Source organism: Lachnospiraceae bacterium, assembly GCA_022794035.1.
Taxonomy (GTDB): domain Bacteria; phylum Bacillota; class Clostridia; order Lachnospirales; family Bianqueaceae; genus CALWPV01.
Genome location: JAAWDX010000010.1, coordinates 57,672 through 171,322 on the forward strand (window position 1 = coordinate 57,672; position 113,651 = coordinate 171,322).

Here is a 113,651-nt window from a genome sequence, read left to right on the forward strand (position 1 = left end):
CAGTATAAAATCCAAATGCAAAGAGCGTTCCAAAATCAGGAACGCTCTTTTATTGTAATCAAAGTCATCGGTATAGCCGATGGCTTTAATTATGCCTGCAAATAGGCCTGCAGAGCAGGAAACCGTTCATAAAAAACCTGATAGCCGAGCTCGTACAGATGCGCCAAAACCACCGGGTCGCTTTCAGTGCGGTGAATTGCCAGCGGCTCCTTAGGAGCCAGCACAAAAAGACGGCCCTCCTGTTCAAGCTGCGCAATGCGGGCCAGCTCCTGATTGTAAGTAAGGTAGCGGTTTTTGAGAGCCTCTGCAAAAGCAGGATAGCGGCGATAGCGGCGGGCCAGCAGCGCCATGCTGCGGCTGGGAGCCTTTTGATAATCCCGCGGCTGCGTAAGAATGACAAGGATCTTATCGCAGGCAGCCTCCAGCGCCGGCTGGATAGGAATGGAGCTGACAATGCCGCCGTCCATATAGGGTGTTCCATTTAATTGAATGGGCGGAAATAAAAGCGGCAGCGCGCAGGAGGCCTGCAGCACTTTAAAGGCCTTATCATCCCGCGGGACGGGCAGATATTGAACCTTTCCGGTATGCATATTTGTCACGGCGGCCAGCACTTCGCCCGGATATTCCTTAAAAGCCCGGAAATTAAACGGAAGATGCCGGTCCGGCAGCTCCTCAAATACAAAGGAAAGATTATAATATGAGCGGTTGGCGCGGTTTAGCATATGTTTCCAGCCCATATAGCGCGGATCCGAAAGATAGCGGGTCGCGATGATATAATTACGCCGCGCCTGACGGCTGGCGTAGGATACGCCGTTAGCGATACCAGCCGAAGTACCGATGATCATATCGGCCATGATGTTTTCGCGTTCGAGGGCTTCCAGTATGCCGCAGGAAAAATATCCTCGGCTGGCGCCGCCCTCTAAAACAAGACCTAATTTCATAAAAACCTCCATTTCGGAGCGTAAACGCTTCGATTAACTTGCTATTGAAACGAAAAAGGACTATACTAAAGCTATTGCGGCATAGGCCGCGATAAGGAAAGGATACCATAATTTGAAATGAAAGAAAAGAAAAAATATGTTGTGCCTGCGGTTTTGCTGGTTACGACGCTGGTGATCTGGGGCAATTCGATGATGCCGCCTGCGCAGTCCTCGCAGATGAGCGGAGGGCTGACGCTGTGGCTGCAGGAGGTGCTGCATCTGCCTCTGAGCGAGCATCTGATCCGCAAGGCGGGGCATTTTTGCGAATATGCGCTGCTGGGAGCAGAGTATGCGCTTTGTCTGGAAAAAGAGCGGCAGAGCGGGCAGCGCATTTTTAATTGCCTGGCGCTGGGCCTGATGACAGCGGTTGCGGATGAGTCGATTCAGATTTTGAGCGGCCGCGGACCGATGGTGGCAGATATCCTGCTGGATTTTAGCGGGTTTGGCTGCGGCTTTATGGTGCTGCTGCTGGCGCGCAGGATTTTCAGACGGTGAAGGGAGTTTAAGGTGAAGAAGAAAACGAGACGAGGGATTCGGCCGATCCAGATTTTGCCGCTTGGATTTTTGAGTGTGATCATCATAGGGACCCTGCTTTTGATGCTACCGGCGGCAACCAGAAGCGGACATATGACGCTGTTTGATGCCCTTTTTACGGCAACCTCAGCTTCCTGCGTGACAGGACTGACGGTGGTGGATACCGTAACCTATTTTACAGGCCTTGGGCAGGGGATTTTGCTGGTGCTGATCCAGGTGGGCGGCCTTGGCTTTATGATCATGACGACCTTCCTGTTTTTGATTATGCGGCGCAAGATTTCGCTGCGTAACCGTGTGATTTTGAAGGAGGCCATGAGCGAAGAGAGCCTGATGAGCGCGCAGCAGATGATGCGCTCAGCGGTGCGCTATACCTTTGCGGTGGAAGGGGCGGGCGCGCTGCTGCTCTCGATTCGCTTTGTGCCGCGCTTCGGCTGGGCCAAAGGGCTTTGGAATAGTCTATTTCACAGCGTATCAGCATTTTGCAATGCCGGCTTTGATCTGCTGGGAGCTGAGGGGTCACTGCAGCATTACGCAGCGGATCCGCTGGTCAATCTGACGATCATGAGCCTGATTGTGCTGGGAGGGCTCGGGTTTACGGTCATTCATAATATAGTGAGCTACCGCAGGTATCATCGCCTTATGACGCAGGCCAGAGTGGTGCTGCTGACAAGTGCGGTGCTGCTTGTTATGGGAACGGTGCTTTTCTTAGCTTTGGAATATGATAATCCGCGGACACTGGGAGCACTGCCGGCACCGGATCGTATATGGGGCGCAGCGTTCCAGTCGGTCACATGCCGTACAGCCGGATTTTTCAGCGTGCCGCAGGCAGAGCTAACCGGTGCCGGCAAGCTGCTCTCCTGCATTCTGATGTTTATCGGGGCCGCGCCCGGAGGCACCGGAGGCGGCATCAAGGTCACCACGCTGGCAGTGCTGCTGCTGACGATCCGCGCTTTGGTGCAGGGAAAAAAGGATGTGGAGGCGTATGGCCGGCGCTTTGACCTCGCTACGCTGCGGCGTGCGCTGTGCTTATTTATGTTTGCGCTTGGCGTGCTGTTTCTGGGGCTTCTCTCGGTCTCGGCAGCAGAAAAGGGCATGGATATGCTGGATCTGGCTTATGAGCTTTGCTCGGCGCTGGGCACCGTCGGGCTCACCTGCGGTGTGACAGCAGAGGCGAGCATGTTTACGAAAGCCGTTTTATGCATTTTTATGTATTTGGGACGCGTGGGGCTGATGACATTGGTTGCCTCACTGGGACGAGAGGAAACGCAGCCCGTGGTGCAGTATCCCACAGGCAATATTATGATTGGGTAAGGAATGAAAGGAAAGGGCGTATCAGAAAATGAAAAAAAGTTTTGCCATTATTGGCCTTGGGCGTTTTGGAACGAGCCTGGCCATTCATCTGTTTGAGATGGGGCAGGAGGTGCTGGCGGTCGATATTGAAAATACGAAGGTAGAAGCCATTAAGGATCATGTCACGGTAGCAGCTCAGGCCGATCTGCGGGATGAACGCGCGCTTTCGCAGCTGGGCGTTCAGAATTTTGACGCTGTGATTATCAGCATCGGCGGCGACGTGCAGTCCTCCATCATGGCCACCGTGCTCTGCAAAGAGCTGGGAGCGCGCATGATCATCGCCAAGGCGGCGGATGCGCTGCACGCAAAGCTCCTCAAAAAGGTAGGCGCCGATAAAATTCTGATGACAGAGCGGGAGGCCGGCGCGCGGCTGGCCCGGTCGCTGGTGAGCGAGAGCCTGATCGACTATCTGGAGCTGTCGGACCAATACAGTGTGAGCGAAATAGCAATTCCTTCAAAATGGGTGGGGCATAGCCTCAATGAGCTGCGCGTGCGCAATATCTATGACATCTCCGTCATTGCCATTCGCAGAGACGAGAGCATCCTTGTCAAAATCAATTCCAAAGAGGATCTTAGGGCCGGCGATATCTTGGTTGTGATCGGTGAAAATAAAGACATTTCCAATATCATGAAGCTATAGGAGGCAGACATGGAGCGCTGGGATTTGTATACGGCAGACCGAGAAAAAACAGGGCGCAGCATGCTGCGCGGCGAAACAATACCAGCCGGTTGTTATCAGCTGGTCGTAGGGATCTGGACGATGAATGCGCAGGGACAGATTTTGCTTACGCTTCGGGACCCGAAAAAAATGGTATATCCGAATACATGGGAAAACAGCGGCGGGGCCGCACAAATGGGCGAAAGCAGCCGCCAGGCCGCCGTGCGTGAGCTGCAGGAGGAAACCGGCATCGCGGCAGCAGAGCAAGAGCTTCAGTATGTGGGGACGGTTGTCAGAGAAAGCGGCGCCCGTTCGGGCGGCAGCTTCATAGATACCTATCTGCTGCACCGCGATATCGCGCTGGCGGATATACAGCTGCAGGAGGGAGAGACGGTGGACGCCCGCTGGGTGACGCCTGATGAACTGGATGCGCTGTGCCGGCAGGGCGTTGTGGCAAGGCCGGTGGCCGAGCGCTGGGCGCAGTTTAAAGAAAAAATTATGAAGGAAGGCAGACCATGAAGCCGATTGAAACCGTAGATCCTAATTTTCGGACCGTGCAGGTCGGCAGCCGAAATGATGTGATGTTTTATGATGTCCTTCAGGAGCCGTTTCAGATTTACGGCCTCTTGAGGCCGCAGGAGCCGGAGGAAGGCTTTCTGCGGATGCCGGCAGAGATGGCCGCGCAGGTGAGCGAGGGCGTTTCTTATCTTAACACAAACACGGCAGGCGGGCGCGTACGCTTTGTTACGGATTCGCCGTATGTTGCGATTCATGCGGAGCTGCACAACATCGGCAAGATGCCGCATTTTGCCCTCAGTGGCAGCGCTGGCTTTGATCTGTATTATCAAGCAGAGGGCAAGGAGCGCTATGGCGGTACGTTTATGCCGCCGTTTGATCTGCAGACCTCGTATGAAGCGATTTTGGAGCTGCCGGACGAAGCCGCCGAGCGGGAAATAACGGTCAATTTTCCGCTTTACAGCGGTGTAAGGAGGCTGCAGATTGGTCTGAAGGCAGGCTGCCGCATCAGGAGGACGCAGGGGTACGCCCATGGGCCGGCGGTGTTTTATGGCTCCTCGATTACGCAGGGCGGATGTGCTTCGCGGCCGGGCAATGCCTATCAGAGTATTTTATCGCGCATGCTGGGGATGGATTTTTGGAATCTGGGCTTTTCGGGCAGTGCGAAGGGTGAGGAGGCGATGGGAGCGTATCTGGCAGGGCTCCCGATGGCGGCGTTTGTGTATGACTATGATCATAATGCGCCGAGCCCCGAGCATTTGCAGAGGACGCATGCTCGGATGTTTTTGCAGATTCGCGAGAGACAGCCGGAGCTGCCCGTGATCATGCTTTCGCGTCCTAAGCCGGAGCTGAATGAAGAGGAGCAGGCGCGGCGGGCGGTGATCTATGCGACATATGAGGCGGCGCGGGCAAGGGGCGACCGCCATGTGTACTGGATCGACGGCAGTGAGCTGCTGCAGCGTTTTGGCGGAGACAGCGGGACGGTGGATGGCTGTCATCCGAATGATCTGGGCTTTATGTGCATGGCAGAGGGGCTCAGAGAGGTGCTGCAGAGCGTGTTGTCATAAGAAGATAAGAGAGGGCTGTCAGTGCTGGGAGAAGATACAGGAATCCAGTCTTTGCAGAAACTTTTCAGAGGCTTTGGTGAGGACCTGGTATTTTTTCCAGATGATGTGCATGCCGGCCTTGAGGGTTGGTTTTAAGGGGCGAAAGCAGAGATTGCTTTCGCCGGAAACATTGATCAGCTTGTCGAAGCTGATGGCGTAGCCCATGCCCTCGTCGACCATGAGGGAGCCGTTAAAGAGCAGGTTATAGGTTGCAACAATATGCAGCTCTTCTTGAGGGCAGGGAAAGAAATCGCGGAAGTTTTCATTTTGAAAAGCCTGCCGGGAGAGAATGAGTGGTTGATCCAGCAAGTCATCAGCAGTGATGGCTTCTTTTTTTGCTAAAGGAGCATCGCGCCGCATGATGACGCCCCAAGTGTCCTGATAGGGGACGGGCAGGACTTCATATTTGCCAGTGTCTACCTCGCCGAATACAAGTCCGAAATCAATGAGGCCCCGATCCAGATCCTCCGTGACCGTGACGCTGTCGCCGCTGACAATATGAAGGCGGACAAGCGGATATTGTTTTTGCAGGCACTGCATGGCTCTGGCCAGATAGCGGACGCTGTCGGTCTCGCCGGCGCCGATGGTGATATCGCCGGCAATGATATCATCAGACAGCGAGATCTCATCCTCAGCCTTTTGAACCAGCTCCATGATCTCCTTGGCGCGCTTGCGCAGGATCATGCCTTCCTCGGTGAGCGTGATTTTGCGGTTTCCGCGGATAAAAAGCTCTTTTCCCAGCTCTGTTTCCAGATCCTTCAGCTGGCGGGACAGCGTGGGCTGGGAAAGGTGGAGCGAGGCGGCGGCGCCGGAGATGCTTTGCTCCCGGGCAACGGCCAGAAAATATTGCAGGACTCGGAGCTCCATGGAATTACCTCCTGTATTGAATGTTAAGATAGGTATATCAAATTATACTATAGATGTCAAGCATGGCTAGCTATGTAATATGAGTATTTGCTATTTTACTTAAAATGACGTATAGTGTACATGGAAATCTAGCAGAAAGAGACGCAGAGCGATGAAGGATAAAAAGGACGAGAGAGCCATCCTGCAAAATTTGGAGGATGCAGGCTGCAGCAAGGAAATGATGCAGGCATTTATGCAGGAGCTTAGAGAAGGGCAGCTTCGGGAGGGTCTGGAAAAGCTGAGCCTTCACAGGCGCTTTTTGCTGGAGGGCATTCATAGGGAGCAGAAGCAGATTGAATGCCTTGACTATTTGGTATATTGCTTGGAAAAAGAGCAGAAACAGAACGATATAAAGAAAGGCGGACAGCGATGAATATCATTCAAAATCAAACCTTTGACGAGGAAAGAGCTTTGTATGCGGCTCAGGATCTGATCGTAAAAAACTGTAATTTCGATGGGCCTGCTGATGGAGAAAGCGCATTTAAAGAAGGAAGAAACATTAGGGTAGAGCAGGGCTTTTTAAATCTGCGCTATCCATTTTGGCATGATGAAGGGCTCACTATTGTATCATCAGAGATGACGGAGCTTTGCCGGGCGGCGCTATGGTATTCGCATGGCATTGAAATCCGCGATACCAAGCTGCACGGCATCAAAGCGCTGCGGGAGTGCAGCCGCGTGAAGATGTATGACTGTGACCTGATTTCTCCGGAATTTGGTTGGTCGGTGCATGATATAGAAATGCATAACTGTACGGCGCAGAGCGAGTATTTTATGCTGCGCTCGGATCACCTGCAGTTTCATGATGTAAAGCTAAACGGAAAGTATTCTTTTCAGTATATCGAGGATTCTGTATTTGAGGACTGCGTGCTGGATACCAAGGATGCCTTTTGGCATGCAAAAAATGTCGTGGTCAGAAACAGCATTGTGAAGGGCGAATATCTGGCCTGGTACAGTGAAAACCTTACATTTGAAAATTGTAAAATCATTGGCACGCAGCCGCTGTGCTACTGCAAGGGGCTGCGCCTGATCGACTGTGAAATGGTGGATACCGACCTGAGCTTTGAGCGTTCTGCAGTCGAGGCTACGCTCACGGCGCCGATCATCAGTATTAAAAACCCATTAAGCGGGCATATCTATGTGCCTGCTGTGGGCGAGGTGATCATGGATATGGAGGAAGCAAAGGGTGAGGTCATCTGCGGATGAGTCGCCCGCCCAAAGGGAACAAAAAAGCCAGTGCGCATCCTATTGACGCGTACTGGCTTTTTCTTTGTATTGACATTTATGAAAAGATCATATAGAGCAGAGTAATGCCAATGCCGATGCAGGCCATGATCAGGGAGAACGAGAAATTTCCGAAGATCTGCCGTGTGGTACGGCTAAAGGCCTCCGAATTGCGGGCAAAGGTAATGGCCGTTTCATGCTGCTTATAAGGATCATCCGAATCCCCCTCCACATTCGCGCGCGCGCGGTCGGACAGAGAGCCCAGATAGTAGGCAAAGCGGTGATGCGCAATCGGGGAAACATGGCTGCGCACCTCGTGAAACAGCGTACGGCGCAGAAAGATGATGAGCAGATCCGGCAGATCACAGAGGATCCGGCAAAGACCGCCTAAAAGCGAGGGGATCAGGCGCAGCAGCACTGGGATATAAACAAAGCGTTCCAGATCCAAAAATTTGGGCCAGCGGTCCACATAGACGCCTTTTTTCATCAGGCACAGGCGCACAACGCCAAAGTACAGGAGGCATCCGATGCTGATTGAGATCAGCGCCCCTTTCAGGTTCTCGAAGGAAAAATAGGCGATGCCGGAAAGCGCCTCATGGCTGCCAAAGAAGGGCATGGAAGCGGTGGCAAGAGGGTCCATCGTAAGCTGGGGCAGGAGGCCCAGGACCGGGATCGCCAGCGCCGGCAGCAGCAGGGCGGCCATGCTCAGCTTGGTCATATAGGGGCCGCGAGCGGCTTCCGGCTTTGCCGGCTGGTCGATAAAGAGCACGACAAAGAGTTTGATCATATAGGCGACCGTGAGTCCGCCGCTCAGCAAAAAGAGCCATTCAGCGGCAGAGTACCAGCCAGAGGCGGCTGTGCCCATGTAGTGCAGCAGCGCTTCGTGCAGCAGGGTCTTGCTGATGTAGCCGCTGAAAAGCGGAACGCCGCCAAGGCCGAGCGCGGCGCAGAGATAGGCGATCAGCAGCGCCGGCTTTCTGCGGCCGCAGCCGCGGATGTCATTGAGATTCAGGCTGCCGGTATTTAGCATGACGATGCCGGCCAGCGTGAACAGCACCTGTTTAAACAGCGTGTGGTTGATCATATGCAGCACAGCGCCGCCGGCCGCCAGCAGGCTGTGCTCGCCGAGCAGGCTTACGCAGGCCAGACCGAAGATCACAAAGCCCATCTGACTCATAGAAGAGCAGGCCAGCGTGCGTTTGAGATTGACCGAAAAGAGGGCCAGCACGCCGCCGATCACCATGGTGGCGATCGAAAGGACGAGCAGAATGTTGCCCCACAGCACGCCGCCGGCAAGGCCGGCAAAGAGGTTTACGGTAACGAGCGCGATGCCGTAAATGCCAGTCTTTACGATAATACCGGAGAGCAGAGCGCTCGCCGGGGCCGGAGCCACCGGATGGGCGGCAGGCAGCCAGGTGTGCAGCGGGAACATGCCGGCCTTAGCGCCGAAGCCGGCCAGCATGCAGAGTCCGGCGGGCAGCAGGGCGCGCACGGAGAGGGGCTCACAGGCAGCGCGCAGCGCAGCAAGCTCCAGCGTGCCAGTCTGCTGATAGAGCAGGACGAGACCCATCAAAATGGCGAGGCCACCAATGACGCCATAGGTGAGATAGCTGGCGGCAGCACGCAGCGCAGCAGAGTCCTCTTCATGAGCGACGAGCACATAAGAGGAAAAGGACATAAATTCAAAGCAGATCCAGGTTGTGACCAGATTGGCGGACAGAAAGACGCCCATCGTGCCGGCCAGCGTGAGCAGCAGGAAGGCATAATAGCGGCCGAGCCGGTGCAGCTGCCGGCCGTATTCCTTAGAAAACAGGCCGGAGAGGAGCCAGGCAGCCCCTGTCAAAAAGGCGTAGATTGCACGAAAGCCGTCCAGCCGCAAATGCAGGCCTCCGAGCAGAATGGGAGAAACCATTAGCTCCAGGGGCTGGATGCAGCATAAAAGGGCTGTGAGAGCGGCTTCGGCAAAGAGAAGGGCAATCAGCAGCCATGGCTTTGGAAAGCGATAGGAAAGGCCGGCGCCCAGTATGGGCAAGATCAGTAAAGCAAGCAGCATCAATTCCATAGCAGGGTACCTCCTTAAAATGTTCCCTGCGCAATGGCAGAGACTAAACGCAGAAAAGGCTGCGGGTGGATGCCCATCACGAGGACGAGCACAGCAAACAGACAAAGGGGCAGCAGCATGCGCCAGCCAGATTCCTTAGGAATGGGCAGGCCGGGCAGCATCTGCAGCGGTGAAAAGAAGGCGCGGATGCTGATCGAGAGCATATAGAGCGCTGTCAGCAGCGCGGAAAGCAGCAGGATGCAGACGCCAATCAGAGGAAGCACACCGCCTGTCTGCAGGGCTGCCTCTGCCAGCTGCCATTTGCTGATAAAGCCGGCAAACAGCGGGATACCCGTCAGGCCAAGGCCGGCGATCGTCAGAGCGGCAAAGGTAACCGGCATTTTACGTCCCAGGCCGTCCAGCTGGAAGATGTATTCGCGGCCGGATTTATGAATGGCTGAGCCGGCGCTCAAAAAGCCAAGGATCTTCATTACGGAATGAAAAAGCAGATGCAAAAGACCGGCGGCCATGCCGATCGGGTTCATCATGGTGATGCCGAAAAGAATATAGGATAGATTGCTGACCGTTGAGTAGGCCAGACGGCGCTTAAAGTGACGCTCTTTGAGCGCCATGGAGGAGCCAAAGAGAATCGTGAAGATGACCAGTCCCATCACGGTGTACTGCGCCCAGGTGCCGGCCAGCAGCTCCGTGCCGTAGCAATAATACGTAAGGCGCGTGATGGCAAACACGCCGGCCTTGACGACGGCGACGGCATGCAGCAGCGCGGTGACCGGGGTGGGGGCCACGCCTGCCGTGGGCAGCCAGCTATGCAGCGGAAATACGGCAGCCTTTACGCCAAACCCCATAAAGGAGATCACATAGACGATGAGAAGCGTGCTCAGGCGGTTGGTACCCAGGCTGGGATTCACATCGCCGCCCAGTACAAAGGCCGTAGAGCCGCTGTATACAATGACAAATACCAGCCCCAGAAAGGCGAGCGCAGAGCCGCCCAGCGAGAAATACAGGTATTTCCGTCCGGCATACATGGCGTCATGTCCGAGCTCATGAATGACCAGCGGCAGCGTGACGAGCGTGAGCAGCTCATAAAAGAGGTACATCGTGAGCATGTTGGCGCTGAGCGCCACGCCCAGCGTGATGCCGTAGGTCATGGTAAAAAACATAAAGAAGGAATTCTGCCGGTGCTCGCGCTCCATGTATTCGAAGGCATAGAGCGTCACCAGAGGCCAGAGGCAGGAGATCATGCCGGCAAACAGGCAGCCCAGACCGTCCAGCGTAAAGCTGATATTAAGATTCTGGGTGAACTGCAGCAGGATGAAGCTGCCGGAGGGTCGGTTTAGGATGAGCAGCCAGACGAGCAGTGTAGTGAGCAGCGTGACCGCCAGCGTGTAAATGCGGCGCAGGCGAACATGATTTTGTATGAAGTAGATGCCGATGCCGCCTGCCAGTGGCAGCAGGATGGCAATGAATAAAAATGCAGCATGCATGAGAGAACCTCCTTACATCAGCACCGAAGCCAGATAGGAGACCAAAGGCTCGGTGAAAATCCCCAGCAGCAGGCTGAGCACTGTGACGACAAATAGGGGCAGCAGCATCTGCCACGAGGCCTCGCAGCGCTCGGACCGGGCATAACCGGGACCGGGCAGAAAGCCACGCAGAGAGATGGGCAGCAGATAGCCCGCTGTTAGCAGGGCGGAGATCAAGAGAATGACCGGCGCAATGTAGGAAAGGGCACCCAGATCCGCATTTAAAGCGCCGATGCAGAGAAACCATTTGCTCACAAAGCCGCCCGTGGGCGGAATACCGACGAGGGCTAAGGAAAGAATGGTGAAGCAAAGCATCGTCCAGGGCATTTTTTTGCCGATACCGGGGAGTTCATCGACGGTGACGGCGCCTGTTTGAAAGATGATCGCGCCGGCCGTCATGAACAGGCCGGATTTGATGAGTGCATGGAAAATGCTGTGCAGCAGCGCGCCGGTCGCTCCACCCTCGGTGAAGCAGCTGAGGCCCAGCAGGATATAGGAAACCTGGCTGACCGTCGAATAGGCCAGGCGCTTTTTGAGGCGTTTTTCGCGATAGGCCATCATCGAGCCTAAGAAAATGGTGAGCAGCGCCAGAACCATCCACGCAGTCTGCACCCAGCTGCCGCGCAGAAAGTCGGGGCTGAACAAAAAGTAGCTGGTACGGATGCAGCAGAGCACGCCGGCTTTGACGATGAGGGCGGAGAGCAGGGCGCTGGCCGGAGCCGGCGCTACCGGATGGGCCGAGGGCAGCCAGCCGTGCAGAGGATAGAGACCGCATTTAGCGCCAAAGCCAAGCAGCATGCAAAAGGCCGCTGTCAGCAGGAGCGCGCGGTGCTGCTCTATAGCAGAGGCATCGAGCACCCCGCCTAAGGTAAAGCTGAGCGTGTCTGCATAATGCGCGAGCAGAAAAATGCCGAATAGGGCGAGAAAGGCGCCGGCAATCGAATAGAATAGATATTTGAGGCTGGCGCGGACCGCCTCCGGCTTTTGATTATGAAGCACCAAAGGAAAGGTCGACAATGTTATGAGCTCAAAGGACAGATACAGGGTGAGCACATTTTCTGCAAAATCAAGGGCCAGCGTAAAGGCAAGCGCCAGCAGATAGAAGCAGAAAAAACGGTCCTCCCGCTCCTCGTGCTGCATATAGCGAAAGGCATAGAGGCCGATGCAGAGCCAAAGGAAGGCAGAAAACAGCGCGAAGATTCTGCCGGCCTCATCTAAGTGAAAGCGGACAGAAAGGGTATCGCTGAAGGAAAGGAGCGTCACCGCCGGCGCACTCGCCTGCAGGGCAGCCGCCAGCACCAGGCCGGCAGTCGCCGCCAGCGTGAAAAATATGAGGCTGAGCTTAAGCGTGCGGTTTTTAAATCTCAAAACCGGCAGTAAAGCGCCTGCCATCAGCGGCAGAAAAATAGCAATCAGTAATAGCATATGACAAAGCCTCCTTTGTTAATGGAACAGGTTCAGACCTCTTGTGAGGAGATCCACAACTGGCTGAGACTGCAGGCCGCAGAAGAGGTTAATAAGAATAAAGCCGGAAGCAGAAAGAGCAAACAGGCCCTGCTGCTTCAAATGTACTTTTTCACCGGCATAAGGAGACTGGGGCGCCGGCGTATAGATGCGGATAATCGTACGGAAGAAATAAAGCGTATTGAGCAGCGTACTGATCGCAAGAGCGGCCATGGTAAGCACAAGCTTGCTGGGTACGACCATGGACGAGGTGGCAAACAGCAGCTTGGAGATGAAGCCCATGAGACCGGGAATGCCAATCATGGACAGGGCGCCGACCGTAAAGGCAAAGCCCGCGAGCCGGTTGCGGTGCCCCGCACCGCTTAGATCAGAAAAGCGCTTGCTGTTTCCGGAGGCAGCTTCCAGACGGGAGGCAGCCAGAAAGAGCAGGGGCTTGGTGAGCGCGTGGGCCAGAATGTGAAAGATGGCGGCCAGCGTGCCGTCAACGGTGCCGAGGCCGATGCCCATATAGATGTAGCCGATCTGAGCAGCAGAGGAAAAGGCGATCATACGGTTGATGTTATTTTCCTTGATTGCGCTCATGGAGCCGAGGATCATGCCCAGAATGCCAAATAGAAATAAGATGTTATGGATGCCGGTGCTCATAAAGATGTCAAGACCGATGACGCGGTAGATGAATTTGATCAGCACCAGAATATATCCCTTGGAGATCAGTCCGGAAAGGATGGCGCTGGAGCTGGGCGTAGCATAGCCATAGGTATCGGGCATCCAGAAATGAAAAGGAAAACAGCCGCTTTTGATGGCGAGGCCGAGTGTGACAAGAGAGATGCACACGGTGAGCGGTACGCGGTACTGTCCGCTGAAGGCGACCAGCGCTACGGTTTCCTTAATGTTGGGAATCAAAAGATGACCGGTAATGTTGTAGAGCATGATGATGCCGATCAGGAACAGGCCGGAGCCGAGCAGGCTGAAGATCATGTAGCGCGTAGCGGCGGCCGTGGTGCGGCCGATCTGACGGATCATCAAAAGACCGCAAGAGGCCAGAGTCGAGATCTCAATAAACACATAGGCCGTGAAGACGTCATTGGTATAAAGCAGGGCCAGCAGCGAAACCTGAACGAGGTTAATTAACACAAAGTAAAGATTGCGCTTGCTTTCGCGGATGTCCTCCTTGAGTTTATGATAGCCGCCAAATACCGACAGGTACAAAATGGTGCAGAAGATGACCGCGATGGCCGCCTCTAAGGGACCAACGGAGATCTCGTTGCCCCAGGGCGCCGGAAAATGCCCCATCTGATAGACAAAGGGCGCATCCAGATACTGCGTATAGACGAATACGCAGGCTGTCATGGCCGTGACGACCAGACCCATGACGGCATATAGCCGTTTTGCCCATTTGGCGCTGATAATCGAGCTGATAACCGAGCAGAGCAGCGAGAGAACAATGGTAAAGAGAGGAAAGTTTCGCATAAAATCCATTTATTGCTTCCCTCCTTCTTCAGAATGATCGTTTTGTGCGTACATATAAATTTCATCCAGATTCAGCGTGTGATAGCGGCGGTACAGGCGCACGGTCAGAGAAAGCATGATGGCTGTAACGCTGACAGATACCACGATGCCTGTGAGTACAAGCCCGGCGGGGATGGGATTGACATAGTTTTGCGCCGCGGTCAGATTGTCGGTCAGGATGGGGGCCAGGCGTCCCCGGATATAGCCCATAGAGGTTAAAAACAGGTAGACACCGGTGTCCATTAAATTAAGACCAATAATTTTTTTAAGCAGATTGCGGTTGAACAGCAGAGTCGTAAAGCCAATGCCAAAGAGGATCATGGCGGTGAGCTCTTCATAGTTGATCATAAAATTGGCGCCCATTAGAAATTTCCTTTCTTGAACATACAGTAGAATCCATACATGGTGCAGGCAACCACGAGCCCAACGGCAATATTGAGGGGCAGAATCAGGCCGCTGCTGAAAATATCGCCGGGAGTTCCCAGAGGGATATGGCTTTCCAGATGGTTAGCGCCGGTAAAGAAGGAATAGCATTTAGCGATGCTGTAAAAGCCCAGGGCGCAAAGGGAAACGGTTTTAAACAGGCGCGGCGTAAAGAAGCGTCCTGCCGTCTCGGAGCCATAGGCCAGATTAAAGAGAATGAGGCCGGCGCCGATGATTGCGCCGCCCGAAAAGCCGCCGCCGGGGGAAAGATGGCCGTTTAAAATGATATAGATGCCAAAAAGGATGATGGCCGGCAGCAAAATGGCCGCCGTATATTTTAAGATGGGATCCTTGGGCAGGTCGAGCAGATGCTCCGTTTCCAATTGATGAGAAAGCTCATCATCCCAGGTTTCATTGTGATCGATGCGCAGCATGATGAAAACGCAGCAAATGGCGGTGAAGAGCACATGCGATTCACCCAGCGTATCAAAGGCACGGTAATCGAGGATCATACCGGCGACATAGTTGATGGCTCCGGTTTCTTGAATGCCGCTGTTGATGTAGCGCAGGTAGACCTCGTTGGTATCCGGCGAATACGGCGCGCCAAAGGCGGGCAGATATGAAACGGCCCAGAGGAGCACACCGATCAGAATGATGCAGGTGACAACGGCAAAGATCTGGTAGATGCGCTCAAAGGAGCGAATCTCCAGAAGCGAAATCCCCTTAGGAGCTTCTTTGAGGTAGGAGTCATATTCATGCCCAGGCTTGGTATTTTTTAAGGGAAGCTGACGGCTCCCGTCCTGCAGGTGCTCGGAGAGATCCAGATCGCCATGCCACCAGAGCTTAAATTTTTCAATGATGTTCGGTTGATTCGGATGATTCATCGTTTGCTTCCTCCTCTCCCTTAATCAGATGGATCTTTCTCAGTGTGATAAAGAAGAGCACACTGGTGATGCCGGCGCCCACGGCGGCCTCGGTGATGGCCAGATCCGGCGCCATCAGAAGCGCCCAGATGATGGACATGATGAGGCTGTATGACATCAGGATGATCACGGAGGTCAGTAAGTTCTTCGTGAAGCTGACAGAGACCGCGCAGATGACAAGCAGCGCTAATAGAATCATTTTAAAGAGTTCCATGATCGTTAGATTCCTCCGTTTCCTTCTTAGATGAGCCGGTCATATCGATAAAGCGGCATGTTTTGGACAGATGCTCGTTGGTGATGTATTCCAGCTTGGTGATCAGATGGGAGGACACCGGGCTGGCGAGCCACATGAACAAAATAATGCACAGCAGCTTGATGAGCGCCAGATTAAAGCCATTGGCGATCATGAGACCTAAAATAATAAATAGAATTCCTAAGGTGTCTCCCATGGCGGCAGAATGCATGCGGTTCAGCACGAAGTGGAAGCGGTGCACGCCCAGACAGGAGAGCATAATAATGCCAATGCCGGCGATGATGAAGATGGCTGATAAAATAAACAGGGTCCATTCTAGCATATCTCTTCCTCCTTTTGCTTGGCATTTGCCTCCTGCTTTTCCTTTTTATCCAGATAGACCGTAATATATATTTTGCATAGGACGACGACGGCCAAAAAACTGATCATCACATAGATGAGGCAGACATCCAGCAGATAGCTCTGATCCAGTGCCAGCGCTAAAATGGCAATGGAAAGCATGGTCATGGTGCCGATCATATTGATGGCAACCACGCGGTCGGCGATACGCGGCCCCTTGATGGCGCGGATCATGGCCATGAAGATGCCAATGCCCAGTGCGATTAAAGAAACCTCATATAAAATCTGATAGGCTGTCTCGATCATGATAGCTCCTCCATTTTATGCAGTAATTTTACAAAGGCACTGTCTTCGATCCCCTCGGCCAGACTGGGGCGAAGGGCATGAATGGTATAGAGGTCATCATCCAGCGAGATCGTGATGGTGCCGGGGGTGAGCGTAATGGAATTGGCCAGAATCGTACGGGCCAGCTGCGTTTTCAGCGGGATACGCACCGAGATAATCGAGCTGTCGGTGTGGCGCTCGCCGGCAATGATCAGCAAAATGACATTCCAATTTGCCTTGAGAATCTCCCAAAGTAGCACGGCGACATAGAGCAGAAACAGCCCCAGCCGTCTAAACAGCTGCCACTCCTTTTTTAAGGTATAATGGAGATAGGTCCGGGCAAACCAGTATACCAAAGCGCTGAGAAGCAGGCCCAATATAGTGATTTCCAGTGTGATGCGCCCGTTTAGCATAAACCAGATGAATAATAAAAACAAATACATGAGGGGTTTTCACTTCGCTTTCTAAAAAAAATGCCTGTTCGTTCAAAAGAGCAAAGCGCCTTTAAAACGAACAGACTTAATTGTAATAGGTTTGCCTTAAAAGTCAATAGGTTTTACGGATTTCTTCCTATTTATTTAGTAGCCGATAGAACGATCCACCAGATGGTGCAGCGGATCTCCCGCAAAATACCGCTTTAAATTGCGGCAAAACATATCCACATTCAGATCGCAGGTATGTCCCAATGACATGTTGCCGGAGATATGCGGCGTCAAAATTACGTTGGCCGCATCATAGAGCGGATCGTCCGCGGGCAGAGGCTCCGGCGTCATCACATCCAGCGCCGCACCGGCAATGCGCCCCTCATTCAGCGCTGCCACCAGCGCCGGCTGATCAATCGCCGATCCGCGCCCCACATTGACCACGTAGGTCTTGGGGCTGAGCCCATCGATGATTTCTTTAGAGAAAACGCCATTCGTCTCCTTCGTGGCCGGCAGGCACAGCGCCACAATATCCGCATCCTTTACGGCTTCGGGCAGCTCCGCCAGTGTCAGCACCTGATCATAGGCCGGATCCGATGGCTTTTTCGTGCGGCGCACGCCGCAAACATGAGCGGCGCCGAGCGCCTTGACGCGGCGCGCCAGATTCGTACCGATATCGCCCATGCCGACAATGGTGATGCGGCTGCCCCAGATCGAGCGGACGGCTCCGATATTGCGCCATTCCCGGTTTTGTGTAAGCGCCGTATATTCCGGCATGCGGCGCAGCAGCATGAGCATAACCATGAGCATATGCTCTGAAATCGTGGTGCCGTAGGAGCCGGCAGAATTAGTCAAAAGGACCTGCTCAGGATGAGCATATACAGCATCCTCGAGAAACGGATCCACGCCGGCTGAGGCGGTGGCAAACCAGCGCAGGCTTTCTGCTTTTTTCAGCACAGCAGCCGGATAGTATCCGTACAGGATTTCACAGGCGGAGATGCCGTCCTCCATCTCCTGCGGAGTAGCAAAATAACGGATCTGATAGGCATCCGTATGCATCTTGACAGTTGCTTCGATCTGAGCTTGATGGGCCGGCAGAAGATAGTCGGCATAGATTCCAATGATGGGCATAGAGATCATCCTTTCTTAGTAAAAAGCGTTACATAGCTGACAAAGTCGCGGCGGGGGAAGAAGGTCAGCGGAAGGCCGGCCTGCATTAAGGCGCTGCCGCTGTAGGTATGGCCCGCTTCATCGGTATAATAGGCCGCTGCGTCTAGGCCGCGCAGAAATACGCGGGGAGGACAGGGATTGGGTTCACTTAGCTTGCGGTAGCAGCAAAGAAGCAGCTGGTCACCCTGTAAAAACTGCCATGCGGCATAATTGGAGGAACCAAACGGAGAAATGAGCCGTGTAAACTCGCCGTTTTGTGTAATGGCTCGCAGAGCCTTTACTTTTTGCACAAAGGCCTTGGCGGTGGCCAGATCCTCTTCCGAAAGCCGGCTCAGATCAAGCTCAAAGCCAAAGTTGCCGCCCAGCGCCACATCGCCGCGCATCTGCATGCTGGTCAGGCGTCCTACCTGATGGTTAGGGCTGGCGCTGATATGCGCCCCCATGGCCGCGGCCGGATAGACAAGAGAGGTGCCGTACTGGATCTTGAGGCGTTCGATCGCATCGGTATTGTCGCTGGTCCAGGTCTGCGGCATGTAATAGAGCATGCCGGCATCGAAGCGTCCGCCGCCGCCGGAGCAGCTCTCAAACAGAATTTCTGGAAAAGCAGAGGTGATTTCCTCCAAAATATGATATAAGCCGAGCATATAGCGGTGCTGCGTCTCCATTTGCCGCTCTGCGGGCAGATAGGAGGAAAAGGCTTCGGTCATGTTGCGGTTCATATCCCACTTCACGTAGGAAATGGGAGCGCTGCTGAGGGTGTCCTTCAGCATTTTAATGATGAAATCCTGAACATCGGGACGCGTGAGGTCCAGAATGAGCTGATGGCGGGCTTCGGTGCGCACGCGGCCGGGAACGTGCAGGCACCAGTCGGGATGCGCGCGGTAGAGGTCGCTGTCGGGCGAGATCATCTCGGGCTCGAACCAAAGGCCGAACTGCAGCCCCAGTGCGTTTACCTTTTCGGCGATCCCGCTAAGGCCATGCGGCAGCTTGCGGGTATTGACGTACCAATCGCCGAGCGAGCGGTGATCGTCGTCGCGTGCACCGAACCAGCCGTCGTCGAGGACGAAGAGCTCGATACCGAGCTCAGCGGCTGTCTGGGCGATTTGCAGGATCTTGTCTTCATCAAAGTTAAAATAGGTGGCCTCCCAGTTATTGATGAGGATCGGGCGTACACGGTCGTTCCAGGGGCTTTTGCAGAGGCAGTGACGGTAGATGTGGTGGTAGATATGGGACATGCCGTTTAGGCCATGCTGCGAATAGACGAGAAGAGCCTCCGGCGTCTGAAAGCTTTCGCCGCTTGCAAGCAGCCAGCGGTGCGCGGCTGGATTCAGCCCGATCATCATGGTTGTATTCTGGCTGTCGCCCACCTGGCAGCTGGCCGCAAAGCTGCCGCTGTAAATCAGGTTCATCGACCATACGCTGCCGCTGTGCTCAGTGGCTTCAGGCGCGGCAGCGGCCAAAAACGGATTTTCCTCATGGCCGGAAGCGCCGCGCTGGCTCTCGATGCGGTAGGCAGCCTCTCCTAAGGGCGTCCTGACAAGCTGCCGCTCACGCGCATGTGCGCCGCGTAGATGGATCACCTCTAAATCATGTCCGTAAACCACGGCAGCGGCAGAGGCCATATGCGTAAGCCGCAGCGGCTGCGCGCCGTGGTTGGTAAGCCGCATGCTGCGCGCCAGCCCCTCGCCCACGATGCTGTACGAAAGCTGGGCCTCCAGACCGGTAAGCGGATCGCGCAGGAAAAGCAGCAGCGTCTCTGCGCCGGCCTGATGCACATGGGGTAGCCCGGGCAGCGCTGGCTTTTCAGTAAGAAGCTGGTAGTCCTGGTACTGCAGGCGGGTGAGGTTATCGCCGGCCATATTTTCAGCCTGCAGCGCTGCCTCGCCGTACCAACCGGCTCCGGCCGAGGGAAGCTCATGAGGAAGCCGCTGCGTCAGCAGCTCAAAAGACGCGCCGCCGGAAAAGCCATCCAGCAGATAAGCAAGATCCGCATGCGCAAGCGGAGCCCCCCAGTATAGGTTAAATAGCTGACCATCCTGCACCTTGAGCACATAGCTGAAGGCCGGGCTGGACAAATGAAAAATCTGATGCTGTTTATCAATATCAATCATCGATCAGTCTGTCCTTTCTAAAAGTAGATGTTACGGTTTCACTATACAGGATTGTTAAAGGCATGTCAACGGTTTTGAAAGGCCGCCCGCTCGCTTTTTAGCTCCTGATAAAGCTGCAGCGAGGTCCATGACTGATTGGTAGGCGTGAGCATGGCCTTAAGGCCAATCTGGGTGATCTCCAGGCGGCGCATGAGGTCCAGAAAAAGGCTGACCTGCTCGCTGCTCAGCCCGCAAAAGATCATCATCGGCTCGTCCAGAGGCGCAGGCGCCGCTGCAGAAGACGCCGCCGCGGGCGGCAAAGCGAGCGACAGCTGCTGCAGGGGCATGCTATATTCCGCGGGGGCAATGTGGCGATAGGGCAGCTTGTGGATGGACAGAGCGGCCTGCAGAGCAGGCCAGCAGGGGGTGTTTTCAATCTGATACAGTAGGATCATAGATAGAGAACCTCCGTGATAAAATTAAAAAAATAAAGTTTACAGGTGACAAGACAGATGCTTGACATATGCTGAATATAGTGTATAATGAACGAAAATGAAAGTCAAGGAGGGAGCAGTATGGATGCAGCGCAGAGGCGCGAAAGGATTATTGCCATGCTGGATGAAAGTGACCGGCCGATTTCCGGCAGCGAGTTTGCAAAGCGTCTGGGTGTGAGCCGACAGGTGGTTGTACAGGATATGGCGCTTTTGCGGGCCGCGAACCGCAATATTTTATCCACAAATAAAGGATACATACATTTTAATCCTGGATTAAAGAAGCAGCAGAAGCGGCGCTGCATTAAGGTATGCCATCATACGGCGCAGATCAAAGACGAGCTGTATACGATTGTAGATGCAGGAGCCAGAGTGCTGGATGTGATGGTCGAGCATTCCATCTATGGCTCCATCAGTGTGGATCTGCTGATTGAGAACCGGCAGGATACTGATGAATTTGTTAAAAAGATTGAAACCGGAGATACGCGTCCGCTGAAGGAGCTTACCGATAATGTACATTATCATACGATTGAGGCAGCTTCAGAGGCAGTGCTGGATCTGGCGGTTTCTAATCTAAGGAAAAAAGGGTACTTAATGGAAGGGGAAGACAGTACAAATGAGTAGTTTTAAAAGTTTTTTAGAGCGGAAAGACATTGTTTTTTCCGCTAAGCGGTATGGAATTGACGCCTTGGGCGCTATGGCGCAGGGGCTGTTTGCCTCGCTTTTGATCGGCACCATTTTGAGCACGCTGGGGCAGCAGCTGGGCATTGAGATACTGGAGCAGATTGGCGGCTTTGCTTCTTCTGTAAAAGGAGCGGCGATGGCTATTTCCATCGGCTATGCGCTGCATTGTCCGCCGCTGGTGCTGTTCTCGCTGGCTGCGGTCGGCTATGCCGCCGACACGCTGGGCGGCGCGGGCGGTCCGTTGGCTGTGCTGGTGATGGCGATCATTTCGGCAGAGCTTGGAAAGGCTGTGAGCAAAGAGACCAAGGTCGATATTTTGGTGACGCCGATTGTAACGATCTGCAGCGGTGCGCTGCTTTCCATCTGGTGCGCTCCGGCAATCGGCGCGGCGGCAAGCTCAGTGGGAAAAGCGATTATGTGGGCCACAGAGCTGCAGCCATTCTTTATGGGTATTTTGGTTTCGGTGATTGTGGGTATTGCGCTGACGCTGCCCATCAGCAGCGCCGCGATCTGTGCCGCGCTTTCCCTCACCGGGTTGGCCGGCGGCGCGGCAGTAGCCGGCTGCTGTGCGCAGATGGTGGGCTTTGCTGTGATGAGCTTTAAAGAAAACCGCTGGGGCGGTCTGGTGGCGCAGGGACTTGGCACCAGCATGCTGCAGATGGGCAATATTGTAAAGAATCCGAGGATCTGGATCCCGCCGACGCTGGCAGCTGCCATCACAGGGCCGCTGGCCACCTGCGTGTTTAAAATGCAGATGAATGGAGCTGCTGTCTCCTCTGGTATGGGGACCTGCGGTCTGGTGGGTCAGATCGGCGTTTACACCGGCTGGGTGAACGATGGCATCGCCATTGGCGCATTCGAGTGGCTCTCTCTGATTTTGATTTCCTTTGTACTGCCGGCTGTGCTGACGTGGCTGATTGCGCTGCCGATGCGCAAAAAAGGCTGGATCAAGGAAAATGATTTGAAGCTGGATTTATAATTTGAAATATAAAACAGGCCTCCCGGCAGTGCATGCCGGGAGGCCTGTTTTATATGGAGCTTGCGCCGCGTATGGCAAAATTTAAGAAATGGCTGAAAAAATTCAGCTAAAGGACTTGTGTTCCGCCAGCCCTGGAGGAAACTTCTCAGCCACATGAGAAAGACGCCACTAGAAATAGCTGAAGAATTCAGCTATTTTCAGATCTTCCGCCGTCGCTGGCTGAAAAAATTCAGCTAAATTATGGATTTCAGCCGTCCGCAGCGGAGCCGTGAGCTTTTGGCGCTATGCGCGCAGCTTTTTGGACAGGTACAGCACCAGATCATCATCGTTTTTGCAATCTGCATAGGGCTCGCATACCTCTTCGAGGTACCATACGCCGGTGCCGTCCGGAATATAGCCGCGCTTTACATACAGGCGCTGGGCGCTTCCGTAGCCGCTGTGCAGGCCCACGCCCAAGTAGACCGTGTCGCTATAGGCAGCGGCGGCCTGCTCGGCGACGTCCATCAGCTTGCTGCCGACGCCTCTGCGGCGGTACTTTTCTAATACGCCAAAATCCACGATTTCCGGATATCCCTTATAGGCAAAAGAGCCCCATTCGGAGTTGGGATATACGTTGATGTAGCCAGCCACGTGGCCGCGGTATTCCGCCACCAGCGCGACCGATTTCCCTTCCGCCTGATGGCGAAGGCGCATGCGGTATTTTTCAATGTCGGCATCCCAGCCCTGCGCAATTTCCTCGTCGGTGATGATCTGCGCATCCTCCGGCTGCAGATCGCGTACCAGAATGTCCTGATCTTGATAATAAATCATCGTTTTCTCCTTTTTGCGTGCTTCCTTTCGTGCCATTTTCAGTATAGTAGAACAGCGGTTTGATTGCAAGGGAAAGTTCCGTTATATCGCATAGATGCACTCTTGCAATTTGCAGGCAAAAAAGGTATGATAGAGCAGAAAGTTTGGCTATGCCAGTTCACTAAGGAGGAAAACCAAGTGAAAGAACAAGTCAGGTTAGCGCTTATTCAGTTTGAAAGCAAGCTCGGCAGTCCAGCCGAAAATCGGAAAAGGGCTGAAGAGATGATCCGCACAGCGGCAAAAAAAGGGGCGGAGCTCATCTGCCTTCCGGAGCTGTTCAGTACGGGATATAATTTGGATATCATTGGCAGGGACATCGCTCAGCTGGCGGAGCCGCTCAGCGGCCCGACCATCATCAGGATGCAGGAACTGGCGCAGGAGCTCGGCATTTTTATTGTCGCGCCCATTGCGCTGCAGCTTACCGAAGGGAGACCCTTTAACAGTGCCGTTTTGATCGGCGATCAGGGCGAGGTCATCGGCACATACAGCAAATGCCATCTGTTTGAGACGGAGCGTTTGTATTTTCAGCCGGGAAACGAGTTTCCGGTCTATGAGACGCGCCTTGGGAAAATCGGCATCATGATCTGCTTCGACGCAGGATTTCCAGAGGCCGCCAGAACGCTGGCGCTTGCCGGCGCAGAGATCATTCTTTGCCCGGCGGCATGGCGTATTCAGGATACGCGCATGTGGGAGCTTAATATGCCGCAGAGAGCGCTGGAAAACAGCTGCTATGTGGGCGCGGTCAACCGCTTCGGACAGGAGGATACGCTGTACATGGGCGGCTTTTCCATGGCCTGCGGCCCAGAGGGCGATATCATAGAAAAGCTGGAAAGGGAGCAGGAAGATATTCTTTACTGCACGCTTGACGGAAAACGTCTGGCGGACTACCGTGCAGAGGGAGGACCCTATCTGCCTTACCGCCGTCCGGAGCTTTACGGAGAGGTCAGCAAATAGGAGGAACATAAATATGCTGGAAGCAATTTTATTTGATCTGGACGGCACCCTGCTGCCGATGGATATGGAGGGCTTTATCAAAGCTTATTTCGGCGCTATTGCGCAAAAGATGGCGCCGCTGGGCATCGATACGAAAAAGCTGCTCGACACCATATGGAAGGGCACCGATGCGATGGTTGCCAATGACGGCTCCTGCCTGAATGAAGCAAGATTCTGGCAGGTCTATGAGGAGCAGATGGGGACGGAAGCGCTGCAATATCAGTCGGTATTTGATGAGTTTTATCAAACAGACTTTGATAAGGCAAGAGCGGCCACATCGCAGAATCCGCAGATCAGGGAGCTCATAGACTGGCTTCAGGCAGAGGAGATCCCGATGGTCGTTGCCACCAATCCGGTATTTCCTAAGGCGGCGCAGCATAAGAGGATCAGCTGGGCAGGCCTGAGGCCGGAGGAATTTTGCTATATTACTTCGTATGAAAACAGCCATTATTGTAAACCCAATCCAGCCTATTATCAGGAGATTTTGACGCAGCTGGGGCTAAAGGCAGAGCATACGCTGATGGTGGGAAACGATGTGACGGAGGATATGGCAGCGGCCGAACTGGGAATGCGCGTATTTTTGCTTACGGACTGCCTGTGGAATCCGCATAAGAAAGTAATTGACAGCTATCCGCACGGCGGTGTGGCGGAGCTGAAGCATTATATAACGGAGCAGCTAAGATGAGTGAGATTTTACATATTTGTCTGATTGCCTGTCCGCTGGTCTTTGTTGCCGGATTTGTTGACTCCGTCGCCGGCGGGGGCGGTATTATTTCCATCCCGGCCTATCTGCTGGCAGGGATGCCGACCTACCTGGCGCTGGGGACGAATAAGCTGGTCGCCTGCATGGGGACGGCGCTTTCGTCAGTCAAATATTTCCGAAGCGGGAGAGTGATCGTCAAAATTGCGGCCTTGGCCGCCGCGGGCTCGCTGGCAGGTTCCTTCATCGGGACCAATCTGGCGCTGCTGATCCCAGAGAGAGCGCTGCGGATCGTGGTGCTGGTAGCGCTGCCGGCAGTGGCGCTCTTTTTGATCCGTCGGCGCGAATTTGGACAGGCGGAAAATGAAAGAAAGCAGATGAGCAGCAGCAAGGAGACGGTGCTGGCGCTGGGAAGCGGCCTTGCCATCGGGCTGTATGACGGCCTGATCGGCCCGGGCACGGGGACCTTTTTCATTTTGATTTTCAGTGGCATTTTTGGGCTGGATCTTCTGACATCCTCTGGCTGTGCGAAAATTTCAAATCTGGCCTCCAACGTGATGTCAACGATCATCTATTTAATCAACGGAAAAATATGGTTTGCCGTGGCCGTGCCTGCCATTGTCTGCTGCATGCTGGGCAACTATGCCGGAGCCCGCTATGCGATTAAGGGCGGCAGCGGCAATGTGCGCAAGATCATGCTGCTCGTGCTGGTACTTTTATTTGTCAAGATTGGTCTGGAAATGGCCGGCATTTTATAAAAACGGAGGAAATTATGGACATGACAACAAATGGTGTGCAGCTTTCGCTGAATGAAACCACGTTGGGCATCACAATGGCGGCAGAGGGCGCCGTGTGGACAACAGAGCCATCCTTTAAGCCCTATATTGCCTATAAAGAAGAGAGCGTTTATTTTGAGCAGGCAGCGCAGATCCGCCATCAGCGCTGGCAGACGGGCGTAGGATGCGGCGTGATCAGTCATTATGAAGGCTTTTCCGGGGCGGCGCAGGGACTCAGCTTTGAGACGATCATCTGGACAGAGACAGCCACCGGCATTGTGCGCTGCGAATGGGTGCCGCTTTCCGAGAGCCAGGCCGGCGTGCAGGCTGTATACTGGCCGGGTCCGATGGCATTTGAGGAGCCCCAAAGCAGCTGGTACACGCTGCTCAACTGGGAGCAGGGCATCCGCATTCCCAATACCTGGCCCACAGAGACCGTCAAGCTGCCCTTTAACGGTATGCTCGGCACAGCCGGCGCTTACATGCCGTGGTTTGCCCAGGTCAAGGACGGTGAGGGATATCTGGCGATCGCCGAAACGCCTTGGAATGCAGGCTATGACATCGACCATCCTGCAGGCGGCCCTTATACGCATATGAGCATCCGCTGGGAGCCCAGCCTCGGCCATATGAACGACCGCCGCGTGCTCCAGTACCGCCTGCTGCACGGCTGCGATCACAACGACATCTGCAAGGCCTACAGGGCTTATGCCAAAGAAAAAGGCCTTCTGCGCACGCTGCGCGAAAAGGCCGCCAAGACGCCGAGCGTGGACGATCTGATCGGCTGCTGCTTTGTGCACACCGGCATCAAGACCAAGGTGCAGCCCAATTCCGATTTTTACGATCCGGCAGCGCCGGAAAAAAACGACCATCTGACACCCTTTTCGGTGCGGACTGCCGAGGTGAAGCAGCTGCATGAGGCGGGGGTATCTAAGATGTATCTGCATCTGGACGGATGGGCAGAGCCCGGCTATGACAATCAGCATCCGGATTACAGCCCGGCCTGTGAGGAGGCCGGCGGCTGGCACGCGATGAAGGAGCTGGCCGATACCATGCATGCCTGCGGCTATCTGTTTGGCATTCATGACCAGTACCGCGATTATTACCGGGCAGCCAAAAGCTTTGATGAAAACTTTGCCTGCCGTTTGCCGGACGGGAGCATCCCGCAGCATCAGAGATGGGCGGGCGGCCCGCAGTCTTATCTGTGTGGGACGCAGGCACCCTACTATGTCAAACGCAATTTTAAGGCTATCGAAGATGCCGGGATCCAGTTGGACGGTGCATATCTGGATGTCTTTACCTGCAACGAGGGCGATGAATGCGATCATCCGTGGCACCGCATGACGCGCCGGGACTGCTATGAATACCGCAATGCCTGCTTTGAGTTTTTGCTTTCTAAAAATATTTTGCCAAGCTCAGAGGAGGTCAATGACTGGGCGATTCCTAGCCTCGTTTTCTGCCATTATGCGCCCTATGACTTTATGCTGGCGGCGCCGGGTTCGGATCGGCACGGCATTCCAGTGCCGCTGTTTAATCTTGTCTATCATGACTGCGTGATCGAGCCATGGATGATGGATAAGGTCAGTGAAAAGGATGATTATATGCTGTATGCGCTGTTAAACGGCGGAGCGCCTTATCTGCGGCGCGATGCGGCGTATCCGAATTTTGACGGCGCCTTTGACGGCGCAGAAAAGCTGCAGCTGGAAGAAGATATCCGGCGCTGCAGCTTTGTATCAGAGCTTCATGAAAAAGTAGCAAAGGCCGAGATGCTGCGCTGTGAGCTGCTCACAGAGGACGGCAGCAAACAGCGTACCGTTTTCAGCGACGGTACACAGGTGACGGTTGACTTTGCTCAGCAGACCTATCAGGTCGACTGCTTATAATAAACACCAGCGATGACAGATGGGGCTGAGGATTTCTTCCTGAAGCCCCATTTTCTCAATCAGATGCGCGATGGTGATGCGCGGACGGCCATCGGTCATATGGGCAAAACCGTAGCGAATGGCTTCCGGACGGATATGGAGCTCAGTAGGGTAGATGGGGCCTCCGGCCTTTAAAATGCGGCGCGCAATGGCGTCCTGTTTGGCGTAGAGAGCGTCGGCCTTTTCCTTCAGCTCATCCCAGTGCGCTAAAATGACGTCATAGCGGATGCCGTCCAGCTCTGTCTTGGGCATTCGTTTTTCTTTAAAAAATTCATGATATACTTCACAGGCAATTAAAGTACCGATGCCCACCTTATCGCCATGCAGATGGGCAGGCTCCTGATGCTGTATACCATAGTTCTCCCAAGCGTGGGAGATCAGATGCTCCATGCCGGAGGCAGGGCGCGAGGTGATGTTGAGCTGCATGGCCAGACTGGAGAGCATCAGCGCCTCCGCCAGACTTTGAATCGCAGCGTTATCGCGGGCGGCCAGGCCAAGGCAGGCAGCCTCACAGCGCTGAACAGCATCCATTGTCAGGCGGCAGATTTCAGGGCAGTAGGCCTCTCCGGTGGCCAGATGCCCCAGATACCAATCCAGCGTAGCCACATGCTTGCCTTCGATATCGGCAAAGCCGGCGGCGATCATGGCCTGCGGTGCAGCCGCCATGATGTCCAGATCAAAATAGATTGCGTAAGGGGCAGCAGCCGGATAGGTAGTTTTGAAGCTGTGATGGATGAGCGGAGAGTGGCAGGAGGCCGCGCCATCCATGGAGGGCGCGGTGCAGACATTGATAAAGGGTTTGTGCAGGATACTGGCTAAATAGCGCGTACTGTCGCCGATGGTGCCGGAGCCAAGCGCGATCAGATAATCAAACGGCTGCAATGCAGTCTCGATGAGCAGGTCGCCCAGCGTATATTCATCCGCCTGCAGGGGCTCATGGGTGAGAACATAATGCGGCAGCGGTTGCCAGCTCTGCGGCGCGAGCGGCCATGTGTTGACGTCGGCTACAATGAAAGGCGTACCGGTGAGTCCGCTGTGGAAGACATCATGGATAGCGCCATGGGCAATCACCAGCTTTTGCGTATGAATGGCGTGCGTACGTCCGCAGGAGCAGGCGAAGGTGCGGCCCGCTAAAGCGGAAATGGAATCTAAGGGAAAGATAGAATCAGACATAATAGAGAGGCTCCTTTATTGATTTGCCTGATTGTATCATAAAATGAAAAAAGAAAAAAGGGGAGGATGCGGATATGTGGCTTATTATGGCTGTTTTATCGGCTCTGTTTGCGGGTCTGACGTCAATTTTGGCAAAATGCGGGATTAAAAAGACGGACTCCGATGTGGCAACGGCGCTGCGTACAGTGGTGGTGCTGATCTTTTCCTGGGTGATGGTATGGATTGTGGGCTCTGCGGGCAGCATAAGGGAGATCAGCACGAAATCCTTTGTGTTTTTGATCTTGTCCGGACTGGCAACGGGCGCTTCGTGGCTTTGCTACTTCAAAGCCCTGTCGCTGGGAGATGTGAATCAGGTGGTGCCGATCGATAAGTCGAGTACGATTCTTTCAGTGCTGCTGGCGATGGTCCTGTTTCAAGAGACGGAGCACTGGGCGGTTAAGCTGGTCAGCACAGCGATGCTGGCGGTGGGCATTTTTTGGATGATTGAGAAAAAGCAGGGAGGCGGCAAAGCGCAAAATCATCAGTGGCTGCTCTATGCGGTGCTTTCTGCGGTGTTTGCAGCGCTGACCTCCATTTTGGCCAAGCTGGGCATCAGCGGCGTAGAGTCAAATCTAGGGACGGCCATCCGCACGGTAGTGGTGCTGGTGATGGCATGGCTGATGGTGGGTATCAAGGGCAAGCAGAAGCAGCTGAAAACGATTGACGGCAGGGAGCTGATCTACATAGGGCTGTCGGGGCTGGCGACAGGAGCGTCATGGCTCTGCTATTATTATGCGATTCAAAATGGCGTTGTCAGCGTGGTCGTGCCCATTGATAAGCTGAGCGTGGTTGTGACGGTGATCTTCTCTTATTTTGTTTTTAAAGAAAAACTGAGCAAACGGGCACTGGCAGGACTGCTGCTGATGGTGGCGGGGACGCTGCTGATGGCAATGGCCGCATAAATTTATGATGGAAATAGAGAAATATGTGTGATAAAATCAATTTGGGGAGTTGTAGACTCTGTCCCCGAAGATGCGGAGTCAATCGTCTGCAGGCGGCCGGGTTTTGCGGCGCCGGCGCTCAGATGCGGGTGGCAAAGGCAATGCTGCATCATGGCGAAGAGCCCTGCATTGGCGGAGAGGCAGGCGCCGGAGCGGTGTTTTTCAGCGGCTGCAATCTGCGCTGCGTGTTTTGCCAAAACTATGAAATCAGCTGGGAAAATCATGGATGGCCGGTTTCGGAAGCAAGGCTGGCGGAGATTCTGCTGCACCTGCAGGAGCAGGGGGCCTGCTGCATCGATTTAGTAAGTCCGACGCCCTATACGCTGCAGCTGAAAGCTGTGCTGACTGCGGTGAAGCCGGAGCTTCGGATTCCGGTTGTGTATAATTGCGGCGGCTATGAGGAGCCAGAGGCGCTCCGTCTGCTGGAAGGCTTGATTGACGTATATTTGCCGGATCTGAAATACTTTGACAGAGGGGTCGCGGCAAGGTATTGCGGCTGTGCCGATTATTTTGAGAAGGCGCAGGCGGCGCTGCAGGAGATGTACCGGCAGGTGGGAGCCTGTGAGCTGGATGCGCAGGGGCTTTTGCGCAAGGGGCTCTTGGTGCGGCATCTGGTGCTGCCGGGGGCTTATAAGGATAGCATGGAGCTGATGAAGTGGCTGGGTGAGGCGTTTCCGGCGGAGAGCATCCGCATGAGCCTGCTGAGTCAGTATACGCCGTTTGGCCGGGCGGAGGAGTATCCGGAGATTAACCGCCGCGTGACGACGTATGAATATGAAAAGGTGATCGATCAGGCGCTTGCGAGCGGGCTGATTGGATACAGGCAGGAAAGAAGCTCGTCGACGATGGCGCTGCGGCCGGAGTTTGACGGGGAGGGCATTTTATAAAAGAAGGGAGCAGGGAGAATGGCAAAGCGTAAGAATGTGCTGCTGATTTTGTCGGATCAGCAGCGGCTGGATACGGTGAGCGCGTACGGCATGAATGAGATTGTGAAGACGCCGCATATTGATGAGCTGGCGGCGGAGGGCATGAAGTTTACGAATGCCTATACGACGTCGGCGATCTGTGCGCCGGCCCGGGCCAGTGTGATGACGGGGCTTTATCCGCATAAGCATGGCGTGATTGATAACTTTACGGATATCGTAGAGGGGACGCCGCTTTTGGGCGAGTGCATGCGGGAGGCCGGCTATTACTGCGGCTATGCCGGAAAGTGGCATGTGTCGCCGTCGAAGACGCCTGAGGAATGCGGGTTCCATGACGGCAAGCCGTTTATGGGCTATGCATTTCCGGGCAGCCAGGTGTTTCCGCATCTGATTTTTAATCAGCCGCCGGATAATGAGCCGAATTATTATGAAGAGTATCTGAAGGAGAATGGGTTTGAAGGGACGGATGTATCGCATGGCTTTTTGGGCGATAATCCGGCGCTGCAGATCCAGGAGATGTTCTGTAAGCATGAGGGTCCGATTGAAAGTACGATTGAGTATTTTGTGGCGCAGGAGACGAAGCGGATTATCGATATTGCGAAGAATCAGGATAAGCCGTTCTTTATCTGGTCAAATTTCTGGGGGCCGCACAGCCCGAGCATTGTGCCGGAGCCGTATTATTCGATGTATGATCCGGCAAGCATTCCGGAGCATCCGAGCTACTGCGAGACGTTTGAGGATAAGCCGTACGGGTATTATCTGTCAGAGAAGATGTGGGGGCTTGGAAACTATGGCTGGAAGGGCTTTCAGGAGATCATTGCCCGCTACTATGGGCACTGCACGATGATTGACGATATGGTGGGCATGATCATTGACAAGCTGAAGGAAGAGGGGCTGTATGAGGATACCATCATTATTTATAGTGCGGATCACGGCGACTGTCTGGGAGCGCATAAGCTGATTGAGAAGGGTGCGTTTACGTTTGAGGAGATTTATCATATTCCGATGGTGGTGAAGGGCGCCGGGATTAAGGATAATGAAAGCTTTGTGACGCTGCAGGAGCTGATGCCGACGATTTTGGACATTGCGGGCGCGCAGCCGCCGAAGCCGGTGGATGGCGAGAGCATTCTGCCGCTGATGATGGGCGAGAAGGAGAGCAATGGGCGCACTGAGGTATACGGCGAGTACCATAATCATTTTTATATTGCGCGGCAGCGCATGGTGCGCGACCATGACTATCAGCTGACCTTTAATGAGAGCGAGCGTGGCGAGCTGTACGATCTGAAGAAGGATCCGTACCAGCTGCATAATGTGTGCTATGATCCAGCATATGCTGAGGTGAAGAAGGAATATCTGGAAAAGATGTCCCGGTATATGAAGGAGACGAACGACCCGGCCGGCGTTTGGTTCCACCGGATTAAAGAGTTTTATTGAGTTGGGTAAAAAACAGCGTGCCGGCATCTGGTTGGATGCTGGGCGCGCTGTTTTACTCTGCATGCCGGCGGAGGTCAAGGCCTGTATGTTGAAAAAACGATCAGCTTTAGATGCGCGATTTATATGGGAAATGATAACTAAAGAATTTTTAGTGGAAATAAGGAGAGAGAATCGAAATTATGATGACATATAAATGCAAAATGTGTGGTGGCGCGCTTGAAATTAGTAATAATGAAACGGTTGCAACCTGTGAATATTGCGGCACCAAACAAACATTGCCAAAACTGGATGATGAGCGCCGGGCAAATTTATATGACAGAGCCAGTCATTTTCGTCGTAGTAATGAATTTGATAAGGCAATAGGCATCTATGAACAGATTCTCAATGAAGATAACACCGATGCGGAAGCCTATTGGTCACTCGTTCTTTGTCGCTATGGGATTGAATATGTTGAAGACCCTGTTTCCCACAAACGTGTACCTACGGTAAATAGAACGCAATTAACATCGATCTTTAATGATAATAACTATAAAGCTGCGTTGCAGTATGCTGATGGCTATCAAAGAAGTATTTATGAGAACGAGGCCAAGATAATCAATGAAATACAAAAAGAAATTCTTTCGATTTCTCAAAAAGAAGAATCCTTTGATGTGTTCATCTGTTACAAAGAAACCGACAATGATGGTCGTCGTACCCCCGATAGCGTTCTAGCAAATGAGCTGTACCATCAACTTATGCAGGAAGGGTTTAAGGTGTTCTTTGCTCGTATTACACTTGAAGATAAGCTTGGCCATGCCTATGAACCCTATATTTTTGCAGCGTTAAATTCCGCTAAGGTGATGGTAGTGCTGGGTACTAAGCCTGAATTTTTTAAGGCGGCATGGGTGCGTAACGAATGGAGCCGTTATCTCGCTTTGATTAAACAGGGGCAAAACAAGATGCTGATTCCTGCCTACAAGGATATGGATCCTTATGATTTACCTGAGGAATTTTCGCATCTTCAGGCACAGGACATATCCAAGCTTGGTTTTATGCAGGATTTAATTCGAGGTATCAAGAAGATTATACAGACGGATAAAGCCCTAGTAAAAGAATTTGGTGTTTTAGGGGGAAATACTAACATAGCACCCCTATTAAAACGTATCTTTATGTTTTTAGAGGACAAGGATTGGAATGCTGCCAATGAGTATTGTGAAAAGGTGTTGGATATTGACCCCGAAAATGCATTAGCATATCTCGGCAAACTGATGGCAGAGCTTAAAGTAAGCAAACAGGAAAATCTGAAAGACTGTGAAAAGCCCTTTAGAAACAGTAATAACTATCAAAAAATCATTCGTTTTGCCGACGATGAGTTGAAGACAGCACTTTCTGATTATATAGAGCACATTAACAAGCGAAATAAGGAAGCATATTTAAAAAGCTGTTATAACCGTGCTAAAGATGCTATGTCAGCGGCCAATACAGAGAATGCATATAAAGAAGCGGCGCAGCTCTTTGAAGTTATTAGCGGATATCTGGATTCTGCTGTGCTTGCAAATGATTGTTATGAAAAAGCAGAAATTACAAGAAAAGATGCAATTCTTGCTGATGGAAACGCTAAAATGACTGGTGAGGCTGTTTCTAACTATGAAGTGGCAATCAAGCTGTTCGAATCTATCTCTGGCTGGAAAGATGCAGATGAAAAAATCTGCGTTTGTCAAAGGCGAATTGAAGAAATCAAAGCCAAAGAGGAAGCCGATCGCTTAGAACGCAAACAAATATATCGTAATGAAGCAGAGCGTATTGCTAAACGAAATAAGAAAATTGTGATTATCACAATTCCCATTGTTTGTGCGATTATTGCATTTATTATTGTTTTGAATACTGTGATTATTCCTAACAGCAAATACAACAATGCAATCGCATTATTGGATGCCGGAAATCTTGATGATGCATATAGCATTTTTCAAGAGCTTGGGAGTTATAAAGATTCTGCCAGCCAAGCAGAAAATATCAGATTGACAAAAAATGAAGAACAGCTGAAAAGTGCAAAGGTTGGCGACTATATTTTTTGGGGTGCATATGAGCAAGATAATAACACCGATAATGGCAAGGAAGACATTGAGTGGCTTGTACTTGAGATAAAAGAGGACAAGGCTCTTGTAATCAGTAAGTATGCTCTTGATTGCAAACTGTATCTCGAAAAAAATGTTGCTTGGGAATCCTGCTCGCTTCGAGAGTGGCTAAATAACGAATTTTTAAATGATGCATTTTACACCAATGAAAAGGCGAGGATTTGTACAGTAACGGTATCTGTTGATGAAAATCCGAAATCCAGTGCAAACCCAGGTAACGCAACTCAGGATCAGGTATTTTTATTGAGTATAACGGAGGCTAACCAATATTTTAGCTCTGATCAAGCAAGGCAATGCAAGCCAACGGGGTATGCAGTTACTAATGGAGCTTTGGAATATGAGGGCAACTGCGGCTGGTGGCTGCGGTCGCCTGGCAATAGTCAGGATTGTATTGCTAATGTTAATAGTGACGGTGCCATCGACGAGAAGGGGATTAATGCTTGGAGTGGTTTCGGCGGTACCTATGCGGCCCGTCCTGCTTTGTGGATTGATCTTAACTCTTCAAACTGAAGCCTAAGTAAACGGGTTTAATGCCTATCAACATATTGTACCACTGGCATTATACAAAAAACTGATGGGAAAATTTTCCCATCAGTTTTTGATTGTTGCCTTTAGGTTTAAGAAAACCCCTGGTTAAACCAGGGGTAAATAAAAAAGCTAATGACATTGATATTTATTTAAAATCCCGTGCGGCAGTAAAAAAGTAACGCTTTGTATATCACTCATTCCAAAACCGCTGCGTGTAAACATTATCTGCGGCATCTTCACAGTGCCCGCGCTCTGCAAGCAGCAGGGTTTCCAATGCCGCCGCCGTCGCCTGATAAGAAGGATCATGATAAAGATTCACCGTTTCCTCCGGATCTTCCTGCAAATCAAAAAGCTGCGTTTCCTCCGGCTGCTGCTTATAACGGATGAGCTTGAAGCGCTCATCCTTAATCGCCCGGATCAGATGCGTATAGGCCAGATAAAGATGCGGCCTTGTGGTTAGCGCGGCATCCTCTAAAATGCCCTTAAAGCTTTTTCCCTCTACAGAGTCAGGAACGGATAGTCCGCAGAGCTCGCAAAGCGTAGGGTAGATGTCCATCAGATACACATAGGCACTGCGCCTGGCGCCGGACTCAATGCCAGGACCGCGCAGAATCAGCGGTACACGGATGCTGTGCTCATACAGGTTTTGCTTTCCCATCAGGCCGTGACAGCCGATGGCAAGCCCATTATCGCCGGTATAGACAATGATCGTATTTTCCAGCTGACCGGTGCTTTCCAGTGCCTCTAAAAGGCGGCCTACCTGCTCGTCGATATGGGAGATCATGGCATAATAATCCGCAAGATGCTGGCGAATCTCAGTCTCTGTGCGCGGATGCGCCGCTAAATTTTCATCACGGTCCTCTCCGACAGATGGATTGATGCCAAAGTCAAAATGATCAGCAGCAAAATTTGCAGGCAGTGAAAGCTTGGCAGGATCATACATCGTACGGAAGCGTTCCGGCATCGTGCGCGGATCATGCGGCGCGAGCAGCGCGGTATAGAGAAAAAACGGCTCTTCATGAGGCTGCCGGATAAATCGAATGGCCGCATCGGTAAAAAGCTCCGTAGAATGCTTGCCGGCCGTAATGCGCTCCGCAATGGTATCCATCGGATGATTGGCATGGAAAAAGTCAGGTGTGCTGCGAATGACATTCTCATATTTTCCATCAGGATGATATGAGTTGACCGGGACGTTCCAATGATCCCACATCCCGCCGAAGAATATTTCATCGCCGTAAGAAAAGCTGCGGGCGTACGAGGCGGTTCCATTGTGCCATTTGCCGATACCGATCGTATGATATCCGTTTGCCCGAAAACATTCGCCCATGGTTGTGTGATCTGCAGGGATTTCGGCGCCGGATTCATAAAGGTGAAACAGAGATTTGCCGGAATGGATCATCGCACGGCTCGGCATGCAGACAGCGCCCGAGGTGCCGCCCGGGATATGGGCATGCGTAAACGCAGTGCCCTCCCGTACCAGTCGGTCCAGATGAGGCGTCTGGATATCCTCATTGCCAAGTGCATGAATCGTATGAAAGCGCTGATCATCTGCCAGAATAAACAGAATATTCGGTTGTCTCATGAACCTTCCTCCGCTTAAGGACGCTCCGCCCGGAACGGATAGGCCAGAATATGCTGCAGACGGAAAACGTCAAGGCCGCCTTGATCCACCATTTCATGCTGCTGCACCAAAGGCTTAAATTCATTTTCCAAAACGGCATTCGCTTCCTCAGGATGATCACCGGCAGAGAGCTCCACAATGTTAGCAAAGGTTCGCGTATAGTCAAGGAAGAAACGAAGCTCGCTCCACATATGGGCCTGCACCGGATTCTGGTCGGCCGGACGGCTTTGCATCAGCGCTTCGATCCGGGCAAGCACCGCCGGTACCTGCTGCATGTGCGCCGCTAGCGCTGCATTTACGCGGGAACCATGATTTAAAATATAATCTGTACTGAACAAAGAAGAAAGCTCATCCATCAGCGGCAGCAGCGCAGCACCGTCGGCGCCATAGGCCGCTTCATAATATTCAGCAGCAATCTCTTCAAAGGAAAGAGAAAGATCCATAGAGGTCCGCGCCATCACATAGTTCGGCAGCGCATTCGGAAATCCGGCGCGCAGCTCCTGACAGCTGTTGATACCGTTCAGGCCAAGCTGACGGTTAAACTGCAGGTCTTTATAAATGATCCGGGAGATGCCCACATAGGACGGATCGCCATAGTGCGCGCGTCCAAGAGGATAGTCATACACAAACGCATCACAGCCAGCCATTTTCTGCCAGTCCTTTAAAAAGGCCAGATTGGTCTCGATGTCTTTTGGAAACTGCAGATGATTCAGATGAAATTCAGGGGCCGCCGGCAGCTCACCGTGTTCAGAATACGCCTGCTCAAATGTACGCGTAATGGGTGCAAACATCAGTACAAAGCGATCGGGATTCTTGATTTTAGTCTGCACAGGAGCCCATAAAAGGTCAACATAGAGCAGCATCACCAGGCGCGTAGAAGAAGCGATAGCCGTCAGCTTCTCATCAATTCGGTTCAGCAAAGCCACATAATGATCAGAGGGGCGCAGCTTGCGGCAGTTTTCACATTCGCAGGAATTGTTCACGCCATCCGCCAGCCAGATATGCAGATAATCCGTATCCGGATTTTCTTTCGCATAGTCCACCACCAGATCCGAAAATCTTTCCACTGCGTCCGGATTGGTCAGGCAGAGATTGGTATTGGTCGGGATGCCGTGGAACAGCTCGCGCTTGCCGTTTACCTCCGCAATCATCATCTGAGTTTTCTCATCAAACTCAGCCTCTTCCGCATCCCAGCCGGTCGCCGAGCAGCCAATCGTCTCGCTCGTCCAGCCATGGCCCACGCGGTGCTGCAAAATGCCGCGCTCCGTCATCGCATCATTCAGAGCCGGCATCAGGCGCTCCGAATCCTCCATCGTCCACTTCACCGGCTTCAGCAGCGGATTGTTAGAGTGGCTGAACCAGCGCTCCAAAAACGTATGCGGATATTTAAACTGGAAGAAAAAGCTGTTAAAGCCGATTTTGGGCGACCAATCCAAAAAATCCAGCATATTTTCAATCGAATCCGCCCCCTCCAGGCAGGCGCCGCGGTGGCGCAAATCGGCGGTGTGTGCTTCCTTGGCGTAAAAATCGGAAACACAGGTCAGTGTCGGTACGACCTCATACTGCTTGCCGGGCCGCAGGAAGCGGCAGCCGATCAGGGTCAGGTAGCGGTATACGCCAAGCAGCAGCGCGCGGGGATTGTTGCCCAGAATCTGCTGTTTGTCAGCATCGACATGAATGTAATACTGATCGTCCAGAGAAGCGTCTGCCACGGCAGGCAGGCCATAGCCTGAAAGATCGGCTACGTCCAGCTGGTAGCTCAGCTGCGGGCAGCCCATGCGGACAAGGTAGGATTCTAGTTCTTTTGCCGCAAAGCGGCTCGGCTTGGCACTGGAAAGGGTTTGAATGTTCATACTTTACATCTCCTTTATATATTCTTGATATTTGGCATCGACCTGCTCGCGGGTTACGGTGTTGAGACCGGTGATGCGTGAATTGTGCGCCGCGGTAAAGTAGGCGAGGGCGGCATCGGGATCGCCTGCCTTTTCGTAGATCAGGCCCAGATAATATTTGCTGTCGGCCATGGTATCGCGCAGATCAAGCGCTTTTAAGAAGAGCGCTTCGGCCTCATCGTAGTGACCTTGGCGGTATTCGATCTGAGCCAGATTGTCATAGGCAGGGCCGTGAGCCTCATCCTCCATGAGAGCGAGGTCGGTGATCTCACGCGCCTTTTCGTATTCGCCGGCCTCTATGTAAAAATAGCCCAGTGTGGTGTAAAATTCGAGATTGAAAAATTCATAGTCCTTCTGCATTTGCTCGAGGGTGGAGATGCCGGTGGCGAGGTCGCCGGTCTTCCAATAGGCAATGGCCAGATCCTGACGGGCAAATTTGAGCATGGTCGGATTGACCTTGGGGAGCGTGACCACATGCTGAAAGGCGGTCAGGGCTTCCTCGTAATGACACTCCTCTAAAAGATAGAGCCCGTAGGCGATGAGCGGAGAAGAGCAGGAGGCCCTGTGCTTTAGCGCATAGCGGTAAAGCGGAATGGCCCATTTTTGTTTGCGGAAAACAAACTGAAATACATAGCCGGTCCAGCCGATCGAAAGCGGCAGACGGACAAAATACATGAAAACGGCGTAGGCCAGATAGCCCATCAGCAGGTGCACAAAGCCGGCGCCGCATATCAGCGCGATAACGGTGCCAAGAGTCAGAATGATGAAATGGGGATGTTTTTTTATGTAGGACATCGTTAAAAAAGCCTCCGTGATGATTTGAAAATTGTATAAATAGCATGATATCATGGATTGAGGGGACATTCAAGCTAAAAATGCCGGATAAGCCCGCTGCGTCAATAAAAATATTTGTAAGTTTCCAACAAAAACCAGTGCAAATCGGAAAAAGATTTGATATAATAAGCGCATCTAAGATGAGACTCGCAGATGGAGGAAGAAGATGAAGGTAAGTAAAATTCAGGAGATACTGGAAGCGGAGCGATATAATGAGATCGAGGAGGAGCTTTCAGTAGATTACGGCTATAGCTGTGATCTGATGAGCGATGTGCTGGCCTTTGCACAGAACAATGACGTGCTCCTAACAGGGACCGTGAACCCGCAGGTGATCCGCACCTGTCAGATGGTCGACATCCGGGCGATTGTGTTTGTGCGCGGCAAAGAGCCTACAGAGGATATTGTTGAGCAGGCGACTCACGCAGGAATTTTGCTGCTCGGCACGCGGCACTCCATGTATACGGCCAGCGCGCTGCTACATGAGGCCGGGCTGGAAGGAGAGGAGATCGAAAATGATTTTTAAATATCAGGTGGATGCCTCTGTGCCGGAGATGGCCGGCAGAGCCTCTACTGAATTTAAAACGGCGCTTAAGCAGCTCGGCGTGAGCCCGAAGGTCATTCGACGCATTTCGATCGCAATGTATGAGGGAGAGATCAATATGGTCATCCATGCAAACGGCGGCGAGATTACCTGTGAGGTAGACGAAAGCAAAATTCAGGTGGAGATGGCCGATTCTGGGCCGGGGATTCCCGATCTGGATCTGGCGATGACAGCCGGCTGGTCCACAGCTTCTCCGGAGGCCAGGGAGCTTGGCTTTGGCGCCGGCATGGGCATGCCCAATATGAAAAAATTCAGCGACGATATGAAGGTGGAGACAGAGGTAGGCGTCGGCACGACGCTTACCCTGGGGTTTAATTTGACATAAATCATGTAGAAAGGTCAGAATTTATGAATGTGACATCGGTAAAACTTATGGAAGATCGCTGCGTTGGCTGTACAACGTGTATCAAACGATGTCCTACCGAAGCGATCCGCGTGCGGGGAGGCCGGGCGCATATCATCAAAGGGCGCTGTATCGACTGCGGCATCTGCATGCAGGTGTGCAAGCACAAAGCCAAGGTGGCGGTGACAAAGAAGCTGGACGAGATTTTGGAAAGCCCCTACAAGCTCAAAATCGCGCTGCCGCCGCCGTCTTTATACAGTCAGTTTGAGGGCAACCGCAATGTAAACCGGATCCTGACAGCGCTGCGCCGGATCGGGTTCGACGAGGTGGTTGGCGTGGCGATGGGGGCGGAAGTGATCACAGCCGCAACCCGGGAATACATTCGCGAGCATCCGCGCAGCGAGGAGGAGGGCCCTTGGATTTCCTCGGCATGTCCGGCGATTGTACGACTGATTCAAAACAGGTTCCCTTCGCTGATCGACAACATACTGCCCCTGATTTCGCCCATGGAAACAGCTGCGCGCATTGCGCGTAAGGCCTTTATTGAAAAGGGATATAAAGATGAAGAGATCGGCGTATTTTTCATTACGCCCTGTCCGGCAAAGGCGACAGAGGTAGCGCATCCCAGCATGGTGGAAAAGTCAGCCGTGACGGACACCGTGGCGCTGAATGAAATTTTTTATAAAATCCGTCCGATTATCAAAAGCATTCAGGGCGAGGACATCGAGGTGCTGCAGCTGAGCGGCCAGGAGGGTATCCGCTGGGCGCATATTGGCGGCGAAAGCGAAAATCTGGGGCTTAAGGATGTGCTTTCGGTTGACGGCATCGACAATGTGATCGAGATTATGGACCGGCTGGAAAACGGCGTTATCCAGCGCGTGGATTTCATCGAGGCCAACGCCTGCACCGGCGGCTGTCTGGGCGGGCCCATGGCTGTGGAAAATCCGTTCAGTGCAGAGACGCGCATGAAAAAGGTGCTGCGCCGCAATGAAAACCCCTGCTACAACAAAGAGATCCTCGGCATCAGGGTGCCGGTGGAGGCCGAAAAGGAGTTGGAGGAGCTCGACAACATGCAGTTCAGCTCCGACATGCAGGAGGCATGGCGCATGATGCAGGAGCGCGATCAGCTCAACGAGCGCCTGCCGCAGATCGACTGCGGCGCCTGTGGCTCGCCGTCCTGTCTGGCCTTTGCGACAGATGTGGTCAAGGGCAAGGTGCAGGTGGAGGACTGCATTTTCCTGCTGCGCCAGCGAGTGAAAGAGGTGGCAGAGGAGATGGTAGCCCTGTCAGGCAAAATGCCGCCCAGCATTAAACAAAAGGATGAAGAATAAAAGCGCCGCCAAGCGGCAAAAGGAGGAAAAACAATGGTTGTACGCGATCTATTGGAGCTCGATGAGCTTACGCTGATTCAGGAGGGCGACATGGAGGCCGAGGTCAGCGGCGGATATATGGGCGATCTTTTGAGTGTTGTGATGGGAGAGGCGCAGGAGGGGCAGGTCTGGATCACGATTCAGAGCCATGTCAATATTGTAGCTGTGGCATCGCTTAAAGGAGTGCCGGCCATTATCATCGCCCATGGCTATGAGCCGGATGAGGAGACATGCAAAACGGCGGAGGAAGAGGGCATTGCGCTGTTAGGCACCAAGCTGGATCCCTTCTCTATTGCCAAAAAGCTGATTCTGGAGAAAAATCTATGATGAAGGAGCTGGCGCTGCATGTGCTGGATATCGGAGAAAACAGCGTGCGGGGCGAAGGAAAAAATATTGAGATCCTCATCTGCGAGGATGAGAAAGAAAACCGGCTTATGATCCGGATTGAGGATGATGGCCGCGGGATTGCGCCGGATATGCTGAAAACGATCCGCAATCCGTTTACCACCAGCCGCACGATGCGCAAGGTGGGCCTAGGGATTCCATTTTTAAATGATACCTGCCTGATGTGCGGCGGACGGCTGGATATTGACAGTGAGGTCGGCAAAGGAACGACGGTGACGGCGCAGATGGAGCTGGATCATATCGACAGGCCTCCGCTTGGCGATATGCCCTCTACGCTGATGACGCTGTTTTCCTCTCATCCGGAAATCGCGTTTACCTATCGCTATCAGCACCGGGGAAAGGAAGCGGAGGAGCTGCAGGAATTTGCGGTGAGCACGCCAGAGCTGAACGAGATCCTGGAAGGGGTTCCGCTGAGTACGCCCAGTGTGTATCTGTGGGTAAAGGAATTTATCCGGGAAAATATGGAAGAGATCCGGCAAATGTGACTTAAATAATAAGGAAAGCAAGCTTATTAAAAACATCTTGAAAAGCTTATTTACTTTTTGAGGATAGTTTGTTATACTATTATCAATGGAGTCATGTTATATTTTACATGGAGGAAAAGAGGAGAAATTCATGAAGATCATTTGTGATTTACATATGCATTCCGCTCTTTCGCCCTGTGCGCTGAATGAGATGACTCCTAATAATATGGTCAACATGGCGCTGCTTCAAGAGCTGACGGCGATTGCGGTCACCGATCACAATTCCTGCCGCAATGCGGAGATGGTGATGAAGGTGGCGCAGGGGACGGGTCTGGTAGTGGTGCCTGGTTTAGAAGTGCAGACAAGAGAAGAGGTTCATGTGGTCACACTGTTCCAGAAGCTGGAGGATGCACTTGCCATGCAGGAGGAGGTCTATGCGGCGCTGCCTGCGATGAAGGCACCGGCCAAGGTGCGGGAAAAGCAGCAGCTGCTGGATGATGAGGATGAGATCATCGGGTATGAAGAAAAGATGCTCAGTATGTCTTGTGATATGAGTCTTGAGAAGGTGGCGGCAAGAGCCGCAGCCAATCATGGACTGGCCATTCCGGCGCATATCGACCGCAAGAGCTGCAGTGTGCTTTCTAATTTGGGATTTATTCCAACCGATCTTCATTTTCCGACCCTGGAGCTTTCCATGTATGCAGAGAAGGAAAGCTACGAAAAAAAATATGCGCAGGAGTATCGTTTGATCACGGCCTCGGATGCGCATGAGCTTGGCCTGATCGGTATGGCTCCCAGCGAGCTGGAGGTCGAGAGCGTTTCCGCTCACGGAATCCTGCAGGCACTGAGTCAGAGCCTATTGTAACAAAGTTTTCCGGCGCAAGCCGGCAACAACATATCTTAGGAGGTAATGTGATATGGCATGTAATTGTGCTAACGGCGCGGACAAAGAAAAATATGCAGAGCTTGATGCGTTTATTGCGTCTTTGCCCAGCACCCATGGTGAATTGATCCGTGTGCTGCATACGGCTCAAGGAATTTTCGGCTATTTGCCGAAGGAGGTTCAGATTTATGTAGCGCAGAAGCTGAATGTTCCGGTATCCAAAGTATACGGCGTGGTAAGCTTCTATTCTTTCTTTACGATGAAGCCCAAAGGAGAGTATGATATTTCTGTCTGTATGGGTACGGCCTGCTATGTGCGTGGTGCAGAAAGCGTTTTGGAAGAGCTGAAAAAGCGTCTGGGCATCGACATCGGCGGTACGACGGCGGATGGCAAGTTCTCTTTGAGAACGCTGCGCTGCGTAGGTGCCTGCGGCCTGGCTCCCGTTGTGATGATCGGAGACAAGGTGTATGGCCGTGTGACTCCCGATATGGTAGAAGGAATTTTGGCTGAGTGCCAGTAAATAAGGAGAGCAAAAATGGCTAAGATTAAATCATTGGAAGAGCTGAAAAAGATCAAAGAGCAGGCACAAAACACGGTTTCGCTGCGCGTAAAGGGCGACAACATTGAAAACCTGATTCAGATTCGCGTGGCAATGGCTACCTGCGGAATTGCTGCCGGCGCACGTGAGACGATGGATGAGTTCATCAAGGTGCTGCAGGAAGAAAAGATTGAAAATGCCGTTGTGACGCAGACTGGCTGCATGGGATACTGCTATGCAGAGCCCACGATCGAGCTGACCATGCCCGGCAAGGAGCCTGTTGTATATGGTCATGTGGATAGAGCAAAGGTACATGAGATCGTAGAAAAGGGTATCAAGAACGGCGAGATGCTGGACGGCATCATTCCCGTGACGCATAATACCGTTGAATAAGCTGAAAGTTTTCATATTTTAGGAGGATATTATGGCAGATTATAAGTTTCATATCCTGGTCTGTGGCGGTACCGGATGTCTGTCTTCCAATTCCCGTCAGATTGCCGAGAATTTGAAGGATGCCGTGAAGGCAGCGGGCATGGCCGATGAAGTGAAGGTGCTTCAGACCGGTTGTTTTGGTTTTTGTGAGAAAGGGCCGATCGTTAAGATTCTTCCCGACAATACCTTCTATACGCAGGTAGCCCCGGAGGATGCAAATGAGATCGTAGCAGAACATATTATAAAAGGACGTAAGGTAAATCGTCTTTTGTATGTGGATCCTGAGAATGAAAAGCATATTTCTGATGCAAAGCATATGGACTTCTATAAGAAGCAGATGCGTATTGCACTGAGAAACTGCGGCTTCATCGATCCGGAAAATATTGAAGAGTACATTGGCCGTGACGGATATCAGGCACTGGCAAAGTGCTTGACCGAGCTGACGCCTGAGCAGGTTATTGAAGAGGTTAAAAAGTCTGGCCTTCGCGGACGCGGCGGCGCAGGTTTCCCCACTGGTATGAAATGGCAGTTTGCCCGCGGCTATCAGGGTGATGAGAAATATGTTGTATGTAATGCCGATGAGGGTGACCCGGGTGCATTCATGGATCGTTCCATTTTGGAGGGCGACCCGAACAGCATCATTGAGGCAATGGCGATCTGCGGTTATGCGATCGGCGCCTCTCAGGGCCGTGTATACATCCGTGCAGAGTATCCGCTGGCGATTCAGCGTCTGGAGACAGCGATTGGGCAGGCCCGCGAATACGGACTCTTGGGTGAGAACATACTAGGAACAGATTTTTCCTTTGATATTCAGCTTTGCTTCGGCGCCGGCGCGTTCGTATGCGGCGAGGAGACAGCTTTGATTCATTCTATGGAAGGAAATCGAGGCGAGCCCACAACGAAGCCTCCGTTCCCGGCTGAGAGCGGTTTTTGGGGCAAGCCTACCAATGTAAATAACGTAGAGACCTTTGCCAATGTGCCGGTTATTTTCTTAAAGGGCGCAGATTGGTTTAACAAGATTGGTACCGAGAAGAGCAAAGGTACAAAGGTGTTTGCTCTGGCTGGTAAGATCAATAACGTAGGTCTGATCGAGGTACCCATGGGTACGACCCTGCGTGAAGTTATCTATGATATCGGTGGCGGCATTAAAAACGGCAAGAAGTTTAAAGCAGCACAGACAGGCGGTCCTTCCGGTGGATGTCTGACGGAGAAGGATCTGGATACGCCGATCGATTTTGATAATCTGGTTGCTAAGGGTTCCATGATGGGCTCCGGCGGTCTGATTGTTATGGATGAAGACGACTGTATGCCGGCAGTGGCCCGCTTCTATCTGGAGTTTACCGAGGAGGAGTCCTGCGGTAAGTGTACACCCTGCCGTGTAGGCACCAAGCGTCTGACAGAGCTTTTGAAGGATATCACCAGCGGCAAGGGAACGATGGAGCATATTGCTGAGCTAAAGAGAATTTCTCAGGTGATCAAGGATACCGCTCTGTGTGGCCTGGGTCAGTCTGCTCCTAATCCGGTTCTTTCTACGCTGGCTCACTTTGAAGATGAATATATTGCGCATGTAAAAGATCATACCTGCCCGGCTGGTAAATGTACGGCGCTGCTGAAGTTCTCGATCAATCCGGATGTATGTAAGGGATGTACCCTGTGTGCCAGAAAGTGTCCGGTGGGCGCTATCTCCGGCGAAGTGCGCAAGCCTCATACAATCGATCAGGCTAAATGTATCAAGTGCGGCGCTTGTATGGATAACTGTAAGTTTAACGCTATTTCTAAAAATTAAGGAAGGAGTGAAGAGAAGCTATGTCTAACATGATCAATGTTACCATCGATGGACTGGAGACACAGGTTGAGGCCGGCAGCACGATTCTGCAGGCAGCTGAACAGGTTGGCGTCCATATTCCTACACTGTGTTATCTGGATCTTCACGAAATTGGTATTGAAAATAAACCGGCATCCTGCCGTGTCTGTGTTGTAGAAGTAGTTGGCCGCCGCAATCTGGCGCCTGCCTGTGCAACACCTGTATCGGAGGGTATGGTTGTTAAAACCAATACGCCTAAGGTGCTGGAGTCTCGCAAAACCGTTCTGGAGCTGATGCTTTCCGATCATCCAAAGGATTGCTTAACCTGTGCAAAATCTGGACAGTGTGAGCTGCAGGCCTTGGCAGAGTCCATGGGCATCCGTAAGGTGCGTGTGACTGGTACGGCTATGTCAACCTATCAGAAGGATGAGACGTCTCCTTCTATCGTACGTGATCAGGATAAATGTATTATGTGCCGCCGCTGCGAAACTGTTTGTAATCAGATTCAGAGTGTGGGCGCTCTGTCTGCTGTAAACCGTGGATTTAATGCAGTGGTTTCTACGGCCTTTGAACTGCCGATCAATGAGACAGTTTGTACCTTCTGCGGTCAGTGTATTCAGGTATGTCCGGTAGGGGCGCTGACAGAGAAGAGCAATATCGATCAGGTGATCGAGGCTCTGGGTGACCCGGATAAAACAGTCATCGTCAATACGGCGCCGGCTGTACGTGCTGCGCTGGGCGAAGAGTTCGGCGTAGAGCCCGGCTACAGCGTAACAGGCCAGATGGTCGCTGCGCTGCGCAGAATCGGTTTTGATTATGTATTTGATACTGATTTTGCAGCCGATCTGACTATTATGGAAGAGGGGCATGAGCTGATCGAGCGTTTGAATAAGTTCCTGAAAGGGGAGCCTGTAGCGATGCCGATGATCACCTCCTGCTGTCCGGCTTGGATCAACTTCATCGAGACGCAGTTCCCTGAGCTGCAGGATCTGCCGTCCAGCGCTAAATCTCCGATGGAGATGTTCGGCGCTATGGCTAAGTCCTATTTCGCACAGAAGAAAGGAATCGATCCGGAGGATCTGGTAGTTGTATCTGTAATGCCCTGTACGGCAAAGAAATTTGAAGCACAGCGCGATGAGATGAACACCAACGGTACCTCCCGTAAGGATATCGATATCTCGATCACAACACGTGAGCTGGCAGAATTGATTAAGCAGATGAATATCGATTTGGTTGAGCTTGAAGAAGAAGACTTTGACGATCCGCTTGGCGAGTCCACTGGCGCAGCCGTTATTTTCGGAAAGACCGGCGGTGTTATGGAAGCAGCGCTGCGTACCGCTTATGAAGTGGTGACAGGCAAAGAGCTTGGCAATGTCGAATTTGAGGACGTGCGCAACATCAACTATGGTATGAAGGTTGCTCATATTCCGGTAGGCGATATTACGCTCAATGTAGCGATTGCCAGCGGACTTGGCAATGCGCGCGCAATCATGGAGGAGATCAAGGCAGGCAATCCGAACAATCTCCACTTTATCGAGATTATGGCTTGCCCTGGCGGCTGCGTCAATGGCGGCGGTCAGCCTCATCACTTTGGCGATCTGAGCATTATTCAGGATCGTCAGGCAGCGCTTTGTGAAGAAGATGAGAATAAGACCATCCGTAAGTCTCATGAGAATCCTTCTATCAAGAAGATCTATGAGGAGTTCTTAGGTGAGCCCGGTTCTCATAAGGCACATGAGTATCTGCATACGCCTGCTCATGTTTTCAGAGAAAAAGTCTGAGACTGCTTTAAATAAAAAATACGGCTTTGGGATGAGCTTCCCAAGGCCGTATTTATTTTGTCTTTTCTGTAAAAAGTCACTAAGTTTTATCTAGGTTTTTGATTTGTTCATACTTTGTTCATTTTTATGTATTATACTTGAAAAAAATGATTTTTTAGGAGGAGTATCTCTTGATAGAAGTAAAAAATCTAACAAAGCGGTATGGAGATCATCTGGCACTGGATGATATCTCTTTTACTGTAGAAGACGGAGAGATTGTTGGCTTCTTAGGACCGAACGGAGCCGGCAAATCGACGACGATGAACATTATTACCGGATATCTCTCCTCTACCGAAGGACAGATTTTGGTGGATGGGGTGGATGTGCTGGAAAATCCGTTGGAGGCCAAGCAAAAAATTGGATATTTGCCGGAGATACCGCCGCTATATGTGGATATGACGGTAGAAGAATACTTGGCGTTTGTCTGTGATCTGAAGCATATTCCGATTGCTAAAAAGACAGAGACCATTGATCAGGTCAGTAAGCTAGCCAAGGTACAGGATGTAAAAGGCCGTCTGATCCGTAATCTTTCTAAAGGATACCGGCAGCGTGTCGGTTTGGCGCAGGCACTTGTGGGCAATCCAGAGGTACTCATTCTGGACGAGCCTACAGTGGGTCTTGATCCTAAGCAGATCATAGAGGTTCGGGATCTGATTAAAAACCTAAGCAAGAAACATACAATTTTATTAAGCTCACATATTCTGCAGGAAGTGCAGGCAGTCTGCGATAAGCTTGTGATTATCAATCACGGGCGTATTGTCGCCATCGACACGCCGGATGCCCTATCTAAAAATATTTTGCAGATTAACAAGCTGGAGCTGCGGATAAAAGGATCTAAAAATGATATCCTGAAGGGCATTAAAGCGATTGAAGGCGTAAGACAAGCTGAAATCCTCAGAATACGCGAAGAAGGAACGGTTGATATCAATGTGGAGACAGAAGAGGAAGTGGACGTCAGAGAACCTATTTTCCGTTTCTGCAGTGAAAGCGGATATCCGATTCTGATGATGAAAACAGAGGAGATCAATCTGGAAGATATCTTCCTGCAGGTAACCGGAGAAAGAGAGGCCAGAAGATAAATGAAAGCCATATTTTTAAAAGAACTGCGTACGTATTTTAAAAATCCGCTTGGATATGTATTCATTGGCATGATGCTGGTTGTTTTTGGTGTCTACTATTCGTTATATACGATGTATTATCAGTTTGCAGATTTCTATCATGTACTCAATGCGTCTTCTTCCCTGATTGTGTTTGTCGTGCCGGTATTAACGATGAGAATCATGTCGGAAGAGACAAGGAATAAAACAGATCAGCTGCTTTTAACATCGCCGATCAAAACCTCAGGCATTGTGCTGGGCAAATTTTTTGCAGCGGCTACCGTATTTACACTGGTTCTGCTGATCAGCATCCTGCAGCCGCTGACAACCGTCTTTGGTTTTAACGGTGAAATGTCGGCAGCGATGACCTCCGGCGGCTATATTGCCTTTTTCCTGCTGGGTATTACCTTTATTTCGGTCGGTATGTTCATTTCTTCCCTGACAGAGAATCAGCTGATTTCAGCGGTCATCACCATTGCCGTATTTTTGATTCTGATGATGCTGGACGGAGTGGAGGCAATCCTACCGACCTCCCGCTATTTCTCTTTGGGTGCGATTCTGATTATGCTGGCCATTGTGCTGTTCCTGATTTACAGAGCCATTCATGAGCTTGTTGTTACCGGGATTATCGGTGCCGGCAGTGTAGCGGCTCTTTTGGTGGTCTTCTTTATCGTACCGGAATCCTTTGACGGGCTTTTGGCAAAGATGATGTCCTCTTTGGCGATTTTTGCACGGTATAGTGATATGTTTAGCGGTGTATTTGATTTTAGTCATATTATTTTCTTTATATCGGTAATTATTTTCTTCCTGTTCCTCACTTGTCAGGTCGTGGAAAAGAAGAGATGGAACGAATAGGAGATTATCATGAAAAAACTGAACTATAGAGGCTCTATGCAGCGCAAGAAAAATTTGAAATACGGCGGCTACGCAACCATTACGACGCTGATTGTTCTGGTCGCGCTTGTGCTGTGCAATGTGTTATTTAATGAACTGGGCTTTAAGGTGGATCTTACCAGTAATGCCATGTATACGCCAAGCAGCGATACTACGGACGTATTGGATCAGATGGAGGATGATGTCATCATCTATGGTCTGTATAATCAGGGGACGGAGAGCAACGAGCTCAATACAAAGGTAATTAAGCTGATCGAGGCATATGTAGATATGTCGGACCGCTTGGAATTTAAAAAAATAGATCCGCTGAGCGATCCTACCTTTGTCAATCAATATTTAATGGACGATTCACAGGGACTTCCCAATGGAAGCCTGATCATCGAAAATCAAACGACAAAGAAGTTTAAAACCGTGAATATGGCTTCTATGTATGAGGTAAAAAGCGATTATTCGACGCTGACGCGCAATGTTACAGGCTTTAGCGCGGAGCAGGCACTGTCTTCTGCGATTCAGTATGTATGTATCACAGAGACGCCGGTGCTGTATCAGCTGCAAGGACACAGCGAGACCCTGCTTACATCTGATTTTATTGAATATCTGGGATACACTAACTATCAGGTGGATACGATGAATCTGGTGCTCGAAAATATTGAAGAGCTGGAGGCCAATACTTATACGGCTGTGCTGGTGAATAATCCGCGGCAGGATCTGAGCGAGAGCGAATATGAGATATTGCTGCGCTACATGGAAGATGGCGGCCGCATGATGTTTATGGCGGCCAGCGACATGCCGGAGCTGCCGAACTTTGAACGGCTGCTGGCACGGTATGGCATGAGCATTCAAAGAGGGCTTATGATTGAAACCTCGATGGATTATTATTATTCATCTCCCGTTATCCTGAAGCCGGTTTTAGGAGAGGATAATTCGATTACAAGTTATCTGGTAGGCGATTCTAACAATTACTGTCTGATGACGCTGCCGGCTTCCATCATTATCAATCCTGAGAAAAGCAACAGCACCAAGATCAGCGCGATTATGACCACTTCGGAGCATGCAGTCATCAAAGGCGTGAATGCAGACGGGGAAGAAAACGGAGCGGCTGTTAAAGAAGAAGGCGATATTGAAGGACCGTTTAATCTTTGTGTCATTGCTGAAGAAGGGGTTAACCGCAAGGACGGTACAACGGCAGACACCAAGCTGGTGGTGATTGGTAACTCTGACTTTATCAATACCGCGTCCAACAGTCCGGTAACGACCGGAAACTATAAGCTGACTACAATCGCCTGTGATTTTCTGCAGGATTCCGTGGATAAATTATATATCAGCTCGAAGAACCTGGAGGAAGCAAAGATCGAAACAACGCAGTCTGACTTTATTTTCTATGGTCTGGTCTTTACCGTTGTGATTCCGCTCATCATTATCCTCACAGGTGTGGTGATCTGGGTGAGGAGGAAGCATCTGTAATGCGCAAAAAGTTAATCATCATGGCAGCCGGGATTTTACTCCTTGTTGCTGCCGTGATTGCCGTAATGAAATATAATGAGTATCAGGCATCGCAGGAGCCGGAGGAGTCTTCGACGTCCATTGTACTGAAAAATTTATTTGAAAATGAAAAATCCAATATTGCGTCTGTGAACTTAAAGACGCAGAGTGATTCGATTACGCTGGTACCAGGCGATATCAATCCTACCAACAATGAGATTATGTGGCATCTGGAGGATCATCCCCACTGGGAGCTTAAGAATACGTATACAAGCCTGATCTCAATGGCAACGATCTTTCAGGTGTATAAAGAGATTGAAACCGATGTGTCAGGCGATCGTATGGCAGATTTTGGCTTGGCAGCGCCAACCTCTACCCTGACGGTGACACTGAAGGATGGTACGGTGCAGAAGGTAGCGATTGGTAATCTATCCAGCGATAAGGAGTATGCATTCTGCATGATGGAGGGGGATGCTACGGTCTATGCCTGTAATGCGACATATTACTCGTATGCCAGCTTTACAAAGGATTCTATCCGTTTGGCATCGCTGACAGAGCTGGACACCAAGGGTCAGCTTTATAGTATGTTTGTGCAGAAAAAAGGCGAGCGTCCGATTGAAATCCACTATAAAGATGGGATTGAAGAAGAGCTTTCTTCTGCGGAAACACAGATTGTGAGCAAATATGCCTTTATACAGCCCTATGCGAATTCACATGTAGAAGTCGTTCAGAATGTGGACAGCGAGTATTTCTCTAAACTCACCTCACCGGAGATTCTGGAGACGATCGAGGTAAGCTGTACGGATTTTGATCAATATGGCTTGGGTGATGAACCTGAATACCGCGAAACGATTGTAACCCGCAAGGTGGATGAAAAGGATAGTACGACCTATCAATATCAGACAACAGACTATCTGTTTGGCTATACGTACGAAAAAAGCGGTACAAAATGCATTTATTTCCGGGAGGCCGGCAGTGATTTGGTGCTCGGAGTAAAAGCAGAGTGTATGAATACGCGAAAATTTGAACCGTTTTATTACGTGAATAAGCTGGTCTATCTGAAGAGTATTTCGGAGATCCAGGAAGGCACGATCAGCACGGGAGATATGACGCATAGCTTCTCCATTAAAAGATCGCAGGCTAGTCAAGAGGATAGTGCGGCAGAGGCGCTTGCGGTATATCGTCTGGATGGAGAGCTGGTAGAATCAGATGCATTTCTGGCGGTGTACCGCGCCCTGATCTCGATTGCGCCGGATTATGAGATTCTGAATGAAACACCGGAGTATGACGAGACGGACCGGTTGGAGTTTACGCTCACCTACACAGATGGTACGGAGGAGACAATTTCTTATTATCGTCTGTCAGAATTTTATTATGTGACAAAGATCAATGACGATATCTGGTTTGCCTGCGGTGATAGCTATATTGAGCAGGTGATCGAAAAGCTGGAAGCCTGTGTACAGGCAGTCCAGCGAACGGCAGAATAACAAAACAGGGCAGGATGAGCACTGCAAAAGGCTGGATATAAGCAGCATTTTGCAGTGCTTTTTTCTTGCGGCGACGTATGTTTTGTGCTATACTAAAACATATTTATAAGAGGAAGGCAGGAAGTATATTTTGCAAAAAAGTGAGTATTTTATTATCGATCAGCAGGCCCTTCCGGAGGTATATGGACAAGTTGTAGAGGCAAAGCGGCTTCTGGCAAGCGGCAAGGCTGTCACCGTGCAGGAGGCAGTAGAAGCTGTTGGGATCAGCCGCAGTTCATTTTATAAATATAAAGATATGATAGAGCCGTTTACCGATATTGTGAGAAAGAAGACGGTGACCATTGCGGCAAAGCTTGATGACAGGCCAGGCGTGCTTCCGAGATTTTTAATGGTTCTGGAAAATGCCGGTGTCAACATATTGACGATTCATCAGGCAGTGCCCATCAATGGACTGGCTGATGTGTCCTTAAGCATGGAGGTATTAGAGGCGGCATGGAGTATTGATCAGATCATAGGAGCCTTAAAAGAAGTAAGCGGCGTATGTGAAATTCAGATTCTAGCGAGGGAGTAAGAGGGTAAATGGATATAGCAATTTTAGGATATGGCACGGTGGGTGCCGGTACAGTGAATGTGGTTACAAAAAATCGTGAAATCATCGCTGACGATAGCGGGGAAGTGCTGCGCGTGAAGGCGATCCTGGATCTGAAAGATTTTCCGGGAGACCCGTATGAAGAAAAGATTGTACATAATTTTGAGGATATCGTCAATGACCCGACGATCGAGGTGGTGGCGGAGACCATGGGAGGTCTTCATCCTGCCTTTGAATATATCTCGCAGCTGTTAGAGGCGGGAAAAAGCGTCGTCACTTCTAATAAAGATCTGGTGGCTGCCTATGGAGAAGAGCTGCTGGAAATCGCGGCGAAGCATCATGTAGACTTCTTTTATGAGGCGAGCGTGGGCGGCGGCATTCCGATCATGCGGATGATTAATGAATGTATGATTCAGGAGCGACTGCAGGAGATCATGGCGATTTTAAACGGAACGACCAACTACATTCTTACCGAGATGGAAGAAGAAGGCACCTCCTTTGAAGAAGCATTGGAGGATGCGCAGGAAATGGGGTATGCCGAGCTGCATCCGGAAAGCGATGTAGAGGGCATGGATGCTGCGAGAAAGCTGGCCATTTTGTCTACGCATTCGTATTCAGTGGATATTGACTGGGAGCAGATTGAACGGCGCGGCATTACCAAAATCACACAGGAAGATATGGCGGTTGCCAAGGCGATCGACCATCATATCAAGTTAATTGCCCGGAGCCGCATGAATGGAAGCCGCTTATTTGCAGGCGTTGAACCGATGCTGCTTCCAGAGGAGCATAAGCTCGCGCAGGTTGAGGGCGTTTATAACAGCATCATGATTAAGGGAAACTGTCTGGATGATATTACGGTGCAGGGTAAAGGCGCCGGCAGTCTGCCGACAGGAAGCGCGGTAGCGGCTGATATTGTGATGGCTGCCATCAACAAAAAGGATGGAGTGACCTCTACAACCTATCATGAATATAAGAAGATTAAGCCGGAGAGCTACAGCAGCCTAGGTCAGTCCTATATGCTGAGAACCGATGGGAAAGTACCGATGCCGCAGGAAGGAATTATTTCTGCGATTCAGATCGAAAATATCTATGCTTATTTTACAAAACAAATGAAGTCGCAGGAGCTGCGGGATCTGATTCAGCAGCTGGAAATCAGAGGAATTCAAGTGCTGAACTGTCTGGCGATGGAACAGGAGGATACGGGTGCTAATCGTTAAAAAATATGGAGGCAGCTCTGTGGCCACACCGGAAAGGGTGCGCCATGTAGCGCAGCAGATCATCGAGGATGTCGAAGCAGGGCACCGTATCGTGGTGGTTTTATCGGCACAGGGGAAAACAACGGATCAGCTGCTGGCAAGAGCCAGAGAAATGAATCCAAATCCCTCCAGGAGGGAGCTGGATATGCTGATCAGCACCGGAGAGCAGCAATCGGTGGCGCTTATGGCCATGACGCTGCAGTCAATGGGATATCAGGCAGTATCGCTCAATGCATTTCAGGTACCGATGTATACGAATAAGGTATATGGCAGTGCTCGGCTGGAGAGAATCGGGACGGACCGGCTGGAGGCGGAGCTTGACTGCGGAAATGTAGTGCTGGTTACAGGTTTTCAGGGAATGAACCGGTATGAAGATGTAACCACGCTTGGCCGCGGGGGATCCGATACGACGGCAGTAGCCTTAGCAGCTGCGCTGCATGCAGACCGTTGCCAGATCTATACGGATGTAGAAGGCGTATATACAGCAGATCCGCGGTATGTAAAAAATGCGCGCAAGCTGCCGGAAATTGGATATGATGAAATGCTGGAGCTTGCTTCTACAGGAGCAAAAGTGCTGCACAATCGTTGTGTGGAAATGGCTAAAAAATATAATGTAGAGATCGAGGTGCTTTCCAGTATGGTGAAAGCGCCGGGGACAGTGGTAAAGGAGGATTCGCTGGTGGAACGGATGATGGTAAGCGGCGTGGCCGCTGATAAAAATGTGGCGCGTATTTCGGTAATGAGGATTCCGGACAGGCCGGGAAAAGCATTTTCTCTTTTTAATTTATTGTCTCAGGAGGATATCAATGTAGATATCATTCTGCAATCGATCGGGCATGACGGAACGAAGGATATCTCATTCACCGTAGCAGAGGACAATGCCGATGAAGCAGTTGCCATTCTACAGGAGCATTTAGGGCAGCTGGAAGCGGCAGAGATCACCTGTTTTAAGGATGTGGCCAAGGTTTCACTTGTAGGCGCCGGTATGGTTTCCAATTCCGGTGTAGCCACGCAGATGTTTGAGGCGCTCTATAATGCGCATGTCAATATTCGCATGATTTCCACTTCTGAAATTAAGATCTCTGTTCTCATCGATGAGGAGCAGGTGGAGGAAGCAGTGATCGCGATTCATGATCAATTTCGGCTATATGAGAAAAAATAAGAGGGGGAGAGAAAATGATGATTGGATATTATAATCCTTCGGTCATTTTGACGTATGTAGGGCTCGCAGCCGCCGTGATCGGAATGAGCTTTGCTTTGGAGGGGAATATACAGGTAGCCGGCATGCTGATCATGGTGTCCAGCGTGTGCGATATGTTTGACGGAGGCATCGCCCGTTTGGTGAAGCGAAATGAAGAAGAAAAACGATTTGGCATTCAGATTGATTCACTTTGCGATCTGATCTGCTTCGGAGTGTTTCCGGCCATCATCGGATATGGGCTTGGCATCCGGGGCTGGCTCGGCATAGGCGCGATGGTCTTCTTTGTGCTCTGCGGCGTGATTCGGCTGGGATATTTCAATGTGCAGGAGGAAATCCGTCAGCAGCAGACAGAGGAAAAGCGGCAGTACTATCAGGGGCTTCCCATTACAACCTCAGGGGCCTTGGCTCCGCTTTGCCTTATGCTGACGCTGGCATGCGGCGGCAATTTTCAAATCGTATATACAGTATTCCTTTTTATCACAGGTCTTGCCTTTATCGTGGATTTCCCGGTAAAAAAACCGCATGGGATGTATAAATGGTTCTTGCTGGTTGTCGATATTACAATTTTTGTATGTTTGTACTTCTTCGGAGGAAGGATTGGATGAAACAAAAGAAAATAACGCAGTACCGGAAGACAAGTCCGGTACTGCACTTTCTATATAAAAACAAAATAGGGCGGCTGCTTTTAAAGGGATTGGTGCGGCGCGAGGTTTCGCAGAGGGCAAGGTCCTTTTTTTGCAGCTCCTGGTCCAGACTGGCCATTCCCCTGTTTATCCGGCAAAACAAGATCGATATGGCGCAGTATCAGGAGGGCCCCTATCGAAGCTTTAATGACTTCTTTATCCGTCAGGTTAAACCGGGCAAGCGGCCGATTGACCCCCATCCGCAGCATCTTATCAGTCCCTGTGATGCCAAGGCGACGGCCTATCCCATCGATGCAAGCAGCGTATGGCATGTAAAAGGGACGGACTATTCGCTGGCAGCGCTCTTATGCGATGAAGCACTGGCCAAGCAGTATGAGGGCGGCGTAGGAGTCGTGCTTCGTCTTTCACCGGATGATTACCATCGGTATTGTTATATAGATGAAGGCTCCCTGCAGCAGCGCACCTTTATTCCGGGACAGCTGCATACCGTGCAGCCGATCGCAGAGAAGGAGCAGGTATTTGCTGTCAACTGCCGCGAGTATACGCAGCTCAAAACACAGCACTTTGGCGAAGTGCTCCAGATGGAGGTGGGCGCTGTGCTGGTAGGCAAAATCGTCAATTATCACGAAAACCATCATTTCTACCGTGGAGAAGAAAAGGGACGATTTGAATACGGCGGCTCCACGATCCTGCTGTTTTTTGAAAAGGACCGGGTCCAGCTGCATCCGCAGCTTTTCCGCTCGGCTCAAAACGGCCGGGAGGTCAAGGTGAAAATGGGGCAAAAGATTGGATGGGCCACTCCGGCGGCGCGTGAGGTCTGAGAGATGTTTGGATATGTCATTGCCAACATGGAAAAGCTGTCAGCGGAGCAGCAGGCGCATTATAAGGGCTGCTACTGCGGCCTGTGCCATGAGCTTGCTAGGCGTTACGGCCGGCTGAGCCGTTTGATTTTAAGCTATGATATGGTTTTTTTGATTTTAGTGCGCAGCGCCGCTGCCAAATTGACGGCGGCCATGGAGCAGGAGCGGTGCGTAGCGCATCCGCAAAAGCCTCATTATTTTTGGACGAATGCAGAGACGCAGTATGCAGCGGACATGAGTGTACTCTTGGCCTATTATCAGGCCGAGGATGACTGGCAGGATGATCAGAAGGTCATGGCGCTGGGGCAAAGAAGGATGCTGAGAAAAGCGTTCTTGCAGGTACAGCAAGCATATCCGGAAATTGGAGAGTCAGTAAGGAAAAGCCTGGCTGCGCTCTCTGAGCTTGAAAAAAGCGGCCGGCTGGATCCGGATACGGCCGCGCTGTGCTTTGGGCAGGTGATGGCGGTCATTTTCGCAGGTCCGGAAAAAAATGCGGCTCTTTCTGAGATAGGGCTCCGGATGGGAAAATGGATCTATATTATGGACGCTTGTCTGGACCGCAAGGAGGATCTGAAGAAGGAGCGCTATAATCCGCTTCCGGCCTTGCCGGTGGCGCAGTTTGAGACGATTTTGAACTGCCTGATGGCGGATTGTGTGAAGGCGGTCCGGGAGGCAGAGCTGGAGAAGGAATGGCCGATTCTGGAGAATATTTTGTATTCGGGCGTATGGACGCGCTTTGAGGCATGGAAGAAGGAGAGTGGGCATGAAGGATCCGTATGAGGTACTGGGAGTGTCGCGGGATGCGTCGGAGGAGGAGATCACGAAGGCGTACCGAAAGCTGGCGAAACGATATCATCCGGACTTAAATCCGGGGGATGCACAGGCGGAGGAGAAGATGCGCGAGATCAATGAAGCCTATGATCTGATTAAGAGCGGCAAAGCGCAGGGGTTTGATCGGAAGGGCTTTGATCAGGGAGGTTTTTATGGCGGCGCATACGGAAGTCCGTTCAGCGGCGAGCAGCAGGGGACGGAGTTTGAGGCGGTACGGCATTATTTGCAGATGGGCTATGCGCAGGAGGCGCTGAATGTACTGAGCCGGATGCAAACTAGGACGGCGCAGTGGTACTATTACAGCGCGGTTGCTAACGCGAGGCTGGGCAATCAGATTATGGCGCTGGAGCATGCGCAGCAGGCGGTGCAGATGGATCCGGGCAATTTGCAGTACAGGCAGCTTTATATGCTGCTGCAGCAATCGGGCGCGGCCTACGGAGAGCAGAGCGCGGAGTTTGGACGGCCGATGAATCTGCTGAATAAGCTTTGTCTGTGTTGGTGTCTGGCACAGGGGTGCGGCGGCCCTTGTTTCTTTATTCCCTGCTAAAAGGAGGCGATGAGCATGGCGAATTGGAAGGATAAGATCATCCGGATGATGTATGGGCGCTATGGAGCGGATGCGCTCTATGGGTTTTTACAGGTCTTGTTTTGGCTTTTATTTGTGGTGAATCTGTTTGCGCGGTCGGTCTTGCTGAGTGTGTTGACGAGTCTGGTTTTGGTGTGGATGCTGTTTCGCTTTTTCTCACGCGATAGGGAAAAGAGGAGAAAGGAAAATGAATGGTTTCTGCGTGCCAGTAAACCGATGCGGTCTTTTTTGTCGCTGCAGCAGATGAGATGGCGGGAAAGGAAAACGAAGCGTTTCCGGCGGTGTCCGTATTGTAAAACGATTTTGCGATTGCCCATCAAAAAAGGCACACATGTGGCCGGCTGTCCGCAGTGCCATCGGGATGTGAAGGTGCATATCTGGCTGTAGTCCGGTTAAATAGGGACCTTATTAAAGTATTGAAAAAAAACGCATAAAAACTGGATTTTTGCGATTTTCCCCTTGCAATTCTGTATATGATATGATACACTTAGCTGGAATTAGAAAATGTAATCCATTACATAAAGGAGTAGTACACATGAGCAAGACGTATGGTGTGGTTTTAATTGGCTGTGGTCATATCGGAGAAGCACACATTGAAGATATTTACTATCGTGATGAAATCCGGATTGTCGGCGTAGTGGATCTGTATGAGGAAAATGCCAAGCTGTTTGCCCGCAAATATGGGGCGGAGCACTATGCAACCGATTATCATGAAATGATTCAGCGCGATGATGTGGACATTGTGATCATTGCGACCTATGCGCGTACTCATCTGGAGATTTTAAAGGAGTGCGTGGCTGCCGGCAAGCATGTGCTGTGCGAAAAGCCAATGACACAGGCAGACATGGCCGCGGCAAAAGAATTTTATCATGTGGTAAAAGCGGCTAAAACCAAAGTGCTGATCGCTCATGTATTGCGTCACAACGACACATATACGAAGGTAAAGAATATGATCCGTGACGGAGCCATCGGCGAGGTGCGCTTTATCCGCATGGTGCAGAACCATCATATTATGAACCCCAAGCGCTACGGAGCGCTGCTGGAGGATTGTCCGCCGATTGTAGACTGCGGCGTGCATTATATTGATGTGATTCGTTGGTTTACCGGGCTGGAGATTACTTCTGTGGGCGGACTGGGAACTACAATTGATCATCATGAGAACGAGACCGGAGAATTTGATCACGGCATCCTGACGATGAAGCTGTCGAACGGCGGCAGTGCCTATTACGAGGCTGGCTGGGCCAATAATCTGGCGGCGCAGAATCTCAAGGAGTTTATTGGCGATCAGGGGCGCATCCGCATTACGCTGCAGGAAAACAGGGCGCAGGATGCAGAGGAAGGCGATCTGATTGAGTATTATACGCATGGAAACGCGACCTACACGACAATCAACAATAAGAGCAAATATAAAAATATGTGGGGACAGCTGCAGACGCTAATCGAAATGATCGAGACGGGAGAAGAAGGCAATCCTTCCTTTGACGAAGCGTTTGAAGCCTTTATGATCGCGCTTGTCGGCAATGAAGCGGCAAAGCAAAATAAGGTGATCGAGCTGAATTATAAATGGGAAGAAGAGTTTAAATAAAAAGCAGCTGATGGAATACGGCGGGCCGTTCTTTGGTAAAGAACGGCCCGTATTTATGTATTGGTGGTTGGTGCGTTTTGGTATTATTGTAGAAGAGCAAGAAAATGGCTTGAACTACTTGATATTATTTCGGTTTACCGATATAATAGATATGAGGTGATACCCATATGATTATAAACGAATTGCTTGAGCGCAGAGGAATGACTAAATATAGACTAGCGGTGGACTCCGGTGTGCCTCATGCTACGCTTAACGATATTTGTAGCGGCAAAACGAGGCTGGAAAAGTGCAGCGCAGAAACCGTGTATAAGCTGGCAAAGACGCTGGGCGTTTCTGTGGAGCTGCTGGTGGAAAGTGGACTGCGCACTGCACAGCGGGAGCGCTCGTATGAGTATGGTCTGCCAGAGTATCTGCAACATGATCTGGACGCTTACAAGGATGCGCTCAAACACGGTTCGAATTTGATGGATTGTCTGTGGGGGGAACTCTACGGCAGCATCAATATAGCAGAGATCAGCGACGGCGTTATCACGTCGGAGCATGCGGATTATCTGAGGCAGAAATATCTGTGGAGGACACAGCGATGATAGACTTTACAAACTGCACAAGGCTGCCTTACAAGGCCTATAACGGTGCCAACGGGAAGAAGATTGCCATTGAATACGAGGGCGAACAGTATATGCTGAAGTTTCCACCCTCTGGCGATACAAAGCCCACAGAGCTGTCTTATACCAACAGCTGTATCAGCGAGCATATTGCCAGTAGTATCTTCAATATGCTGGGTGTGAAAGCACAAGAAACTATACTTGGCACCTTTGAGATTGGCGGGAAAACCAAGATCGTATGCGCTTGCAAGGACTTCACAGCAGACGGCAGGATGCTTTTTGACTTCTGCTCCATTAAGAATACAATTTTGGACTCAGACTCCAATGGGAGCGGCACAGAGCTTGCGGATATTTTGGATACCATTGAAAAGCAGCAGTTTGTCGCTCCGAATGTGCTGCTGAAGCATTTTTGGGATGTATTCGTGATGGATGCACTTTTGGGAAACTTTGATCGTCATAATGGAAACTGGGGGTTTCTGCATGATCCGAGTACTGGCGAGAGCAGTATCGCTCCGGTATTTGACTGCGGAAGCTGCCTGCTGCCCCAAGCAGACGAAAAGGTCATGGCCGCTGTGCTGGAAAACGAGGATATGTTGAACGCAAGAGTGTATCAGTTTCCGACCTCTGCCATTAAGTTAAATGGCAGGAAAATCAACTATTATGATTTCCTGATGGCACAGCCTAATACGGACTGTCAGGCTGCGCTCAGCAGAATCTGTCCACGGGTGGATTTGGAGCAGATCGGAAACTTTATTGACAGCGTTCCGTATATTATGGATCTGCAAAGAAAGTTTTATAAGAAGTATATCTCTGCACGGTACAAGCTGATCTTACAGCCAGCCTTTGAGCTGACCGTAGAGTGCAAGCAATAAATGAATGTGCATAATAAGGACGGGTATTCTACTTTGAAAACATTGTAGTGGCAACAAAAGTGCACCGTCTTCATTAGAATGAGCGGCACCTCCCTCTGGAGATAGCCGCTCATCATTTTGTGTATAAAATCAGCCGTATTTTACTCAGCCGCGCTCAGCTGCGCAATTTCCCGATTCACCTTGGCGCGCAGATTCAGCAGATACGCCTCGCCGGCCGGATAGCTCGTAAAGCTCAGCGGCTCAGTCAGGCCCTCCTCCAGCAGCGCCAGCACATGCTCGCGGCTCGACAGGCTTTCCAGCAGCGTCAGCGCCGCCAGATCCTGCAGCGCCTCATGGAAAATCACCAGCCGCTGCGACTCCATGGCCTCCCCGTCTGCACCGGGATAGATCACAAACGCATCTCCACTGGGGAACGCGCCGTCGCCATCCGTCGTCATAAACGGATTCAGATGCCGCAGCGAATACCGGGAATTATAAAAATTCAGTCCCCACTGCAGAAAGCCCTTCACTTCAAAGCGATAGCACTGCAGCCCCAAGATACGCGTGCGATAGCCCGGCATCGCCATAAAACGATTGGAGAGGCCATTCGTTCCTTGGCCGCAGCAATAATACACCCAGAAATCCTCCGGCCGCTTGCCATTTAAAAACGGATCCACCGCCGTAGTCGCCACCACCGGCGTCTCACAGACGCCCTGCTCATAATACGAATAGTCGCTCATCGCATCCATAATCGGAAGTCCGTCCAAAAGCGGCGCCACAAAGCGTTTTAGCTCCAGATACTGCGGCAGATGATCCAGATGCGGCTCATCCGAAATATGAAAATAACAAACATCCCGCAGGCCCATATCCGTCAGATACGCCGTCAGCTGCGGCAAAAAGGCCTTCAGAAACGCCTGATACTCCGCGCACAGCGCCAAATTGTCCCAGCCAAAGATCTGACGGTACTGTCCATCGACAGTAGCCATGATCTTGGGACAGGCCTTCGCGCCCCACTGCGTGAACAGGTGGGAAATTTCAAAATAAACGATACCATGCTGCTGACAGAGACGGATCCAGCGTGTCAGCTTGGTAAAATCAAAGGCATAAGAGCCGTTTGTCAGCGCAACATCCACCAGCTGCAGCGTTGTGCGTTCGCCGCCGACCTGCGTATCCAGCGGCAGGGTAAAGATGGGGGTGAGGATCATATTTTGGCCGCGCTGCGCCGCCAAACGGATATGGTTTTCCATAACTTCCCAGTGCTTTTCACTGAAGACCGGCAGTTGGTAGTAGTCAGCCAGACAATCACCATGGAACCAGCAGGTATATTTTAAGGGAGATTTCGGCAAAACCGCACCGATTACGGAGAGCGTAGTGGTCACGCTGACGCGCAGGTCCGGCTGCGGACAAAGCGGATCGGTGCTGAAAAAGATCAGCTCAATCGGATAATCGCCGGCGGGGGCGCATCCGGGTAGTACCTCGATGAAAAAGCTGTTCCAGCGATTGATCAAAACGCGGTACAGGCCATCCTTAGCCTCATACAGGGGGTCAGGAAAAAGACCGGTTTCATGCGTCAGATAACGGCCGTCGGCATCGGAGAAGAAGGGCAGCATAGACGGAACGTACTGCACCTGTTTAACAGTAACCGGCAGTGCACAGCGCACCTCAACCTGGATGTCGAAGCTGTTGAAGTAGCGGATATTCTCCGGGCGCAGGGCAACCTGAAAGGCAAAGGCCTCATTTTGCAGACAGCTGAATGCGGTCAGCGCAGGCTGCGGGGCTTGATCGGGAAATACCTTTTCCAATGATGATACAATGCGTGTCTCAAAGTTCATATGCATACACTCCTTTTATTTAAAAGATTCCGGTCTCCTTGCGGAGTACCTCTTTTGCATAGCTGGTGAACTGTGGATTGCCGCGCTCAATGCGGTAGCTGGCGTTTACCTGCTCGCCGCTGGTAGCAGCAACGGCAATGATGCTGCTGATGGTGCTGCCGCTTAGCGAGCAGTTCATCTCCTCTGCGCCGCTGGCCAGATCATAGATATGCGTCACCCAGATGCCCTTATAGCCCTGCAGCTTGCAGGCGGTGAGTACCTCGCGGCTCAGGAACAGATTTTCCATCGGCGAGGTACCGGTGATGGGCTCATTGCAAAGCAGCAGGCTGTAAGGTGTTGCCAGATCCAGACCGGCGCGGATGGTCTTGAGCTCTTGGCCAAGCTTGCCGTGCTGCAGCTCGGTGTTTTCTTCATGAGAAAAGACCGTTACAATGCGGTCCACCGGGCTAATCGCAGCCTCCGTCGCGGGCACGGGCCAGCCAAGCTGGAACAGAGCCTGAATGACGCCGACGGTACGTAAAAACGTGGTCTTTCCGCCCTGATTGATGCCGGTCAGCACCAAAATTTCGCCGCCGGGCTGAAACGTGATATCATTAGGGACAGTGCCGCCGTGTTTAAATACAGTCAGCACCGGATTGATCATAGTTTTAGCGGAAAATTCCTTGCTTTCGACCGGAAGAATCCGAGGATAGCATAGGGACGTCTCGGTTTTCTTCATCTGCCGCATATAGCGCAGCGCACCCAGATAGAACAAAAGATCCTGATACAGGTCGTCTAGATCAGCTGTAATGCGCTGCAGCGCCTGCTGGAACTGCTTTTGATTGTTAGAGAGCTGCACGCGGACGAGCTCCTCTGTAGGCGTTTTCATCTCCTTTAGCGATGTAAGCTCCCAGGGTTTTTCCGGCTGCCGCATTTCCTTCAGCGTATGAGAATTGAACGAGGACTTAACGAATTTTTCTTTTTGAATGGCAGTCAGAGCGGCGCCGCAGACATGAAGCTCCGGATCCAGCGTGAAGCGAATGCGGAAGCTGCCGAGCTGCTCAAGACCACTGGCATAGGTCTGCCACTGAGACTCAAAGTCAGCTGTGAAATTGGCGGAGATTTTGCCGTCGATGACGCGCGCCAGCTCCTGCAGGCCGCGGGAACGGATTCCGCCGTTGGCGGAAAGCTTGGCGAGCTCCTGCGACAGAGACAGCATCGTGCTGTGCGCGAGCTGGAGCACCGAAAATTCGCGGATGCTCTCGGCGTAAAATTCATCGGACACGGGCATCTCTTGCAGGGCGTGGATCTGTGACAGGCATTTGCAGACGGCGCTGATGCTTTCCACTAGTGCAGGGCTTTCGGCCAGCTCCTGCAAAACCTCGCGGCGATACAGCAGATCGTCTGCGTCGGTGGTGAAAAACTGTGTCCAGGCCAGCGTGTGGTCGCCATGCTGCCCCTGAAAAATGCGGTTCAGATATTCGCTCAGCATCAGGTCGGTGAGGGCCTGATCGGTGATCTGCAAAGGAGAAGCCTGTTTGTGAGTGTCAGTGGTTGTCAGAAAGCCCATGGGAATCATCTCCTTCGTAGATAGAATTGATGTTGTGCAGCTCGCAGTAGGCGCTGGCCTGTGTGAGCAGATCGCCTGCGGGCAGCATGTCCTGCAGGGTGATGCGGTAGGCGGCGGCCGTCTCTCGCGCGTAGCTGTTGCCGAGCGGCTCGGCGCTGATCAGATGATAGCTGTGCTGCATGCTCTGAGAGGCCTCGTCATATGCCGACTGTGTAATCAGGCTTTCCAGATGCTGACGGTGTGCAGCGGGCAGCTGCGCTTTGAGCAGAAAATAGATATCATACAAATGCGTTACCAGCAGATGGGTGATTCCTTTTTCCAAAAAATGACGGGACAGATCCGCACAGATCGAAACGGCCTCCACAGGATTGGTGCTGGTCATAGGCTCATTGAGGAGCACCAGATCGGAAGCGGCAGCTTCCTTTAAAATAGTGGTTAGCTTTTTAATCTCCACACCCATGCGCGAGGCGGTCATGGAGCTGTCCTCACCAGCCGAGAACAGGGTGAAAATGCTGGTGACCGGCGAGAAGCGCATGGCCGCGGCCGGGACCAAAAAGCCAAGCTGCGCCAGCACATAGCTCTGGCCGATCGTTTTCAGATAGGAAGTCTTGCCGGAATGGTTGGCGCCGGTGATGATCACGGCATTGCCCTTTTGCAGCCGCAGGTCATTGCCCTGAATGCCGCTGCTGTGAAGCACCAGATCCGGATAGACGACGGCCTGCATCTCCAAAGAGGCTCCGGGCAGAGGCTCCGGGCGGCAGAGCAGGTAGCCGCGCTGCTCAAATGCCTCGGCTGAGAGCAGGGCGATCTGGTAGAACTGCAGGGGGCGCACCAGCGCCAAAAGCTCGTCGCTGTGCGTGAAACGGAGGCCGCCCACGAGCTTAGAGGCCTTGTTGATCTCGGATTTCCATTGCTTTTCCAGACCGCGCAGAATGTATTCGTCAAAGTGAGAGCCATATAGAGAACGGTTATATACAAATTCGGGGCCGAGGCCATGGGATGGCTGCGCGGCATCGGTATGGCACAAAAGGGCGTTTAACTCCTCGGCATCATTTTCGAGGGAAAGGATTCCCAATTCGCTTGGATAGCCGTCTTCGCGCAGGTTAATGCCCAGATGAAGATAGCGTGGCAGGCACAGCAGCTCCTCTAGCTCTTTGATGGCGCTTTGACAGTGCGCATAGAAGGGCTCTTCTGTGAGCCGGGTGAAAAATTGCTGCAAAGCCTGAATACGCTCAGATTCATAAGGGTGGGGCGGAGTATCTAAAAGCTGTGACCATTCCTGCAGGCAGGCCGTATAGGCCGAGGCGAGGCGCCAGCGGTACAGGACCTCCTGCAGCTTGCCGGCGGCCAGATTGAGCTTTTCCTGTTCGCGCTGTATAGAGAGAATCGCATCAATCGCATGCTGGAGGCGGGCCGCATCCGTGACCTGCTTCAGATCCATAAGCACGGCCAGGCGCTCCTTGATCTCGCCTGCGTCGCTGCTGAAATAGCGGCGCATAAAGTGGTCAGCATCGCCCGGGGTCATGCGGGGATCGATGCGGCAGAGTATTTTAGACATATCCAGATCGGAAAGGGCCTGGCTGAGTGCAGTTCCCTGTCCGGTTTCTTGTATTAGCGTAACGCTCAAAATATTTCTCCTTGCGGTATATAGTATAGTTTTGCGTATATCTGTATTGTATCATTGGCGGCCCTGTTTGACAAGAAAAGAAAATGGGAGCCGGCGGTTTGACAATAAAAAGAAGAAGGGGGCTGCTAATGCTCAGCAGCCTCCTCTTTCATGTGGATTTTACACTTTTAACATGAATGTTTCTTTCTCGGCTATCGCCTTTTCTAGTTTTAGCCTTAGCTCTACCAGCCATTCAGGCTCATCCGCAAATTTTTCAGCGACACATCGGATGAGGCGTGCATAGCCGTATAGATTGATGAAACGCTTTAGAATAGGGCGAGACAAAATCATTTCCTGCGTATAACAATGCTCTTTTGTATAGCCTTTGATAAATTCATTTTCGGCCCGCTGAAGTGCCTCGCCTTCTAATTCCTCTTCCAGCGAATCAAAAACCTGCTCTATGTCTAAAGCATACCAGTGATACATGCCGTCCTCAAAATCAATGACAGTGCAGCTGTTGCTTTCCTTATTGTAGAAAACATTATCTGGCTCAAAGTCGTAATGGACTAATCCATACGTATCATGATGGACCGGCAGCTGGCAGAGAGCATTTTTAAGCGCCGATAGTTCGGCAATAGCATACTCTGGCGCGTTATATTCTGCAAATACAGAAGTGATCCAATTTAAGGCATCGGTATGCGACCACTTTTTGGTTCTAGGAATAAATGCAGAAGATAGAGAATGCAGTTTTCCTAAGGATTTTCCGTATACAAACATAACTTCATCGGATAAATCTGTATCTTCCACGGGAATGCCGCTGACCTTATGAAAGGCAGAGGCGTAATACTTTCCCCACTGTGTGTTCAATATCATACATATTTCGCCGGTTTTGGATTTGATCGGCGTTAGCGCCGGGTAACCAGAGGCAAGGAGGTATTCGATAAACTCTATCTCTCCAAAAATGTTTTTTTCCAGCTTTTCATCAAAAGGAGAAAGCCGCAGGAAGCAGGTTTTGCCATCCTGACAGAATGGGTAAATGGCATTGGAGGAAATGCGAAATTGCGAAAGCATCTGGTCGAGAGTGTCTGGATCATGCTCCCAGTTGCTTAGCGCTTCTTTGGCTAACTCATAGTTTTCAAATAGATATTTTAATTTTAACATGCTGTTTATCCCTTCAAAATAAAATTGCACTCCTGAAAAACAGAAGTGCAAGAATTTATTACCGCTGATGATAAACATGGAGTGCTTTATTATATGGCTATCCAGTGAGTAATATAACTTCGGTTTTTCTGATAAAAATATGCTGACATACTATTACTCACCTGCCTTTCGATTATGTAAATATCCTATCATTAAAAGCAGCAGCTGTCAATGTTTATTCCCTATTTAGATTGCGGCGTTTTTTATTTGTCGGAGATTGGCTTTTCTCAGAAAATGAGCTATACTGATAAAAGATTACATAGAGCAGGAAATCTGCCGGAACGGAGAGGAAAAATGAAGAAAAAAAGAAGAGCTAGGTTTTGTTTGCTGTTGACGGCGATGCTGCTGGCGCTGAGCGCGTGCCAGAGCGTGCGTGAGAAAATGCCGGAGAAGAACAGCGTACGGATCTATGATGTGCTGCCGCAGGATCGCGATAAGGCTGCAGGGGCCGAAATTCTGGAGCAAACGCAGGCAAAGGCCGCTAAAACGCACGGAGAGGAGAGGGACCGGCTTTTGGAGACAGCGCGGCAGCTGGAATCGCTGCCCTTTGAAAAGCATGAGTTTCGAGTGAATCTATTTACAGGCGTAGCAGGGGCCGGCGATCAGAAGGAAGCGCCCTATGCAGGCCAGATTGCTGCAATCGAAGAGGCAAGCGGGATAGAGATTGAATATATCATTCTAAATAGCTGGGAGGAGCTGAGGGAGGAGCTGCGAAAAAGTCAGGGAGATGGGGTCACAAAGCTGGTGATTTTTGATAATTCCTATGATAAAAGCTTGCTTAAAGAAGCATCCTCGGGAGGATACGCTGATTTGGAAAGGGAACTAGAGGAAGCGGGCTTTTATGAAGAAGAGCTCTATGAGCAGACGGTTTTAAATGCCGGACGGATTGATGGCCGGCAGGTGCTGATACCGCTGCTGTATACGGTTTCGGGGATGGTCAGAGGGGAAATCCTGAGACAGGATCTTCAGACGGGAGAGCTGATAGAGCCGGACGAGATCGAGACAGAACCGATTAGTTTTCCGATGTTTCTTTCTATGATGACGGGCGCGATGCAAAAAGAGCGGACAGAGCGCGGAGAGATTCCCTTTTTATCAGCCGGCTTTCTGGAAGAGGCAGGGCCGGATCTGTTTCTCTGCGCTGCGGGTGCCGACTGGGGCGACTACCGAAATCAGGAGACGCTGTTTGAAACGCTGTATGAATATTTGCAGACTTATCGCAAGACACAGCGGGAGCCAAGAAAAGATGCTATATCGATGCAGGAGCTCTGGGCATATTATTTGAATGAAATGCGGTATAGCAAGATGGAGCCCTCGGAGCTGCCCCAAAAGGTGATCGAGGATCTGCAGCTGGATATAAAAGGCATGGCAATGAATATGCATATAGCGAAGGAGCTGCTTGAAAGGACAGATTACTTTGTAGATTGTGCAGGTGCAGAGGAGATTGCGTATCATAGCGTGATAGGACTTTTGGCCTGCAGAAATTATTATGAAGCGGGTCTCTATACCTCATCGCCGGAGAGCATCGCAGATACACTGGTGGCAAGCGGAAAGATGGGCTATTGGCCAATCGGGACGATGCAGTCGCCGGATGAATATGCAGCTCAGCCGATCAATTATGCCGCGGTTGTGGAAGGCGGAGATGAGAAGCTGGCAGTGCAGGTGATACAGGCCATGACCCAGCAGCTGGTTCTGCCTGAGTTTGGGTTTTCGATCCGCAAAGAGGTGCAGCGCGAGCAGCTGCGGGTGTGGAGCGAACGGGCAGAGCGGTACGAAATCCGTGCATATGAGCTTCCGTTTAATGGAAAGGCATATAAGGAGGGCAGTACGGCAGGATATTGGGCTTCTTATATGAGTGGTTCGGAGCAGCTCGATCATAAGACGAAGTATGCAGAGCAAATCCAGCAGCAGCTGGATCATGTGGTCTTTGCACAGATCGCCGACCGCGAGATTTTGAAAATCTGGCGGGATACGCTGACAGAAGCGGCAGAGTCGGGGCTTACCGCGCAAGCGGGGCATGCGCTGCTGTGTGAGCGGATGAACGAATGGTGGAAATAAAGATAAAAATGGCGGGAAGGCTCCCGTCATTTTTTATCGGATGGACAGGAGGTCCGTCCCCCTGAGCCTGTGGGAGTAGTTATGAGAGAGGATTTGGGAGCGGTTTAACGTGCAAAAGGACTTGCAGGACCGTTGTTGGTGGCTCTTTTGCGGCCCATTAACGGGTTAAATAATCAGTTGCCACAGAGAATAAGCATCGATGTAACTGGGAAAAGCAGCAAATTACCCAGTTAAATGAACAGAAACAGCAGAAAGATAACGTGCTAAAGGAGGCTAAGGCACGTTAAAAGACAGATATCAGGAAAAGGTAACGGGCCTAAAGGACGGACGCAGCCCAAAGTTCCGCCATATCGCAAATTTCAGCCACAGCCGGCGCAAGCAGCCACCACGCAGTCGCAAACTTTGTAAATAAATTTATATAAATCTATTGACAAATTATATAAACTGAGTATAATTCTCTATAAAAGGAGTGGTGAGATGGCAAAGAGTGTTTATTCATTAGTATTGAGAGATGAAGTGGTGGCCGAGATCGACCGCTTGGCCTACCGCATGAATACAAACCGGTCGAATATGATCAATCAGATTCTGGCAGAATATGTATCAATGACGACGCCGGAAAAGCGGATGCAGGAGGTGTTCACCCGCATTACCAACATGCTGACAGAGTCGGGGATTTTCCAGCCCATGCTGCAGCCCTCGGATTCCATGCTGTCGGTGCGGTCCGCGCTGGCCTACAAATACAACCCTACCGTACGCTACAGCGTAGAGCTGCAGCGCAGCGAGGAAGGCGCGGCCGGCTGCCTCAAGGTAAGCCTGCGCAGCCAAAACAGCAGCCTTATGCTGTACTGGCGGCAGTTTTTCTCCTGCTGGAATGCCATTGAAAAGCTCTATCAAAAAGAGCTGCGCTGCGAGCTGGAGGCAGGGCGCTACCTGCGCTATTTCACATTGCCGCAGGAGATCGGCAGCGACGAGCAGGGCGAAATGATCGCAGGCTATATCCAGCTGCTCGACGACTGCATGAAGCTATTTTTCGATCATCTGGAGCAGCCGCAGGCAGTTTTAAGAGAAATGGAAGCCAGATATCGTGAGGCACAGCCGATGATCTGAATCGGCAGGAAGGTAAACAAGGTCAATTTTCCGCCTATGGCGGGAAAAGCTTACGGCTATAGAAAGGAGCGAGCTTATGAATGTACAGAGATTAACACAGAAGAGTTTGGAGGCGCTGCAAGAGGCGCAGAATCTGGCATCGCAGGCTAAGAATCCGGAGGTGCGGCAGGAGCATCTGATGCTGGCGCTGGCATCGCAGAAGGAGGGGCTGATTCCCTCGCTGCTGGAGAAGCTGGGGACGGACACGCAGATGCTGCAGCAGAGCCTGCGGAGTGCGATTGGGCGGCTTCCGCAGGTGAGCGGGGCGGCCGAAGCGGGTAAGCTGTATGTGTCGTCGGAACTGGATGCGGCGCTCAGCGAGGCGGAGGCGCAGGCCGCGCAGATGCAGGATGAATATACGTCGGTGGAGCATTTGATGCTGGGCCTGATTTTGAAGGCTTCGGCGGCGGTAAAGCAGGCACTGGAGACGGCGCATGTGACGGAGGCGGCTTTTCGCGAGGCGCTGAAGCAGGCACGCGGGAGTGCGCGCGTGACGAGCGATAATCCGGAGAGCACGTATGATGTGCTTGCAAAGTATGGGCAGGATCTGGTGCAGCTGGCGCGCGAGCAGAAGCTGGACCCGGTGATCGGGCGCGATACGGAGATTCGCAGTGTGATTCGGATCCTGTCGAGGAAGACGAAGAATAATCCGTGCCTGATCGGCGAGCCGGGCGTGGGCAAGACGGCGATTGCGGAAGGCCTGGCGCTGCGGATTGTGCGCGGGGATGTGCCGGACAGCTTGAAGGACCGGAAGATTTTTTCACTGGATATGGGCGCGCTGATTGCGGGCGCTAAATTCCGCGGCGAGTTCGAGGAGCGGCTAAAGGCCGTGCTGAATGAGATCAAAAACAGTGACGGCAAGATCATTCTGTTTATCGATGAGCTGCATACGATTGTGGGCGCCGGCAAGACGGACGGCGCGATGGATGCGGGCAATCTGCTGAAGCCCATGCTGGCGCGCGGAGAGCTGCACTGCATCGGCGCGACGACGCTGAATGAATACCGGCAGTATATTGAGAAGGATGCCGCGCTGGAGCGGCGTTTTCAGCCGGTGACGATTCCGGAGCCGTCGGTGGAGGATACGATTTCGATTTTGCGAGGCCTGAAGGAGCGCTACGAAGTGTATCATGGCGTGAAGATTCAGGATCAGGCGCTGATTGCGGCGGCTGTGCTTTCCAATCGGTATATTTCGGATCGGTTTTTGCCGGATAAGGCGATCGATCTGGTGGATGAGGCCTGCGCGATGATCCGCACGGAGATCGATTCCATGCCGACGGAGCTGGATGAAATTGCGCGCAAGATCATGCAGCATGAGATTGAGGAAGCGGCTTTGAAGAAGGAGACCGACAAGCTTTCACAGGAGCATCTTGCGGAGATCCAGAAGGAGCTGGCGGACATGCGCGAGCAGTTTGCGGGCATGAAGGCAAAATGGGAGAATGAAAAGGAGGCCATCGGCAAGGTGCAGAAGCTGCGCGAGGAGATCGAGCAGGTGAATGCACAGATCGAGAAGGCCGAGAATGAATATAATCTGGATAAGCTGGCGGAGCTGAAATATGGTCGACTGCCGGCGCTGCAGAAGGAGCTGGAGCAGGAAGAGGCGCTGGCGGACGAGGGTCGGCGCAGCACCTCGCTGCTGCGTGACAAGGTGACGGAGGAAGAGATCACGCGCATCATTTCCCGCTGGACGGGCATTCCGGTGTCTAAGCTCATGGAGGGCGAACGCGAGAAACTGCTGCATCTGGATGACACGCTGCATCAGCGCGTGATCGGACAGGACGAGGCCGTGCAGCGCGTCTGCGACGCGATCCTGCGTTCACGTGCCGGTATTCAGGATCCGGACCGGCCAATTGGGTCATTTCTGTTCATGGGGCCCACTGGCGTGGGCAAAACGGAGCTGGCTAAAGCCCTGGCCGAGGCGCTGTTTGATGATGAGCGCAGCATGGTACGGATTGATATGAGCGAGTATATGGAGAAATACTCTGTGTCACGCCTGATCGGAGCGCCTCCCGGATACGTGGGCTATGACGAGGGAGGCCAGTTGACGGAGGCAGTGCGCAGAAAGCCGTATGCGGTGGTGCTTTTTGATGAGGTGGAGAAGGCGCATCCGGATGTGTTTAATGTGCTGCTGCAGGTGCTGGATGACGGCCGCATTACGGACAGCCAGGGCCGTACAGTGGACTTTAAAAACACGATTATCATTATGACCTCCAATTTGGGCTCTTCGATCATTTTGGAGGGAATCGATGAGGCGAGCGGCGAGATCACGGAAGCGGCCAAAGAGAATGTGCAGGCACTTTTGAAGCAGTCCTTCAGGCCGGAGTTTTTGAACCGTCTGGATGAGATTGTGTTCTATAAGCCGCTTACCAAGGAGAATATCAGCTGCATTGTGGATCTGCTGCTGGAGGATCTGCGCCGGCGTCTGATGGATCGGCAGCTGTCGCTTAGGCTGACGGAGCGCGCCAAGCAGTATCTGATTGAGGGCGGATATGATCCGATCTATGGCGCGCGGCCGCTGAAGCGTTTTGTGCAGCAGAGGCTGGAGACCTTTTTAGCGCGCAAGATGATTGCCGAGGATCTGGAGCCGGGCACGGAGCTCGTGGTGGATTATGACGGCAGGGGATTGACAGCCTGAGGATGGTTTGAAAATGCATGTCGGTACAGGGCCTTTGGTGAAGAAGTGACCTATGCAATTAAAAACGATACGAAAACCGCTTACGAGTATTATAATGCTCTAAAGCTTATACAAGTGGGTTGAATTTTCATCCAAAAAAAGAACCGATGCTTTGTGAGTTTAACTCTCACAAGGCATCGGCTTTTTATATTTTATGGGGCATTTGCCTCACGTCTCAGAACACTGATATCCCCGATACATATCCAGAACCATCCTTCCAAAGTCTGCGCCAAATTCCTCATCATCTTCCTCATCCAGTAAATAAGCAAAATCACTTTGAGGCTTTCCCACGCGGCTATCGGCAAAATCAAGAACCCCACACACCACATTTTTATCATTGAACACTATATGATTAAGGCTAAAGTCACCATGCAGCAGGACCAGATCTTTTCTTTTGATTGGAAGAATCTCTTTTTCACTATGCAGGCGATATAGGAACTTTGCGATACGCTCTGCATTTTGAAAAAGAGTTTTTTCATCCAGCAGCAGGAACTCTTTTTTAGATAAATTTTTGCCCTTCAATCGTTTGGAGACAAAATACACAAACTCCTCCTGACCGGAAGGAAACGTGCCGTTAAAAAGAACATTCGGGATATCTAACGGTACCTTTTCTTTCAATCCCCGCAGTATCTGCATTTCGACCTTTAGGCAGTCACTTGCTTTTTGGTGTTTGGGGAGCTTCATAACCATCTCATCATTGATGCAAAAAGCCTCCGAGTGATTTCCACATCCGATAAGCTCTACGGACCTCACCTGAATTGACTTGGAGATGATCTCTTTTGCCTGTTCTACAGAATAATTCATTTATAAGCTCTTTTCTATCAAGATAAACAGATAAACGGTGAAAAGCAGCCTTTTCACCGTTTATAAAGATCACATTTTATGCCTCTTCCTTCTGTTCGAGATACTCATGAATCGATCTCAGAACCTCATCTGCATCAATGCCATGCACCATGCAGGCCATTTCCAGCGATTCCCCTACCGAAGAGGGACAGCCAATGCAGTGCATTCCGGACTCCATCAAAACCTGCGCAATTCCGATATCATATTGAAGCATCTCGCCCATAGTGGTCTGTTTTGTAATTCTCATTTGTATCAATCTCCTTATGTAGCTATCAAGTAGCATTTATATGTACAGTATAGCAGAGTTGGTAAAAAAATCAAGCTTTACGTTTGAGAGACAATCCGATATAATAAAAATAGTGCCTATCTATTCAGTATCCAAAAATAACATATAAAAAGGAGTTTAAAATGAGTACAAGAGAAGGATTTCATCATGTAGCGCTGAGAGCGCAAAATCTGCAGCAAACGATTGACTTTTATGTAAAGTTAGGCTGCAGCGTTATTCGCAGCTGGGGTGAAGGCAAGAATCAAGGCGCCATGCTGGATGTAGGCGGCGGCAATATTTTGGAGATATTCTCCGGCGGGATAGAGGCAGCCGAGGAGAGGCCGCGCTTTGAGCATATTGCGTTAAAAAGCAGCAATGTCCGGCAGGATTTTGAGAATGCCATTGCGGCGGGTGCGGTAGAAAAGACCAGACCAACCGAAGGAAATTTGGGCGGCGCGCTGCCGATTGAGATTGCGTTTGTGATCGGTCCCAATCAGGAAGTCATTGAGTTTTTCTGCGAAAAGTAATAAGTAGAGATACATCAGTACTGGTTTGTCAGGAGGATCAATATGAGGCTGTTTCATGTAAGTGAGGAAAGTGATATTTTAGAGTTTTTTCCGTGGATCCCGGATAGAAAGGATTTGGATAAAAGTACCGGCCTAGTCTGGGCGGTTAGCGAAAAATGTCTACCAAACTTTTTAACGCCGCGTAACTGTCCTCGGGTAACGTATCATGTAGGAGAAAATACGACCCAACAAGATAGGATCAGGTTTTTTTCCTCTCCTACACAGGCACATGCCGTTGTCATAGAAGCAAAGTGGTTTGAAATTTTACGAAATACTACTTTATACATATATGAGTTTGCTCCGGCCAATTTTGCATTACAGGAAGCGGTTGCAGGATATTATGTTTCTAAAACGGCAGAGAAGCCAATTGACCGATTTGTTTTTGATGATTTGATGAAGGAACTGATAGAGCGCAATATTGAAATTAGAATGGTAGACAACCTATGGACGATTGCCGAGCAGGTTAAAGCTTCAACATTAAACTGGTCTTTATGTAGGATGGCATTTGCTCAGCCGAAGCAATAGGTAGGAGTCTGGCATTATATTTTTGATATAGCGAAAATGAAATGGAGGCAGAGCTGTTCATCGGCTTCGCCTTCATTTTTTTACTCTGGAAAGCGCATACAGCTCATAAAAGCATCAGTAAAAAAGGGATCGTCTGCCAGCTCACATAATCGGAATGACTTTTTAAGCGCCAGCACTTTTTCCAGCAGCGCAGGGTTTAAAAGCAGCATGGCGCTGCCGTGACCGGCCGCATTGCCTAAGGAAAGGGTATGGCGGGCCGGAGGCAGGAGTCCGATCTGGCGGGCACTTTCCGGCGAGAGCTGACTGCCAAAGCCGCCTGCCAGATAGAGAGTGTCCAGCGCATCGACATGGGCGGCATGCATCAGAGCCTGGCAGGCGGCAGCAATCGCCGCCTTGGCCAACTGAATCTCGCGGATATCCTGCTGAGTCAGCAGAGGCAGAGCAGGGGCCGGCCAGGCAGATAAAACGCCGGAAGCAGATAAAGCGCCATGATCCAATAAGGCTGCGGTTATATCTAAAATACCAGAGCCGCAATAGCCCTTGGCAGGGAGATTTTCGATGGTTTCATAAGAAAAATCAGGCTGTACATGACAGATGGCGCCAGGGACGGAGGGAAGACCGCAGGAAATATGATTGCCCTCAAAGGCAGGACCAGCCGCGGCAGAGCAGCCATACAGAAGGCCGTTTGCGGCCAGCAGCATTTCTCCATTGGTGCCGATATCCAGCAGTAAAGTCGGTTTCTCCGGAAGATGAGAGGCAAAGCCTGCCGCTAGGGCAGCGCAGGCAAGATCCGCACCGATATAAGCAGAAAAGCAAGGCGGCAGCATGACTGTGCCCCGCTGAAAGCCAAATGTATGACGGGCGTGAAAGGGAGCAGAGGCAAGCTCAGCAGGATCGTAGCCGCAGAGCAAATAGAGCATAGTCGTATTGCCTGTCAGAACGAGATGCTCATAGACGGGAGGCAAAAGAGAGAGCACAGCCTGCCGTAGGCAGGCGCTTAGCTGGGGGAGCCGTCCCTTAGCGGCATGCTCGATGCGGCTAATGACATCTGCGCCAAAAATGCGCTGCGGATTGGCAGCCGACTTTGTGTTTATCCGCCTGCCGCTGGAAAGATCATACCAGTAAGCGGCCAGCGTAGTCGTGCCAATATCAATAGCGGCGCCGATTCCTTCCCTGCCGGAGGAGGGCGCGCCGGCCAATTCTGTAAAGTCCAGCTGAACGGCCAGTCTCTCCGATGGAAGACTATGGATAGTGTAATCACCCTCGATCTCTGTCATACAGGCGAGGCGGTAGCCAGCTTCAATTTCTTCCTGCGTAAGCAGGCCGCGCTCCTGAGGAGAGAGCGGGGACAGGGCGCCGCTGACGCGGAGCTTGCATTTGCCGCAGCGGCCGTTGCCGCCGCATTCGAGCGGCATGGAAATCATTTCAGATAGTTTCATGGTGGATTCCTTTCTGGGGGTATCATAGCATAGCATCTGAAAAGGAACAAGTAAAAAAACAGGTGACAAAGCAGCCGTTTTTGTGTTACAATAAACGATACTATGTGGAAAAGGAGTGTGAAAGGTATTTTATGACGCTGAAACAGTTATTTGCTCCCTCGGACATGACGAGCGGAAAGCCTTGGGAGAAAATTGTGATTTTTACGGTACCGATGCTGATCGGCAATATTGCGCAGCAGCTTTATAGCACGGTGGACAGCATTGTGGTGGGCCGTTATGTGGGCGATAATGCGCTGGCCGCAGTGGGCAGTGCGAGTCCGATCCTGAATTTGCTGCTGGTACTTTTTATGGGAATTTCTGTTGGCGCCAGTGTAATGGTAGCGCAGTATTTTGGCGGAAAAAAGCGGGAGGAGCTTTCCAAGACGATTGGCAACTGTCTGACGCTGAACGCGATTGCTTCGCTGATTATCATGATTGTAGGCTCGATTACGATCCGGCCGCTGCTGAGGCTTTTGTCAACGCCGGACAGCATCATTGATTGGTGCGCGTCCTATCTGATGATCCTCGTAGTGGGAATCGCGGGCTGTTCCTATTATAATATTTTGAGCGGTATTTTGCGCGGACTGGGCGATTCGATTTCGGCACTGGTGTATCTGCTGGTGGCTACCGTGCTGAATATCGTGCTGGACATCTGGTTTGTGGCCGGCCTTGATATGGGCGTGGCCGGTGTGGCGCTGGCCACCGTGATTGCGCAGGCGGTCTCCTCGGTTTTGAGTCTGATCAAGCTAAAGCGCATGAAGGACATTTTTGATCTTAAACTGAAATACTGCAAGGTAGATGCATTTCATACCAAGACGATTATCCGGCTGGGGCTTCCGTCCGGTATTACGCAGGCCATTTTTTCGATGGCCATGATCGTCGTGCAGTCGCTGACCAACAGCTTTGGCGAGATGGTGATTGCAGCTAACGTCATTATCATGCGTGTGGATGGCTTTGCCATGATGCCGAACTTTTCTTTTGGTACGGCGATGACGACCTATGCCGGGCAAAATGTGGGTGCAAGACGATTTGATCGGGTAAGTCAGGGCGCAAAGCAGGGTACGCTGATTGCGGTGCTCACGTCTACTGTGATCACAGGAGTGATTTTGCTCTTTGGTAAATATTTGATGGGGATTTTCACCAGCACAGCAGAGCTCGTGAGCCTGAGCAACAATATGATGCGGATTTTGGCGGTGGGCTATATTGCGATGGCCGTCACGCAGTGCCTGTCCGGCGTCATGCGCGGTGCAGGCGATACGATGACGCCCATGTGGATTTCCTTGATCACAACGGTTGCTATTCGTGTGCCGATAGCATATGGTTTAGCCTACATAACCAGAAGCCCGGAGTTGCCCAACGGAGCTTATCAAAGCCTGTGGATCTCCCTTTTGGTTTCGTGGCTTCTGGGCGCGCTGCTAACCTTTATCTTCTATAAGAGAGGAAAATGGAAAGAAAAGGCCCTGAGCACGGGAGAGCCAGAGCAAGCGGAATAAATCAAATCTATGAAGAGGATGCTGCCAACGATATAGAGTTTGCCGCATCCTTTTTTGTATGCTATTTTTGCTTCGCGGCGCTGCATGCTCCTTCTTTCGCCGCCATATGTTTCGTTGTCATATAGTCTTGGTGCTATATAGTCTTGTTTCCGCTGCTATACAGATTTGTCGCTGTATAGTCTTGCCGTCATATAGTTTTGTTTCCGCCGCCACTGGCGGAACTAGGCGATATAGCTGAACTTTTTCCGCCGTGTATGGCGGATCATTTATAAAGCAGCGGAAAAGTCCCCGTCAGCAAGTTTCTCGAAATAAGCAATGGCGGAAAAGGCTCAGCCATTTGGTTCTAAAACTCTGTGCGCAGAGGAATTTTTTCCGCTATTATCTAAATTTTTCCGATCTTGGAAGAATGGGTGATTTTTGCCTAAAAATTCCTTTTTTAGCTGTATAATTTGTGCGTCAGCCGGGCAAGATGAAGGTATGAGCGAAGGCTTTAATTCGCTACTAATAAGCTGTACAAAAGCAGCGGAAAAGAGGTAAAGGCATGACAACTAAAGAACTTTCTTATATTGAAGATGCACTGGGGCATGAGAAGCATTTTCAGACCAGATGTCAGGAAGCAATTTCGCAGCTTCAGGATCAGCAGCTGAAATCCTGTGTAGAAGAGCTGTTACAGAAGCATCAGCAGCTGTTCCAGAATTTCTATGGATTACTGTAAAGGAGAAAAAACATGGATGATAAAAATGTAATGGAAAATCTGCTCCTGATGGAGAAAGGCGTTTGTGATCTATATATGCACGGTACGATTGAATCCTCTACCAGCAATGTGCATCAGGCCTTTAACAGCGCCCTGAGCGAGTCGCTCTGCATTCAAGACAAAATTTATGATGAGATGGCAGAGAAGGGCTGGTATCCTACCGAGCAGGTAGAGCAGCAGAAAGTTGACAAGGTAAAGCAGAAATTTGACATGCAAGGCAAGATTGACCGGTTATTCTAAAAAACAAATCTGATCTTATGGTAGACTCCTAGGAGGGCTGCTACAGAGTATCTGTAGGCAGCCCTCCTATTGCGTATCCATATAAAAATCAGATATAATAAAGAGAGCACTATATAAGTCCGGCGAGTCATGAGCCTATCTTATATAGCGATGGAGGTATTATATGCAAAATTTGCGATTAGAACGGCCGGAGCTTATACATAAAGCACGGTATGAAGCTATGATGGACGAATGGGAGAGCTTTGGCGGAAGACTCAATCCCGGGGCGCTGAGGCGTTACAGCCATAAAGAGAAAAGAAAAGTGCCTTATGAGCGCTGGCTGCAGTGGGTGCAGGAAGACCGCGATACAAAACAGGATCTGTACTTTCTGATGAAAGAAGAAAGAATCTTGGGGGCGATCAGCATTCGCTATCAATGCGCTGCGGTGGATGGGCACTGTGGATATGGCATTCGCCCCTCTGAACGGAGAAAAGGCTACGCGACCGCCATGCTCGCGCTTGCACTGCCGATCATGAGAACCTATGGCATCCATCCTATATGGATTTCCTGCGCTAAAGAAAACATTGGATCGGCTAAAACGATTCTAAATAACGGAGGGAAATGGATAGAGGAGGTCGTGGATGAGGGAGAGCTGGTAAGCATCTATCAGATTGACGGGTGAAGCCGCAGGATCTCCCGGAGCAGATCCTGTGCAAAAGGAAGCATCTGATTAGGAGCAAAGCAGCCCTTAGCATCTTCCGTATAAACACGCAGCGCCTGCCGCACCAGCTCCGCATAGCCTGCCGGCAGATGAGTCAGTCCCCACTGCCCGCCCTGTTCCTTAGAGAGGATCCGTCCTTCTTTAACATACGCCAGCACGCGGCTCAGATTTAAAATCACATACACAGGATCCTGCATGATGGTTTCAGCAGCATCTTTCGTATCATACCATAGGCTGTCCCAATACGCATCGGCCGGAACCGGGCCGAAAACAGCCGCCACCTCAGGCCCGCAGGCAGGAAAACCGACCGCATGCATCACCGTAAAATGGGCCGCAAGATCAGGGTCCGTTCCGTGCATGCTCCGGCAGTAGGCCATCAGATCCTGCCGGCAGCGCGCAAGATGTGAATTAGAAAAATGCAGCACAAAGGGTGCAGGATGCCGAAATTGCCGGCAATCCTCGGCCAGCACGACGCTCATCTCAAAGCCCTTCGGCGGCGCCTGCGGAGTCAGATCCAGCAAAACCTGAACCAGCGCCATCTTTTCAGAAAGGGCCGGCTCGCTTTGGACAACAACAATCAGATCAATGTCGCTCCGTTCCCAGTGAAAGCAGCCAAAGGCAAGAGAGCCATGCACATATACGCCAACGAGCGTATCCTGCAAAATAGTCTTATAAGAAGAAGCAATCTGGTTAATAAGCTTCATTTCAGGAGAGGAATTCATCAATGCGCCGTCTCCTCTTCCGCCAGCAGATCCACAGCAAACAGCGCACCCGCACCGCCCGTATGCAGCAGCACAATATTCTCATCTTTTTCAAAATATCCCTGCGAAAGCAGCTCCAAAAAGCCGGCCAGCATCTTGCCGGTATAGACCGGATCCATCAAAATACCCTCCGCGCGCGCCAAGCGGCGAACCGCGGCGCTGCCTTCCTCAGAGGGGAGGGCGTAGCCCGGTCCAATATGAAAATGGATGTTCACATCGTCCGGCGTGAGGGCGATATCGCTCCCTAAGAGCTCGGCCGTTTCCTTCATAAGCGTATAGGTAATGGATTCAAACGGATCCTCGCATACACCGATGCCAACAGAGCGGGTATGCGGCAAAAAGAGTCTGGCGCCCAGCGTGATACCGGCATAGGTGCCGCCGGAGCCCACTGCACTCACGATGGCATCCGGCTGAAAATCAAGCGCGCTGCACTGCTGCTGAATTTCCTGCGTGCACTGCACATAGCCTAAGCATCCTAAGGCAACAGAGCCTCCGACCGGTATGAAATAGGGCGTATGCCCCTGCGCGCGCAGCGAGGCCATGAGGCGGTGCATTTCGGCATACACATCGTCGTAGGAATCGGTGTCAACCAATACAACCTTGGCGCCGAGAATCTGATCCAGCGTCAGGTTCCCGCCCTGCAGCACGCCGCGCTTTTTTAAAACAAGGATCGACTGCATCCCCAGATGGGAAGCGCAGGCCGCCGTCAGCATGGCATGGTTCGATTGCGGGCCGCCGGCGGTCAGAACAATATCCGCGCCTTTCTTTCTCGCGTCAGCGAGTAAAAATTCTAGCTTGCGCACCTTGTTGCCGCCGAGGGCGAGGCCGGTCATGTCATCGCGCTTGATGTAAAGATTTTTACCCAGCTCGCGGCTCAGCGTTTCCAGCTTGTAGAGCGGCGTGGGCAAAACGGCAAGAGGAATGCGGTCAAAATCGGTTAGCTGTTTCATCATCAGTACCTCGCAGTTAAGAATAAAAAAAGCCTCGAATTTGATTCGAGACTTTTGAGTGGAGATGAGGAGAATCGAACTCCTGTCCGAAAGCCCATCCGCCCTAGGCGCTACCATCATAGTCGGTATTTTGCATTTCCCTTGGCTCTGCTCCTGCCGACAGGATCAAAGCCTTGGTAGCTTCATGAGTTCTTTATCATCCGCAAAGCTTAGGATGAAAAGTTCCCTACGTTATGATTACACCCCGGATCCAAAGAGTAGGCGCTCTGGGCGGGACGGCAGCTTTTAATTAAGCTGCAAACGCGTAAGCGTTTTCGTTATTGTTTGCGTTTAATTTTAAGGTTTGGTTGTTACGCAGACCAACCTGCGGATGGCTCCCAAAGCCTCAACGACCCCCGTCGAAACCTTGACATCCCCGTTAAAGGGCTGCAAACAATTTTGAGTGCATTTAGTATAGCGTATGGAAGAGGAATTGTCAAGGGCAGCGAGCGGCGCGGAGTGAAATAAAATAAAGCTTTAAAGCGTGAAATAGATTGACAAGCACTTCTTTTCAGGATATAGTACCGGCACAGAGCAATTTATTGATAAAGAGAGGTAGAAAATGAGAAAAATCAAATTAAAAACCATACTGGTGTACCTGAGCGTGGCAAGTCTTTTATTTGCTATGATTGGCTGTACAGAAGCGGAAAATGAGACCTGGGAATTTAGTGAAAGTAGTATGACATCAGACGAAAAGCAAAGCAGCGGGCAGGCAGCAGAATCCAGTATGCCTGAAGCAGCAGAACCGGTATATTACACGACCGATCTGCAGGCGCTTAACGCGCAGAGCGCGGATCAGTCGGCGAGCAGCTATGCCCTTATTCATATACAACCTTTATCCGCACTGAGAACGGCGATATGATGGCCTGCGGAATTGACCTGCCCAATGAAGAGAAGGAAGTAGCAATCTATGGAAATCTGGATCAAAAGGATGAAAGCGCGCAGGGCGTCGTACAGCCCTCGGATTATCAGCGCTCCTATTCTCCGGAATTTGTGAAGGTTCAGATTAAGGAAAAATGAGATCATGGAAGGAGCAGTGGTGTTATGGACATGGAAGATTATGAGCGTGATGGCATAGAAAAAAAGCTTCTGATGAACCTGCAGGAAGCAGAAGCAGCAGTCAAGGATGGCGAAGGCTGGCTTAATTTGGATGAGCTGAAAGCGCTTATGGAGGAATAAAATGCTGAAGGCTATTCTTTTTGACTTTGATGGTGTGCTTACAATTGACAAAACCGGATCGGAATCTATTACTAAGTATTTAGCAAAGGAAAGTAAAATACCACTAGATAGAATTCAAAAAAGCTATTATCGGTATAATCGAGCGCTTTTATATGGGGAAACGACCCATGAGGAAATATGGCCAAGCTTTTGTAAAGATTTAGGAAAAGAGCTAGATATTAAGATATTAAATGCTGCTTATGAAGCTACGAAGCTAGATAGTGAAATGATTAAGTATGTAAAGCAGTTAAAAGAAATTTATAAAATTGGGATGATTACAGATAATAAATGTGACCGGATTAATGCAATACTATCCTATCATCAGCTGCAGAGTTATTTTGATGTGGTTTCAATTTCAGCGCAGTATCATTCCGATAAAAAAGAGAAAGAGATTTTTGTAGGTACGATGCAAAGCCTACAGGTGGCTGCAAAGGAGTGCGTATTTATTGATAATAGTGAGCAGAATTTAATTGTGCCGCAAAGACTGGGAATGCAGACCATTCTTTTTGATCCTGATCATCGAGATATTGCACAATTAAACAAGAGGATCGAGGCCATGCAATAAACAGGCAGGGTATTCCATCATGGAGTACCCTGCCTGTTTGTTATGTGCATTGTTTGATTGGAAAAAATAATACAGAATCAATGTCATGCTATCGAATGAAAAGCAAGTTTGCTATACTGAGGAGTAGAGTATAAATTAAAACGGAGAATGAGAAAATGAAAAAACAAAGAAATCAGATACAGGATTTGTTTTGGCTTTACCGGCCTTATTGGCAGTATGGAAAGTTTTTTGTATTGGTATCCTTATTTTTCTGGATGCTTATATTGCCGTTATGCAGAGTGCTGATGGTCATTTTTCCGGAACAGATGGTCAGGGCTCTTGAAAACGGATGGACTTTTAGCAAAATAGCGTTATTGGTGATCGCATTTCAGACTGCGCTGCTTGTAATTCCGGTTTTTGAGGATATATATAATATATGCTGCCGGGACAGGGCGCAGGCAAGGATCGAGATAAAAATCAAAAAGCAGGTATATGAGCAGTCGTTGCGGACAGATTATTGCTTTGTGGACCAACCAGAATATTATAATCGTTATATGTGGGCAGTTGAGCATCAGGCAGAGAAAGCAGAAGAAGCGTTCTCATTAGTTAATCGGGCACTGTCTGCACTTACGATTATGGTTACGCTTATCAGTATGATCGCTGCATTTAATCCGGTCATTGTCATTTTTACTTTGGTCAGTATGGCACTTCGGACCTATGGGTATATAAAATATAATCAATATGAAGTAAGACGAGAAGAAAGCCTGATGGCGAGTCATCGCCGGCTTGGATATTTTCATCGGATTTTTTATTTGCGTGAATATAAGGCAGATCTGAAAAGCACACGCCTGAAAGAATATATTTTTAAACATTACGATACAGAGGCGGATCATAAGCTGGGGATCATCAAAAGCTATGCCAAAAGACTTTTATTTTGGGCTGTTTTTAGTGATATGATCTATCGCATTATGATGACGCTGATTATTTTATTGGTCTCCTATAGCATTTTTAAAGCACAGTATGTGGAAGCGGCTTCGTATATTACGGTTATGCTTTCTGTGGAAAAGCTGGAGGATTCCATGTATGAGTTTTTTGAGCTGTTTCAGCAGGGAGGAAAGCTCAGCTTATATGCGGGTGATATCCGCAGATTTTATGAAATGGAATCGACGATTGAGAGTGGAAAAGAAGCAGGGGGTAAGCGAAAGCCAGCAGACGGCCCTTTTTTATTGGATATGGAGCAGGTAGGGTTTCGCTATCCTCATTCTGAGTTTGCGATTGAAAACTTTACGCTTCATATTAAGCCGGGTGAGAAAATTGCGATTGTAGGGGAAAATGGCGTTGGTAAATCTACGCTTTTAAAGCTGCTGCTTCGCTTGTATGATCCCTTGCATGGTGAAATTAAAATCAATCAGATTCCGCTGCCGGAATATGAACTGGAAAGCTTGCGGCGCAGGATTGGCGTAGTGTTTCAGGATACTCATATGTACGCGTTATCGCTTCGAGAGAATATGGAGCTGTATCAGCGGATTGAAGACAAAAAAGCAGAAGCGATGCTCTCTGAGCTGCATTTAGAGAAGCTGATGAGTAAAAATGCGGCAACAATGGATACAATTTTAACAAAGGAATTTGATGAAAAGGGGATTGTGGTTTCTGTTGGTGAAGCGCAGAAAATAGGCTTGGCACGTGTTATGCAGGGCGATTTTGGACTGCTTCTTCTAGATGAGCCTTCTTCTGCTTTAGATCCGATTGCAGAGTATGAGATGAATCAGCTGATTCTAAATCGAAGTCAGAAGGCAACGACTATTGTTGTAGCTCACCGACTTTCTACGGTAAGGGATATGGATCGAATTATTGTAATGGCCAATGGGTGTATTGCAGAAAGCGGGACACATGAGGAGTTGATGCAGCAAAAGGGCTGTTATTATCAGATGTTTACCAAACAGGCAGAAAATTATTTGAAATAAAACAGCCCATCTGCATGCCGGTGGGCACCGAATGCAAGCCTGATACCGACATGCAAACAGCCCGTCTGCATGTCGGTGAGTACCAACTGCAAGCCCGATACCAACATGCAAACAGCTCGTCTGCATGCTGGTGAGCACCGAATGCAAGCCGATATCGACATGCAAACAGCCCGTCTGCATGTCGGTGGACACCAAATACAAGCCGATATCGACATGCAAAGGGCCCATCTGCATGTCGGTGAGTACCGAATGCAAGCCCGATACCGACATGCAAACAGCTCGTCTGCATGCTGGTGAGCACCGAATACAAGCCGATACCGACATGTAAACAGCCCATCTGCATGCCGGTGAGTACCAACTGCAAGCCCGATACCAACATGCAAAAAAGAGCGTCTTCTAAATGATATTAGAAAACGCTCTTTTTTAATTGATTTTCTGTTTAAAATAGGCTTCCAAATAAGGAATCAGGCGGTGAAATTCTTCCGGCAGCAGGCAAAACTTTGGGTCGCCGGCGTCAACAGCACGCAGAATTTCGGCGGCGGGCATCCATTGAACCGATTCCAATTCGGCCGCTTCAATTTTAAAAGCCTCGGCAGGCTGATCCAAAGCGAGCATGTATACATGATCAATTTCCCGATCATGAAAATAAGCACCGTGGAAGGATGCCTCGTAGTCCTGACGCTGAATAAATAAAAACTGAGGAATATGGTCTGTCAGGCCAAGCTCTTCGCCCAGTTCCCGCCGCGCGGCGGTGTCGTAATCCTCGCCGCAGTCGAGATGACCGGCGGAGGAAATATCGAGGCAGCCGGGAAAGGAATCCTTGGTCATACTGCGTTTTTGCAGCAGCACCTCGATGCGGCCCTGATGCAGGCGCGTAAGGAAGATATGGCTGGCGCCGTGTAGGTCGCCGTCGCGGTGCACGAGGGCGCGCGGCTTGGTGCGGCCGCTGCGGGTGCCGTCTTCGTTTAAAATGTCAAATAAATCATTAGCCGTAAAAGCCATGAGGCGCCTCCTGTTATGTAAGTAAAAGTTCAGCTCATTCTTCGCTGAACACTCGTTTGACCTATGTCAAACGAAACAAGAAATCCCTGCGGGATTCTTGCGGTCGTCCTATATCTGTATTATACCATGACGACACCGGAGTTTGACGCAAAGCGTCAAACTCATAAGGCGGCTCAGGGACTTAAATCCTCAAAACTGCCTTGCCGCCTTTATTATACCATGACGACATCGCAAGTTTGCCTCTGGCAAACTTGGAGCGCAGCGCAATTGCTTGAGTAGCTGAAATATATCTAGCTGCGCTTATTATACCACAAGTTCGGCTCATTTTTTACTGAATAGATCAAAAAATTCTTGACAAATAGTACGGAAATGGACTATACTATCAATAGTACAAAACCGGACTAATTGCAACGGAAGGAGATTAAGAGATGGAATATAGTCTTTTTATGGAGCAGCTAAATCGATATTATGATGTGTGGCAAAAATGTAATTCGGTGTACGAGGACTGGGCGAAGGAGCATGGCTTGTCGATGAACGGTCTATTGGTGCTGATTGCTTTGCAGGAGGGAGGAGAGGCATGTACGCAGGGGAGAATCAGCCAGCGGTGGGGCATTCCTAAGCAGACAACCAATATGATTTTAAAGGATTTGGAGCACAGAGGACTGGCCAAGCTGCTGCCCATGAAGGAGGATAAAAGAAATAAGCAAATTTGTTTTACGGCAGAAGGAAGGGACTATGCCGATGGGATTATTTCTAAACTGCGGAGGGTGGAATTGTCTGTGTTGGAGAAGATGGGCATAGAGCGGATTAAGCAGCTCAATGACGGCATGGCCATATTTGCTGAGCTTTTTGATAAGGAGAAAAAGGAGGAAGATCATGAAGCTAATGTGTAACTTGAGGCTCTTTTTTCGCTATGTGATTCCCTCGGTGCTATCCTTTGCACTTTCAGGAGTCTATGCGATTGTGGATGGATTTTTTGTCGGGAACAGCGCGGGAGATTTGGGACTTTCGGCAATTAATATGGCATATCCGCTAGTCGCGGTGCTGCAGGCACTGGGAACCGGCATTGGAATGGGCGGCGCAATATATTATTCTATTTATAAAGCGGAGAAAAAAGAAGAACTGGCAAAAAGGTTTGCAGCAGGGGCATTGTGGGGGCTTGTGATAGCAAGCGGCCTGTCGACATGTATGCTCTTTTTTTTAAACGACTCACTTTTAAAGCTGCTGGGGGCAAGGGATTCACTACTTGCGTTGGGCAGGAGCTATATTGCCGTCATTGCGTTAGGAGCAGGCCTGCAGATTATGAGCACGGGCTTAATTCCGTTTATCCGTAATCATGGAGGCTCCTTTTATGCGATGCTGAGCATGATTGCAGGCTTTATCACCAATATAGCGCTGGACTATCTTTTTGTATGGATATGGGAGCAGGGAATGGCAGGAGCAGCTTGGGCGACCATCATCGGTCAGGGTGTGACGATGCTGATGGCGATCGTGTATTTGCTTTATAAAAAACAGCTGACTCTGCGTATTTCTCCTGTTAATATGGGCAGCACACTGCTTTCGGTGTTAAAGATAGGGATCGCACCGTTTGGTCTTACGATGATTCCAAATATCTCTTTAATCATCATCAACCGATTCTCCGTAGCCTATGGAGGCGAAAAAGCCATTGCTGTATATGCCTGTATTTCCTATATCATTTGCGTGGTCTATCTGATTCTGCAGGGGGTGGGCGATGGCAGTCAGCCCCTGCTCAGCCAATATTACGGGGAAAGAGAGCTGAATCAGCTAAAAGGGGTTCGCAGGACGGCATATGGGTTTGCGATGATGCTTTCGGTCGCAGCTTGCCTGCTCATGTATCTCACAAGGCAGCGGCTGGGGCTTTTGTTTGGAGCGTCTCAGGAGGTGAATGAAGAGATTATCCATATTCTTCCTATTTTCTTGATCTCTATCCCCTTTGATGCCGTGAGCCGTATTACGACAGCGAGCTTTTATGCAACAGAAAAAAGCCTGTTTTCTTATATTCTGATATTGCTGGAGCCCTTGCTGATGGTACTGCTAATGCTGATTCTTCCAAGATTAGGAGGCGGACAGATGATGATCTGGCAAAGTGCAGTACTGGCAAAGGTTTTGGCGGCTCTTTTGGCGCTGATTTTAAAGCGGCATACTGATAGGCAGATCATGCCGGCATGAAAAGTGTTCATAGACAAGAGAACGAGGAGGCGGCCTTCGGGGAGGGCAGGCCCCCTCGTTTCATTTAATTTTGTATTTGCTGTATAGGGCTGAAAAAAGTGGCCAAAATAGAAATGATTACCAAATATAAAAAAAGCAGAACGCTTTGGAATGGAGGCTGCAATGAAGGTTGGACTGCCAAGAGCGATGCATTTTTATTCGTATGGCATTTTATGGTACACATTTTTAGAGAAGCTGGGCGTACAGGTCCTGCTGTCCGATCTGAGCAATCGGCAGATTCTGGACTGCGGAGCCAAGAAAATGGTGGACGGCGCCTGTCTGCCGCTTAAAATCCTGCGTGGGCATGTAGAGGACTTAAAAGATAAGGGAGCGGACTACATTTTTTTGCCCAGAGTCGTGAAGCTCACGGACGCGACCTTTGCCTGCCCCAAATCGGCAGGACTGCCAGAGCTGATCTTTCAGACAGGGAGAGATCTGCCGCCGCTGCTCAGCCCGGTGATTGAAGGGACGATCACAGACCCGGCGCCGTACTATGAAACAGCGCACAAGCTGGGAGCCAGCAAAAAACAGGCACAAAAGGCGTTTGCACTGGCGCTGCGCAAATGGTCGCTGCAGCAAAAGGAAAGGGCGCTGCCAAAGAAAGAGCAGAAAACGATCGGCATTCTTGGTCATCCCTATCTGACAGAGGATGCATTTGTCAATTTTCATTTGGCACAGAAGCTGCAGGCGCGCGGCTATCAGACCTTCACCTCGCATCAGCAGCATCAGCTGCCCGCATCCGACGGCATCTATCCTAAATTTATGTTTTGGCAAAGCGGGCACGACATGGCGCATGCCATGCGGCAGCCGCTGGACGACGGCGAAAAAGCCGCAGGCTATATCCTGCTTTCAGCCTTTGGCTGCGGGCCGGATTCGTATATCGAAACCTACTGCCGGGAGTTTTTGCAGAAGCAGGGCATCCCTTATCTGGCGCTGACGCTGGATGAGCAGACGGGCGAGGCCGGCTTCGAGACGCGGGTAGAGGCTTTTTTGGATATGATTGAGCGCAGAGAGAGGAGGGCCGGAGCATGAAGGTTTGTTTTCCAAATTTCGGCAGCGTAGGCATTGTGCTGGAGACGCTTTGCCGCCAAGAAAATATTCAGTATACGCCGCCGCAGGCAGAGCTGGAGGAGGCGCTGGCCATCGGCGCGCGCCTCTCGCCGGAGGGCGTATGCCTGCCGATGAAGCGCATGCTGGGAGAATTTGTGCTGGCGGCCCGCGAAGGCGCCGACACCGCGCTCTTTCTGGGAGGCAGCGGCCCGTGCCGCTTCGGCTATTTTGCGCCCATGATGCAGACCATCCTGGAGCAGCAGGGGATCGACATGCGCGTGCTCAGCATGGAAGCGCCGGAAGGCAGTCGCCTGCAGTTCATCAAGGATCTAAGCCGGCTGCTGCACTGTTCCGAGGCCCGAACGGCGCGCCTCCTGCTCAAGGGCTGGCGGGCCATGCAGTGGCTCGACCGGTGGGAAGCGCAGCGACTTCGCGTGATTGCCCAGACCGGGCAGCGGCCGCCAAAGGCGGAAGCCGAGGGGAGCTTTAGCCTTCTCACAGCCAAATTGCAGGAGCGGTGCAGGGCCTGGCAGCTCAAAACGCCGCCGCAGGACCTGCTGCGGGTCGGCATCGTGGGGGATATTTATTCCACCGTGGATCCGCTGATCAACCACGGGCTGCAGGAGCGGCTGGCTGAGATGGGCGTGCTCACACGACGCTCGATTGAGCTGAGCAGCTATCTGCTGCATCTGCTCACCGGCAACCGGGCGCAGAACAAGGCAGCAAAGCCCTATCTGGCCAGAGGAATCGGCGGCTTTGCGCAGGAGACCATCGGCGCCAGCCAGCAAATGCTGGCCGAGGGCTTTGACGGCTTGATTCAGGTATATCCGCTGAGCTGTATGCCGGAGATCGTAGCGGACGGGATTCTGACAGGGATGCAGCAGGATACGCCCATTCCTGTTTTGCGGCTGGTGCTGGATGAGCACAGCGGACAGGCCGGCAACCAGACAAGGCTGGAGGCCTTTGCCGATATGCTGAAAAGAAGGAGAAAAGCAGGATGAATGCATACTATATGGGGATCGACATGGGCTCAGTGAGTACCAATCTGGTACTGATGCGCGAAGATAAGAGCATTGCGCACAAGCTCTATATCCGCTCGCATGGAAGACCGGTAGACAGCCTGCGCAGCGGCATGGAGCAGCTTATGCAGCAGGCCGGCGACTTTATGGTGCAGGGCGCCGGCGTCACCGGAAGCGGGCGCAAGCTCATCGGCGCGCTGGTGGGCGCTGATGTTGTCAAAAACGAAATTACCGCACATGCCATTGCCGCCATCACACAGGTGCCCGATGCGCGCACAGTGCTGGAGATCGGAGGGCAGGACAGCAAGCTGATCTGGCTGCAAAACGGCATCGTGCAGGACTTTGCCATGAATACGGTCTGCGCCGCCGGCACCGGCTCCTTTTTGGACCGGCAGGCAAGCCGTCTTGGCATCGATATCGCCGAGCTGGGGCCGCTGGCCCTGCAGTCTAAGAGCCCCGTGCGTATTGCCGGGCGCTGCGCCGTATTTGCCGAATCCGACATGATTCACAAGCAGCAGGAGGGCGAGCGCACAGAGGATATCCTGCGGGGGCTGTGCCAGGCGCTTGTGCGTAACTTTCTTTCCAATCTGGCCAAAGGAAAGCAGATCGAGGCGCCCGTGCTGTTTCAGGGCGGCGTGGCCGCCAACCCAGGCATTGTGCAGGCCTTTGAGAAGGAGCTGCAGACGCGGATTATCGTGCCCCAGTATTTTGACGTCATGGGAGCATGGGGCGCTGCCATTTTGGCGCAGGAGGAGCTTGCGCAGAGCGGGAAGCCCAGCCGGTATCACCCGCTGGCACAGGAAATAGAGGGCGCAGTAGAGGCCTTTGAGTGTACGGACTGCAGCAACCGGTGCCAGATTGTGCGCGTAGGAGAAGCGGTATGGGGCAGCCGCTGCGGAAAGTATTGACCCATATCCCAAAGCGCGGTATAATAGGCAGAAAGCATAAAATCAGGAGAGGTACAGTGTGAATCCCAAAGACAGAAGAAACCCCGCCCGAAAGGTGCTGAGCCGTATTGTAGAATTGTTGAACTATTTGCCGGGAGTGGACCGGCTCGCCGTCCGGCGCTACCGGATTGCCAGCCGCAGGATCCCGCCTGCCTTTAATGGCTACTGCATCGTGCAGATTTCCGACCTGCACGGACGCTGGTTTGGCCGCAGACAGGAAAGGCTCATCGAAGCCGTGTGCAGCCTGCAGCCGGATCTGATTTTGATTACCGGAGACTGGATCGATATGGATTATCAAAAGCAGGATCAGCTCTGCGTGGATACGCTGGTGCAGGGCCTGCTGCCGCTGGCGCCGGTATATGGGATTATCGGCAATCATGAGGCCAGGGCCTGGCATAAAACGAAAATGCTGTGCTCGCTTAAGAAAATGGGCGTGCATATGCTGCTTGATCAAAGCACCGTGCTGGAGCGCAGCGGCGAGTGTATTGCGCTGACCGGGTTTGTGACCTCCTATCATACTCCGCTCAAGGAGGAGCCGGCGCAGTATGATAGGATAAAAGAAGAATATAAAAGAGCACTGAAGCCTTTGACGGGCAATATGTACCGGATTGCGATGGGGCACAGGCCGGAGCTTTTGGCGCTGTATGAAGAGCTGGGGCTTGATCTGGTGCTGGCCGGGCATGCCCACGGAGGTCTGATGAAGCTGCCGGGAGGCCGCCGCCTTCTGGCGCCGGGACAGGGATGGCTGCCCCGCTATACACACGGCGCTTATCAAAAGGGAAAAACACATATGCTGGTGAGCTGCGGCCTGGGAGGGCCTAGAATCGGCATTGCACCAGAGATTGCACAAATTGAGCTGAAAAGCAGGAATGGAGAAAGAGTATGAAGCTTTGGGGAGGACGGTTTCGTCAGCAGGAAAATCAAATGATGGAGGATTTTAATTCCTCCTTTCCATTTGACTATCGTTTATATGAGCAGGATCTAACGGGCAGCATTGCCCACGTGCTGATGCTGGGAAAACAGCAGATTTTAAGCAGGGAAGAGACAGAGGCCATCATGCAGGGCCTGACGGGCATTCTGGAAGATATCGGCGAGGGCAGGCTGGCGCTTTCCGGCAAAGCCGAGGATGCAGAGGACATCCATACCTTTGTGGAGGCTGAGCTCATCCGCCGGATCGGTGATGTAGGCAAAAAGCTGCATACTGGTCGCAGCCGCAACGATCAGGTGGCGCTGGATATGCGGATGTATGCACGTGATCAGGCAGAGCTTTTGGTCGATAAGGTGCAGATGCTCATTGATGCACTGCACAAAAAAGGAAGCGAGCACCCCTGCTTAATGCCCGGCTATACGCATCTGCAGCGTGCGCAGGTGGTCACTTTTGCCTATCATATGGGTGCCTATGAGAGCATGCTCAGCAGGGATAAAAAACGGCTCGAAAATGCGCTTGCGCTCTTAAATGAAAATCCGCTGGGCTGTGCGGCGCTGGCTGGCACCACGCATGCTATCGACCGCTGGCAGACGACGCAGGCACTGTCCTTTGAAAAGCCCGTTGACAATTTCCTCGACGGCGTCAGCGACCGTGACTATCTGTTAGAGCTGATGAGCGATATGTCCATCATCATGGTCCATCTGAGCCGCCTGTGTGAGGAGCTCATTTTGTGGAGCAGTCAGGAATTTCGCTTTATCGATATCGACGACGCCTATGCGACTGGTTCCAGCATCATGCCGCAGAAGAAGAACCCTGATGCCTGCGAGCTGGTGCGCGGCAAAAGCGGCCGCGTGTTTGGCGATCTCATGGGGCTTCTTACAGTGATGAAGGGGCTTCCGCTTGCATATAATAAGGATATGCAGGAGGATAAGCAGGCCTTCTTCGATGCGCTCGATACGGTAGCTGCCTGCCTCGACATCATGCATGGCGTTGTTTCCACCCTCCGGGTGAGAGAGGATGTGATGCAGGAAAGCGTGAAAAAAGGCTTTTTAAACGCCACGGAGGTAGCGGATTATCTAGTATCCAAGGGCGTGGCCTTCCGCGATGCGCACGGCATTGTCGGACAGATCGTCATCGCCTGTGAGGATAAGGGCTGCGCCATCGAGGAGCTTAGCCTTGAAGAGCTTCGCAGCTTCCATCCGGCCTTCGAGGACGGCATCTACGACTATCTGGATTATCATCACATCCTGCAAAAAGGCAACAAAAAGGAAATCATCCATGAATAAAAAACCCGTTATCGCTGTTACCGGCGACTATAATATGCAGACCAACCAGTATTATCTGAAGCAGGAGTATCTGCACGCCGTGTGGCTGGCCGGCGGCGTGCCCCTGACGGTTTATCCGAGGACTACAGTGCCGCAGGAATGGAGCGGCGCGGCCGCAAAATGGATCCGGCAATATGAGCTGGACGAAGAGCTTCTGGAACGGATAGACGGCATCCTGTTTACAGGAGGTGCTGATATAGACCCTGCTTTTTATGGAGAGGCCTTGCAGCAGGAAAACGGTGAAATCTGTCCGTTTCGCGATGTATTTGAAGTGAAGCTTTGCCGGGAGGCGATGCAAAGAAACATTCCGGTTTTTGGCATTTGCCGCGGAATACAGCTCATGGCAGTAGCTGCCGGTGCAAAGCTGTATCAGGAGATTCAAAACAAGGTCACTGGCTGTCAGCATCAGCAGAAGGCGGCAACCTGGTATCCGACGCATGAGGTGCGCACGAAGGAAGGCAGTAAGCTGCGTTCTATTTTAGGCGCTGGCGCCCGGGTCAATAGCTTTCATCATCAGGCAGTAGCCAGAAGCGAGAGCTATCCTTTTGAGATTACGGCGGAGTCGCCGGACGGGATCATCGAGGGGATTGAAAAGCCGGAGCTTACATATTTTGTAGGCGTGCAGTGGCATCCGGAGCGGATGATGCAGGATCCGCTGCAGAGGGCGCTGTTTGAGCGCTTTGTAAGATGCGCGGGAGGAGAGGGCTGATGGATATTCGGCTAAAGGATGTGCTGCTGCTTAAAAAAGAACATCCCTGCGGCAGCAAGCAGTGGCTGGTGCTGCGGACGGGGATTGATTTTCGGCTGCGCTGCATGGGCTGCGGCCATGAGGTGATGCTGCCGCGCGAGAAGCTGGAGAAGCGGGTGCGCCGCATTCTGCGCGAGGGCAGCGAGATCAATCCAAATGTAGGAAAGAATTAACAGCTTTGTAATGGTTTTGCAGTAATTATATGGTAAAATGAGTAAAAAGGAGGGTCGCGAGTGGATAAAAAGACAGATGTTGGATTTAAGATTTATACCGTATTGTTATATATTGTGATGGCCGTGCTGGCTGTCAATGTGGCGCTGAATTTTGTGTATAATACGCCGGGAAATACGATCTTTGCCGCCGTGGTCTTCTTGATGATCTCGGGCATAGCGCTTTATGTAAACCGGGTGCTGAAGCAAACCATTCGCGAGCGTGTGCTGAGTAACGCGGTCGATTTGGGCAATGAGTACCAGCAGTACATGAATCAGTGGGAATATCCGTATGCGCTTTTTAGCGCTACCCTGCGCCTTGTCTGGTACAATGAAGCGTTCCGTAAATTGGTAAAATATGAGGACTGTATCGGCAAGACGATCGAGGAGCTGCAGATCGACTGGGGCAGCGAGAAGCCGGATTGGGATCCTCTGAGCAAGATGATTGAGCTGGATGGGCATTTCTTTAAAGCGGTGATGAGTCAGATTCGCCTGCGGGATAAGGGATCGGAGCAGCTGGATCTGAAAAGCTATACAGAAGTGTACAGCCTGAGTCTGCAGGATGTGACCAGAGAGATGCAGTTGGAAAAGGAGAATTTGGATCAGCAGACGGTCATTGCGCTGATCTATGTGGATAATTACGATCAGATTTTTAACAGCATGGAAGAGAACAGGCGTCCGCTGCTAGAGGCAATGCTGTTTAGGCGGCTCAGCGATTTTTCTGCGGAAGTGAGCGGTATTTTGACAAAGCTGGAGCGGGACCGTTTTTATGTGGTTTTCCCGCATAAAAATCTGGAGAAGCTGTATCAAAATCAGTTTAAGGTATTGGAAGAGGTCAAGAAGCTGAGCATTGGCAACAAATTTCCGCCGACGCTGAGTATTGGCGTGGGTGAGGATAAGGAGCTGGCAACAGCCAGAAAATATGCACGTTCCTCCGTCGATCTGGCGATGGGGCGCGGCGGTGATCAGGCTGTGGTGAAAAACAAGGATACGCAGCACTTTTTTGGCGGCATGACGACCACAACGGAGAATAATACGAGAGTACGGGCCAGACTGATCGGATATGCGCTGAAGGAGCTGATCTCAGCGAGCGACCGGGTACTGATTATGGGGCATGCCAATCCGGATCTGGATAGCTTCGGCGCGGCGCTGGGGCTGTACCGGGCCTGCTTTGAGCTGAAAAAGCCTGTGAACATTGTGATGAGCCGCGAGAAGCATGCGGCGGTGGAGTATATCTATCGGCGCGTGGATGAAGACAGGGATTATATGAATGTTCTGATCGATAAGGAGCAGGCTGAAGAGTATCTGGGCGCTAATACGCTATTGATCCTGGTGGATGTAAACCGCAAGGTAATCGTGCAATTTCCGGAGCTGGTGGATCAGGCGAAGAACATTGCCGTCATCGATCATCACCGCACGAGCGCCGACAGTGTAGAGGGCGTGGGCGTTTCTTATGTAGAGCCTTTTGCTTCCTCAGCCAGTGAAATGGTGACGGAGCTACTGCAGTATATGGTCGAGAATCTTTCGCTGCGTTCGATAGAGGCGGATGGTCTGTTTGCAGGGATCGCCCTCGATACCAAGAATTTTACGGTCAAGACAGGGGTGCGAACCTTTGAGGCGGCAGCCTTTCTGAGAAGAAGAGGGGCGGACAGCGTACGCGTGCGGAAGATGTTTAAGAATGATATGGGAGATTATAAGGCGAAGGCGCAGGTGATCAGCAATGCGCAGATTCTGAGCAATCAGATGGCCATTGCGACATGGAGCAGCGAGCTGCCCAATGCGACGACGGTAGCGGCGCAGGCGGCGGATGAGCTTTTGGATATCCACGGGATCCATGCTTCGTTTGTGCTGACGGAGATGGATCATCAGCAGGTGAATATCAGCGCCAGATCGCTGGGAGAGATTAATGTGCAGCTCATCATGGAGGAGCTGGGCGGCGGCGGTCATCTGACGATGGCGGGTGCGCAGCTGAAGGATGTCAGTTTGGATGAGGCGCAGAAGAGACTGGAGGAAGCAATTGAGGCTGTGACAGCAAGAAAGCCTAAGTAAAATAGAGAAACGGAGGAGCATTATGAAAATACTTTTGACAGAGGATGTAAAGAAGCTGGGGAAAAAGGGCGAGATTGTCGATGTGAGCGACGGCTATGCCAAAAATTTTATTTTGCCGAAAAAGCTGGGGATCGAGGCCAATAAGGCCGTGCTGAATGAATGGCAGGTCAAGAAGGGCAGCGAGGAGAACCGTAAACGCAAGGAAGAGGAAGAGGCCAAGGCGCTGGCGAAGGAGCTGACAGGCAAGGAAGTGGTGATCCGCACGAAGGCTGGAGACGGAGGCCGTCTGTTTGGCTCGATCACCAGCAAGGATGTTGCGGAGGCGGCTGAAAAGCAGCTGGGCCTGAAGGTGGATAAGAAAAAAATTCAGATGCCGGACGCGATCAAGGGCGTGGGGGAATATACCGTGACGATCAAGCTGCATGCAAAGGCGGCGGCTGAAATTCGCTTAAAGGTGGAGAATGATGGCTGACGAAAAGCTGGTTCCCCGGATTCCGCCGCACAGTGAGGAGGCGGAGCAGTCGGTGTTGGGATCGGTCCTGATTGATCATGAAGCGGTGAATGTGGCTGCTGAGAATCTGAAAGCCGAGGATTTTTATAATCTGCGGCATAAGGAGATTTTTGAAGCGGTGCTGGATCTGTATCAGGAGGGGCGCGCGGTTGATCTTGTGACGCTTAAGAGTCAGTTGGAGCGCCGCGGTAAGCTGGAAGCGGCCGGCGATATGAAATATCTGAGTCAGATTGCGGCTGCGGTGCCTAATTCGGTACATATTCGGCAGTATGTGAAAATTGTAAAGGATAAGGCACTTTATCGCAGATTTATTCAGTTGGGCAATCAGGTACTGACAGAGAGCTTCAGTACGGAAACGCCGATTGAGCAGCTTTCTGAACAGGTGGAAAAGGAAGTCTTCGGTATTTTGCAAAACCGGGGCAGCGATGACTTTTCTCATATCAAGGACGTTCTGATGGAGTCGTTTGATGAGATCGAAAAGATTGCTCAAAACGGCGGCGAGGTCGCGGGGATTTCGACCGGATTTATTGATCTGGATCAAAAGACGGCGGGGCTGCATCCATCGGATCTGGTGCTCATAGGAGCAAGGCCGTCTATGGGTAAGTCGGCGCTGGGTGTGAATCTGATCCAAAATGCCGCGGTAAGGGGCGGCAAAACCTGTGCCATCTTTAGTTTGGAGATGTCCAAGCAGCAGGTTGTGAATCGAATGCTGGCCTGCGAGGCAGGCGTGGATATGGAGCATTTGCGCTCGGGTAATATGACAGATCAGGACTGGGAGAGATTAGTAGAAGCACTGGGGCCTCTTTCGGAGGCACAGGTATATTTGGATGATACGGGCGGCATCACATTGGCAGAGCTTCGCTCGAAATGCCGGAAGCTGAAAATTGAGCATGGGCTGGATCTGGTTATGATCGATTATTTGCAGCTAATGAGCGGCAGCGGCCGGAGCGGTGATAACCGGCAGCAGGAAATCTCAGAGATTTCGCGTGGCCTGAAGACGCTTGCGCGGGAGCTGCAAATTCCTGTTATCGCCTTGTCACAGCTTTCCCGTGCGCTGGAGGCGCGGGCTGATCACCGTCCTATGATGTCAGATCTTCGTGAATCTGGTGCGATCGAGCAGGATGCGGATGTGGTGATGTTTATTTACCGAGACGAATATTACCATCCGGATTCAGAGGATAAGAATATCGCGGAAATCATCATTGCTAAGCAGCGAAACGGCCCGGTGGGCACAGTGAAGCTGCGCTATGACGGGCAGTATACCCGTTTTTCTAACCTGATGCATACGCCAATATAAAAAAGCCGGATGACGAATATCCGGGCAAAAAAATAAAGCCGCTTGCATAAGCGGCTTTATTTTATATTACATCTTATTCCTGAGGCTGAGGAGCGCCTACAGGACAGGTTCCTGCACATGCGCCACACTCGATGCAAGTATCGGGATCGATAACATATTTGTCATCGCCCTCTTTGATAGCCTCTACAGGACATGCAGCAGCACAAGCGCCGCAGCTAATGCAGTCGTCGTTAATTACGTATGCCATTATAAACACCTCCATTAAATTATGTGATCATTATCATACGATACATTGGTATCATACAACAAAATACTCAAATGTGCAAGTGGCAATTTTAGGATAGGAGCGCAGTGCTTGTGACCGCTGGGAATTGCTGGAAATTGCTTGCGCCGATGATGGCTGAAATTGAAAATATGTGAGTGGCCGCGGCTGCGCCGAGTATAGCTGAAATTGAAAATATAGCTGAATTTTTTCAGCTATTCTGAACTCTTCCGCCACCCTTGGTGGAATTTCTTCCACCATATTGCTTTTCAGAAGCTGTTCATGACGGGTAATTTTCCACCATTGTTCTCCTGTTCCGCCATGACCAGCTGAAACTGTTCAGCTAATTTCAATTTTTTGTTATACACGGCTGAACGGGACAATCAATATGACCTAGCAACGCTGTGTACATGTAGTCGGCGTTGTTTAAACCTGGTTTTTTGATTTTTAACGTATCTTTCGGTGATTAGCTCCGTTATGCTGTGCTGTAACAGCGCAGCATAACGGGTCAAAACAGAAAATAGCCCCGTTAAATACGGACATAGACACGATATCTAACGGGCAAAATTTCCTAATTGCCCGTTAAATCATCCCAGATAAGGGATCACCAACGGAGATAAAATAGAAAAGATACGTTAAATAGCTTAAAAATAGCTTCTGACAACTTCCGGAAATCCATGTGGGGACGGACCTCAATCAAACCCATAAACCATCCACCCCCCAAAAAACAACCTAACAACCCAACAACCCCAATACCTACTCATTTGGCTGCAAACGCAGCATGAGCTCCTCCAAAGTCTCGCCCTGCACCCAAGCTGTATCGGGCTTAGTGTTGCACAGCGGCCACACGCGGCCGTCTATGATTTCGCAGATACCGTAATAACGGTCAGAAGGGGTGAGTGAAAGAGGCTCCGTATCATAAACACCGCCCCTTTTAGGCTGCATAAAAAACAGATATGTATTTTTTTCCCGTAATGCCCGCTCTGAATCATAATTGCGGATGGAGTAGCTCTGAGCATCAGGAAAATATCCCTTATGATCATAGAAAGAAACCTCATCGCCAGGTGCAAGCGCTCCTTTAAAGACAGCGTCAATCCGGATCTGGTAAATTTCATGAGGAGCATGGTTGATCCGGATGATTTCTCCGGAAAATACATCAGATGAGCCGGCGAATACATCCTGCAGCTGATGAGAGTCAGCATAGCCAGCCAAAGGACCGGCAGGCAGATCAAGCAGATACAGCAAAGGAGAAGAAAGAACCGGCAAATCAGCATAAGGATTTGATATGTTATAATTTTCGAGGACGGCATCATATACGGATTGATACCCGGCATAATGGAAGAGCCGCGTACCAAGTCCCCGGTCATAGGGAAAGGAATCACTTTCGGTTCTGCTTTTTGGTAGGTCCGTGATTTCATAAAGCTGCGCGCCGTCCGCCAGTACCCAAGAATCCACCAGCGCACCGCTGATGCCGCGTTCATACACATCCAGAACAGGCAGGGTATATTTCTGAGCTCCGGCACAGAAAACAGCCTGCATGCTGCCAATCTGAAAATGCTGCTTCATTTCATCCCATGAAGCAGTCGTTATTTTTTTCAGGTGACAGTCAAAGGCCGCGATCGTTTCTTCAAATTGCACGGCCGTCTCTGGATTTTCACGCGTGAGCGTGCGGACAAGCCTAGGCTCATAGGACTCAGGAAGACCCTGCGGCGCATAGTAAAATTCAATGACATCGATTTCTTCCGGAGCAGCGCCTAAAAGAGAAAAATAGGTCGTTTCCTCCGGATAGGACTTATCCGATGAAAGGAAAACCCAAATCATGGTTAAAATCAGGCAGGCCAAAGCCAAAAAGCCAAAAGAAAGCCATTTTGAAAAATTTTTCATAATATCCTCCACTATAAAATCGGGCTGACATCTGCAGAATGATTACCAATAGCATAGCACGATTTAAAAAAACAGACAACCCATACCTAAAGGGATAAGAAACTCTGATAAAAGTCAGCAGTAGCAGTTGTAAAATAAGAGCATTTGTATTATAATATGGACTGTAACAAAAGCAGGAGGTGTTAGTGTGAAAAATCAACTCAGTAGCTGGTTTTTTACACGGCTGTTTGTGCCGAAGCGCCACAAATAGCTTTTAGCACAGGCGCAATTTGATATTTGCGGCGCCTCCTCAGTGTTAAAGTGCTTCGGAATGGAGAGTAAAATGGCTAAAACTGTTACAAAAGACATGATTATTGCGGATCTGCTGCAGGTAGATGAGGCTGTAGTTCCGATTTTAATGGCAAGCGGCATGGGCTGCGTTGGCTGCCCCTCCGCACAGGGTGAGACATTGGAAGAAGCCTGCTTTGTTCACGGCATCGATTCAGAGCAGGTGATTAAGCAGATCAATGACTATCTGGCTCAGAAGGAAAACGAAGAAGCATAAGCATTGGTTTGCTAGATGAATTAAAAAAGAAAGGCGCTGCCTGTGAGTGATGCTTATGGGTAGCGCTTTTCAGTAAACATGGATAAAAGATATAAGAGAGGAGTGACGAACATGAAGGCAGAGCGGATCAATCAGGATCAGATTCGGTTTACGTTAAATGCGGTAGATCTGCAGGAGCGCAATCTCAGAGTTTCTGAGCTTGCCTATGGTTCAGAGAAAACAAAGGCCCTCTTTGATGATATGATGAAAACAGCGCTGGAACAATTCGGCGTAGATTTTTCAGAAAAGCCTCTGATGATTGAAGCCATTCCGGTTTCTGAGAGCACGCTTACAATCACGGTCACGCGCGTGTCGGGCGCCGCAGAGCTGGGAGCTCTGTTCGGCAGTAATCTGCCGGACGGACGCCGCGATCAGAAGGAGGCACCGCCGGAGCCTAAGGCCGCTACAAAGGAAACAAAGCGTCGCCAGAGCAGCATGGAGCTTCCGGAGAACGGGGAAGAAGTGATCTATGCGTTCCCTGATTTTGAGAGCCTGTGCAGGGCCGCGCGGCATATTCCGCAGCAGGTTGGCCTGAAGAATATGCTGTATCATGATGAACAAAAAGGAAAGTATTATTTGATTGTACATTATAAAAAAATGGATCAGCGCATCCGCTATGTGGTTTCATTGCTTTCACAATACTGTGAAACATGGACAATCAACAGACATACTGAAGTGATTATCAAAGAATACGGGCGCTTGGTGATCAAGACCAGAGCCATTCAAAAGCTAGCTGCCATTGAGCAGTGGCAAGAAGGAGAGCTGCATGCTGGAGTTTAAAGTAGGAGAGGCCTTTCCGCTTCCGCCGGTCAGTCAGGAGGGAGCCGTGTTTTCCGTGGAACCGTATTCGATGATGCTAATCTACCGGTACGACAGACCCAGCGAAGCAGAGATTCAGGAGTTTAAAACAGGCGAGTATCAGCTGGCCGTAACCGAGCTACGCAAGGTGATGTTTATTCTGTCTAAATTTGGGCGTCTGAACTGGTCAGACTGTGCCTACAGCAGCCAGCTTTCCGATTCACCCAAGGAGCTGCCCGAGTTAAAAGAGGGGCACAGAGGCTATGCGATCGACGCCTTTTTGGTCGATTGTCATGACAATACCCTAAAGGCGCACCGGCTGATTCGCATGAATCCAGAGTTTTCCAGAAAATTCAGACTGCTTTTGCTGGATGACGGGCAAAAGAGCTTTCAGCAGGAGGAATATGAGCAGGCCGTTTCCAATGTGTACCGCATGTATTCTACCAAGGATCTATTAAAAATAAGCTTAATGCAGATGAAAGGAAGAGCGCCGCAGCAAGGCGGGGCCAACGAATAAATCTGTAAAAGCAGGAGCAATCAAATGGGGCACCACTCAATCCACGGCAGGAGAGTGGTGCTTAATCAATGCATAGCAGAGCTGTTAAAAGAAAGGAGGAGCCCCTTGCATATCTTAGAATCACATGGAGAAGAAGAGACCTTCGCAATTGGGCAAAAGCTAGGTAAAGCAGCAGCCCCCGGTCAGATTTTTTGTCTGATCGGCGATCTGGGAACCGGCAAAACGGTACTTGCCAAAGGCCTGGCAGACGGGCTGGGGATTCAGGAAGACATTGTCAGCCCCACATTTACCATCATACAGGAGTATCAGGGCAGGCTTCCCTTTTATCATTTTGATATATATCGGATTATGGACGAGGACGAGCTCTTTGAAATCGGCTGGGAAGAATACATAAACGGCAGCGGCGTTTGTCTGGTAGAATGGGCCGATCAGGTGCCCGAGGCAATCCCGCCGGAGGCGAGCTGGATCCAGATCGAAAAGGAGCTTAGCAAAGGCATATCATACCGAAAAATTACGATAAAAGAAGGAACCAAGCCATGCTGATATTAGGAATCGAAGCAGCCGCCAAGGTGGCTGGTGCCGCGCTGTATGAGGATGGCCGTATTTTGGCCGAGCAGATGGCAAACGGCGCGCTCACTCACTCAGAAACGCTGATGCCCATGATAGATGCCGTCTTTAAGGCGGCCGGCCGTGAGCCGGAAGAGCTGGATTATATTGCCCTGACCAGCGGTCCGGGATCGTTTACCGGCCTCCGGATCGGAGCCGCCACAGCTAAGGGACTGGCGCTGGGACTCGGGATCCCCGTCATTCCGCTGTCTACGCTGGAGGTGCTCGCTTATGGCGCCAGCGGAGGGATGAGCTGCGTGCCGATGATGGATGCACGCAGAGGACAGGTATACAGCGCCCTTTACGCCGGGGAGCAGGTGCTGATGGAGCCGCAGGCGATCAGCATACAGGAATTGGCAGAGAAGCTGCGGGCATGGGGACAGCCCTGTATGTGCATGGGGGATGCCGCCGACCTGTACCGTGAGCAGCTTTCAGCTTTGCTGGGGGCGCAGTATCATATAGCGCCGCCGCACCTGAAGGACCTGCGGGCCGCGGCAGCAGCAGCTTTAGCGGCAGAGAAGCTGGCGAAGGGGCTGGTGAAAGGAATCTGCGGCAGCGAGCTGACGATTGAATATCTGCGTAAGCCTCAGGCAGAACGAGAAAGGGAGGCAAGGTTATCGGCTGAGGCTTTGTCTCAGGCAGAACGATGATCGTACGGAGCATGCGTGAGGCGGATCTTGACCGGGTGTGTCAATTGGAAGAGGCGGCGTTTTCGGTGCCGTGGTCAAGAGAGGCTATGAAAAAGGAAATTTGTGAAAACGAGCAGGCACACTATCTGGTCGCGGAGGAAAGCGGCGAGCTGGTTGGATATGGCGGCTTCTGGCAGGTGCTGGATGAGGGTCATATCATGAATATTGCGGTGGACGAGGAGCGGCGGCAGCGAGGCATTGGCGAAGCGCTGCTGCGCGAGATGATCACGCTGGGGACGCAGCTGGGGATTCTGTACTGGACGCTGGAGGTCAGAGTGAGCAATCGGGCGGCCATTTCACTTTATGAGAAGGTGGGCTTTAGCTCGGCGGGGATCCGGCCGGGATATTATGAAAAGCCGAAGGAAGACGCATATATTATGTGGTATCAGGCAGACTAAGGAAAGGGAGAAGAGGATGAAGATCGGATTTGACAATGAAAAATATGTGAGGATGCAGTCGGAGCATATCCGGGAGCGCATTGCCAGCTTTGGCGGCAAGCTATATCTGGAGTTTGGCGGCAAGCTGTTTGATGATTATCATGCATCGAGGGTACTGCCGGGGTTCGAGCCGGATAGCAAGATGAGAATGCTGCAGCAGCTGGCCGACCAGGCCGAGATTGTGATTGCGATCAATGCAGCAGACATTGAAAAGAAACGGATCCGCGGAGATCTGGGGATTACCTATGATTTAGAGGTGATGCGCCTGATCGATAATTTCAGAGAGCGCGGCCTCAAGGTAAGCGCAGTCGTGCTGACCTGCTTTGCCGGGCAGCCCATGGCGGAGAGCTTTCAGAAGCATTTGGAGAGCAAAGGCATTGCCGTGTACCGGCATTACCCGATTGAAGGATACCCTTCAGATGTAGCGAAAATTGTCAGCAGCGAAGGATATGGGCGCAATGAATACATAGAGACTACGCGTTCTCTGGTCGTGGTGACGGCGCCCGGACCGGGCAGCGGCAAGCTGGCGACCTGTCTTTCCCAGATTTATCAGGATCATGAGCGTGGTGTGCAGTCGGGATATGCTAAATTTGAGACCTTTCCCATCTGGAACCTGCCGCTCAGCCATCCGGTGAATGTGGCCTATGAGGCGGCGACGGCGGACCTGAATGATGTTAATATGATCGATCCTTTTCATTTAAAAGCCTACAATAAAATCTGCGTCAACTATAACCGAGATGTAGAAACCTTTCCAGTTCTGTCAGCCACGTTTAAAAAGATCTATGGAAGCTGTCCGTATCAGTCGCCGACGGATATGGGCGTTAATATGGCAGGAAACTGTATTTTTGATGATGAGGCCGTGTCAAAGGCTTCACGGCAGGAGATTCTTCGCCGGTATTTTCAGGCGCAGTGCAATTTGAAAAAGGAAGTGGGCACCGAAACAGAGGTGCGCAAGATTGAGCTTTTGATGAGCCAGCTGGGGCTTGAGGCGAGTGAGCGCCCGATTGTCGGAGCAGCGCATCAGATGGCAGAGGAGACGGGAGAGCCAGCCGTGGCGCTGGAGCTTGCCAGCGGCGACGTGGTCATGGGGCACACCTCAAAGCTGATGGGGGCCTCGGCAGCAGTGATCATGAACGCGCTGAAGCATCTGGCGGGGATTCCTAAAGAGGTCGATCTGATTTCGCCGACGGTCATTGAACCGATTCAGCGGCTCAAGACCAATCATTTTGGCAGCCAAAATCCGCGGCTCCATTCAGATGAAATTCTGATCGCACTTTCTATCTGCGCGGCCAGCGACGATACGGCCAAAAAGGCGCTGGACCAGCTGGACAGGCTGGCAGGGAGCGAGGTGCATTCCAGCGTGATTTTGAGCACAGTGGACGAGGGTGTTTTTAGAAAGCTTGGTACATATCTGACCTGCACGCCGTATTATCAGACGCAAAAGCTGTATCGTAAATAATCAATAAAAAGGAGAAGGACATGCGCGTTTTAATTTATAATGAATTTATGCATGAGCAAAAAGTGGGCTCGGCTGCACAGAGGATGTATCCAAAAGGAATTCATATGGCCATTGCAGAAGGGCTTCAAAAGCTGGATCCGGATCTGAGCTTTCAGTATGCCACGCTGGAAAATCATCGGGATACACTGACGGAAGAGGCTTTAGCAGAGACAGATGTGCTCATCTGGTGGGGGCATATGCATCATCAGGATGTGGAGGATGCCGTCGTCAGCAGAGTATGCGAGGCGGTGAACAAGGGCATGGGACTGATCGTGCTGCATTCCGGCCATGAATCGAAGGTATTCCAGCGCCTTATGGGGACGCGCTGCTCGGTGCACTGGAGAGAGTCCAATGAAAACGGACATATCTGGCTGCTGGATGAAACGCATCCCATCGTACAGGGCGTACAGAACCCGCTGGACCTTTCAGCAGAGGAAACCTATGCAGAGCCGTTTGACATCCCGCAGCCGGACGAGCTGCTGGGCGTTACCTGGTGGAAGGGCGGCGAAATTTTCCGCGGCATGAATCTGTACCGCAGGGGACGCGGCAAGATTTTTTATTTCCACCCGGGTCATGAGACGCTTCCCAGCTATTATAATGAGCAGGTGCTGCGGGTGATCGACAATGCGCTGCATTATCTGCAGCCGGTCTGCCGCGTGCAGGAGCTGACCTCGCGGTATAAGGTGCCGCAGGAAAAGGATATTTGCGAGGCTTTATTTGAGGAAAAAGAAGGCAAGCTGCGCTATAAGGGATATGAATCGGCACATGAGTGGAAGGCCGTCAGAACGAATACAGAGGAGGAAGCCAGATGAACCGCGAATTTTTAAAGGAGCTTTTGCTCACGCCCTCCGTGAGCGGTCATGAAGAAGAGGCGCAACGGAAGGCGCTCGCCTATGGGCAGTCCTTTGCGCAGGGGCAGCTCTGTGATCCGAGCGGTAATGCCATCTCGGTGGTCAATCCAGAGTCTGCCTGCAAAGTGCTTCTTTGCGGCCATATCGATGAGATCGGTTTTATTGTGACGCATATTCAGAGCGATGGCATGCTGCGGCTGGCAAAGGCCGGCGGCGTGCGCGCGGGGCTCTATGTAGGGACGCCGGTGCAGATCCTGCACGAAGGACAAAAGGTAGACGGCGTGGTCGCGGTAGCCAGCTCCCTGATCAAAAAAGGGGATGTAGCGGTAGAGGATCTGATGGTCGACATCGGAGCCGAAACCCGTGAGCAGGCCCTAGAGCATGTGGCCGTCGGTGATCCCGTATGTGCAGACACGCAGGTGCACGAGCTGCTGAATGATCGTTTCTCCTCAAGAGGGCTGGATGACCGGACAGGTGCCTTTGTGATTTTGGAAGCCGCAAAGCGCGCAGCGCAAAAAGGGGCGCAGGCAGGCATCTATGCGGCCACGACAGTGGGCGAGGAGACAACGATGCGCGGCGCCTATTATGCAGCAAGCAGGGTGAGGCCCAGCTGTGCGATTGTTGTGGATGTGACATGGGTGAGCGATGCACCGGAGACAAATCCGGCTCATACCGGCGAGGTAGGGCTTGGCAAGGGGCCGGTGCTCTGCATGAGCTCGGTTGTCAATAAAAAGATGAACAGGCTTTTCAAGCAGATCGCGCAGGAAAAAGAGATCCCTGTGCAGTGGGAGCTGGCGCCGGCCGGCACCAGTACGGATGGAGATAAGGTCAACCTGTCCGGCGAGGGCGTACCAGTGGCACTGGTTTCGATTCCGCTGCGCTATATGCATAGCTCAGTGGAGATAGCTAGCTGGAGCGATCTAGAAAACTGCATTGAGCTGATTAGTGAATTTTTGCTGCGGATAGAGGAAGGCTTTGATTACTGTCCGCTCAGTTAAAAAACAGAGTCCCTGAAGAGCCTGGGTAAGCCCGCTCTTTAGGGACTTTTATATAAAGTGACAAAACTGTCACTTGCAAGTCACGCGGTTGTCATCTTCATATGATATGCTGGGCTTATCAAAAAGATTAAATCAGGGCATGTCTCAAAATGCCCGGAAATGGAGATTACAATGGAAATACTGCGGGTAGAGAATCTGACAAAAACCTACGGGAGCGGCCTCAATCAGGTAGTGGCGCTGGATCATGTGTCATTCTCAGTGGAAAAGGGAGAGTTCATTGCCATCATGGGACCTTCCGGCAGCGGAAAATCTACGCTGCTGCATCTTCTGGGAGCGGTCGACCGTCCGACAGAGGGCAAGCTGTATATGGACGGACAGGATGTGTTTGAGCAGGATGATGAAAAGCTGGCAGTGTTCCGCCGGCGGCAGGTAGGCCTGATCTATCAGTTTTACAATCTGGTTTCTGTGCTGGATGTGCGTGAAAATATGACGCTGCCCCTGCTGATGGATCAGCGTGAAATCAATGAAGAAAGATTGAACGAGCTGCTGCATATTTTAAATATGGAGGGACGGGAGCGGCACCTGCCCAGCGAACTCTCTGGAGGGCAGCAGCAGCGCGTTGCTATTGGGCGCGCTCTGATGACAGCGCCGGCTGTACTGCTGGCAGATGAGCCGACCGGCAATCTGGACTCCCGAAACAGCCAGGAGATCGTATCGCTGCTTAAAAAGTCTAACCGCGAATACGGGCAGACGCTGATCATGATTACCCATGATGAAAATATCGCCTGGCAGGCAGACCGGATGATCACGTTAGCCGACGGCAAAATCCAGCGGGACGAGGTGATCCGCCGATGAATGTCTTTCATAAAATTACACGGAAAAATCTTAAGAAAAATCGGGTGCGCACTCTTGTAACGATTATCGGCGTGATTTTATCAACAGCGATGATCACAGCTGTGTTTTCCATCGGCAGCAGCTTTGTGAATTTTATGAAAGAGGGCACGATCGAGGCGCTGGGCGACTGGTATGCGGCAGATAACCAGCTTTCGCAGGATCAGCTGCAGGAGCTTCAGCAAAGAGAAGAGGTTAGCGAGATTGCCTATGCAAAGAAGCTGGGTTATGCCGAGAGGCCGCAGGCAGAAGCAAATCAGGATAAGCCGTATTATTATGTGCTGGCCGTCAGCGAGGGCTTTGCGCAGCAAATGAGACTAAACCTTACACAGGGGCGCATGCCGCAGAATGAGCATGAAATTTTGATCCCAGAGCATCTGCTGGATCAGGGCGGTTACCGCTATGCGCTGGGAGAGGAATTTACGCTGACGCTTGGCGACAGAGCGGGAGGACTTTCGCAGTATAATCCCTATAGCGCGGAAGAAGAAAGCTTTATTGAGAGGGAGCAGCAGAGCTATGTAGTGACTGGGTTTTATCAGAGACCGAGCTTTGAAGAATATTCGGCCCCCGGCTATACGCTGCTTACGGCGCTGGAGGCACAGACGGAGGGAAGTTACGAGGCCTATTTTAAGACGAAGGACCCGGACCGGATCTACAGCCTGTTAACAGAAATGCAGATCGGTACCACCAAAAATGAAAGCCTTCTGGCATACATGGGAAGCTTTCAGTATAATAACTGGGCGGTTGCCATCTATGGTGTTGTTTTGATTATCCTAGGGCTTATTTTAGTAGCATCGGTAGCGCTGATTTACAATGCCTTTGCCCTTTCCGTCAGTGAGAGGACACAGCAGTTCGGCCTGCTTTCCTCCATCGGAGCCACATGGCGTCAGCTGCGCGCCAGTGTGCTGTATGAGGCCGCCATCGTCAGCTGTATCGGCATTCCGCTTGGCATCATCAGCGGCCTGATTGGGATCGGCATCACCCTGCATTGCCTAGAGGGGGCCATTCAAGCATGGATGCGGACGAAGGCGAGCATGAGTCTTGCAGTCAGCTGGCCGGTCCTGCTCTTGGCGGCGGCCATTGCCATCGTCACGGTGTTCATTTCCGCCTGGATTCCCGCACGGCGGGCAAAAAGGATCACGGCCATGGAGGCCATCCGCAAAAATCAGGACGTGAAGGTGGGAAAGCGCGAGAGGCGCAGCGGCCGCTGGATGCAGAAATGGTTTGGAGCGAATGGGCTCTTGGCCAGACGCTATTTTGGCAGGAGCCGTAAAAAATACCGTATCACAACGTTTTCGCTGGCGCTGAGCGTGGTGCTGCTGGTGGCGTCGAGCTGCGTGTGCAGTTATGTGCTGCAGGATGTGCAGGGCGCGATGGAGAGCTATGAGGAGGATATCCAGCTGAGCGTGTATGACGAGGCATTTCCGCTGCTGGATGAGACGCTGCGCGGGCTTGACGGTGTGGAGAGCGTGAGCTATGCCGCGGTGCTGTATGAGCAGCTGGAGGGCGCAGAGACGCAGCAAATTAAGTTTTATTTGCTGGATGATGCGACCTATGAGCGGTACGTGCAGGAGCAGGGACTGGACCTGCAGAAGCTGCAGGGAAAGGGCATTCTGTATGATCAGCAGGTGGTGCGAGAGAATCATCAGTACCGCTGGAAGCAGCTGCTGGATCCGCAGGCTAAGAGCATGCGGCTGCAAAGCGGAAAGGAATATGAAATAGGCGCCCGGGTCGAGGAGCCGCCAATGGGCGTTAGCGGTATTGATTATTTTGCGATTATGGTGTATCCTTATTCAGAAAAAGAAGCGCTGGAGCTGGAGCCGGGCAGCGCAGGCATGGAGTATTATTTAAAGACGGGCGAGGCGCACAGTCAGGTGATGCAGGAGATTCAGGACCTCAGGGGCGAGGCGTGGCCACAGGACTATGATCTGTATGATTTCTGGCAGATGCGGCGGGTCAGCCGCAGCACGGTGACGATTATCCGCGTGTTTTCCTATGGCTTTGTGGCGCTGATTGCGCTCATTGCCGCCGCGAATGTATTTAATTCGATTTCGACGAATCTTCTGCTGCGCAGAAAGGAGTTTGCGGTGCTGCGCTCCTTGGGCATGAGCCATAAAGGGCTGTGGAAGATGATGAATGAAGAATCACTGCTGTACGGAGGCCGGGCGCTGGCCTGGGGGCTGGCCGTTTCGCTGCTTCTTTCAAGAGTGCTGTATGAGCTGCTCAATCAGGCCTTTGACGGGCCTTATCAGCTTCCGCTTGAAGCGATGGCGGTTTCGGCGATCGGCGTCTTTGCCGTACTGATGGCGGCCATGTTCTATGCCGGAAGGAAGCTTCAGAAGGGGCAGATCATGGAGGCGCTGCGGGAAAACGAATAAGGAGAACAGAGCGATGAGGCCTAGAGTGCTGCTGATAGAGGATGATAAAAGCATCGTAGAAAACCTGAGCGTGTTTTTAGCGGAAGAGGGATTTGAGGTGGCAGATGCCGGCGGGCGCCGGGAAGCGCTGCAGCAGCTTTCGCAGCAAGGGTTTGATCTGGTGCTGCTGGATATTTCTCTGCCGGATGGAAATGGGTTTTCCCTTTGCACGATGATTCGGCAGGAGTACAGGGAGCTGCCGATTATCTTCTTAACGGCGCAGGAAGATGAGTACAGTGTGGTGGCAGGGCTGGACATGGGGGCGAGTGATTATGTGACAAAGCCCTTTAGGCCCAGAGAGCTGGTGAGCCGCATGCGAAAGGCGCTGCGGGAGACGCAGACAGAGCAAAGCACGCAGACGCTGCAGCTGGGAGATGTGCAGGTGGATCCGGAAAGAGCCCGCGTGACAAAGGGAGATAAGGAGATCTTTTTATCTGCACTGGAGTATCGGCTGTTATTGTCGCTGATGGCGCATAAGGGCGGGGTGATCTCAAGGGATCATCTGCTGGAGGAGATCTGGGATGCAGCAGGAGAATTTGTAAATGATAATACGCTGACGGTGTATATCAAGCGTCTTAGAGAAAAGATTGAGGATAATCCGCAGGAGCCGCGCCTCATTTGTACGGTGAGAGGGCTGGGATATCAGATAGGAGCAAAAGCGGATGACAGGTAAAAGCTTTTGGCGTAATCCGGCGGTGCGGAGGGAGCTGCTGATCGTGGCAGGGCTCCTTCTGCTCTGCGCGCTGCTTTCCCGGCAGGCTCTGGCCGGAGCTTTGGGAGTGGCCGCTGTGCATTTTCTTTTTTCATGGCAGCGCTACCGCAGAATTGCCCTGATGAATGAGGAGATTGATGCGATCCTGCATGAGCAGGAGGCTATGCTGGTGAGCAGCTATCAGGAGGGTGAGCTGGCCATTTTGGAGAGTCAGATCTATAAAATGACAATGCGGCTGCGTCAGCAGGCGGATGAGTTCAAAAAGGAAAAGCAGTATTTGGCAGATTCTTTGGCTGATATTTCCCATCAGCTGCGAACGCCGCTGACGGCGCTTCATTTGGTCGCGTCCATGCTGCAAAAGCCAGATCTGGAGCCCCTTCGGCGGCGCGAGCTGGTGCAGGAAATGTGCCGGCTGCTTTCGCGCATGGACTGGCAGATCCATACCCTTCTGCGGATTTCTAAGCTGGATGCTGAGAGCGTAGTGCTGCAGCAGGAGGTCATAGCACTGCAGGATCTGGTGGCAAAGGCAAGGGAGCCCTTAGCCATTCCGATGGAGCTGCGGCAGCAGCGCATGGAGGTCGAGATTGCACCGGGCTGCTTTTTCCGGGGAGATATGCAGTGGAGCGCAGAAGCCATCAGCAACATTTTTAAAAACTGCATGGAGAGCATGCCCTTAGGCGGGCGGATCCTCGTAACCGGAAGACAAAACGCCCTGTTTACGGAGCTTGTAATAGAGGATGAAGGCAGCGGCATTGCACCGGAGGATCTGCCGCATCTGTTTGAGCGGTTTTACAAAGGCAAAAACGCATCCAATGAAAGCATCGGCATAGGACTGGCGCTCACCAGAATGATTCTGCTCAGAGAAAAAGCAAGCATTAAGGCAGAAAACCGATGTGAAAAGGGTGCCCGGTTTATTATACGGTTTTATCATGCCACTGAATGAAAGCGGAGGTTTTTATGGGAATTTGGGAACTAATTTTAATTGCGGTCGGCCTATCTATGGATGCATTTGCCGTATCGGTCTGTAAAGGACTTTCTGTGAGTAAGATACGGATGCGGCATGCACTCACGGTGGGGCTTTATTTCGGGGGCTTTCAGGCGCTTATGCCGGCGATTGGCTACCTGCTGGGCACGAGCTTTCAACAGGCCATTGTCAGCATCGATCATTGGATTGCCTTTTTGCTGCTGAGCGCTATTGGCGTGAACATGATCCGGGAGGCCTGCAGTAAGGAAGAGGAGTCAGTCAATGATTCCTTCAGCGTCAAAACGATGATTCCGCTGGCCGTGGCTACGAGTATTGACGCGCTGGCTGTGGGCGTAACCTTTGCATTTTTACAGGTGCAGATCATACCGGCGGTACTTTTGATTGGCAGCATCACCTGCATCCTGTCGATGATCGGTTTAAAGCTTGGCAATGTGTTTGGCGACCGCTATCAAAAAAAGGCAGAGCTTGCCGGAGGCATTGTGCTCATCGGCATGGGGCTTAAGATCTTGCTGGAGCATC

118 protein-coding genes and 1 other RNA gene (2 of these 119 cut by a window edge) are annotated in these 113,651 nt (G+C 51.3%); 85 read left to right on the forward strand and 34 right to left on the reverse strand.

What is annotated here, in order from left to right; genetic code table 11:
* Positions 1–8: the final stretch of a zinc carboxypeptidase gene (locus tag HFE64_08515; protein MCI8633501.1), read on the forward strand. It extends 1,687 nt beyond the left edge of the window; the window shows 8 of its 1,695 coding nt (coding positions 1,688–1,695); its start codon lies off the left edge, out of view; the stop codon is at positions 6–8.
* A gap of 81 nt (positions 9–89) precedes the next feature.
* Here the strand turns inward: HFE64_08515 and HFE64_08520 are convergent, their stop codons facing one another.
* A complete protein-coding gene (locus HFE64_08520) occupies positions 90–941 on the reverse strand; it encodes a patatin family protein (GenBank protein ID MCI8633502.1) in 852 nt (283 codons plus the stop codon).
* A 117-nt stretch (positions 942–1,058) separates the two neighbouring features.
* On the opposite strand from HFE64_08520, the gene vanZ reads away from it, so the two are divergent.
* The 5 genes from vanZ to HFE64_08545 are packed head-to-tail and all read left to right on the forward strand — an operon-like array spanning position 1,059 to position 5,105.
* Entirely contained in the window at positions 1,059–1,475 is a 417-nt protein-coding gene (vanZ, locus tag HFE64_08525) for a VanZ family protein (GenBank protein ID MCI8633503.1), read from the forward strand.
* Between the two features lie 12 nt (positions 1,476–1,487).
* Positions 1,488–2,825, forward strand: a complete 1,338-nt coding sequence (locus HFE64_08530; protein ID MCI8633504.1) for a Trk family potassium uptake protein — start codon at positions 1,488–1,490, stop codon at positions 2,823–2,825.
* A 28-nt stretch (positions 2,826–2,853) separates the two neighbouring features.
* Positions 2,854–3,504: a TrkA family potassium uptake protein gene (locus HFE64_08535; protein MCI8633505.1), complete on the forward strand. Its 651-nt coding sequence runs from the start codon at positions 2,854–2,856 to the stop codon at positions 3,502–3,504.
* Between the two features lie 9 nt (positions 3,505–3,513).
* Positions 3,514–4,041, forward strand: a complete 528-nt coding sequence (locus tag HFE64_08540) for an NUDIX domain-containing protein (protein ID MCI8633506.1) — start codon at positions 3,514–3,516, stop codon at positions 4,039–4,041.
* Positions 4,038–5,105, forward strand: coding sequence for a hypothetical protein (locus HFE64_08545; GenBank protein MCI8633507.1), 1,068 nt, complete (start codon positions 4,038–4,040; stop codon positions 5,103–5,105). Before HFE64_08540 ends, HFE64_08545 begins: the two co-directional genes overlap by 4 nt.
* A gap of 18 nt (positions 5,106–5,123) precedes the next feature.
* On the opposite strand, the gene HFE64_08550 is transcribed toward HFE64_08545, so the two are convergent.
* Complete coding sequence (locus tag HFE64_08550; protein MCI8633508.1) at positions 5,124–6,011, reverse strand: LysR family transcriptional regulator; 888 nt, start codon at positions 6,009–6,011, stop codon at positions 5,124–5,126.
* A 151-nt stretch (positions 6,012–6,162) separates the two neighbouring features.
* Here HFE64_08550 and HFE64_08555 point away from each other — a divergent pair, with 151 nt between their 5' ends.
* Both HFE64_08555 and HFE64_08560 read left to right on the forward strand, forming a co-directional pair.
* Positions 6,163–6,423, forward strand: a complete 261-nt coding sequence (locus HFE64_08555) for a hypothetical protein (protein MCI8633509.1) — start codon at positions 6,163–6,165, stop codon at positions 6,421–6,423.
* A complete protein-coding gene (locus HFE64_08560; protein ID MCI8633510.1) occupies positions 6,420–7,253 on the forward strand; it encodes a DUF3737 family protein in 834 nt (277 codons plus the stop codon). Before HFE64_08555 ends, HFE64_08560 begins: the two co-directional genes overlap by 4 nt.
* 76 nt (positions 7,254–7,329) lie before the next feature.
* On the opposite strand, the gene HFE64_08565 is transcribed toward HFE64_08560, so the two are convergent.
* The 13 genes from HFE64_08565 to HFE64_08625 form a co-directional block, all read right to left on the reverse strand.
* Positions 7,330–9,183: a sodium:proton antiporter gene (locus tag HFE64_08565; protein MCI8633511.1), complete on the reverse strand. Its 1,854-nt coding sequence runs from the start codon at positions 9,181–9,183 to the stop codon at positions 7,330–7,332.
* Positions 9,184–9,347: 164 nt separating this feature from the next.
* On the reverse strand, positions 9,348–10,817 hold the full coding sequence (locus HFE64_08570; protein ID MCI8633512.1) for a proton-conducting membrane transporter: 1,470 nt from the start codon (positions 10,815–10,817) through the stop codon (positions 9,348–9,350).
* A 12-nt stretch (positions 10,818–10,829) separates the two neighbouring features.
* Positions 10,830–12,281 (reverse strand): proton-conducting membrane transporter, encoded by a 1,452-nt coding sequence (locus tag HFE64_08575; protein MCI8633513.1) that lies wholly within the window; start codon positions 12,279–12,281, stop codon positions 10,830–10,832.
* Positions 12,282–12,299: 18 nt separating this feature from the next.
* On the reverse strand, positions 12,300–13,799 hold the full coding sequence (locus tag HFE64_08580) for a sodium:proton antiporter (protein ID MCI8633514.1): 1,500 nt from the start codon (positions 13,797–13,799) through the stop codon (positions 12,300–12,302).
* Complete coding sequence (locus HFE64_08585; protein ID MCI8633515.1) at positions 13,800–14,192, reverse strand: cation:proton antiporter subunit C; 393 nt, start codon at positions 14,190–14,192, stop codon at positions 13,800–13,802.
* Positions 14,192–15,136 (reverse strand): hypothetical protein, encoded by a 945-nt coding sequence (locus HFE64_08590; protein MCI8633516.1) that lies wholly within the window; start codon positions 15,134–15,136, stop codon positions 14,192–14,194. The genes HFE64_08585 and HFE64_08590 overlap by 1 nt, the downstream gene beginning before the upstream one ends.
* Positions 15,105–15,389: a DUF4040 domain-containing protein gene (locus HFE64_08595; GenBank protein MCI8633517.1), complete on the reverse strand. Its 285-nt coding sequence runs from the start codon at positions 15,387–15,389 to the stop codon at positions 15,105–15,107. Before HFE64_08595 ends, HFE64_08590 begins: the two co-directional genes overlap by 32 nt.
* The gene (locus tag HFE64_08600; protein MCI8633518.1) at positions 15,376–15,750 is read right to left on the reverse strand and encodes a monovalent cation/H(+) antiporter subunit G; all 375 of its coding nucleotides are present in this window, start codon (positions 15,748–15,750) and stop codon (positions 15,376–15,378) included. The genes HFE64_08595 and HFE64_08600 overlap by 14 nt, the downstream gene beginning before the upstream one ends.
* Positions 15,744–16,073: a sodium:proton antiporter gene (locus HFE64_08605; GenBank protein MCI8633519.1), complete on the reverse strand. Its 330-nt coding sequence runs from the start codon at positions 16,071–16,073 to the stop codon at positions 15,744–15,746. Before HFE64_08605 ends, HFE64_08600 begins: the two co-directional genes overlap by 7 nt.
* A complete protein-coding gene (locus HFE64_08610; protein ID MCI8633520.1) occupies positions 16,070–16,534 on the reverse strand; it encodes a Na+/H+ antiporter subunit E in 465 nt (154 codons plus the stop codon). The genes HFE64_08605 and HFE64_08610 overlap by 4 nt, the downstream gene beginning before the upstream one ends.
* A 135-nt stretch (positions 16,535–16,669) precedes the next feature.
* On the reverse strand, positions 16,670–17,644 hold the full coding sequence (locus HFE64_08615) for a D-2-hydroxyacid dehydrogenase (protein ID MCI8633521.1): 975 nt from the start codon (positions 17,642–17,644) through the stop codon (positions 16,670–16,672).
* A 5-nt stretch (positions 17,645–17,649) separates the two neighbouring features.
* Positions 17,650–19,794 carry an alpha-galactosidase gene (locus tag HFE64_08620; protein ID MCI8633522.1) on the reverse strand — a complete coding sequence of 715 codons (2,145 nt, stop codon included), beginning with the start codon at positions 19,792–19,794 and terminating at the stop codon, positions 17,650–17,652.
* A gap of 65 nt (positions 19,795–19,859) precedes the next feature.
* Positions 19,860–20,228: a DUF3783 domain-containing protein gene (locus HFE64_08625; GenBank protein ID MCI8633523.1), complete on the reverse strand. Its 369-nt coding sequence runs from the start codon at positions 20,226–20,228 to the stop codon at positions 19,860–19,862.
* Positions 20,229–20,348: 120 nt separating this feature from the next.
* On the opposite strand from HFE64_08625, the gene HFE64_08630 reads away from it, so the two are divergent.
* Both HFE64_08630 and HFE64_08635 read left to right on the forward strand, forming a co-directional pair.
* Positions 20,349–20,888 (forward strand): transcription repressor NadR, encoded by a 540-nt coding sequence (locus tag HFE64_08630; protein MCI8633524.1) that lies wholly within the window; start codon positions 20,349–20,351, stop codon positions 20,886–20,888.
* On the forward strand, positions 20,881–21,927 hold the full coding sequence (locus HFE64_08635) for a PTS sugar transporter subunit IIC (GenBank protein ID MCI8633525.1): 1,047 nt from the start codon (positions 20,881–20,883) through the stop codon (positions 21,925–21,927). Before HFE64_08630 ends, HFE64_08635 begins: the two co-directional genes overlap by 8 nt.
* A 282-nt stretch (positions 21,928–22,209) precedes the next feature.
* Here the strand turns inward: HFE64_08635 and HFE64_08640 are convergent, their stop codons facing one another.
* A complete protein-coding gene (locus HFE64_08640; GenBank protein MCI8633526.1) occupies positions 22,210–22,737 on the reverse strand; it encodes a GNAT family N-acetyltransferase in 528 nt (175 codons plus the stop codon).
* Positions 22,738–22,863: 126 nt separating this feature from the next.
* On the opposite strand from HFE64_08640, the gene HFE64_08645 reads away from it, so the two are divergent.
* The 4 genes from HFE64_08645 to HFE64_08660 are packed head-to-tail and all read left to right on the forward strand — an operon-like array spanning position 22,864 to position 27,125.
* Positions 22,864–23,730: an acyltransferase gene (locus HFE64_08645; protein ID MCI8633527.1), complete on the forward strand. Its 867-nt coding sequence runs from the start codon at positions 22,864–22,866 to the stop codon at positions 23,728–23,730.
* 13 nt (positions 23,731–23,743) lie between these two features.
* A complete protein-coding gene (locus HFE64_08650) occupies positions 23,744–24,454 on the forward strand; it encodes an HAD family hydrolase (GenBank protein MCI8633528.1) in 711 nt (236 codons plus the stop codon).
* Complete coding sequence (locus HFE64_08655; GenBank protein ID MCI8633529.1) at positions 24,451–25,227, forward strand: sulfite exporter TauE/SafE family protein; 777 nt, start codon at positions 24,451–24,453, stop codon at positions 25,225–25,227. Before HFE64_08650 ends, HFE64_08655 begins: the two co-directional genes overlap by 4 nt.
* A 14-nt stretch (positions 25,228–25,241) precedes the next feature.
* Positions 25,242–27,125, forward strand: coding sequence for a hypothetical protein (locus HFE64_08660; protein MCI8633530.1), 1,884 nt, complete (start codon positions 25,242–25,244; stop codon positions 27,123–27,125).
* Here HFE64_08660 and HFE64_08665 read toward each other — a convergent pair.
* Entirely contained in the window at positions 27,120–28,337 is a 1,218-nt protein-coding gene (locus HFE64_08665) for a sn-glycerol-1-phosphate dehydrogenase (GenBank protein ID MCI8633531.1), read from the reverse strand. The two genes, HFE64_08660 and HFE64_08665, sit on opposite strands and share 6 nt — an antisense overlap.
* A gap of 74 nt (positions 28,338–28,411) precedes the next feature.
* Between HFE64_08665 and HFE64_08670 the strand changes: the two genes are divergently transcribed.
* The 4 genes from HFE64_08670 (at position 28,412) to HFE64_08685 (ending at position 34,298) form a co-directional block, all read left to right on the forward strand.
* Complete coding sequence (locus HFE64_08670; protein ID MCI8633532.1) at positions 28,412–29,278, forward strand: EamA family transporter; 867 nt, start codon at positions 28,412–28,414, stop codon at positions 29,276–29,278.
* Positions 29,279–29,301: 23 nt separating this feature from the next.
* Entirely contained in the window at positions 29,302–30,204 is a 903-nt protein-coding gene (locus HFE64_08675) for a radical SAM protein (GenBank protein MCI8633533.1), read from the forward strand.
* 18 nt (positions 30,205–30,222) lie between these two features.
* Positions 30,223–31,674, forward strand: a complete 1,452-nt coding sequence (locus tag HFE64_08680; protein ID MCI8633534.1) for a sulfatase-like hydrolase/transferase — start codon at positions 30,223–30,225, stop codon at positions 31,672–31,674.
* A 179-nt stretch (positions 31,675–31,853) separates the two neighbouring features.
* Positions 31,854–34,298 carry a toll/interleukin-1 receptor domain-containing protein gene (locus HFE64_08685; protein MCI8633535.1) on the forward strand — a complete coding sequence of 815 codons (2,445 nt, stop codon included), beginning with the start codon at positions 31,854–31,856 and terminating at the stop codon, positions 34,296–34,298.
* A gap of 208 nt (positions 34,299–34,506) precedes the next feature.
* Here the strand turns inward: HFE64_08685 and HFE64_08690 are convergent, their stop codons facing one another.
* The 3 genes from HFE64_08690 to HFE64_08700 are packed head-to-tail and all read right to left on the reverse strand — an operon-like array spanning position 34,507 to position 38,624.
* Positions 34,507–35,898, reverse strand: a complete 1,392-nt coding sequence (locus HFE64_08690) for a sulfatase-like hydrolase/transferase (protein ID MCI8633536.1) — start codon at positions 35,896–35,898, stop codon at positions 34,507–34,509.
* A gap of 14 nt (positions 35,899–35,912) precedes the next feature.
* A complete protein-coding gene (locus HFE64_08695; GenBank protein ID MCI8633537.1) occupies positions 35,913–37,790 on the reverse strand; it encodes a DUF4838 domain-containing protein in 1,878 nt (625 codons plus the stop codon).
* 3 nt (positions 37,791–37,793) lie between these two features.
* Positions 37,794–38,624 (reverse strand): tetratricopeptide repeat protein, encoded by an 831-nt coding sequence (locus HFE64_08700; GenBank protein ID MCI8633538.1) that lies wholly within the window; start codon positions 38,622–38,624, stop codon positions 37,794–37,796.
* A gap of 44 nt (positions 38,625–38,668) precedes the next feature.
* On the opposite strand from HFE64_08700, the gene HFE64_08705 reads away from it, so the two are divergent.
* The 27 genes from HFE64_08705 (at position 38,669) to HFE64_08835 (ending at position 61,312) form a co-directional block, all read left to right on the forward strand.
* Positions 38,669–38,833: a hypothetical protein gene (locus HFE64_08705; GenBank protein MCI8633539.1), complete on the forward strand. Its 165-nt coding sequence runs from the start codon at positions 38,669–38,671 to the stop codon at positions 38,831–38,833.
* On the forward strand, positions 38,830–39,186 hold the full coding sequence (locus tag HFE64_08710) for a hypothetical protein (protein ID MCI8633540.1): 357 nt from the start codon (positions 38,830–38,832) through the stop codon (positions 39,184–39,186). The genes HFE64_08705 and HFE64_08710 overlap by 4 nt, the downstream gene beginning before the upstream one ends.
* Complete coding sequence (locus HFE64_08715; protein ID MCI8633541.1) at positions 39,176–39,589, forward strand: anti-sigma regulatory factor; 414 nt, start codon at positions 39,176–39,178, stop codon at positions 39,587–39,589. The genes HFE64_08710 and HFE64_08715 overlap by 11 nt, the downstream gene beginning before the upstream one ends.
* A gap of 47 nt (positions 39,590–39,636) precedes the next feature.
* The gene (locus HFE64_08720) at positions 39,637–40,938 is read left to right on the forward strand and encodes a 4Fe-4S binding protein (GenBank protein MCI8633542.1); all 1,302 of its coding nucleotides are present in this window, start codon (positions 39,637–39,639) and stop codon (positions 40,936–40,938) included.
* Positions 40,939–40,971: 33 nt separating this feature from the next.
* Complete coding sequence (locus HFE64_08725; GenBank protein ID MCI8633543.1) at positions 40,972–41,304, forward strand: serine kinase; 333 nt, start codon at positions 40,972–40,974, stop codon at positions 41,302–41,304.
* Complete coding sequence (locus HFE64_08730; protein ID MCI8633544.1) at positions 41,301–41,867, forward strand: sensor histidine kinase; 567 nt, start codon at positions 41,301–41,303, stop codon at positions 41,865–41,867. The genes HFE64_08725 and HFE64_08730 overlap by 4 nt, the downstream gene beginning before the upstream one ends.
* Before the next feature lie 130 nt (positions 41,868–41,997).
* A complete protein-coding gene (locus HFE64_08735; protein ID MCI8633545.1) occupies positions 41,998–42,711 on the forward strand; it encodes a PHP domain-containing protein in 714 nt (237 codons plus the stop codon).
* A 52-nt stretch (positions 42,712–42,763) separates the two neighbouring features.
* Positions 42,764–43,249 carry an NAD(P)H-dependent oxidoreductase subunit E gene (locus HFE64_08740; protein ID MCI8633546.1) on the forward strand — a complete coding sequence of 162 codons (486 nt, stop codon included), beginning with the start codon at positions 42,764–42,766 and terminating at the stop codon, positions 43,247–43,249.
* 15 nt (positions 43,250–43,264) lie between these two features.
* Entirely contained in the window at positions 43,265–43,660 is a 396-nt protein-coding gene (locus tag HFE64_08745) for a (2Fe-2S) ferredoxin domain-containing protein (protein MCI8633547.1), read from the forward strand.
* Positions 43,661–43,691: 31 nt separating this feature from the next.
* Positions 43,692–45,485, forward strand: coding sequence for an NADH-quinone oxidoreductase subunit NuoF (locus HFE64_08750; GenBank protein MCI8633548.1), 1,794 nt, complete (start codon positions 43,692–43,694; stop codon positions 45,483–45,485).
* A gap of 29 nt (positions 45,486–45,514) precedes the next feature.
* Positions 45,515–47,284: a 4Fe-4S binding protein gene (locus HFE64_08755; GenBank protein MCI8633549.1), complete on the forward strand. Its 1,770-nt coding sequence runs from the start codon at positions 45,515–45,517 to the stop codon at positions 47,282–47,284.
* A 170-nt stretch (positions 47,285–47,454) separates the two neighbouring features.
* A complete protein-coding gene (locus HFE64_08760) occupies positions 47,455–48,402 on the forward strand; it encodes an ATP-binding cassette domain-containing protein (protein ID MCI8633550.1) in 948 nt (315 codons plus the stop codon).
* Positions 48,403–49,275: an ABC transporter permease gene (locus tag HFE64_08765; GenBank protein ID MCI8633551.1), complete on the forward strand. Its 873-nt coding sequence runs from the start codon at positions 48,403–48,405 to the stop codon at positions 49,273–49,275.
* A 9-nt stretch (positions 49,276–49,284) separates the two neighbouring features.
* Positions 49,285–50,778 (forward strand): hypothetical protein, encoded by a 1,494-nt coding sequence (locus HFE64_08770; GenBank protein MCI8633552.1) that lies wholly within the window; start codon positions 49,285–49,287, stop codon positions 50,776–50,778.
* Positions 50,778–52,283, forward strand: a complete 1,506-nt coding sequence (locus tag HFE64_08775; GenBank protein MCI8633553.1) for a DUF4340 domain-containing protein — start codon at positions 50,778–50,780, stop codon at positions 52,281–52,283. The genes HFE64_08770 and HFE64_08775 overlap by 1 nt, the downstream gene beginning before the upstream one ends.
* 127 nt (positions 52,284–52,410) lie before the next feature.
* Positions 52,411–52,854: an ACT domain-containing protein gene (locus tag HFE64_08780; GenBank protein MCI8633554.1), complete on the forward strand. Its 444-nt coding sequence runs from the start codon at positions 52,411–52,413 to the stop codon at positions 52,852–52,854.
* Positions 52,855–52,862: 8 nt separating this feature from the next.
* The gene (locus HFE64_08785; GenBank protein ID MCI8633555.1) at positions 52,863–54,089 is read left to right on the forward strand and encodes a homoserine dehydrogenase; all 1,227 of its coding nucleotides are present in this window, start codon (positions 52,863–52,865) and stop codon (positions 54,087–54,089) included.
* Positions 54,076–55,290 (forward strand): aspartate kinase, encoded by a 1,215-nt coding sequence (locus HFE64_08790; protein MCI8633556.1) that lies wholly within the window; start codon positions 54,076–54,078, stop codon positions 55,288–55,290. The genes HFE64_08785 and HFE64_08790 overlap by 14 nt, the downstream gene beginning before the upstream one ends.
* 14 nt (positions 55,291–55,304) lie before the next feature.
* Positions 55,305–55,934: a hypothetical protein gene (locus tag HFE64_08795; GenBank protein MCI8633557.1), complete on the forward strand. Its 630-nt coding sequence runs from the start codon at positions 55,305–55,307 to the stop codon at positions 55,932–55,934.
* Positions 55,931–56,794 carry a phosphatidylserine decarboxylase gene (psd, locus tag HFE64_08800; protein MCI8633558.1) on the forward strand — a complete coding sequence of 288 codons (864 nt, stop codon included), beginning with the start codon at positions 55,931–55,933 and terminating at the stop codon, positions 56,792–56,794. Before HFE64_08795 ends, psd begins: the two co-directional genes overlap by 4 nt.
* A 3-nt stretch (positions 56,795–56,797) precedes the next feature.
* Positions 56,798–57,613, forward strand: a complete 816-nt coding sequence (locus tag HFE64_08805) for a hypothetical protein (protein MCI8633559.1) — start codon at positions 56,798–56,800, stop codon at positions 57,611–57,613.
* Positions 57,597–58,211: a DnaJ domain-containing protein gene (locus HFE64_08810; GenBank protein MCI8633560.1), complete on the forward strand. Its 615-nt coding sequence runs from the start codon at positions 57,597–57,599 to the stop codon at positions 58,209–58,211. Before HFE64_08805 ends, HFE64_08810 begins: the two co-directional genes overlap by 17 nt.
* A gap of 15 nt (positions 58,212–58,226) precedes the next feature.
* Entirely contained in the window at positions 58,227–58,637 is a 411-nt protein-coding gene (locus HFE64_08815) for a hypothetical protein (protein MCI8633561.1), read from the forward strand.
* Positions 58,638–58,785: 148 nt separating this feature from the next.
* Positions 58,786–59,835 (forward strand): Gfo/Idh/MocA family oxidoreductase, encoded by a 1,050-nt coding sequence (locus HFE64_08820; protein ID MCI8633562.1) that lies wholly within the window; start codon positions 58,786–58,788, stop codon positions 59,833–59,835.
* Between the two features lie 10 nt (positions 59,836–59,845).
* Entirely contained in the window at positions 59,846–59,995 is a 150-nt protein-coding gene (locus tag HFE64_08825; protein ID MCI8633563.1) for a hypothetical protein, read from the forward strand.
* Between the two features lie 7 nt (positions 59,996–60,002).
* Positions 60,003–60,422 (forward strand): helix-turn-helix transcriptional regulator, encoded by a 420-nt coding sequence (locus tag HFE64_08830; GenBank protein ID MCI8633564.1) that lies wholly within the window; start codon positions 60,003–60,005, stop codon positions 60,420–60,422.
* Positions 60,419–61,312, forward strand: a complete 894-nt coding sequence (locus tag HFE64_08835; protein ID MCI8633565.1) for a CtkA family protein — start codon at positions 60,419–60,421, stop codon at positions 61,310–61,312. Before HFE64_08830 ends, HFE64_08835 begins: the two co-directional genes overlap by 4 nt.
* Before the next feature lie 140 nt (positions 61,313–61,452).
* Here the strand turns inward: HFE64_08835 and HFE64_08840 are convergent, their stop codons facing one another.
* The 4 genes from HFE64_08840 to HFE64_08855 all read right to left on the reverse strand — a co-directional run bounded on the left by HFE64_08840 (position 61,453) and on the right by HFE64_08855 (position 67,517).
* Positions 61,453–63,123 carry a DUF4091 domain-containing protein gene (locus HFE64_08840; GenBank protein MCI8633566.1) on the reverse strand — a complete coding sequence of 557 codons (1,671 nt, stop codon included), beginning with the start codon at positions 63,121–63,123 and terminating at the stop codon, positions 61,453–61,455.
* A gap of 19 nt (positions 63,124–63,142) precedes the next feature.
* Positions 63,143–64,672, reverse strand: coding sequence for a hypothetical protein (locus tag HFE64_08845; GenBank protein MCI8633567.1), 1,530 nt, complete (start codon positions 64,670–64,672; stop codon positions 63,143–63,145).
* Positions 64,650–66,299 (reverse strand): hypothetical protein, encoded by a 1,650-nt coding sequence (locus tag HFE64_08850; GenBank protein MCI8633568.1) that lies wholly within the window; start codon positions 66,297–66,299, stop codon positions 64,650–64,652. Before HFE64_08850 ends, HFE64_08845 begins: the two co-directional genes overlap by 23 nt.
* A 159-nt stretch (positions 66,300–66,458) precedes the next feature.
* Positions 66,459–67,517 carry a phosphotransferase gene (locus tag HFE64_08855; protein ID MCI8633569.1) on the reverse strand — a complete coding sequence of 353 codons (1,059 nt, stop codon included), beginning with the start codon at positions 67,515–67,517 and terminating at the stop codon, positions 66,459–66,461.
* Positions 67,518–67,772: 255 nt separating this feature from the next.
* Between HFE64_08855 and HFE64_08860 the strand changes: the two genes are divergently transcribed.
* The 3 genes from HFE64_08860 (at position 67,773) to clpB (ending at position 73,311) form a co-directional block, all read left to right on the forward strand.
* Positions 67,773–69,533, forward strand: a complete 1,761-nt coding sequence (locus tag HFE64_08860; protein MCI8633570.1) for a hypothetical protein — start codon at positions 67,773–67,775, stop codon at positions 69,531–69,533.
* A 477-nt stretch (positions 69,534–70,010) separates the two neighbouring features.
* Positions 70,011–70,640: a hypothetical protein gene (locus HFE64_08865; GenBank protein ID MCI8633571.1), complete on the forward strand. Its 630-nt coding sequence runs from the start codon at positions 70,011–70,013 to the stop codon at positions 70,638–70,640.
* A 76-nt stretch (positions 70,641–70,716) separates the two neighbouring features.
* Positions 70,717–73,311 (forward strand): ATP-dependent chaperone ClpB, encoded by a 2,595-nt coding sequence (gene clpB / locus HFE64_08870; GenBank protein ID MCI8633572.1) that lies wholly within the window; start codon positions 70,717–70,719, stop codon positions 73,309–73,311.
* Between the two features lie 207 nt (positions 73,312–73,518).
* On the opposite strand, the gene HFE64_08875 is transcribed toward clpB, so the two are convergent.
* Positions 73,519–74,154, reverse strand: coding sequence for a phosphotransferase (locus tag HFE64_08875; protein ID MCI8633573.1), 636 nt, complete (start codon positions 74,152–74,154; stop codon positions 73,519–73,521).
* A 76-nt stretch (positions 74,155–74,230) separates the two neighbouring features.
* Positions 74,231–74,440: a DUF1858 domain-containing protein gene (locus HFE64_08880; protein ID MCI8633574.1), complete on the reverse strand. Its 210-nt coding sequence runs from the start codon at positions 74,438–74,440 to the stop codon at positions 74,231–74,233.
* A 161-nt stretch (positions 74,441–74,601) separates the two neighbouring features.
* On the opposite strand from HFE64_08880, the gene HFE64_08885 reads away from it, so the two are divergent.
* Positions 74,602–74,985, forward strand: coding sequence for a VOC family protein (locus HFE64_08885; GenBank protein ID MCI8633575.1), 384 nt, complete (start codon positions 74,602–74,604; stop codon positions 74,983–74,985).
* A 42-nt stretch (positions 74,986–75,027) separates the two neighbouring features.
* On the forward strand, positions 75,028–75,549 hold the full coding sequence (locus HFE64_08890; protein MCI8633576.1) for a hypothetical protein: 522 nt from the start codon (positions 75,028–75,030) through the stop codon (positions 75,547–75,549).
* A gap of 80 nt (positions 75,550–75,629) precedes the next feature.
* Here HFE64_08890 and HFE64_08895 read toward each other — a convergent pair whose 3' ends face one another.
* Positions 75,630–76,988, reverse strand: a complete 1,359-nt coding sequence (locus HFE64_08895) for a DUF4445 domain-containing protein (GenBank protein MCI8633577.1) — start codon at positions 76,986–76,988, stop codon at positions 75,630–75,632.
* 131 nt (positions 76,989–77,119) lie between these two features.
* On the opposite strand from HFE64_08895, the gene HFE64_08900 reads away from it, so the two are divergent.
* The 4 genes from HFE64_08900 (at position 77,120) to HFE64_08915 (ending at position 80,175) form a co-directional block, all read left to right on the forward strand.
* A complete protein-coding gene (locus HFE64_08900) occupies positions 77,120–78,520 on the forward strand; it encodes an MATE family efflux transporter (protein ID MCI8633578.1) in 1,401 nt (466 codons plus the stop codon).
* A gap of 541 nt (positions 78,521–79,061) precedes the next feature.
* Positions 79,062–79,235, forward strand: coding sequence for a hypothetical protein (locus tag HFE64_08905; protein MCI8633579.1), 174 nt, complete (start codon positions 79,062–79,064; stop codon positions 79,233–79,235).
* Between the two features lie 12 nt (positions 79,236–79,247).
* A complete protein-coding gene (locus HFE64_08910) occupies positions 79,248–79,514 on the forward strand; it encodes a spore coat protein (GenBank protein ID MCI8633580.1) in 267 nt (88 codons plus the stop codon).
* Between the two features lie 163 nt (positions 79,515–79,677).
* A complete protein-coding gene (locus tag HFE64_08915; GenBank protein MCI8633581.1) occupies positions 79,678–80,175 on the forward strand; it encodes a GNAT family N-acetyltransferase in 498 nt (165 codons plus the stop codon).
* Here the strand turns inward: HFE64_08915 and HFE64_08920 are convergent.
* From HFE64_08920 to ssrA, 3 genes are all read right to left on the reverse strand, one after another.
* A complete protein-coding gene (locus tag HFE64_08920; protein MCI8633582.1) occupies positions 80,160–80,918 on the reverse strand; it encodes a DUF4111 domain-containing protein in 759 nt (252 codons plus the stop codon). The two genes, HFE64_08915 and HFE64_08920, sit on opposite strands and share 16 nt — an antisense overlap.
* Before the next feature lie 17 nt (positions 80,919–80,935).
* Complete coding sequence (locus tag HFE64_08925) at positions 80,936–81,928, reverse strand: D-cysteine desulfhydrase family protein (protein ID MCI8633583.1); 993 nt, start codon at positions 81,926–81,928, stop codon at positions 80,936–80,938.
* A gap of 53 nt (positions 81,929–81,981) precedes the next feature.
* Positions 81,982–82,342, reverse strand: a transfer-messenger RNA (tmRNA) gene (gene ssrA / locus HFE64_08930).
* Between the two features lie 184 nt (positions 82,343–82,526).
* Here ssrA and HFE64_08935 point away from each other — a divergent pair.
* From HFE64_08935 to HFE64_08955, 5 genes are all read left to right on the forward strand, one after another.
* Complete coding sequence (locus HFE64_08935) at positions 82,527–82,826, forward strand: hypothetical protein (GenBank protein ID MCI8633584.1); 300 nt, start codon at positions 82,527–82,529, stop codon at positions 82,824–82,826.
* Positions 82,823–82,984, forward strand: coding sequence for a hypothetical protein (locus tag HFE64_08940; GenBank protein ID MCI8633585.1), 162 nt, complete (start codon positions 82,823–82,825; stop codon positions 82,982–82,984). Before HFE64_08935 ends, HFE64_08940 begins: the two co-directional genes overlap by 4 nt.
* Positions 82,985–83,008: 24 nt before the next feature.
* Entirely contained in the window at positions 83,009–83,143 is a 135-nt protein-coding gene (locus tag HFE64_08945) for a type II toxin-antitoxin system Phd/YefM family antitoxin (protein MCI8633586.1), read from the forward strand.
* Position 83,144: 1 nt separating this feature from the next.
* Positions 83,145–83,747 (forward strand): HAD hydrolase-like protein, encoded by a 603-nt coding sequence (locus HFE64_08950; protein ID MCI8633587.1) that lies wholly within the window; start codon positions 83,145–83,147, stop codon positions 83,745–83,747.
* Positions 83,748–83,902: 155 nt separating this feature from the next.
* A complete protein-coding gene (locus HFE64_08955) occupies positions 83,903–85,690 on the forward strand; it encodes an ABC transporter ATP-binding protein (protein MCI8633588.1) in 1,788 nt (595 codons plus the stop codon).
* A 423-nt stretch (positions 85,691–86,113) separates the two neighbouring features.
* Here HFE64_08955 and HFE64_08960 read toward each other — a convergent pair whose 3' ends face one another.
* Complete coding sequence (locus tag HFE64_08960; protein ID MCI8633589.1) at positions 86,114–86,692, reverse strand: NUDIX domain-containing protein; 579 nt, start codon at positions 86,690–86,692, stop codon at positions 86,114–86,116.
* A 446-nt stretch (positions 86,693–87,138) separates the two neighbouring features.
* Between HFE64_08960 and HFE64_08965 the strand changes: the two genes are divergently transcribed.
* The 12 genes from HFE64_08965 to dnaB all read left to right on the forward strand — a co-directional run bounded on the left by HFE64_08965 (position 87,139) and on the right by dnaB (position 99,004).
* Positions 87,139–87,585, forward strand: coding sequence for a winged helix-turn-helix transcriptional regulator (locus HFE64_08965; protein MCI8633590.1), 447 nt, complete (start codon positions 87,139–87,141; stop codon positions 87,583–87,585).
* Positions 87,578–88,882, forward strand: coding sequence for a multidrug transporter MatE (locus HFE64_08970; protein ID MCI8633591.1), 1,305 nt, complete (start codon positions 87,578–87,580; stop codon positions 88,880–88,882). Before HFE64_08965 ends, HFE64_08970 begins: the two co-directional genes overlap by 8 nt.
* 162 nt (positions 88,883–89,044) lie before the next feature.
* Positions 89,045–89,953: a hypothetical protein gene (locus HFE64_08975; GenBank protein MCI8633592.1), complete on the forward strand. Its 909-nt coding sequence runs from the start codon at positions 89,045–89,047 to the stop codon at positions 89,951–89,953.
* Positions 89,950–90,972, forward strand: coding sequence for a hypothetical protein (locus HFE64_08980; protein ID MCI8633593.1), 1,023 nt, complete (start codon positions 89,950–89,952; stop codon positions 90,970–90,972). Before HFE64_08975 ends, HFE64_08980 begins: the two co-directional genes overlap by 4 nt.
* Positions 90,969–91,898 (forward strand): 2-hydroxyglutaryl-CoA dehydratase, encoded by a 930-nt coding sequence (locus HFE64_08985; protein ID MCI8633594.1) that lies wholly within the window; start codon positions 90,969–90,971, stop codon positions 91,896–91,898. Before HFE64_08980 ends, HFE64_08985 begins: the two co-directional genes overlap by 4 nt.
* Positions 91,899–91,956: 58 nt before the next feature.
* A complete protein-coding gene (locus HFE64_08990) occupies positions 91,957–92,823 on the forward strand; it encodes a metallophosphoesterase (GenBank protein MCI8633595.1) in 867 nt (288 codons plus the stop codon).
* Positions 92,820–94,151, forward strand: coding sequence for an argininosuccinate lyase (gene argH / locus HFE64_08995; GenBank protein MCI8633596.1), 1,332 nt, complete (start codon positions 92,820–92,822; stop codon positions 94,149–94,151). The genes HFE64_08990 and argH overlap by 4 nt, the downstream gene beginning before the upstream one ends.
* On the forward strand, positions 94,144–94,899 hold the full coding sequence (locus HFE64_09000; protein MCI8633597.1) for a gamma-glutamyl-gamma-aminobutyrate hydrolase family protein: 756 nt from the start codon (positions 94,144–94,146) through the stop codon (positions 94,897–94,899). The genes argH and HFE64_09000 overlap by 8 nt, the downstream gene beginning before the upstream one ends.
* Entirely contained in the window at positions 94,899–95,111 is a 213-nt protein-coding gene (locus tag HFE64_09005; protein ID MCI8633598.1) for a DUF951 domain-containing protein, read from the forward strand. Before HFE64_09000 ends, HFE64_09005 begins: the two co-directional genes overlap by 1 nt.
* A gap of 60 nt (positions 95,112–95,171) precedes the next feature.
* Positions 95,172–97,196: a DHH family phosphoesterase gene (locus HFE64_09010; protein MCI8633599.1), complete on the forward strand. Its 2,025-nt coding sequence runs from the start codon at positions 95,172–95,174 to the stop codon at positions 97,194–97,196.
* Between the two features lie 22 nt (positions 97,197–97,218).
* Positions 97,219–97,668, forward strand: coding sequence for a 50S ribosomal protein L9 (locus HFE64_09015; protein MCI8633600.1), 450 nt, complete (start codon positions 97,219–97,221; stop codon positions 97,666–97,668).
* Complete coding sequence (gene dnaB / locus HFE64_09020; protein MCI8633601.1) at positions 97,661–99,004, forward strand: replicative DNA helicase; 1,344 nt, start codon at positions 97,661–97,663, stop codon at positions 99,002–99,004. The genes HFE64_09015 and dnaB overlap by 8 nt, the downstream gene beginning before the upstream one ends.
* A 73-nt stretch (positions 99,005–99,077) precedes the next feature.
* Here dnaB and HFE64_09025 read toward each other — a convergent pair whose 3' ends face one another.
* The 3 genes from HFE64_09025 to HFE64_09035 all read right to left on the reverse strand — a co-directional run bounded on the left by HFE64_09025 (position 99,078) and on the right by HFE64_09035 (position 101,150).
* Positions 99,078–99,251: a 4Fe-4S binding protein gene (locus HFE64_09025; protein MCI8633602.1), complete on the reverse strand. Its 174-nt coding sequence runs from the start codon at positions 99,249–99,251 to the stop codon at positions 99,078–99,080.
* 51 nt (positions 99,252–99,302) lie between these two features.
* A complete protein-coding gene (locus HFE64_09030) occupies positions 99,303–99,527 on the reverse strand; it encodes a hypothetical protein (protein MCI8633603.1) in 225 nt (74 codons plus the stop codon).
* A 495-nt stretch (positions 99,528–100,022) separates the two neighbouring features.
* Entirely contained in the window at positions 100,023–101,150 is a 1,128-nt protein-coding gene (locus HFE64_09035; GenBank protein MCI8633604.1) for a hypothetical protein, read from the reverse strand.
* Positions 101,151–101,472: 322 nt separating this feature from the next.
* Between HFE64_09035 and HFE64_09040 the strand changes: the two genes are divergently transcribed.
* From HFE64_09040 to HFE64_09105, 14 genes are all read left to right on the forward strand, one after another.
* The gene (locus HFE64_09040) at positions 101,473–101,694 is read left to right on the forward strand and encodes a DUF1858 domain-containing protein (protein ID MCI8633605.1); all 222 of its coding nucleotides are present in this window, start codon (positions 101,473–101,475) and stop codon (positions 101,692–101,694) included.
* A gap of 78 nt (positions 101,695–101,772) precedes the next feature.
* Complete coding sequence (locus HFE64_09045) at positions 101,773–102,513, forward strand: adaptor protein MecA (GenBank protein ID MCI8633606.1); 741 nt, start codon at positions 101,773–101,775, stop codon at positions 102,511–102,513.
* Positions 102,500–103,048, forward strand: coding sequence for a hypothetical protein (locus HFE64_09050; protein ID MCI8633607.1), 549 nt, complete (start codon positions 102,500–102,502; stop codon positions 103,046–103,048). Before HFE64_09045 ends, HFE64_09050 begins: the two co-directional genes overlap by 14 nt.
* 105 nt (positions 103,049–103,153) lie before the next feature.
* On the forward strand, positions 103,154–103,591 hold the full coding sequence (gene tsaE, locus HFE64_09055) for a tRNA (adenosine(37)-N6)-threonylcarbamoyltransferase complex ATPase subunit type 1 TsaE (protein ID MCI8633608.1): 438 nt from the start codon (positions 103,154–103,156) through the stop codon (positions 103,589–103,591).
* Positions 103,585–104,304: a tRNA (adenosine(37)-N6)-threonylcarbamoyltransferase complex dimerization subunit type 1 TsaB gene (tsaB, locus tag HFE64_09060; GenBank protein MCI8633609.1), complete on the forward strand. Its 720-nt coding sequence runs from the start codon at positions 103,585–103,587 to the stop codon at positions 104,302–104,304. Before tsaE ends, tsaB begins: the two co-directional genes overlap by 7 nt.
* Positions 104,301–104,741 carry a ribosomal protein S18-alanine N-acetyltransferase gene (rimI, locus tag HFE64_09065; GenBank protein MCI8633610.1) on the forward strand — a complete coding sequence of 147 codons (441 nt, stop codon included), beginning with the start codon at positions 104,301–104,303 and terminating at the stop codon, positions 104,739–104,741. Before tsaB ends, rimI begins: the two co-directional genes overlap by 4 nt.
* Before the next feature lie 16 nt (positions 104,742–104,757).
* Positions 104,758–106,239: a DUF1846 domain-containing protein gene (locus tag HFE64_09070; GenBank protein MCI8633611.1), complete on the forward strand. Its 1,482-nt coding sequence runs from the start codon at positions 104,758–104,760 to the stop codon at positions 106,237–106,239.
* Between the two features lie 20 nt (positions 106,240–106,259).
* The gene (locus tag HFE64_09075; protein ID MCI8633612.1) at positions 106,260–107,090 is read left to right on the forward strand and encodes a trehalose utilization protein ThuA; all 831 of its coding nucleotides are present in this window, start codon (positions 106,260–106,262) and stop codon (positions 107,088–107,090) included.
* The gene (locus tag HFE64_09080; GenBank protein ID MCI8633613.1) at positions 107,087–108,127 is read left to right on the forward strand and encodes a M42 family metallopeptidase; all 1,041 of its coding nucleotides are present in this window, start codon (positions 107,087–107,089) and stop codon (positions 108,125–108,127) included. The genes HFE64_09075 and HFE64_09080 overlap by 4 nt, the downstream gene beginning before the upstream one ends.
* A gap of 171 nt (positions 108,128–108,298) precedes the next feature.
* A complete protein-coding gene (locus HFE64_09085; protein ID MCI8633614.1) occupies positions 108,299–108,982 on the forward strand; it encodes an ABC transporter ATP-binding protein in 684 nt (227 codons plus the stop codon).
* Positions 108,979–111,396, forward strand: coding sequence for an FtsX-like permease family protein (locus HFE64_09090; GenBank protein ID MCI8633615.1), 2,418 nt, complete (start codon positions 108,979–108,981; stop codon positions 111,394–111,396). Before HFE64_09085 ends, HFE64_09090 begins: the two co-directional genes overlap by 4 nt.
* 13 nt (positions 111,397–111,409) lie before the next feature.
* Positions 111,410–112,108 carry a response regulator transcription factor gene (locus HFE64_09095; protein ID MCI8633616.1) on the forward strand — a complete coding sequence of 233 codons (699 nt, stop codon included), beginning with the start codon at positions 111,410–111,412 and terminating at the stop codon, positions 112,106–112,108.
* Positions 112,098–113,090 carry a HAMP domain-containing histidine kinase gene (locus HFE64_09100; GenBank protein ID MCI8633617.1) on the forward strand — a complete coding sequence of 331 codons (993 nt, stop codon included), beginning with the start codon at positions 112,098–112,100 and terminating at the stop codon, positions 113,088–113,090. The genes HFE64_09095 and HFE64_09100 overlap by 11 nt, the downstream gene beginning before the upstream one ends.
* A 14-nt stretch (positions 113,091–113,104) precedes the next feature.
* Positions 113,105–113,651 carry the 5' portion of a manganese efflux pump gene (locus tag HFE64_09105; protein MCI8633618.1) on the forward strand. The gene runs 14 nt beyond the window's last position, so the window shows 547 of its 561 coding nt (coding positions 1–547); it begins with the start codon at positions 113,105–113,107; the stop codon falls past the right edge of the window.

Bases quoted from the DNA above. Each gene is read 5' to 3' on its own strand.
- HFE64_08520 (MCI8633502.1), bottom strand. From the start codon at position 941: ATGAAATTAGGTCTTGTTTTAGAGGGCGGCGCCAGCCGAGGATATTTT.
- vanZ (MCI8633503.1), top strand. From the start codon at position 1,059: ATGAAAGAAAAGAAAAAATATGTTGTGCCTGCGGTTTTGCTGGTTACG.
- HFE64_08535 (MCI8633505.1), top strand. From the start codon at position 2,854: ATGAAAAAAAGTTTTGCCATTATTGGCCTTGGGCGTTTTGGAACGAGC.
- HFE64_08540 (MCI8633506.1), top strand. From the start codon at position 3,514: ATGGAGCGCTGGGATTTGTATACGGCAGACCGAGAAAAAACAGGGCGC.
- HFE64_08545 (MCI8633507.1), top strand. From the start codon at position 4,038: ATGAAGCCGATTGAAACCGTAGATCCTAATTTTCGGACCGTGCAGGTC.
- HFE64_08550 (MCI8633508.1), bottom strand. From the start codon at position 6,011: ATGGAGCTCCGAGTCCTGCAATATTTTCTGGCCGTTGCCCGGGAGCAA.
- HFE64_08555 (MCI8633509.1), top strand. From the start codon at position 6,163: ATGAAGGATAAAAAGGACGAGAGAGCCATCCTGCAAAATTTGGAGGAT.
- HFE64_08560 (MCI8633510.1), top strand. From the start codon at position 6,420: ATGAATATCATTCAAAATCAAACCTTTGACGAGGAAAGAGCTTTGTAT.
- HFE64_08565 (MCI8633511.1), bottom strand. From the start codon at position 9,183: ATGGTTTCTCCCATTCTGCTCGGAGGCCTGCATTTGCGGCTGGACGGC.
- HFE64_08570 (MCI8633512.1), bottom strand. From the start codon at position 10,817: ATGCATGCTGCATTTTTATTCATTGCCATCCTGCTGCCACTGGCAGGC.
- HFE64_08575 (MCI8633513.1), bottom strand. From the start codon at position 12,281: ATGCTATTACTGATTGCTATTTTTCTGCCGCTGATGGCAGGCGCTTTA.
- HFE64_08580 (MCI8633514.1), bottom strand. From the start codon at position 13,799: ATGGATTTTATGCGAAACTTTCCTCTCTTTACCATTGTTCTCTCGCTG.
- HFE64_08585 (MCI8633515.1), bottom strand. From the start codon at position 14,192: ATGGGCGCCAATTTTATGATCAACTATGAAGAGCTCACCGCCATGATC.
- HFE64_08590 (MCI8633516.1), bottom strand. From the start codon at position 15,136: ATGAATCATCCGAATCAACCGAACATCATTGAAAAATTTAAGCTCTGG.
- HFE64_08595 (MCI8633517.1), bottom strand. From the start codon at position 15,389: ATGGAACTCTTTAAAATGATTCTATTAGCGCTGCTTGTCATCTGCGCG.
- HFE64_08600 (MCI8633518.1), bottom strand. From the start codon at position 15,750: ATGCTAGAATGGACCCTGTTTATTTTATCAGCCATCTTCATCATCGCC.
- HFE64_08605 (MCI8633519.1), bottom strand. From the start codon at position 16,073: ATGATCGAGACAGCCTATCAGATTTTATATGAGGTTTCTTTAATCGCA.
- HFE64_08610 (MCI8633520.1), bottom strand. From the start codon at position 16,534: ATGTATTTGTTTTTATTATTCATCTGGTTTATGCTAAACGGGCGCATC.
- HFE64_08615 (MCI8633521.1), bottom strand. From the start codon at position 17,644: ATGCCCATCATTGGAATCTATGCCGACTATCTTCTGCCGGCCCATCAA.
- HFE64_08620 (MCI8633522.1), bottom strand. From the start codon at position 19,794: ATGATTGATATTGATAAACAGCATCAGATTTTTCATTTGTCCAGCCCG.
- HFE64_08625 (MCI8633523.1), bottom strand. From the start codon at position 20,228: ATGATCCTACTGTATCAGATTGAAAACACCCCCTGCTGGCCTGCTCTG.
- HFE64_08630 (MCI8633524.1), top strand. From the start codon at position 20,349: ATGGATGCAGCGCAGAGGCGCGAAAGGATTATTGCCATGCTGGATGAA.
- HFE64_08635 (MCI8633525.1), top strand. From the start codon at position 20,881: ATGAGTAGTTTTAAAAGTTTTTTAGAGCGGAAAGACATTGTTTTTTCC.
- HFE64_08640 (MCI8633526.1), bottom strand. From the start codon at position 22,737: ATGATTTATTATCAAGATCAGGACATTCTGGTACGCGATCTGCAGCCG.
- HFE64_08645 (MCI8633527.1), top strand. From the start codon at position 22,864: ATGATAGAGCAGAAAGTTTGGCTATGCCAGTTCACTAAGGAGGAAAAC.
- HFE64_08650 (MCI8633528.1), top strand. From the start codon at position 23,744: ATGCTGGAAGCAATTTTATTTGATCTGGACGGCACCCTGCTGCCGATG.
- HFE64_08655 (MCI8633529.1), top strand. From the start codon at position 24,451: ATGAGTGAGATTTTACATATTTGTCTGATTGCCTGTCCGCTGGTCTTT.
- HFE64_08660 (MCI8633530.1), top strand. From the start codon at position 25,242: ATGGACATGACAACAAATGGTGTGCAGCTTTCGCTGAATGAAACCACG.
- HFE64_08665 (MCI8633531.1), bottom strand. From the start codon at position 28,337: ATGTCTGATTCTATCTTTCCCTTAGATTCCATTTCCGCTTTAGCGGGC.
- HFE64_08670 (MCI8633532.1), top strand. From the start codon at position 28,412: ATGTGGCTTATTATGGCTGTTTTATCGGCTCTGTTTGCGGGTCTGACG.
- HFE64_08675 (MCI8633533.1), top strand. From the start codon at position 29,302: ATGTGTGATAAAATCAATTTGGGGAGTTGTAGACTCTGTCCCCGAAGA.
- HFE64_08680 (MCI8633534.1), top strand. From the start codon at position 30,223: ATGGCAAAGCGTAAGAATGTGCTGCTGATTTTGTCGGATCAGCAGCGG.
- HFE64_08685 (MCI8633535.1), top strand. From the start codon at position 31,854: ATGATGACATATAAATGCAAAATGTGTGGTGGCGCGCTTGAAATTAGT.
- HFE64_08690 (MCI8633536.1), bottom strand. From the start codon at position 35,898: ATGAGACAACCGAATATTCTGTTTATTCTGGCAGATGATCAGCGCTTT.
- HFE64_08695 (MCI8633537.1), bottom strand. From the start codon at position 37,790: ATGAACATTCAAACCCTTTCCAGTGCCAAGCCGAGCCGCTTTGCGGCA.
- HFE64_08700 (MCI8633538.1), bottom strand. From the start codon at position 38,624: ATGTCCTACATAAAAAAACATCCCCATTTCATCATTCTGACTCTTGGC.
- HFE64_08705 (MCI8633539.1), top strand. From the start codon at position 38,669: ATGATATCATGGATTGAGGGGACATTCAAGCTAAAAATGCCGGATAAG.
- HFE64_08710 (MCI8633540.1), top strand. From the start codon at position 38,830: ATGAAGGTAAGTAAAATTCAGGAGATACTGGAAGCGGAGCGATATAAT.
- HFE64_08715 (MCI8633541.1), top strand. From the start codon at position 39,176: ATGATTTTTAAATATCAGGTGGATGCCTCTGTGCCGGAGATGGCCGGC.
- HFE64_08720 (MCI8633542.1), top strand. From the start codon at position 39,637: ATGGAAGATCGCTGCGTTGGCTGTACAACGTGTATCAAACGATGTCCT.
- HFE64_08725 (MCI8633543.1), top strand. From the start codon at position 40,972: ATGGTTGTACGCGATCTATTGGAGCTCGATGAGCTTACGCTGATTCAG.
- HFE64_08730 (MCI8633544.1), top strand. From the start codon at position 41,301: ATGATGAAGGAGCTGGCGCTGCATGTGCTGGATATCGGAGAAAACAGC.
- HFE64_08735 (MCI8633545.1), top strand. From the start codon at position 41,998: ATGAAGATCATTTGTGATTTACATATGCATTCCGCTCTTTCGCCCTGT.
- HFE64_08740 (MCI8633546.1), top strand. From the start codon at position 42,764: ATGGCATGTAATTGTGCTAACGGCGCGGACAAAGAAAAATATGCAGAG.
- HFE64_08745 (MCI8633547.1), top strand. From the start codon at position 43,265: ATGGCTAAGATTAAATCATTGGAAGAGCTGAAAAAGATCAAAGAGCAG.
- HFE64_08750 (MCI8633548.1), top strand. From the start codon at position 43,692: ATGGCAGATTATAAGTTTCATATCCTGGTCTGTGGCGGTACCGGATGT.
- HFE64_08755 (MCI8633549.1), top strand. From the start codon at position 45,515: ATGATCAATGTTACCATCGATGGACTGGAGACACAGGTTGAGGCCGGC.
- HFE64_08765 (MCI8633551.1), top strand. From the start codon at position 48,403: ATGAAAGCCATATTTTTAAAAGAACTGCGTACGTATTTTAAAAATCCG.
- HFE64_08770 (MCI8633552.1), top strand. From the start codon at position 49,285: ATGAAAAAACTGAACTATAGAGGCTCTATGCAGCGCAAGAAAAATTTG.
- HFE64_08775 (MCI8633553.1), top strand. From the start codon at position 50,778: ATGCGCAAAAAGTTAATCATCATGGCAGCCGGGATTTTACTCCTTGTT.
- HFE64_08785 (MCI8633555.1), top strand. From the start codon at position 52,863: ATGGATATAGCAATTTTAGGATATGGCACGGTGGGTGCCGGTACAGTG.
- HFE64_08795 (MCI8633557.1), top strand. From the start codon at position 55,305: ATGATGATTGGATATTATAATCCTTCGGTCATTTTGACGTATGTAGGG.
- psd (MCI8633558.1), top strand. From the start codon at position 55,931: ATGAAACAAAAGAAAATAACGCAGTACCGGAAGACAAGTCCGGTACTG.
- HFE64_08805 (MCI8633559.1), top strand. From the start codon at position 56,798: ATGTTTGGATATGTCATTGCCAACATGGAAAAGCTGTCAGCGGAGCAG.
- HFE64_08810 (MCI8633560.1), top strand. From the start codon at position 57,597: ATGAAGGATCCGTATGAGGTACTGGGAGTGTCGCGGGATGCGTCGGAG.
- HFE64_08815 (MCI8633561.1), top strand. From the start codon at position 58,227: ATGGCGAATTGGAAGGATAAGATCATCCGGATGATGTATGGGCGCTAT.
- HFE64_08820 (MCI8633562.1), top strand. From the start codon at position 58,786: ATGAGCAAGACGTATGGTGTGGTTTTAATTGGCTGTGGTCATATCGGA.
- HFE64_08825 (MCI8633563.1), top strand. From the start codon at position 59,846: ATGGAATACGGCGGGCCGTTCTTTGGTAAAGAACGGCCCGTATTTATG.
- HFE64_08830 (MCI8633564.1), top strand. From the start codon at position 60,003: ATGATTATAAACGAATTGCTTGAGCGCAGAGGAATGACTAAATATAGA.
- HFE64_08835 (MCI8633565.1), top strand. From the start codon at position 60,419: ATGATAGACTTTACAAACTGCACAAGGCTGCCTTACAAGGCCTATAAC.
- HFE64_08840 (MCI8633566.1), bottom strand. From the start codon at position 63,123: ATGAACTTTGAGACACGCATTGTATCATCATTGGAAAAGGTATTTCCC.
- HFE64_08845 (MCI8633567.1), bottom strand. From the start codon at position 64,672: ATGGGCTTTCTGACAACCACTGACACTCACAAACAGGCTTCTCCTTTG.
- HFE64_08855 (MCI8633569.1), bottom strand. From the start codon at position 67,517: ATGTTTATCATCAGCGGTAATAAATTCTTGCACTTCTGTTTTTCAGGA.
- HFE64_08860 (MCI8633570.1), top strand. From the start codon at position 67,773: ATGAAGAAAAAAAGAAGAGCTAGGTTTTGTTTGCTGTTGACGGCGATG.
- HFE64_08865 (MCI8633571.1), top strand. From the start codon at position 70,011: ATGGCAAAGAGTGTTTATTCATTAGTATTGAGAGATGAAGTGGTGGCC.
- clpB (MCI8633572.1), top strand. From the start codon at position 70,717: ATGAATGTACAGAGATTAACACAGAAGAGTTTGGAGGCGCTGCAAGAG.
- HFE64_08875 (MCI8633573.1), bottom strand. From the start codon at position 74,154: ATGAATTATTCTGTAGAACAGGCAAAAGAGATCATCTCCAAGTCAATT.
- HFE64_08880 (MCI8633574.1), bottom strand. From the start codon at position 74,440: ATGAGAATTACAAAACAGACCACTATGGGCGAGATGCTTCAATATGAT.
- HFE64_08885 (MCI8633575.1), top strand. From the start codon at position 74,602: ATGAGTACAAGAGAAGGATTTCATCATGTAGCGCTGAGAGCGCAAAAT.
- HFE64_08890 (MCI8633576.1), top strand. From the start codon at position 75,028: ATGAGGCTGTTTCATGTAAGTGAGGAAAGTGATATTTTAGAGTTTTTT.
- HFE64_08895 (MCI8633577.1), bottom strand. From the start codon at position 76,988: ATGAAACTATCTGAAATGATTTCCATGCCGCTCGAATGCGGCGGCAAC.
- HFE64_08900 (MCI8633578.1), top strand. From the start codon at position 77,120: ATGACGCTGAAACAGTTATTTGCTCCCTCGGACATGACGAGCGGAAAG.
- HFE64_08905 (MCI8633579.1), top strand. From the start codon at position 79,062: ATGACAACTAAAGAACTTTCTTATATTGAAGATGCACTGGGGCATGAG.
- HFE64_08910 (MCI8633580.1), top strand. From the start codon at position 79,248: ATGGATGATAAAAATGTAATGGAAAATCTGCTCCTGATGGAGAAAGGC.
- HFE64_08915 (MCI8633581.1), top strand. From the start codon at position 79,678: ATGCAAAATTTGCGATTAGAACGGCCGGAGCTTATACATAAAGCACGG.
- HFE64_08920 (MCI8633582.1), bottom strand. From the start codon at position 80,918: ATGAAGCTTATTAACCAGATTGCTTCTTCTTATAAGACTATTTTGCAG.
- HFE64_08925 (MCI8633583.1), bottom strand. From the start codon at position 81,928: ATGATGAAACAGCTAACCGATTTTGACCGCATTCCTCTTGCCGTTTTG.
- HFE64_08935 (MCI8633584.1), top strand. From the start codon at position 82,527: ATGAGAAAAATCAAATTAAAAACCATACTGGTGTACCTGAGCGTGGCA.
- HFE64_08940 (MCI8633585.1), top strand. From the start codon at position 82,823: ATGATGGCCTGCGGAATTGACCTGCCCAATGAAGAGAAGGAAGTAGCA.
- HFE64_08945 (MCI8633586.1), top strand. From the start codon at position 83,009: ATGGACATGGAAGATTATGAGCGTGATGGCATAGAAAAAAAGCTTCTG.
- HFE64_08950 (MCI8633587.1), top strand. From the start codon at position 83,145: ATGCTGAAGGCTATTCTTTTTGACTTTGATGGTGTGCTTACAATTGAC.
- HFE64_08955 (MCI8633588.1), top strand. From the start codon at position 83,903: ATGAAAAAACAAAGAAATCAGATACAGGATTTGTTTTGGCTTTACCGG.
- HFE64_08960 (MCI8633589.1), bottom strand. From the start codon at position 86,692: ATGGCTTTTACGGCTAATGATTTATTTGACATTTTAAACGAAGACGGC.
- HFE64_08965 (MCI8633590.1), top strand. From the start codon at position 87,139: ATGGAGCAGCTAAATCGATATTATGATGTGTGGCAAAAATGTAATTCG.
- HFE64_08970 (MCI8633591.1), top strand. From the start codon at position 87,578: ATGTGTAACTTGAGGCTCTTTTTTCGCTATGTGATTCCCTCGGTGCTA.
- HFE64_08975 (MCI8633592.1), top strand. From the start codon at position 89,045: ATGAAGGTTGGACTGCCAAGAGCGATGCATTTTTATTCGTATGGCATT.
- HFE64_08980 (MCI8633593.1), top strand. From the start codon at position 89,950: ATGAAGGTTTGTTTTCCAAATTTCGGCAGCGTAGGCATTGTGCTGGAG.
- HFE64_08985 (MCI8633594.1), top strand. From the start codon at position 90,969: ATGAATGCATACTATATGGGGATCGACATGGGCTCAGTGAGTACCAAT.
- argH (MCI8633596.1), top strand. From the start codon at position 92,820: ATGAAGCTTTGGGGAGGACGGTTTCGTCAGCAGGAAAATCAAATGATG.
- HFE64_09000 (MCI8633597.1), top strand. From the start codon at position 94,144: ATGAATAAAAAACCCGTTATCGCTGTTACCGGCGACTATAATATGCAG.
- HFE64_09005 (MCI8633598.1), top strand. From the start codon at position 94,899: ATGGATATTCGGCTAAAGGATGTGCTGCTGCTTAAAAAAGAACATCCC.
- HFE64_09015 (MCI8633600.1), top strand. From the start codon at position 97,219: ATGAAAATACTTTTGACAGAGGATGTAAAGAAGCTGGGGAAAAAGGGC.
- dnaB (MCI8633601.1), top strand. From the start codon at position 97,661: ATGGCTGACGAAAAGCTGGTTCCCCGGATTCCGCCGCACAGTGAGGAG.
- HFE64_09025 (MCI8633602.1), bottom strand. From the start codon at position 99,251: ATGGCATACGTAATTAACGACGACTGCATTAGCTGCGGCGCTTGTGCT.
- HFE64_09030 (MCI8633603.1), bottom strand. From the start codon at position 99,527: ATGGTGGAAGAAATTCCACCAAGGGTGGCGGAAGAGTTCAGAATAGCT.
- HFE64_09035 (MCI8633604.1), bottom strand. From the start codon at position 101,150: ATGAAAAATTTTTCAAAATGGCTTTCTTTTGGCTTTTTGGCTTTGGCC.
- HFE64_09040 (MCI8633605.1), top strand. From the start codon at position 101,473: ATGGCTAAAACTGTTACAAAAGACATGATTATTGCGGATCTGCTGCAG.
- HFE64_09045 (MCI8633606.1), top strand. From the start codon at position 101,773: ATGGATAAAAGATATAAGAGAGGAGTGACGAACATGAAGGCAGAGCGG.
- HFE64_09050 (MCI8633607.1), top strand. From the start codon at position 102,500: ATGCTGGAGTTTAAAGTAGGAGAGGCCTTTCCGCTTCCGCCGGTCAGT.
- tsaB (MCI8633609.1), top strand. From the start codon at position 103,585: ATGCTGATATTAGGAATCGAAGCAGCCGCCAAGGTGGCTGGTGCCGCG.
- rimI (MCI8633610.1), top strand. From the start codon at position 104,301: ATGATCGTACGGAGCATGCGTGAGGCGGATCTTGACCGGGTGTGTCAA.
- HFE64_09070 (MCI8633611.1), top strand. From the start codon at position 104,758: ATGAAGATCGGATTTGACAATGAAAAATATGTGAGGATGCAGTCGGAG.
- HFE64_09075 (MCI8633612.1), top strand. From the start codon at position 106,260: ATGCGCGTTTTAATTTATAATGAATTTATGCATGAGCAAAAAGTGGGC.
- HFE64_09080 (MCI8633613.1), top strand. From the start codon at position 107,087: ATGAACCGCGAATTTTTAAAGGAGCTTTTGCTCACGCCCTCCGTGAGC.
- HFE64_09085 (MCI8633614.1), top strand. From the start codon at position 108,299: ATGGAAATACTGCGGGTAGAGAATCTGACAAAAACCTACGGGAGCGGC.
- HFE64_09090 (MCI8633615.1), top strand. From the start codon at position 108,979: ATGAATGTCTTTCATAAAATTACACGGAAAAATCTTAAGAAAAATCGG.
- HFE64_09095 (MCI8633616.1), top strand. From the start codon at position 111,410: ATGAGGCCTAGAGTGCTGCTGATAGAGGATGATAAAAGCATCGTAGAA.
- HFE64_09100 (MCI8633617.1), top strand. From the start codon at position 112,098: ATGACAGGTAAAAGCTTTTGGCGTAATCCGGCGGTGCGGAGGGAGCTG.